The sequence below is a fragment of the Candidatus Paceibacterota bacterium genome, from assembly GCA_041661305.1.
Classification (GTDB): domain Bacteria; phylum Patescibacteriota; class Minisyncoccia; order Phycocordibacterales; family VMEP01; genus VMEP01.
This window is the reverse complement of record JBAZUR010000002.1, coordinates 1-110,258: the sequence shown is the minus strand read 5'-3', so window position 1 is coordinate 110,258 and position 110,258 is coordinate 1. Positions and strand designations below refer to the sequence as shown.

Below are 110,258 nucleotides of genomic sequence, written 5' to 3'. Positions count from 1 at the left end.
TACAATATATGGAGACGTGGCTGAGTGGTCGAAAGCACCTCACTGCTAACGAGGCGTCCCTTAATCGGGACCGTGGGTTCGAATCCCACCGTCTCCGTTTTGAAGCTCCGTGAAAAACGGAGACGAGCGAGCAAACTGCTTTGCTCGCGTGTGGGATTCGAAGGCCGGAGCGCGACGGCGCGAGGCGGGGTCGCGGAATTTTTCAGCAGAAAAATATCCGTGACCGAACCACCGTCTCCGCAGAAAGAAAGTGACTCTTTGTTTTTTGGCATGTTAAAATTACGGTACTAAACGAATGAAAACCCTATTTTTAAACTACCTTCTTGCTTGGAAATTTTCTGCTTACCTTGGCGCTTTTTTTCTAATTATGTTTGAGGGAGATATTGTAATCTTCGTCTCAAGCTTCTTAACACAGCAAAACTTTTTCTATCTTCCATACATCCTTCCACTTCTTATCGTCGGTGCGATTATTGGAGATTTTCTTTGGTATTCACTTGGAAAATTTATCGGCCGATATCCTACTAAACTGCCGGCAAAAATAATTGAAAGAATAACCAAGCGTTTCGACGACGGTATCGCAAATCGCCCAGAAAAACTTCTCCTAGTAACAAAATTTATCTACGGAACCAACCACATCACCCTTATTCGAACAGGGATGCTCAACCTACCAACTAAAAAATTCTTTAGTGCAGACATAAGAGCTATTCTTGTTTGGGTTTTCTTTGTTGGTGGAATCGCCTATTGTGCGAGCGCATGGATACCACATCTCAAAAACTATTTTCGTTACGCCGAAATTGGTCTTGCTCTAGGATTACTTCTTTTTCTCTTTATCGAACGTCTCGTTACCACAATTTTCGAAGATAATCTTCTCGGCAATAATCAAAAGAAAAACTAATTTCTAGTTTGCTATACTAAAAGCAAACACATGCAACCATCCTTTGAAGAAAAAACGCCAATTACCTCTTTGTTTAAACTAAAACAAGAGCAAAAAGAGGCCCTAACTAAACTAAATCTAACAACCGTCCGAGATCTTCTCTATCATTTACCTTCGCGATATATAGACTTTGGTTCCTCGCAAGCTATTCTCTCCTCGCGCTCTGGTGACCGTGTCATCTTTTTTGGCAAACTAACCAACCTCAAAACAAGTAAAGCTTTTCGAAAGAAAATCCCGATGGCTGAAGGGACCCTAACCGACCACACTGGGTCAATAAAAATAGTTTGGTTCAATCAGCCATATCTGGCAAAAATGATTCCAGCTGAATCTTCGGTGAGAGTTAGCGGGACTGTTACAGAAAGAAATGGCTCAAAATATCTCGCCAACCCAGACATTGAACGTGTTGCGGAACTCCCTCTTCAAAACGGACTTTTGGGAGAATCGGTAATGACAGAGAGCATGATTCCCGTATACGAGGAGAGTAAAGGAATCTCTTCTTTGTGGTTCCAGCACTCAATAAAAAAACTTTTGCAAGCAAGTTTTTTGGATACATTGGAAGACCCTATTCCAAATGAAATTTTGGCGCACTACAAACTTCCCCCACTCAAAGACGCTCTTATCTTTATCCACAATCCAAAAAACGAATCTCACGCTTCCGCCGCACGCAAACGTTTTGCTTTTGAAGAAGTATTTTTTATTCAACTCCAAAGACAACAAGCAAAATTTGAATTTGAAAAAAATAGTTCTTTCGTCATTGAACCTAGTGAAAAAGAAGTGCGTACTTTTATTGAGCGCTTCCCATTTGAAGCAACTCTCGCGCAAAATAACGCAGTTAAAGATATTTTAGAAGACTTCAAAAGCGGGAAACCAATGTCCCGACTACTTGAAGGTGACGTTGGCTCAGGCAAAACAGCTGTTGCCGCAACTGCTTCTTACGCCGTAATCTCCACAAGCCCAAAAGACAACCGCGCCGCGCGACTTCAAGTGGCCTACATGGCACCAACAGAAATATTGGCCTCTCAACATTTCGAATCATTCATTAAATATTTCACCCATATGAATATTGCTGTCGGATTAATCACCGGCTCTGGATGTAGAAAATTTCCATCAAAGGTCAACCCAAGCTCTTGGACTGATATTTCACGAACTCAATTTTTAAAATGGGTAGCCAATGGAGAAATTCCAATTGTGATTGGAACGCACGCCTTAATCCAAAAAAGTGTTTCTTTTAAAAGATTAGGTCTCGTTATTATTGATGAACAACATCGCTTCGGCACAAACCAAAGAATGAAGCTTGCTCGCAAAGATGACTTCGCACCACATCTTCTTTCTATGACAGCAACTCCAATCCCCCGCACACTTGCACTCACGGTCTATGGCGACCTCGACCTAACTCTTATCGACGAAATGCCGGCTGGACGAAAACAGGTCATAACCGAAATCGTCACCAAAGGAAAACGCGATAAAGTCTACGAAAAAATAAAAGAGGAAATCACAAGCGGAAGACAGGCCTATATTATTTGTCCTCGTATAGACGAACCGGATCCTGATAAGGCTATGGCACTAAACGCAAAATCAGTAATAGCCGAAGCGAAGCGCTTAAAGAAAAGTGTTTTCCCCGATTCGGTAATCGGTATCATTCACAGCAAAATGAAGCGTGAAGCTCGCGACAAGGTAATGGATGATTTCCTTGCTGGTAAAATACATATTCTTGTTGCTACTTCTGTTATTGAAGTTGGCGTCAATATTCCAAATGCCACTTCTATTATTATCGAGGGCGCAGAACGGTTCGGTCTTGCTCAACTCCATCAACTTCGCGGGCGTGTGCAAAGAAGCAATCATCAGTCGTACTGCTATCTCTTCCCAGAGTCAGATGGTGAAAAATCAAAAGCAAGACTAAAAGCAATTACAGAAGCAAAAAATGGATTTGAACTTGCTGAGCTTGATTTGAAACTGCGTGGCCCAGGGGAATTATCTGGCGGAAAACAGTGGGGTCTTTCTGATATAGGAATGGAAGCGCTGAAAAATCTGAAAATGGTGGAGGCTGCGCGAGAAGAAGCTAAAAAAATTATTCTTGAAAATAAAATCTCTAAGTATCCTGCACTAAAAGAAAAATTGGCAGAAAAAACAGCGACGATACACTTTGAGTAGGGTTGTTTTTTTCTGATTCGAACCAGGGACCGCAGAGGGATATGATTTATTTCATAGTCCGTCCTCCTGGATTCGAACCAGGGACCGCAGAGGTATAAGCTCTGTGCTCTAACCAACTGAGCTAAGGACGGACTATGAAATTTTCAATTCATATAAACGGTTCACTCGGCCTAAATGTAAGTAAACTTCCACTTATTCCTCGTTGCCATTTATAAGCTCTGTGCTCCCCGCCCGACTGAACGATTCCAGTCGTTCGGGCAGGTAACCAACTGAGCCCCGCCCGTACCGAGCGGGCTCGTTCCATTCGGGCGGGTAAGGACGGACGCATATTTTCAATCAGCCACGGATGAAGTCTACATTTTTAGAGCAAACAGTTCAAGTAAAGAGTCGAAATCAACATATTCACATATGCTATACTGGCGACTCAGAAAATACACAAAATGAAAAAACGACAAATCGAATCACTTCATAATCACACAAAAATCTCAGACGGAGCGTTAAGCCACAAAGAAGTTTTATCGCTCGCCGAAAAGCTTGGGTATAAAACGCTAGCGTTCACAGACCATGATGTCTTGCCGAGTGAAAAAACAATCTCCTTTCTAAATAAATACAAAGGAGATGTGCGAGCAATCTTGGGTATTGAAATTTCTGCCGAACACCCCAAAGACGCCACAAACGGCGATGGAACCCTCCACGTAATCGGGCTTTTTGTTGATCCAAAAAATAAAAAACTTCGTTCTTTTGTTGATAAACAAACAAAAATGAGAATTAGTCGAATGAAGAAAACCGTTCTTCGTCTTCAGAAATACAGTCTCTCTATTACCCCGGAAGAATGCCTCCGTAAAGCTGGAGAAGGAACCGTTGGCAAACCACATATTGTCTCTGTTCTTCTTTCAAAAAAGAAAAACTTAACCATATTCAAAAAATCTATTGAGGAAATGAAAGAGGCCTCAAAGACTAATGAGAAAATAAAAAAAGAATATGATTTGATGATGTCTATTGGGGAGTACCAATATCCATATAGTCTTTTTTTGGGACACCACGCTTTCAAACCATGTTCTGTTGAAATAGATGATAAGCCGGATTTAGACGAGGCAGTCACTCTAATTCGAAATGCTGGAGGTTTAGCTTTCATTGCTCACTATTTCACAACAAGAAGAGAAGTACCTCCAAAGCTTGTAGAAAAATTGCTCAAGCAAAAACGTATTGATGGGCTTGAAACAACTTATGGTTTGGGAATCAAAGGAAAGTATAAGAAGGAAGTAAAAGAAGAGCAGGAGATGCTCAAAAAGCTGATCAAAAAATATAAAGCACTAGAAAGTGGTGGTGGTGATTCTCACACCAAAAGGGATTATGAATTCTATGCTTCTAAAAAATCACACTATCAAAACGTCAGTGGAAAAATAGATTTGATTGAGGAGAGATTAAATAAAATATCAAAATAACATTTTGATATTAAAATTTAAATCATTTTACAAAAATAAACTGTTCGCCTTCTTCCCAAAAATTATCTTGATGTTTATGGTCGCCAACTAGCCACATAAAACCATCAACTCCATGCACAACTCTAAATTCACTCTTGTGTCCTTTTGAATCAACCTGTGATTGCATTCCTATCTGAAGAGACTCGAGTCTAGGCTGGTCTATATACTGTCGGCGCAATTGAGGGCCAACTTCCATTGGGCAGTACTTAAGACCAAGACTTAGTGCTCTATCTTGAATTTCTTTAAGGTAAGCACCGTTTTTAAAACCAAGTTCACCAACAGTGATGCAGATTAAATCTATCTTTATTTCTTTAGAAGCCAGATCGAAGGAGGGATCATTGAGTATGTCGTTAGCCCAGTCACCAATGCGAAATCCTAATTTCAAAATATCTTCCTTAAGTTCATCGGTATTTTTATAATTACCAATTGTAATAGTTTTCCAAGATGAGAATTTATTATTCATATCCACATTAAAAACATACCGACATAGATAAATCTAGCTGTTCTATGAAACTATATCTATCCCTTCCCCTTTCTTTGGCATTATGCCGTTAGCCACAAGAATCTTTTCAAACTCCTCACGTTCAATAGTTTCAACAGAGATAAGTTCTTTGGCGATGGCATCAAGTATTTTTCTATTTGCTTTTATTTCTGTCTGCGCCTTCTTCATCGAGTCGTTCATTATCTTTGAAACTTCCTCGTCAATTTTTGCAGAAACAACTTCTGAATATCCGTGGTCTGAAACACCTGTGCCAAAAAGCACACGTCCACCAGAACCCTCAAGAGCCACGGGTCCCATTTTGTCAGACATTCCATACTTCGTGACCATGTCGCGTGCAAGAGCGGTTGCAACCTGCAAGTCGTTTGATGGTCCTGTTGTGAGGTCACCAAAAACTGTTTCTTCTGCGACATATCCACCAAGTGAAACAATGATGTCATCCAAAAATTCTTTCTTTGACTGGAGCTTTCTTTCTTCAATCGGAAGTTTAAGAGTGTATCCCCCAGCACGCCCGCGGGCAACGATTGAAACTTTGTGCACAGGGTCAGCGTATGGCAAAACCGATGCAAGCAAAGCATGTCCAGCTTCGTGATAAGCGGTGATTTCTTTTTCTTTAACTGAAAGAAGATGACTCTTTCTTTCTGGCCCCATCATCACCTTTTCAATAGAACGAATGAGGTCATATTGCGAAACTTTTTTACGAACCTCGCGGGCAGCCAAAATTGCACCTTCGTTCATAAGTGAGAATAAGTCAGCACCAGAAAATCCAGGGGTACGCTCAGCGATAACACGGAGATTAACATCTTCGGTCAACGGCTTTTTCAAACTATGAATTCTCAAAATTTCTTCACGTTCATCGCGATCAGGCAAATCCAAAATCACACGTCGATCAAAACGACCTGGGCGAAGCAAAGCTGGGTCCAAAACATCTGGTCTGTTTGTCGCGGACATGACAATCACTTTTTCAGTCGGCTCAAAACCATCCATCTCAACCAAGATTTGATTTAATGTCTGTTCACGTTCGTCGTTGCCACCACCAACGCCTGTACCACGTACCCGTCCGACAGCGTCAATCTCATCGACGAAAATAATGGCTGGCGCGGCTTTTTTGGCCATTGCGAAAAGGTCACGCACGCGAGAAGCACCAACGCCGACAAACATTTCCACGAACTCTGAACCTGAAAGATAGAAGAATGGGACCGCTGCCTCCCCTGCAACCGCGCGAGCAAGCAAAGTCTTTCCTGTACCTGGCGCACCCATCAAAAGAACGCCTTTTGGAATACGCGCGCCAATATCCAAAAACTTTTTAGGATTTTTCAAAAAATCGACAATCTCTCGAAGTTCTTCTTTTGCTTCTTTCACTCCGGCAACATCTTTGAATGTCACTTTCTGGTTTAAGTCGAGAGGATCAATGACACGAGCTTTTGATTGCCCGAAAGTGAAGGCCTGCATACCTGCTCCTTTTACTTGTCGAGACAAAAACCAAAAGAAAAAGATTACAAAAATAATTGGAATGAGAAATGGCAAAATATTCAAAAGCCAAAATGATGCTCCACGGTCATTTGAAATAACAACCTCTATTTTTGAAAGTTTTTCAGAGGTGACCCCATAGCGAGAAAGAGTTTCTGACAGTGCTGACTCAGCTTCCTTCTTTGAAGCACGCAAGGTGTCGTCTGTAAGAGTGAGTGCCAACTTCTCTCCTTCAACAGAAATCTTTTTCACCTTCCCTTCTTGTACCAAGCTAGCCACTTCCGAAATAGGAATGTCTACTGCTTTTTTGGCGTTGTCAGATATATATGAATAAAGTGAAGTTATTAATAGAAAAATTAAAAGCGCGGTAGCAATATTACTCACCAAACCAAGTGTGGTCATCGGCTTTGGTTCTTTTTTATCACCCTTTCCGTCTTTTACTCCTTTCATTTTTGGCATTTTTATTTGCATAGTTTCGATATTATACACCAGTTTTAAATAGTGTTGAACTTAGCATTATTATCATAAATTCTTCTTTTTTGAGGTACACCCGAAAGACACGAATAATTTTTTGCTAAAAATTTTCTCTGCTCGCGCCGTCGCGCTGTGCAAGGTCTTTCGGGTGTACCTCCGGTATTTTAGACCCAAAAACTAATCTTTTTGATTTTTCTTAAAAATCTAGACTTTTCCTTTTTAAAAACATTACGGAGCGCGATGCTCAATTGCGACATGTGAAGCAATTGAGAGGCGGAGGCTGGCGAGCCGAGTCGGGGTCGCGCAAATTTTTAGCAAGAAATTATGCGTAATGCGAGTATATGATTTAGACGAAATCATGTCGCGCGACCGTCCATTGACGCGCGACTCTTATCAACAGAATTTTATCGTGTTTTTAAAGAGGAAAAGTAAAAAACCTATAACTCATGTTAAAATTACCCGGTGACTTCCTTTATCGAAAACAAAAAAGCACGCTTTAATTACGAAATCACAGAAACCTTTGAAGCCGGTATTGAGCTTCTCGGCCCTGAGGTTAAGTCTATTAAAGGTGGTCAGGGCTCGCTTGAGGGAGCTTATGCTGTCGTCCGCGGAGGAGAAGTTTTTTTGCTTGGTTCAAATATCCCTCCATATCAAGCTCAAAATATGCCTGGGGGCTACGACCCGCTTCGCACGAGAAAACTTCTTTTGACCAAAAAAGAAATATTGGAACTCTCTCATATGGAGAAGGAGAAGAAGTTGACAATGGTGCCACTTTCGATGTATAATAAAAAAGGTAAGATTAAAGTGTCGCTCGGAATCGCTCGCGGTAAAAAGAAATTTGATAAACGCGAGACTTTAAAAAAACGAGACGACATGCGTGAAATAAGTAGAACTTTGAAAAACAGTCTTTAGTCGGTGTAGGGGAATTTTTTTCTTACCTGTACCCCCTAGCGCCTAACAAGCTAATGACTAATCTAAATACGGGGATGATTTGCTTAGACAGCTGATCTATTCTCGTGTGTGCGAGCCAAGCTGTGATGACTTGTTAAACCGTCACAAAACATAAGTGCAAACAAAAATGCACAGGGCCTAACTGTTTCTCCTTATTTTAAGGCCAACAGTTTCGCCGTCGCTTTCGCTTAACTAAACTTAAGTAGAAGGTCGTTCGTCACTTTGCAGTCTGGTAGAGGTGAACGGGCGTTATATTTCCGGACTAAGCGTATTTCAATCTTCGGGAGTACTAACTGAAAAATAGAGGATATGTGTGAAAGGATTTTGTTTGCTTTAAACCTTTCATGTTGAAAACCAAAAAACAAACTAAGCTCGTAGACTCACACCTGAAAATCATCTGCACGGGGGTTCAATTCCCCCCATCTCCACCATTAAAAACATTAGCGTCCCAATTTGGGGCGCTTTTGTTTTATGGTGGAGATGAGCGAGCAAACTGCTTTGCTCGCGCGGGGGAATTGAAAAGCGCAGCCCTATTTTGTCAGCAGACAAAATGGCGAGCTGGGGTCGAGAGATTTTTTATACGACGGTATAAAAAATACTCGTGACCGACACCCCCATCAAACTACCAAATCCAAGGGCATCCCTTGGATTTTCGCTTATTAACGATTTTCAAAAAGTACGGAGATGATTTTGAAAAGAAGTTTTCCACCGCCCCACAACATAAACACGAAAAACGCAAAGAACATAAATGGGTAAATTTGTGGTTCATAGGAAAGACATGCCTGCGGAACACCTATTAGTCCTTCCCAAAACCAACACCAAAGCCCAGGAAGCAAGAGCAGGAAAATAACTATCGTAATCAACAAAGTAAGGCCACCAACGTAAAGAACTGCTATATATAAATATTTTAAAATACCAATTTTTTTATCTTTTCTAAAATCTTTTTCTAACATACAAAATCCCCAATCCAAGGACGTCTTATTATTTTATACCTAATAAAGAATTTAACCCTTCCTTGGTAAGCGGAGTGGATGCTTCACAATTACCAGTGATACGATTACACCTCTCTATTAACTGATTACTATCTGTAATTTGGATAGATAAAAATTCGTACCTAAAGAAAAGCCAGCTATAGACAAAAAGGATGAGTGTTATTATTAAAATATATTTAAAATTAAAAATTTTCTCCATACCTCTTTGTTATCTCCACCCCAACAATCTACTAAACTAATTATCTTTTTATTTTTCTTTTTTAAAATAAAAATGCAATCCTATTACCCACCCAGACCAAACAAGAAATAGAAGACGGTATATTTTATCAAACTTGGTAATATCTACTTCCAAGGTCCATTGCAGAAACATAGCCAGAAAAGCTAACGAAGCTATCCCGTACAAGAATCCCACACCTGCAAGAAATAAAAGATATTTTAATTTCTCCATCCCTAAACTCTACCCCTCTCCCCCAAAAACACAAGCACCCCCCAATTGTAAAACTCTTCATAAGGTGTTAGAAATAATCCAGATTCGCTCACAAAATAGAAAAGGAGAATGGAATGAAACGATACGACTTGTATCTTTATCTTGCTCGACTGAGCCTGCGTCGTTACATGGCCACGATATGTGGCCATCACACAAAGCGCACGGGCAAAGTATCGGCCTTCGGACACACCATCACAACCAAAATGCCGATAAATGAAGAGGGTTCAGTGGACTACTGTCTCGACTGCATCGCCAAGATGGCAATCCGCTGTGCATGGTGTGGCAATCCGATTTTCATCGGCAAGCCGATTACCCTCTACACACCGGTCAGTGCCGACTTCAAGATTCCCGAATATGCCGTTGTCTACGAGAGAGAACCGTCGTTGCAACTTGTCGGCTGTCTCCGCTGGGATTGCGCAGAAACTGGCGCAGACCGAGCTGGGTTCTGGGTGCCAGGTGAGGACGGCAAAGGACGCGTAGAGCGAGTGCCGACTGTCTACGAAATGATTTTTGCAATGAAGGGTTCGTCAATGTTACTCGTCAACGACACGGGCGACATCGCCGAAGCGAGGAACCCGAATATCATCCCGCTCGAAAAACCGCGAGGGCGGTAGCAAGCAAAGCAGAAGATGGCACCGCAAAGTGCCATCTTTTTTATTTTATATATTCCCCAAACAAAAAAACCTGGCCCGAGGGCCAGGTTTGAAATCCTGCAAAAATTACGCGTAGGCACGGATTAGATCCTTCACCTTTTCGGGATCGGGATCCATCAGCGTGAAGAACTTTTCAGCGGACAAAAGCCCTTCCATGCCGGCCGGCGGTTTCGCTGTGAGGCCGAGCGCCTTCTTTACTGCGTCATCAAACTTGCACGGTTGCGCTGTTTCCATCACAACCATCGGCACTCCCGGATGTTTCATGCCGATTGCAGCATACATCGCGACCGCAGTGTGCGGGTCGATGATAACCCCAGTGCTATTGAAGATACGCAAGATTGCTTCGTTCGCCTGCCTCTGACGCGTGGCAAAAGAAGTGATGCCGGACTTCGCCCGAATGGCCGATATCCTGTGCGACAAATCAAACTGCCCCGACTTGTCGAGCGCTTTCCACAACTTCGAAACCTTGTCCGCATCGCCACCAAAGACATCGTAGATGAATCGTTCGAAATTCGATGCCTTGGTGATGTCCATCGAAGGACTCGACGTCACGAGTGTCTTCTCTCGGGGCTTGTAAATGCCCGTCGTGAAAAACTCGTGAAGCACGTCATTTTCGTTGGTCGCGAGAATCAGCCGACGAATCGGCACCCCCATCATTTTCGCTACCCACGCCGCGTAAATATTGCCGTAGTTCCCTGTCGGGACAGCAACGTCGATTACTCCACCATCACCACCACGAACCCGGGAGTAAACCCAGAAGTAGTAAGGGACTTGAGCTGCAATACGCGCCCAGTTGATTGAGTTCACGGCACCGATGCTGTACATCTCTTTGAAACCGGCATCGGCATTGACCGCCTTGACCACATCTTGGCAATCGTCGAACGACCCGCGAATCGAAATGTTGTGAACTGCCGGATCGTTGACGCTCAAAATCTGAGCAGCCTGAAACTGGCTCATCTTGCCATGCGGAGAGAGCATAAAGACACGGATGCCTTTTCTCCCAAGCATTGCGTGAATAGCCGCCGAGCCGGTGTCCCCCGAGGTCGCGCCGAGAAGGTTGAGCTTCTTGTTGCGCCCGAGAACAACTTCGAAAAGATGCCCGAGCAACTGCAGAGGCAAATCCTTGAACGCCAAAGTCGGCCCATTGCTCAGCCTGGCAAGATACATCTCTCGCCCAAGGTCGCGCACCGGAACAATATCACTTGCCACTTCGAAACCTGGACCAGCGACGTTCTTGAAGACCTCCGGGGTATAAGCTTTCGCTATTGCCCCCCAAAGTTTGCTCCTATTGATGTCGGGAGCAAATTGCTCCATCACGAAACGAGCGACATCCTGATACGAACCGCTGGCGTGTAGCCGGAAATCTCCCTCATTGGCCCGGAAAAACTTCTCCGGAACATATAGCCCTCCGTCTGGCGCCAATCCTGCAAGCACTGTGTCTGCGAAATTGACTGCCGGTGCCTTACCGCGAGTTGAAAGGTACATTTTGTTTTCCTCTTTTTATCAAACCTGGTTGAAAAATTTGAAACAACTGCACATAGTACTACATCATAATTAAACAAAGGTCAAACTGAGAAATCCCCTCTATTTATACCCAACTAGTGCATTTCTCTCAAAATACGCTAGACTATATAACTATGGATGAAAAAATAATTGGGTATTGTGTGAAGTGTAAGGAAAAGCGTGAAATGAAGGATGTTCAAGAGGTTGAAATCAAACCTGGCCGTCCTGCCGCAAAAGGTACGTGTACAGTGTGTGGAACTGGAATGTACAAAATCCTTCCTTCAAAGAAATAGTCTTAAAAGTAACAAACAAAAACAACCTCTTCGAAAGTCGAGGTTGTTTTTGTTTGTATTGAGAGGTGTCGGTTTGATATAGTGTTCGAATATTTTTAGGGCTAAAACAATTTCGTTTGAATTTGTTCGCTCGAACAAATGTTTTAGGGCCATTAGCTCATTTGGTAGAGCGCGTCCATGGCATGGACGAGGCGACCGGTTCGAATCCGGTATGGTCCACCAAATCTTGTTTTAGGCATTTTATTATCCGCTTATACCCATAAAATATCTTGCACAGGCCGACGGGCCGAGCAGAGCAAAAATTCAGCAGAATTTTATGCGTGTATTTTATGAGTATAAGCTCAACGGTATATTGATTATTCCCCCCTTTCAAGCTACAATTCAGCAATCAAATTAAACACGTGTCCGTTAAACTCCGTATAAACAACCAAATAAGAGCCCAGGAGCTACGCGTTATTGATGCCGAGGACGGCAATCTAGGCGTTATGTCGTTCGTTGACGCCTTGGCACGAGCAAAGGAGAAGGGGTTGGATTTGATTGAAATATCGCCTGACATAGTCCCACCGGTTGCAAAAATAATGGATTATGGTAAATTTCAGTACGAGCAGAGCAAGAAAAACAAGAAGATTAAGGCCCACGCTCATGTGACCGAGACCAAGACCGTTCAGGTCAAAATCGGCACATCTGAGCACGATTTAGGCATTAAGGCTAAGAAAGTGTCTGAATGGCTTAAAGACGGGCACCGCGTCAGGGCGGACCTCTATCTCGCAGGAAGGGCAAAATACATGGATGAAAAGTTCCTAAAAAGCCGTCTTGAACGCATTCTTGTTCTAATTAGCGAAAACTATAAAGTTGCAGATCCTTTCAAAAAAGCGCAGAAGGGGTATAGCATTGTTCTAGAAAGAGAGGGTAAAAACGCAGGAGCAACAGAAAAACTAGAAAATGACAAAAACAAATAAATCAATAACAAAAAGACTTCGCGTAACGAAGAACGGTAAAATCATAGGGCGCAAGCCAGGGTTTAACCATTTTAATGCTAAGCAGAGCCGTTCAAAACAACTCGCTGGAAAACGCGGTGTGGAATTTTCTATGACCAATAAAGAAAAAAGTCGCTTCTTGCCTGGATTAAAACAAAAATAATTAAATAATATGACAAGAGTAAAAAGAGGAGTCACAGCCAATAAAACAAGACGTAATGTCCTTCAAAAGGTAAAGGGTTTTCGTTTCGGCCGTTCAACCAAAGAAGCAATGGCACACGAGGCTTTGGTTCACGCAGGAAAGTATTCTTTTGCTCATCGTAAGGATAAGAAAAATGACTATCGCCGTCTTTGGACAGTACGTATCAATGCTGCAATTCGTCCTTACGGTCTTTCTTACAGTAAATTCATTAATATACTTAAAACAAAGAATATTGAAATTGACCGAAAAGTTATGTCAGACATTGCTGACACAAAGCCAGAGAGTTTCAAGCGCCTCGTAGAATTCGCAACATCAAAGTAATTCCGTTTTAAAAAATAAAAAAATCCGCTTCACGCGGATTTTTTTATTTTTCTTTTAACCATTACTGCTTTAGTCTTTCTTGTTGTTGAGCTTTTAGTAACTCCTCGTCGCTTAATACTTCCGGTAGTCTAGTTGTCTCCCCTCGTGCTGACCTGTCTTTTTTAACTTGCTCTATAACTTTTTGAACAAGGATTTTTGGATCGGATTCAAAAATAATCTTATTATTTACACGATTACTTTTATCCATAATGTTTTTTATAACTTCATCCATATCCCAATCGCCTTGTAAGATGCCTATTGGCTTATCGTCTTCATAAGCAATAGTAAATTCATGGACAGTGCCAATACGCCCACAACCAATGATAATTGCTTCAGCTGAGCGGGTTAAAAGAAGATCGCGACCAGAATAGCCAAACCCTGTATAGACAATTATGTCATGGTAATCAACCGGCAATCTGTAGACTTCACGATGCTCTTTTTCGTTTGCTGCGGGAGAAAACCCAACAACGATACCACTTACTTCTTTGGAACCCATCGCTGCCCACAAAGGAAACCCTGTCGTTGCTCCGTTTTCTAAAATAGCTCCTTGTAGTGCAATTTCTTTACCAAGTGCTTTCGCTTTTTCCAATGCTCCAATACCACAGTGCGCTGTCTCGGCGGCCCCAGAAACACATAATCTTATTCTGTTGTGAAAATGCTTATCGTTTTCTTCCATATATTTTTATTTTTTTAATTATATCAGAAATCAAGTTCTACGGACTCACCCGCTTGTGGAGCATAAGCATTAAGACCCAAATAATCACGCAACCGCTGAACAAAAAACATAGTTGTCTTTGGTTCACCGTGAACCACAAAAATTGTTTTTAGAGTATCCGCAGTCGCTTTTACAAATTTGAATAAATGATCACCGTCTTTATGAGCAGAGTACCCAGAAATGTTCACGATGCGTGCTCGAACATCGATATCTTCACCATTTATCCTTATTTTTTTTGCTCCCTCTTGGAGCATTCTCCCTGGTGTACCAGCGGCTTGATAACCAATTAACAAAAGGGTGTTCTTTGGATCACCTAAGTAATGTTGTTCGTGGTGAACAATTCTACCTCCGTTTGACATACCGGAACCCGCAATAATTATCTTTGGGTTTGGGTAATCAATAATTCCTTTAGACTCTTCTGTGGTGGGTGTTAGTTTTAATCCTGGGAAATTAAAAATGTCATCACCCCCATGAATAATACCTAGTGCTTCTTTGTTGAAAAAATCCTGACTCTCTCGGTAAACTTTTGTCACCTTTATTGCAAGCGGTGAATCTAGAAAAATAGATATTGGCGGAATTCTTTTGTTCTCAACAAGATTATTTATTTCAAGCAAAAGATCTTGGGTTCTTTCTATTGAGAACGCTGGAATCATAAGCACCCCCCCAGAACTTATCGTTTCTTCGATAACCTGCTCTGTTCTCTTTTTTCTTTCATCTACGCTTTCGTGATTTCTATCGCCGTAAACGCTTTCAATGACCATGTAGTCTGCGTCTGTTACTGCTTCGGTATCACGAAGCAATGGTGCGGGAGAATTACCAAGATCTCCAGTAAAAAGAATTTTCTTACCATTGTATGTAATCTCTACCATTGCTGAGCCTAAAATATGTCCGGCATCTCGGAAAACAACAGAAAAATCACCAATTACTATTGGTTCATGGTATTTAACCGTCTTCCATTGCTTCATCGCACGGGTAACATCTTCCTCGTGGTAAATAACAGGGTGATTGTCGCGTTTCGCTTCTTTCCCCAAAACACCGAGACTATCTACTAAAGAAAGGTCACTAATTCCTTTTGTTGGCGCCGTTGAGTAAATATCACCACGAAAGCCGTCCTTAACGAGCTTTGGAATACGGCCAATGTGGTCAATATGAGCGTGGGTAACAAAAAGAGCGTCTACTTCAGCGGCATTATATAAAAGCGGGTTAAGATTTCTAGCGTCACCAATTTTACTTCCTTGATATAGACCGCAATCAACTAATATTTTTTTACCACCAGCCTCAACAAGAAAATTGGAACCAGTTACTTCACCAGTTCCACCATAGAATGAGAGTTTTAATTTTTTGGTCGTGGTCATTCGTACAAATACAGATATTCAAAATTCTTTCCGTCAGTCTATTCTATCATTCAAAGTAGAAAAGAAAAAATCCTGCCCTGCAGGAATCTTTCTTAGGGTTACTTAGTGAAGTTAGCCACTAGCGTAGTAATACGTGGGTGCCCGCTACACTGCACCAAGGTGTAATGTAAGCCAAAGCTCCCGGAACTAATGACTTGATCTAGATAACCTCCCAAATAACCCTGCTTAAAGCGTATCACCAGAAAATATGTTTGCAATATTGACCCCATTAAAAAATTATTTTCGAATATCGTCATTCGCAAAATAGATTGATTTTATGTGGCTAATTGGCTTTTTTATTTTTGTTTTAAAAAACAAAAACACTAGAAAGCTTCGTCTGCGTAGATAAAAGGGAAATTTGGACGTTCGTAATCAAACAATTCTCCTTCTTTGAAAAATCTTTTTAGCTCTGCTTCTGCTGATTCTTTAGAATCTGACGCATGAACAATATTAGACTGACCACTCATTGAAAAATCTCCACGAATAGTTCCAGCTGGAGCTTCGTGTCCTTTTGTCGGTCCGACAACAGTACGAATAGCTGTAATCGCGTTAATTCCTGTTATTGCCAAAACAACAACTGGAGTTGCCTTCATGTATTTTTTTATTCCACCAAAAAATGGTTTTTCTTTTATATGTGAGTAGTGCTCTTCAAGAATCGCATCTTCTAGTTGAATCATCTTAAGACCAACAATCTTCAACCCCTTTCTTTCAAAGCGGTGAATCATTTCACCAAGAAGTCCACGCTGAAGAGTGTCTGGTTTAAAAATAATAAGTGATGTTTCTTTTTTCTCGTGCGCCATAAATTGTGGGTTAAATTAAGCGTTTAATGGCTTATCCTAACAAAAAACAACCACATCCCGCAACTCCAGCTAGATTCCCGTTTGACGATACTTTTGAACAATATGATCCTCTACTTCTGCACGAGGAGCGCCAAATTTTTGATACGAGGCTTCTTTGATTCTCGCCGCAGCAAATGAGTCCCCCGCTCTTGGCGCAATTGTTTCAATATTAAAGGCTCTTGCCGGTTGCCCCTTCATCAACATCTTCATATATGCGTTGTAATTGTCTAGGTTCATTAGATCTCGCGCGGAAAAAATTGGTGAAAGTTGTTTCTCTAAAAATTCTGCATCTTCACTACCGACACGGAACAGTGCCATTGAACCAACGTTTCCAAAAACAGCGTTTTTTGTTTTTTCATCAAGCTGTCCAATGAACTGGTGGGCAAGATTAAGAGATAGTCTATATTTTCTCGCCTCAGAAAGAATTGTGGAAATAGAATCAGTAGTAATATTCTGGAACTCGTCCACATATAGATAAAAATCGGCTAATTTTTCTCCGAGAGCATCCACACGAGAAAGAGCTGCGATAAGGATTTTCCCGACTAAAATAAGGCCAATCAGGTGCGCATTCAAATCCCCTAGTCTTCCTTTTGACAGGTTAACTAAAAGGATTTTTCGCTCATCCATTATCTGTCTGAAATTAAAAGATGATTTTTCTTGAGCGATAACCGGACGCATAATATCGTTCGATAAAAATGGGTCAAACTTACTTGAAATATACGGAACAAAGTTTGCAAGCGATTGTTCCCCACTAGTCTTAATTGCATTGGCCCAAAACTGCGTGACTACTGGATTGTTACAGTACGACAATTTCATATCTCTAAAAGATTTATCAGCTAGAACACGCACGATATCAAGAAGTGTATTACCAGATTCTGGGTGCTCCATCACCAAAAGAGCTGAGTTTCTAAAATATTGTTCAAAGGCGGGTCCACCAGCCACCTTCATATCAAACAATTTGTTAAAAATAGAAATAAGCTCGTTAACTACAAAGGTCTTCTGTTCCGGTCTCTCAAGGTCATATTCAAGCATATTAAGCCCCATCACTCGCTCGGTGTGTGCTGGATCAAAATAAATAACGTCTTTTTCTCTCTCTCTAGGAATACTTCCTAAAATATCTTCGATATCTGTCCCGTGCGGATCAATCATACATACACCGTGTCCAGCCTTGATATCTTGAATAATCATATTCTTCAAGATTACTGTCTTACCCGTACCAGTTTGACCAATAACATAGAAGTGGCGCATCCTATCTTCACTAGTAACAAAAATTTTCCTCTCCTCTCCGCGGTGTTTGTTTATACCAAGAAGTGTTCCTTCGGTTGGAGCATCAAGCGGAGCTGGCGCTGTCGCCGAACGGGCTTGTTTCAACTGTGGAGCCGAAGAAACTTCCTCGGGGAAATGAAACATAGTCGTAAGCTCTTTTAAATTTAGTGGCAATGGATAGTCTTGGGAAAAAAGCCTATAAGAAAATTCTTGAAAAAGTTTTAATAAATCATGACGCTTTAATTGCTTAAACTCTATTCCGTTACCACGTGTATCTGTGAACTGATTGAAGGCGGACTGTAGACCACCCAAAATTTCTTCGGCTCGTGCGGTAGTTTCAGCTGAGGCAATTACTCTAATGTTTGTGTTAACAATCGTACTACTTATTTTTTCTGTAACATGTTTTATTGCTTCATCGTCAATAACGTCTTTACCGTCAATTTTTTTAGGAGACGGAACTCCCATAAAAAGCTCTTTTGCAAACTTGCCGACTTCTTGTCCGACCGTATACGGAACATCTGTCGCGTCTTTTGCCGACATTCCCCGCTTTAATTGATCAAGCACTCCGCCATATTTTTTTAGAAAGTAGTCGCCAACAGGGGAGATAGAAAACTGAATCGCTGCACCTTCCCCCTCCTTTTTAAGTTTTGAAAAAACATTAAGGATAACTGGTAGTGGGTCGTGATCAAATTCTGCATATGTTTTTATTGGGAAGACCTGACTTTTTGTAAATGCACCATACGCCCCAACAGAAGCGCCATTTTCATTAAAAATATTGTAATCGTCCTTTACCTCTCTAATACGAGCCTCTGGGTATAGTCCAAGTAACTGTTTTTCTAAAAGTTCGCTCTTGTCTTCTGAAACCGAAGCATAAAAAACTATCTCGCTACTCCAATTTGATAAAGCAATCTCAAGTGTAAAATAATTTCTACCAGGAAAATTGTCACGGCCGTCTGAAACAGAGAGCATTCCAGCGTAAAACTGTTCCATTGTCGTCACGAGCTCCTTAAATCCTCTTGTTTGGTTCTCGCCGGTTGCTTCTGGAAGGATAATTTCATAAAGACGCATATGAATAGCCTTCCAGACTTGTTTATCTTTTTCTAAATCTGAAATTTTTCCAGCACTTTTAACATACTGAACGAGTATTCTGTGAAAATCATCCGTGAGGTGAGGGTTGTCCATCTTCTCCACGACAGAAATAGCATTTCTGGCTCCTTTATCGATAAGGATACCGAGAAGCTCCTCCATTTGTTTATCGTGTTGTTCTGGCTTTAGCTCTAGAACAATGCGATCAACTTCTTGTTCTGGCATAACTTTCTCTGGATGCAGAACTTCGGCGACCGGTTTTTCGGAATATTCTTTAATTATTTCTTTTGGGATGTCTCTTGTTGGTGCCTCTTTCTCTCTTGATGCAGTTTGCTCTCGGTGTGCTAAACGCTCACGCAAAAAATCAATTTCCTCTTGAGGAGTCGTGAATTTTTCATGCCCTTCAGCTTTAAAGTTTAAAACCATTACGGTTTATGATACCGCGTATAAAGAAAAGTTGAAAGATATTAGAGTAAAAAATAATTTTTTACTCTAATCTTTTGTACAGTAATAGTTCCACCAACTGTGAGTTAAAGCAGATTGTCTCGTGTACCCAGGAGGACAACCGCTGACCGGGGAATAACCTTTACATGTTGAATTCGGATATCCATACGCAGCACTTGCATCGCTATACCAACCACATAAAGTTCCTGAATCTGGACCAGTATCGCTAACTATATTGCTCATCCACCTCCCACCAGCATATACATCGCTAGCATACACATAACCAGCCTGCACATAATTACTAGCAAACATACGGCCAGCATATACATCACTAGCCTGCACATATCCTGGTTGATAGGTGTTACCACCTTCGGTCGCATACCACCTCCAATTATTTTGAGAAGCATTATAGAATCCAGAATAACTAGAATGCATCATTAATGTGCCCAAATTATTATTCGACGAATCCCTAAAATTAGCTCCGCCCCAACCATTTTTTGTCCCCCTAATCGTAGCTGCTCCATAATCTCCAGTGGAACCACCTGAATCAATAATTCCTCCGGCTGGTAATGTGAGCCCTCCAACACTTAATACTCCAGATTTTGATTGGGCTGTGGAGCTAATATCGATGAGATTTGGTGCAGTGAAATTACCTGCTTTGTTTTGAGTTGTTGCGCTGGTGTTGATAGGCGGTGGTGTATTTCCGTTTGGTGGAGATTGCGTTGGCGCTGTCCACGCAGAGACGTAAGAAACTCCGAAAGATAGAGCAAGAGCTAAAAAAGAAAACATGAGGGCGTTTAGTAATTTTTTATACATGTTATTACACTTCTTGATTACTGAGTAATTGGTTTTACTTCGATTTGAATCTCGCTTGCCGTGAACTCCGCCAGTGTCTTAACGTTATTTGTCGCCGTAACATTAATAATGTCACCAATTTTTATTTCTTCTATACTTGCTTTACTACTTGCGTACGGCTGAGGAGGTGGCGAATTCTTCCCTTCTCGTACCGCTTTCATGAATTCATCCATCTCAGATTGCATGACCTTAGGGTCTTTTTGGGAAAGACTGTATATTCTAGTGTCGTTATCTATAAAAACAGTTCGTTTAGAAACAACATCAAAAGGGTTATTCGATTGAGTCTCAATTGTAATGCGATTCTCGCTAATTTCTAAAACTTTTCCCGAAATGGTCTTAATTTCGTCTGGAACAACAAAGGCCCCGCCAAACCTACTTTCAAGTACAACCTTTTTTGCTGCATCAAAACCCTCTTGATAAGACTTGTTGCCTGCTTGGTTGAAATAAGTAAACGAGAATCCTCCCCCAAGAAGAAAACCTAAAACCAATACTCCTAAATACTGTTCTGCGTGACGAAGATTTGTATTTTTTTGCTGATCCATATTTATGTTTTTTACTATTAAAATTAAAAATTACTTTTTTCTGTATTATATAACACTATTTAAAACTCAATAAACTTGACTCTGCAATCAGCACGACAAGTTGCTGGGCTTTCTCCTTTAGATGGCTGACATTTTCCATCACCACAAGAAGTTCCCGTTGAACCATTTACTGAACTACAGGAGGCGTTCGCACCGTTATATTCACCAGCACAAGTCCATGTCCATGAAGATGGTGTACCGCCTTCTGGCAAAATATTAATATTTGTTGGTAGCACTGTGGGTCCTGGCAACCCGACCGTATTACAAAGATTAGATGTTGGTTTTTTTTGGGTTGGCACTCCATTTGCCGAACCACAAACTCCGTTTATTGGTTCACGTACAGTAACGGTTATTATTCTTGAAGGACAATCAGTTGACCACGCCCCTTTATTATCTTGTGCCCTAAAATAAACAGTGTATACACCGTCATCAGCAAAAGCATAATCAAAATTAATAGCATTACCGATAACCGGGGCTCCAGTACTACAATTACCAATTCTCCATTCGTACGCCAAAATAGTATCCCCGTCATTAGGATCAGTGGCTGTGCCAATAAATTGCTGTGATTGATTTTCGGGTATTGTAATCGAAATCGCTGGACTTGTGATTGTCGTAGTTGGCGCTTCGTTTAATGGATCAACTAAACTAGTTACGCCGTAACCACTACCACTCCATGAAATCCAGCCAATAACATCAGACCCCCACGAATAACCAGACGCTGAGGTACCGGAAAAAGATACCCCATAAGGACTACCGTTTGTAGCTGTTCCAGATAATTTTATCCAGCCGTCCCAACCACCACTCGCCGAGAGAGCCTTCGCCCATCCTGAAACCAAACCAGTGGAAAGATTAATTACTGGGGAACATGGAGAGGAAGGACACCCTGAAACATCAGCACTATTAAAAGAAATCCAGCCGATGTTTTCGCTCCATGCGTACCCCGAAAAATTACCATCTAAAACATTAACTCCATAATTAGACGTTGCACACGTATTTTCGTTGGTACAATTAAAAGAAATCCAGCCGATGTTTTCGCTCCATGCGTACCCCGAAAGCGCGTCTCCAACACCTGCTCTCGCCACATTTGCGGTTTGTGCTGGAAACAAAAACTGCATAATAAAAAGAGTCCCTAAAAACAAGGCAACGCTTATTATTTTATTTTTATAAACAACAGTTTCCATAAACACAATAATCTAAAAAGTAATACTTCTTTTAGATTATTGTAGCTCTAAAAATAGGTTAATGCTAATCCACAAGAGTCACAATTTCTACGCCGTCTTTTGTTATAAGCAAAGTGTGTTCAAAATGTGCCGACCGCTTACCGTCTTCGGTATGAAAAGTGTATCCGTCTTTTTCGTCTAAAGTTACCTTTGGTGAGCCCTCATTTACAATCGGCTCAAGCGCAATAAGCATTCCCTCTTTAAGCAGTGGCCCAGTCCCACGTTTGCCATAGTTTGGAATGTAAGGTTCTTCATGTGGATGCACACCAAGCGCGTGTCCACCCAAAATTTTAACAATGGCGAAACCTTCAGTTTTTACGTATCTTTCGATAACTTCACCAATATCGCCAATTCTTGCTCCCGCCTTCACAACATTCATCCCTCGTACGAGGGCTTCTCTTGTCGTCTCAATAAGTCTTTTTGACACATCATCAATCTCCCCAACAGCGACAGTTACCGCACTATCGACATAAAGTCCTTTGTGAGAGAGACCTAAATCAAGCCCAACGATATCTCCATCTCTTAAAACACGGCTTCCAGGAATCCCGTGAACAACCTCACTATTAACCGAGATGCATAGTGTTGCGGGATATGGTCTATCAGAACCATCTGGTGTGTAGTTCAAAAAAGCTGGCTTATCCCCTTCTTTTGTAATTAGTTTGTAAGCAATTTGATCCAGTTCTTTTGTCGTAACTCCGGCTTTTGCAGAAGAAGCCAATACCTGAAGAATTAGCCCGAGGCGTTTCCCTCCTTCGCGAACAATGTCTTTCTCTTCTTCGGTTGTTATTATCGTTGCCATGAAAAGTAATTTACAGTTTTTAATTTCAAATTTTAAAATAATGTATCAATGAGTCAATTTTTAAATTAAAACATTAGGAAATTATTTAAAAATTAAAAATTAGACATTAAAAATTTTTGCAATAATCTCCTTGTAAACATCTTCCACTGACTGTTCAGCATCTATGTCAAAAAAATCATGATTTTTGCTCTGACTCAAATACATAACAGCAGGAACAACATCGCTATCAAACCAATTAAGTCTTTTCTCGATGTCACCAATTTTTTTATCATCATTTCTTCCTCGAAGAGCAAGTCTTTTTTCTGATTCCTCACGAGAAACATTAAGGTAGATTACCTTGGCCCTCCCACGATTGTAGAAATTTAACGCCGTCTCCAAGATATATGTCTCAGGTAACGTTCTTGGTGTGCCATCAATAAAAATATGTTCGCCTCCTTTTATATTCTCCAAAAAATTATTTGCCCACATCCAAACAGCCAAAAAAGATGGTTGTAATTCAGCTTTCTCGGCAATTTCCCTAGCCAAAACATTTGAGTATCCATCCTTGGAAAGAAAGTCTCTAAAGCGCGCGCCTGTTTCAAGATAATAACTCGGTCTCTTTTCAGAATCATGTTCCTCCACATATTTTTTCAACAACTCAACTTGGGTTCCTTTGCCACATCCAGAGCGGCCGATAAATATAAAAGTTTGTAAATCCATTTTAGTTAGCGTATTAGTTATTAGCTTTGTAAATCCTATCAAAATATTAAGTAGCAAGATAGCTGGATTAGATTAATCAGCAAATAGTCTTAATTTCTCTTATCTTCTTATCTAATGAAGCTAGTCGCCTAAAAGCTACTTGCTACCTTCTTAGTACTCTCTCATTGAAACCTGAGCGTCGATTTTTTTAACCAAATCAAGAACAACAGAAACAACAATAAGGAGTGCAGTACCACCGATTGCGAGTGTCGTGATACCAGTAAGACCTTGCATTATAAGTGGCAAAACAGCGATAGCGCCAAGGAAAAGTGCACCAAAAAGGGTGATTCGATTTAGAATCTTTGCAATATACTCAGACGTTGATTGACCAGGGCGAACACCAGGAATAAATGCTCCGTTCTTTTGCAAATTGGTTGCAATTGAATCTGGGTCGAAAGTAACCGCTGTATAAAAGTAAGTGAAAAGAAAAACAAAAACGAAGTAGAAGATTCCGTAAAGCCAGCTGTTCTGAGAAAACGAAAGTAAAATTGAAGAAATTTTCTGAACTATCCCGTTACTGAATGTTGCCAAAAACGCACCAATCATCTGAGGGAAAAGAAGAATTGATAGGGCGAAAATTATTGGAATAACACCAGCTTGGTTTATTCGCAAAGGCAAATATGTTGAAACTCCACCAAACATTTTTGCTCCACGAACACGCTTTGCGTACGTTACTGGAAGTGGGCGCTCTGCTTCTGTCACAAAGACAACACCAGCAACTATCAAAAGTCCTGCGAACAAAAAGGCTAGATATAGAGGAATCTGAGAAACATCAAAGGTGAATAATATTTGGCTAATACTTGAAGGTATACTAGAAACAATACCGGCAAAAATAATCAATGAAACTCCGTTACCAATACCGTACTGAGAAATAAGTTCACCGAGCCACATCAATAAGACTGTACCGGCGGTGATAACAATGAGATTAGTCATCTGACTAAAGATTGTAAGATGTTCAACTATTCCCTGTCTTTCAAGCAAAACGAGCAAGCTAAAACCTTGGATAAGTGCGAGAGGGAGAGTTATGAGTCGTGAGTATTGTGTAAACTTACGGCGCCCCAAATCACCTTCTTCGTGGTACATCTGCTTTAAACTTGGCACCATTATTGTCAAAAGCTGCATGATGATTGACGCTGTGATGTACGGTCCAACACCAAGCATAACAATCGATAAAGTAGCTAAACCACCTCCAGAAAAAATATTAAGCAATCCTAGAAACTGACTCTGATCAAAAAACTGAGCAAGACGAAGTGGGTCAACACCAGGAATTGGAATAGCTGCCAAGACACGGAAAACAAACAACATAAAAACAACAAAAAGGATGCGCTTTAAAAGAGCCCTGTCGCCGATTATGATTTTGAGCTTGTTTATGAATGCGTCCATGAAATTTTTATTAGGCTACTGTTCCCCCGACTGTTTCGATTATTTCTTTGGCTTTTGCTGAAACTAAACAACCCTTGAAAGAAAAATTCTTTGTGAGTGTTCCTCTAGCTAAAATCTTAACTGGAGGGAATTTTCCTGAAACTCGTCTGATAAGCTTATTTTCTACAAGAACTTCTGGAGTTATTACTGAACCAGCCTGGAATCTCTTTTCAAGAAGATCAATATTCACAACAGCTGCTGGAACAACCGAGGAGTTAACTGTGCGAGCACGGTTCATACCATATCCACGACGCTTTGGAATTTTCTTAATTGTATCTCTCATCTGTGGGCGTCTCTTGTTTCCTGCACGCGCCTTCTGACCCTTAGTACCACGACCAGAAGTCTTTCCACGCTTTCCACCACGCCCAACAGCTGGGTTCTTTCTATTCTTGGTATTTCTTTTTACGTTATGAGTTTGCATGATGTTTATTTATTCGTCTTATCCTCTAGAACAACTGCGTGTGTTCTTGTTGTTTTCAACATTTTCAACGCTTTAACTGTTGCCATGGCAATATTCAATGAGTTCTTACTTCCGGAAAAAACTTTTCCAGTAATATCCTTAACTCCTCCCAAATCGGCGACAATACGTACAGCCGAACCAGCAATAAGTCCACGAGATTTGTTTGGCATAAGCATAACCGTACCACTTGAATATTTTGCTTCAACATCATGAGGAATAGACATTTTCTTGTTTAAGGCAATCTTGAACATATTCTTCTTAGCGGAGCGCATTGCCTTTTCGATTGCGAGTGCTGTATCTCCGGCCTTACCCATACCAACACCAACTGTTCCCTTTCGATCTCCAGCAACAAGAACAACGCTAAAACTAAAGCGGCGACCTCCTGCCACAACACGAGCAACACGACGAATATTTATTATTTTGTGATCAAACTCTGGCTTAACTCTTTCAAAGCCTTTTCTAAATGGACGTGAGCCACCTTTCTTTTTTCCGGCATCTCGACGCCCAGAGAAATCGTTTCTTGTCTTAGGACGCTCCTCTGTCGTTGCTGTAACTGGTGCTACTGCATCAGGAATAACAGCCGCTACGTCAGCGTTTACAATTTCTTCTTTAGTTGTTTCTTCGTTCGTCATATATTTGAAAATTAAAATTGAAGACCACCTTCGCGAGCCGCTTCGGCAAGCATCTTAATACGTCCAGTGTAACTAAATCCGCCCCTATCGAAAACGACCTTGCTAACCTTTTTAGCGAGAGCATTTTTTGCTATTTCAACACCAACCTGCTTTGCTCTTTCGGTTTTTGTCTTTCCCTTCATTGTAATATCTGAGGCTTGGGCAATTGTCTTACCAGAAACATCGTCAATAACCTGAGCATAAAGATACTGGTTTGATTTATATACAGCGAGACGTGGGCGCTCGATTGTGCCAGAAACTTGAGAACGAATTTTTTTGTGTCGTCTCGCTCGAAGTTCAGTTTTTGAATTTCCTTTTTTCATATAATTATATTATGCCGATTTTTTGCCCTGCTTTCGGCGAATAACTTCACCCTCATAACGGAAACCTTTTCCTTTATAAGGTTCTGGCTTCTTCATTCCACGAATCTGTGAGGCAAATTGGCCAACCTTTTCTTTATCAATACCAGAAACCGTAATAACATTTTTCTCGGCTTTTACAGCAAGACCTTCTGGGATTGGCATTTTAACTCCATGAGAAAAACCGAGGGCAAGATTAAGAGATGTTCCTGCAACCTCTGACTTAAAACCAACTCCTTCAAGAATAAGTTTCTTTTCGTAAGGCTTGTTAACACCCTCGAGCATGTTTTTTATGTGTGAGGCATAGGTTCCCCAAAGAGCACGTGTGAAAACGTCATTTCTTTTTGGAACCAAGGTAACGGTATCGGCAATGTTTATTGTTATTTCACTATCACGAAAAACACGGGAGAGTTCTCCCAAAGGACCCTTAACCGTAACCTTATTACCATCCATTGTGATAGTGGTTTTCTCAGGGATTGCGATAATTTGTTTTCCTAATCTACTCATATAATTACCAGATTTTAAACATTACTTCTCCCCCAACGTGCTCCTTACGCGCTTCGTCTCCTGTCAAAAGGCCCTTGGGGGTTGAAAGAACCATAACACCGTGACCGTATTTAACTCTACGCACCTCACGCACTCCGATATATACACGCTTTGAAGATTTCGATACGCGCTCCACGTCTGTTACGCGAGGTGCACCATTTCCTTCGTACATCAAACCAACTTCTAATAAGCGAGATGTTTTACGTAAACGCTTTGTAACGGAAGAAAGGTAACCCTCGCGAAGAAGAATCTCTGCAATGGAGAATCGCAATTGTGAATAAGGAATAAGAACCGTTTCCTTTTTGGCTCGGCTACCATTCTTTATGCGAATTAACATGTCTGCAATAGGGTCAGTGGTCATAATATTTTTTACCAGGATGATTTCTTAATACCAGGCAATTTTCCATCGTTGGCTAATTCACGGAAACAAATACGGCAAAGACCAAAATCGCGCATAAAAGCACGCTTTCGACCACAACGAAAACAACGATTTACTTTTCGTGTGCTGAATTTTGGCGTCTTTAACGCCCTAACACGTGTTGATGTTTTTGCCATAGGTAAATGATTTAAATTCAGGGCCTCTCCCTTCGATATCTCACTTTTATTCTTTAAAGCTTACGCACTAAAGGAGAAAAGCGGATCAAAACGGAGTGTTTCCTAAAAAACAGGCTCAAATGAGCTCCCGCATATACTATCAGAACGTCCCTTAATGTCAAACGTCTGTAAATTAGTAATGAAAAACGCCCCCGAATACACAAAGTATAGAGGGGCGCAAAAGATTCTGCTTGGCGAAAGGACTAGTGAATGCTGTCCATTTCACTGGCGAGACGGTTCATTTCGATTTCCATCTCGACCTCCTTGCGTATGGCCTCGTCATAGCTGAGGCCAGCTTTCATTGCGGCCACAACAAAGGGGCTTGCTTCTGCCTCGCCGGAGGCAAGGTCCAACTGATCCTGAAGTTCGCCGAGATCCATCTCGAGAAGACAGCCCTCGAGCGAACCTGGGCACTCGCACTTCGGACACTGTCCGCACGGCGCCGGAGCAAGGTTCTGTTCAAGACGCCCAGCGAGAGCTTCGAACGAACCGGAGCCTTCCACGTCGTGAAGATGAAATCCGTCCGGATGGTCATCTTCAAGCGATTCCATGGAGACCGGCTTGGCACTCCAAGCAACCAGGCTCTTTACGCATTTCCTTCTTGCCGCGGCTTCAGATTTTGCTACCAGTACCGCTTCCGACATCTTCTTCGTCATGGCGAATCTCCTTTTTATATACAACGATTTTTAAAAAATTAAAAACGAGTGTATTACGCTTCCGTCTTAAAGGTTACTCCTTAAGTAACATATGTCAACAAAAAACCCTCTCTGCAAATAGAGAGGGTTTTTTGTTGAGTGTAAAATGTTCTATTTTCTCTTGAATGGGACGCCTAGAACTTCGTAAAAAGCCATTCCTTCTTTTTTGCTTTTTGCGGTACTAACCAAAGTAATAGCCATTCCAAAAACGTCTTTGAGTTCTTCGTCCGCTGTTTCTGGGAAAATTGTGTGCTCTTTTATGCCGATTGTAAGATTTCCCATTTCATCAACCGCAGTGCGATTAATACCACGGAAGTCCTTAGTGCGAGGAAGGGCAACGTTAAGAAGTTTCTCCAAGAAAGAAAACATTCTCTTTCCACGAAGAGTAACCATGTAGCCGATAATATCCCCTTGTCGAGATTTGAAGGTGGCAATAGCTTTCTTGGCCCCACGTGCAACAGACTTTTGACCTGTAATCTTTCCGAGTCTACCGTTTACGAAATCACCCTTGGTTCTATCTTTTTTCAAAAGATTACCTACACCAACAGAAATAACAACCTTCGTAAGTTTTGGCGAAGCCATTTTGTTTTTATAACCAAACTCTCCTTTTAGCTTGGTGTAAACTTCTCCTTCTTTTTCTTTGGTTGTTTGTGTTTTCATGATTTTATATTTCGCTTCCGCTTTTCTTGGTCACACGGACAAATCTTCCACCGGAAAGTTTCTTGCCAACGCGTGTTTGGGTGCCGTCTTTTGGATCAACAACCATAACATTTGATACGTTGATTGGCATAGCTACAGAAACTGTCTGCCCTTTTGTTCCGGCCTTGCGAGCTTTCTTGTGTCGTTTAACCATATTCAAACCCTCGACAACAACTTTGCTGTCCTTAGGCATAGATTTAACAACCTTTCCTTTTTTACCGCGGTCTTTGCCGGCAATGATTATTATATTGTCTCCTTTTTTGATTTTCATATTTTTCTATATAACCTCAGGCGCCAAAGAAACTATTTTCTGGTAACCACGTTCGCCAATCTCGCGTGGAATAGGTCCGAAAACACGTCCTGCCTTTGGTTCACCCTTATCGTCGACTAAAACCACAGCTGTATCGTCAAAAGAGATGTACGAACCGTCTTTACGCTTAAATGGCTTTCTCTGGCGAACAACAACACCCTTAACCACATCTTTCTTTTTTGTTGTCTTACGTGGTTCCGCGATTTTTATAGAAAGCACAACAAGGTCACCGATTTGTGCATATCGTCTTTTTGATCCACCCAAAACCTTAAACACCTTTCCGATTTTGGCGCCGGAGTTATCTGTCACTTTTACAACTGTTCCATCTTGTATCATAAAATTATTTTGTGGTGCGCACCTTAAAAGTCTTATCTTTTGATATTGGGCGGGTCTCCTCTATTTCAACCACATCTCCAACCTTAAAAGCATTCTCCTCATCGTGAGCTTTGTAGTGCTTGGTTATATTCATGAACTTACCATACTTAGCATGCTTCACGTATCGCTCAACAAGAACAACCACGGTTTTATCCATCTTGTCGGAAATAACCTTTCCTTTAAAAACCTTTGTCTTCTTTTGTTCAGTAGCTTTTTTCATATAAATATTTATTTGGCGATGGTCGAAATTCGGCGACTTGAAACTTCAGTCATAATGCGAGCAATGTCTTTCTTTATCTCGGCACCCTCTTTAACATTCTTAACCTTACCACCAGAAAGACCAAGACGAAAAGCGCGCAAAGCATCCTGCTTTTCAACAAGAAGTTTCTGTAAATCTTTTGCGTCTTTTGTTTTTATATCTTTCTTCATAAATTTAATTAAACCATCCCTGCGCGACTCATGAACTTGGTCTTAAGAGGAAGTTTTGTACCTCCTTTACGCAAAGCCTCTCGAGCGACTGACTCTACCACACCATCAACTTCAAACAAAATCCTTCCTGGTTTTACCTGGAAGCAGTATCCCTTTGGATCTCCTTTTCCTTTACCCATAGGAACTTCAGCTGCTTTCGCTGTTATTGGTCGGTCAGGGAAAATACGAATCCAAATACGACCAGTTTTACCAAGAGCACGTGACATTGCACGACGAGCAGCTTCAATCTGCTTGCTTTCAACACGAGCTTCAGTCTGAGCTTTCAAACCAAAGGCGCCATAAGAAAGAGAAAGACCACGTGTCTCCACTTTTAACTTAGCAGGATTCTTTCTTGTCGTCTGCCACTTACGGTATTTAACTTTTTTAGGGAATAACATGATTTTGTAAGATTATTTTTTCTCTTGGTCTTTTGCAAAAACCTCTCCCTTGTAAATCCAAACCTTGATACCAATATCGCCGTATGGGAGGTGTGCTTTTTCACGATAAAAATCAATATCAGCACGCATTGTCTGAAGAGGAATTCCTCCACGCTTTAAGTGTTCACGTCTTGCCATATCAGCACCACCCAAACGACCAGATAGAGCAACCTTAACACCTTTGACGTCTCGGTTGGCCATAACTTTTTCAACTGTCTGTTTTAGAACACGACGGAATGGCAAACGCTTCTCTAGGGCCTCAGCAACCATATATGAAACGATTGCGGCGCTTGATTCAGGAGATGAAACTTCTTCGATATCAATCTTCAACTCACCTGGTGTTTCAAGTTTGTTCTTTCTCATGAAAGCAACAATGTCGTTACGTAAACGAGTCGAACCTTCACCACTTCTACCAATGACCATACCCGGTCTTGAAGTCCTGATATTTAAACGTAAGGTTTTTGGACTTCTTTCAATATCGATAGAGTCAATATAAAAACCTCGAAGTTTCTTTTCTAGGTATTCACGGATTAAAACATCACCACGCAATAGTTTGCTGTATTTTCCACCAAGCGTTGCGAACCAGCGAGACTTCCAGTCTCTTAAAATTCCTATTCTATGTGCGTATGGATGGACTACGTGGGTCATGATAATGATAGCTCTTAGCTTTTAGCTTTTAGCTTTTTAGTAGTACTTTTTTCGGCCTTTGTTACTTTTTTGGTACCAGAAACAGCTTTCTTTTCCTCTGTCTTTAATGCTCCGGCACCACGCTCTTCAAGAACCAACAAAATATGGCTCTGACGCTTCTTGATTGGAAAAGCTGAACCACGAGCGCGAGGCATTGATCGTTTTAGTGTAACGCCACCATCAACACGGAATTCTTTTATGAAAAGTTCGCCCTCCATTTTGTGGTTTGCTTTTGCATTTGCAGCAGCAGAGCGAATAAGTTTTTGAATTGGGTCTCCCGCACGCTTGCCAGAAAAAGTAAGCAAGGCAATTGCTTGCTCAACACTTTTACCTTTGACCAAGTCAGTAACAAGTCTAACTTTTCTTGGTGATTGGCGATAATTTGTTAGTGCAGCTTTCATATTTTTTATTTCTTCTTGGTGTCAGCAGAGGCTTTAGCTGACTGAGCAGCAGAAATTTCTGCCTGTTTCTTCTTTTGTTCAAGCTCTTTCTGCATCTTACCTCCGTGTCTCAAGAATTTCTTTGTAGGAGAAAATTCACCCAAGCGATGACCTACCATATCTTCGGTAACTAAAACTTCAATATGAGCTCTTCCGTTGTGTACACCAAAAGTAAAACCAACCATCTCTGGGGAAATCTGACATGGTCGTGACCACGTCTTAATAACCCCCGCTTCAAGCGGCTTTTTACCTTCTATTTTTTTTAGAAGGCGAGGGTCAACGTATGGTCCTTTTTTTAGTGACCTGGTCATGTGTAATTAGTATAATTTTAGATAACAAACAAAAACAGCCCAAGTGAGCTTGTCGTGCATATTATCAGAAGAAAAACCGTTGTCAAACCAAACTAAATCCTATAATATCAAAAATGGATTTGGTGACTAATCTTGGGGTCGTCGGCCGTCCTGGCCACATATTCCCCTTGGTGTATGCCGCTCCCCAATCGGACTTGGGATATGAGTAAAGGAGGCAAGTCGTTGTAATCAATTCCCTCACCCTGGAACACTGCCCCCGGAGGCGGATGTCCGCTTTGTCGAACTGACACAAACGTACTCGATTTTTGAGGAGCGGAGTCGTTCGACTAGATACCAGGAGGTCTGCCCCTACCCAATCGGGGCCACCTATAAAACAAAGGCCTGCGCATGCGCAGGCCTTTTCTTCATTTCTTGGCCACCCCAGACTTTCACAAACAACAAAGTCCTTCTGGGGCTTTACCTTTAACGCTTTCTCCGTTGGGGCCACAAATCCACCAACATTCCTCTCTGGAATTTGTACCGTACCACCCTGGAGCATGTCCAGTAGTACAACACCCGCACGAATCCCACGACTCAAACCCGTCGGGGAAGAGGGTGATTTTAGTCCATCCCTCTCTCCATGCCTTTACCACCGGCTGTGGAGCAGTACGCAAAAAGCGAGAAATCTCATGAAACAATTTAAATTTGTCGTCCATCGGGGAACCTCCATCTGGTAGCGTTGAACTTCCTTTCTTACTGAATACTACGCAATCTTAAAAAATTGTAAACAACCACTAAATATCGCTACTGCCAAACAAAAATCCCGCCAACTGGCGGGATTTTTGTTTTAATTATCTTTTTATCGTTTCTTTCCAACTTTTCTTCGAGAAACAATGAAAACGTTTGAATATTTCTTAGGAGTTCGTGTCTTTTGACCCTTTCCTGTTGGTTTACCCCACTTACTCTTTGCGCGACGAAGACCGCGACCCTGGCGTCCTTCACCTCCACCGTGTGGGTGATCAACTGGGTTCATAGCTGTTCCACGAACTGTTGGGCGAATACCCATCCATCGTGAACGTCCAGCCTTACCAACATTACGTAGTCCGTGTTCTTCGTTTGAAACCTGACCGATACAAGCGTAACACTTATCAGAAACTTTTCTGACTTCGCTTGATGGCATCTTCAAGTGCGTGTAACCGTCGTTATTGGCGATAACCTCCACGTAAACACCGGCTCCTCGCGCAATTTTTGAGCCTCCCTTAGGTTTTAGTTCTACGTTGTACACAAACGTACCAACTGGAACTTGTTTTAATGGCATGCGGTTTCCTGGAGCAATAGGAGCAGTCTCGCTAACGATGAAAGATTTGCCAACTTCTACTGACTTAGGAAGAAGAACGTAACGCTTTTCCCCGTCAGCATAAACAGCAAGACCTATAAAACCAGTCCGGTTTGGGTCATATTCAACGCTCGCAATCTTTGCTGGAATGTCGAATTTATTATATTTAAAATCAATATCACGGAAGAGTCTTTTGTGTCCGCCTCCTTTGTGTCGAGTTGTTATACGTCCAGCAGAATTACGCCCACTATCTCGCTTACGACCTGTGGTAAGCGCTTTTAATGGCTCTGTGTGTGTAATAACTCCACGATAAGGCACAACTGTCATGTGTCTTCGTGATGGTGATGTTGGTTTATAGGTTTTCATAATAGTTTAATTATGCAAAATCAATTGAATCGCCTTTCTTTAAGAATACATAGGCTTTCTTTCCGCCACCCTTAACGCCCCACTTGCCACGATTGAAAATATTTTTCTTTCTAATAGTTGCGACGGTGATTTTGATTGCCTTCACTTTATAAAGCTTCTGTACAACTTTTGCAATTTCAATCTTGTTCATTTCACTAGGAACATTAAGTGTATAGACGTTTGAAGAAGCAAGGAGGGATGCTTTTTCTGTGATGCGTGGGCGAACAAGCGTATATGCGCCTGTGTTTTTCGCCTGTTTTGCCGAAGATTGAACCTTCGCCTTAACTGCGACTCCTTTAACTTCTTCTGTTTTTGCTGTTCGTGCCATATATTTTATTTAATTTTTGCTTCCAAAAAAGAAACGCTTTCTTTCGGCTCAGAAATCATGATGTAACGATGATTAAGCAACGAAAGTAGGTTCAAATCGCGGATATTGCCAGTCTCAAGGTTTGGAAGATTACGGAAACTCTTTTCTACCTCAACATCTTTTGCTCCGAGCGCGAGATAAGCAGTGTTACGCTTCTTCATTGTGGTCTTTGTAAGTTTTGCTCCAACAATGATTTTATCAAAAATAGCTTTTGCGTCTTTTGTTTTTGGTGCTCCAAGTTTTAGTGTGTCGATAAAAATAATCTCACCATCGGTAAACTTCTTAGACAAAACAGCGTAAAGAGCTTTTGCTTTCATCTTCTTGTTTATCTTACGATCGTAGTTTTTCTCGGCACGTGGACCAAAAGTCACACCTCCACCACGCCAAATAGGACTTCTTGAAGATCCGTGTCGTGCACGGCCAGTTCCTTTTTGAGCCCAAGGCTTTCTACCACCACCACGAACCTCTCCTCTACTCTTTGTGTGAGCGGTTCCGGCGCGAGCATTTGATTGCATTGAAAGCATTACCTGATGTACTAAGTCGTTGTTCCACTTAACAGCGAAGACACCCTTTGGAAGTTCAATTGTGCCTTTGTCTTTACCGTCCTGACCATAAACCTTTGCGTTCATATCAAGAGCAGGGCGTACCTTTTTTACGCTAGCGACTGCTTTATTCTTTTGTGTTTTAGCCTTTTCCATGATTTTTATGAAATTTTTCTAATCTCAAGAAGTGTTCCTGGTTTCCCTGGAAGAGCTCCTTTGATTAAAAGTGTGTTGTTCTCTTTATCGACAGCAGCAACTAAAAGATTCTTAACCGTAACACGATCAGAACCCATACGGCCAGCCATACGGATACCCTTTGCAACACGACCTCCAGCACGACCTCCAGAACCACCGATTGCCCCTGGTTCACGTTCACTGTGCTTTTGTCCATGGGAACGACGACCTCCGCCGAATCCATGACGCTTAACAACACCCTGAAAACCCTTTCCTTTTGAAACGCCTGAGATGGCAACCTTATCACCAACTTCAAACTGAGAAACATCTAGTACATCACCAGACTTATATTCACCAAGTTTTTCTTCTGGCATTCTGAATTCTTTCAATTTACGAAAATTAGCAAAACCCTTTCTCTGACCTAATTCGGCTTTTGAAAGAAGTTTCTCTCTTTTTTCTCCGTGACCAATCTGTACAGCAGAATATCCGTCAGATTTTGCTGTTTTGGTGCGTAGAACTGTAGATGGAGTAGCGGAAATTATTGTTACAGCAAAAGCTCTCCCGTCTTCGGAGAAAAACTGTTCCATATTCTTTTTTACACCCAATAAAAATTTCATTTTTTTGCGTTAAAAAACCGCAATGGACTCACCAAATGCGGGGTGATTGTCCATTGGTTCCCGGGAACGGCCAGTATCAACTGGCGGGAACTTAGATCTACTCAATGAAGAGTAAGGGGGATTATACAGAAGCCAATAAAAAATGCAACAAAATAGATTATTTTATTTTTTAAAGGCAAAAGCGCGGGATTATCAAAACAAAAAATCCCCCGAGGTGGGGGATTTTTTTGTTGGAAATTTCTTTCCAGTTTTTAGAGCATCTTCACATCGATATCAACGCCTGATGGGAGATTCATGTTTGTGAGCGCTTCGATAATCTTTGCCGAAGGGTTCAGAATATCAATTACTCGCTTATGAATTCGCATCTCAAATTGCTCTCGCGCATTTTTGTAGACGAATGATGAACGATTGACTGTGTACTTCTTTATTTCGGTAGGAAGTGGAATTGGTCCAACGAGCTTCGCATCATAACGGAGTGCTGTATCGATAATTTGTTTTACCGAAGCGTCGAGAATCTTGCTCTCATACGCTCGCACTCTTATGCGGAGTTTGGCGACAACATCTTCCTTAGCCGAAGCTTTAGAAGCACGAGGTGCTTTTGGAGCAGCCTTTGATGCAACCTTTTTTACTTTAATTTTTTCTTCTGTTTGAGCCATTGTTTTTAGCTTTTTAGTTTTCAGCTTGTTAGCTTCATTAGTAATTTAGAATTTTTCTTTTTTCCTAAAAGCTAGAAGCTAGAAGCTAATAGCTAGTTTATGCGGTAATCTTTGTTACGGCGCCTGCACCAACTGTCTTACCTCCTTCACGGATAGCAAAACGCTGTTTTTCTTCAAGGGCAACTGGAGCAACGAGCTTCACTTTGAACTTCATTGTGTCTCCAGGCATAACCATTTCAACACCTTCTGGAAGAGTCACGTCTCCAGTCACGTCCGTTGTACGGATGTAAAACTGAGGCTTGTAACCTGAGAAGAATGGTGTGTGACGACCTCCTTCTTCCTTCTTCAAAATGTAAACTTCTGCTTCAAAGTCAGTGTGTGGAGTAACAGAACCGGTCTTGGCCAAAACCTGACCACGAGTAATGTCTTCCTTCTTGATTCCACGAACAAGGATTCCAGCGTTGTCTCCAGCCATACCTTCATTCAATGTCTTGTTGAACATTTCAATTCCAGTAACTGTTGTCTTCACTGTATCTTTCAATCCAACAATTTCGATTTCCTCACCAACCTTAACAACACCTCTTTCGATACGGCCTGTAACAACAGTACCGCGTCCTTCGATTGAGAAAATGTCTTCAACTGGCATAAGGAAAGGTTTTGTAACATCACGCTCTGGAACTGGAACGTATTCATCAAGAGCTGTAATAAGCTCAAGAATCTTCTTTGCCCATTCATCATCAGCTGATGTAGCTTCAAGACCCTTAAGGCCTGAACCACGGATGATTGGAGCATTTTTGTCGTATCCGTTCTTCTCAAGTAATTCACGAAGTTCTTCTTCAACTAGGTCGATAAGGTCTTTGTCTTCAACCATATCGCACTTGTTAAGGAAAACAACCATCTTAGGAACACCAACCTGGTGAGCCAAGAGAACGTGTTCACGAGTTTGTGGCATTGCACCGTCTGTCGCTGCAACCACGAGGATTGCACCGTCCATCTGAGCAGCACCAGTAATCATGTTCTTGATGTAGTCAGCGTGTCCTGGAGCATCAATGTGAGCATAGTGACGTGTGTCAGACTCATACTCGTTGTGCGAAAGGGCAATAGTAATACCACGGGCCTTTTCTTCAGGCGCCGAGTCAATTTGGTCGACCGACTTCATTTTAACCTTTTTACCGGCAAGGTTGAGGACGTGTAGGATAGCCGCTGTAAGAGTTGTTTTGCCGTGATCAACGTGACCAATGGTACCAACATTTACGTGAGGCTTATCACGCTTAAATTCTTCTGCCATACGTTATTTATTATGTGAGAACAAAAATTCGACGCGCGAGAGCTTTGCCAAATACTTGTTCCCAGCAAATTATTTAATAATCTCCTTTTGGAAGCAAAGAAAAACAACGCACATTTGCGTATGGGGCAATAATAACAAATTAAGAAGGTGTGTCAAATTAAAACAAAACGAATGGGGCTTAATTTTAAACAAAAATATAGAAAAATTTGACAAGTAGCTACGAAATATGAATAATCCAGAGCAGAGTACCGTTAAACTAAGCTAAGGAGAGTTAAGCGATGATTGTAATCTTCAACGCAGACACAGGGGAGGTAATCCCCAGCTTCACTTGCCCAGCACCAGAGGCTGACCCCTCACTGGCATTTGCCGGAGAAATAAAGCTACGCTTCCCGAAAAACAAAGACACCTCTGAGGTGTCGCAGGAAGTATGGGGCCTAGTGAACAAACTTTGTGCAGACAAGCCCACAAGCATCTTCGAGAACGCGCTGATTGCTGATGGTTGTGACTACATTTTCATGGGAAAGGTCTACGGCCACGAAGTAGCAAAGGAAAGCTGATTGCATCAGCAAGCACATCTCTCTCCGAGAAACCAAAACAAAAAACGGACCCTTGTGGTCCGCTTTTTATATTTTTACCAAATTAAACCTTTTAATTACTTGGCTTCTGTAGAGCCGGTAGTTCTACTTTCGATAATAGTTTTTGCAATGTTTGCAGGAACAATGTCGTAATGATCGAATTCCATTGTAAACCCTGCACGTCCTTCGGTAAGAGAGCGAAGTGACGTCATGTAGCCGAACATTTCAGATAGTGGAACTTTTGCTGAAACAACCTTAAGCATTCCACGGTCTGACATACCTTCAATCTGTGCACGCTTTGAAGAAAGATTTCCAGTTATATCACCCATGAATTTTTCAGGAGTAACAACTTCAACCTTCATAATTGGCTCGAGAATAACTGCGCCTGCTCTACGTGCTGCTTCCTGTAAGGCCTGTGAGGCTGCAATCTTGAAAGCAATTTCAGACGAGTCCACTTCGTGGAACGAACCGTCATAAAGATCGACAGAAATATCCACTAATTTGAAACCTGCGAGTACTCCTCTATCCATACCTTCACGCAAACCTTTTTCAACGGCTGGAATATATTCAAGCGGAATAACACCTCCCTTGATATTGTTGATAAATTCAAATCCTTTTTCACGCTTTGTGTTTCTTGGTATGTTTTCAGGAATTTCTTTTGAAAGAGGTTTGATTTTAATTTTCACATGACCGTACTGTCCACGACCACCAGTCTGACGAATGTATTTATTATCAACTTCTGCTTCTTTGGTGATTGTTTCTTTGTAAGCAACTTGTGGTTTACCAACATTTGCCTCAACAGAAAACTCACGCTTCATACGATCAACAATAATTTCAAGGTGTAATTCACCCATACCAGAAATGATTGTCTCTCCTGTTTCTGTATCAGATGAAACTTTGAAGGTTGGGTCCTCATCAGCGAGTTTGCGCAAAGCCATACCCATTTTTTCTTGGTCTGCTTTTGTTTTTGGCTCGATGCGAAGAGAAATAACTGGTTCAGCAAAAACAATACGCTCCAAAAGAATAGGGTTCGCTTCATCACAAAGAGTGTCTGATGTTCTTGTTGTTTTCAGACCAACGGCTGCCGCAATTTCTCCAGCAAAAACTTTTTTCACTTCTTCGCGTTGATTGGCGTGCATTCTAAGAATTCGGCCGAGACGCTCTTTTTCGCCTGTCGTTGAGTTATACAAATATGAACCAGCCTCAACTGTTCCAGAGTAAACACGGAAGAAAGTAAGCTGACCAACGAATGGGTCAGTCTGAAGCTTGAAAGCAAGAGCTGAAAATGGCTCTTCGTCTGAAGCGGGGCGTGTAATCTCTGCTCCTGTTCTTGGGTCAGTACCTTTTGCTGGAAGAATATCTGTTGGAGCTGGTAAGTATTCAACAACACCGTCCAACACAAGCTGAACTCCTTTGTTTTTCAAAGCAGAACCACAATAAACAGGGAAAATCTTGTTTTCGATAACAGCCTTACGCATTATCTTTTTTAAATCCTCAATGGAGATTTCTTTTCCTTCGAGATATTCACTTAAGAATTTTTCATCATTCTCAACAATTTTTTCAACGAGTTCATTTCGGTATTTTGCAGCATCAGCCTTAAGGTTTTCTGGAATTTCACTCTCAATAACATCATCTCCCATATTCCCCTCAAAGTGATAAGCCTTCATCTTAAGCAAATCAACAACGCCTTCGTGTTTATCTTCTTCACCAATAGGAATCTGAACGCGAACTGCATTCTTGCTTAGTCTGTCCAAAATTGACTGGTACGATTTTTCAAAAGATGCACCGGTACGGTCTAGTTTGTTGATAAAACAAACACGTGGCACACGTCCTTCGTCGGCATAGCGCCAGTTTGTTTCTGATTGTGGCTCAACCCCAGCAACACCGTCAAAAACAACAACAGCACCGTCAAGAACACGCAAACTACGCTTCACCTCAACAGTGAAGTCGATGTGTCCTGGGGTATCAATAATATTAAAACGGAATCCTTTCGCTTTATCTCCACCTTCGTAGGTAGGAACCCAAAAACAAGTTGTGGCAGCAGAAGTGATTGTGATACCGCGCTCACGCTCCTGTTCCATCCAATCCATAACGGTATCCCCTTCGTGAACTTCACCAATCTTGTGTGATTTTCCAGTGTAGTAAAGCACGCGTTCAGTCGTGGTTGTTTTACCAGCATCAATGTGAGCAATAATTCCGAAGTTTCTTGTTTTTTCTAATGGGTAGTCGCGATTCATAAAAATTAATTAAATGATTAAATTAAGCACAAAAAATAAAAGGCCTTGACGGCATTAACCGCCATATTTACATATTTTGATTAAATTAACAACCCAAAAACAAAGCAAGCACGCCGAAGCGTGCTTGTAGTTTTTATTCATTTCTAGTCGCCAAGGCAGGCTAGAAATATTTAAGATCCATGAGGTTAATCCTGAACGTTGGCAAACCTCGCTTAATCAGTATTTCAGGCCTTTCTTGTTTAGCTAAAAAAATGGGCTTTTCCGAAAGGTCGACATAAAGAAAAAGATATTCAAAGCCCCTGTAGTCGTTTCGCAGAAGAACTCGAGCAATTACTTCCCCCGTAGAGACGAGGAAAAATTCTGCAACTTTTTTCTCGGGATTGAAACGTGTTTTCACAATGGCCCCTCGCTCAGACATACCCCTCGCGATGATGTCGAGGTACCACCGAAGATTGGCTTCGCGGTAACCACAACTTCCAGCCCAGGGGTCATTGGAAGTAAGCACGCGAAATGAGTTCCACAAAGGAATCAGGTGTCCAAACTTAAACGACCGCCACAAAGAACGCAAAAAATAAAACATGCTACCCCCTTTTCTGTTAATGAGTTAGCTAACAACTATCACTTAAACTTTCATAATTAGGATTTAATGTCAAACAAAACAACTCACCCCGCAATTTGCGGGGTGTTTAAGTGTGTGTCTTGGCACGTGAACTACAAGAACTGAATCGTGATTTCCGTGCCACACAACTCCACAGCGTCAATACCAACATGCTGACCGCTGAGGTTTTGAAATGAAAAATTACCTCCCATGCTTTCACCACTCACGACCACCTCAACCTCCGGACCGATGTTGTAACGCTTTTGAATTTCTTGAGGAATATTCCTCAGCAAAGCTCTGTTTCCCATGGTATGTCTCCAGTTTGTTTGGTTAGACTACAATAACTTTTTGCATAATACATTAATTAAGGAAATATGTCAAACAAAAGACTCGCTTTCGCGAGTCTTTTGTTTTCTTTTTCTACCAAGTGAAGTGAGCGCCACAGCCCCAATTTTGCAAAATGAATTGCTGGCGAGGCGCTTCGCCAAAAAAAGTAAGCGCTATTCGCGCGCACCTCGCAAAATGTCAGTTATGTTTTATTGTTTATTTAATATGTTACAAAAATATACTGGCAAAATTGGAGCTGGATGCTCCATTTTACAACTGTAATTTTAAAACCCACTTTCGTGGGCTTTAAAATTACCAGGTAAAATGGGCAAATGCCTTGTTTGCTTCCGCCATTTTGTGGGTATCGTCTCTTTTCTTAATAGCGACACCTTCATTTTTACTTGCTCCGATTAATTCGTCGGCTAGTTTTTCGTGCATTGGTCGTCCTTTTCCTGACTTCGCCGCATCAATCATCCATCGATATGCGAGCATCATGCGTCTTTCTGGTCTAACTTCGCGAGGAACCTGATAATTTGCCCCACCGATTCGGCGCGAACGAACTTCCATCACTGGGCTCGCGTTCTTGAGAGCTAGATCAAAAATCTCAAGCGGATTAGGGTTCTTTGTCTTTTCCTTAATAATATCAAAAGCTCCGTAAACAATCTTACGAGCAGTGTTTTTCTTTCCGCTTCCCATAACATAGTTTATAAACTTCTCTACTTTTGGAGAGTTGTATTGGAGGTCTGGTCCAGGGATATTTCGATTTTTAACTTTTTTTCTCATTTTTTATTTTTTTGCACCAGCCTTAGCTTTTTTAGCTCCATAAAGACTACGACTCTGCTTGCGGTTTTCAACACCTGTCGTATCGAGTACACCACGAACAATGTGGTATCGAACTCCAGTTAGGTCCTTAACACGACCACCACGAAGGACAACAACGGCGTGTTCCTGAAGATTGTGTTTGATTCCAGGAATATATGCAGTCACTTCCATTCCATTTGTAAGACGAACACGGGCGATTTTACGGAGAGCGGAGTTAGGTTTCTTTGGTGTCGTTGTTGTAACTTTTGTACAAACACCTCTCTTAAATGGAGAGTTGTAATAAATTGGACGATTCTGAATAGCATTAAAACCCTTGAGCAAAGCCACCGCTTTTGGTTTGCGGATGATTTTCTTTCGTCCTCGTTTTGCGAGCTGATTGATTGTTGGCATGAAAAAATTAAACTGCCTCAATGAGGCTTGTGGGGAAATACTACTATTCAACGGGTTTTAATGCAAGTCTTTTTATATTCCCCTTTGAAATGCGCGTATAATTTTCTGCTGAAAATTTACTATACTCGCGTCGCCACGCTCCGTAATGCATTTCAAAGGGGAATATTGGGGTTTATTTGAAAGAAAAACCAGTGTTTTTAAGGGTAAAATCGTTTATTTATACAAGAAAAAGCTAAAAACCCCACCGAACCTTGCGGCGGTGGGGTTTAAAAATCAAAGCCAAGCCTTATCAGCAAGTCTTTGTCGAAGCTATCCGGCTTATAGTGATGCTCAGAGATGATTACTGAGTGATCATTACCATATGCTCCTGTGAAGTAGTATCCGTACCCCGCGCGACAATAAAGTTCTCCCCAAATCAAACTATTGCGCTCGTTCGGGTCTCCACCATTCAAGACGAAGTGATATGAATACAGAGCTCCGGTTATTACTTCGTGGAAATCGCCGGCCTCAATTACAACCTGCAGTGGCTTGTCTACAATTGGTAAGCGAGAAACACTCTTTCTTCCCATAACCATCTCGCATAACTGCGAGTCTTTTTTGTAAATACACCTTGTTTTGTTATTGGGAAATGTCAGCGCCCTTTCTACCATTTGAAACGTAGGATTTGTCTTGTCGAGAGAGGCTAAAAATTCCTCAACCGACAAAACGGTTCTTGGTTGAGGAATCTCAACGGGGTTCATAAGCACCTCCTTTATTTATTTGAAGTTCAAAACTATATTCTTTATATAATAGTTATCAAACGAAAACAAACTTGTGTTAGTAAAAACTAACTAAAACGGGACTCCGACTATAAAACTGAACAAAAAACGAGCTACTGGGGCAATAAACTGCCAAAGGAAAAGAACAAAAACAACAAGAGCAATTGGCCAATAACGCTCTAGATTCTCTTGAATATATCCAAGTTTCACGGGCAAAATTGAGAAAAGAACCTTTGAACCATCAAGTGGTGGAATCGGAACCAGATTGAAAACTCCTAAAATTATATTAAGAAAGACAATCGAAGCAGAGAGGGAAAGAAAAGCGACACTATTTATCCCGAGCTCTGAAGAAAAGCGAATAATCAAACCGAAAACAATTGCGATTAAAAAGTTAGAAAGTGGACCAGCTCCCGCAACCATCAACTCACCCCATCTTTGATTTTTTAAATTATATGGATTATATGGCACTGGTTTTGCCCAACCAAAAAGAAAACCAGCCGAAAAATAAGAAAGGACTGGAATTAAAAAAGAGCCTATCGGGTCAAGGTGTTTTAAGGGGTTAAGAGTTAACCTGCCTGAAAAACGAGCGGTTCCATCACCTAAAATGTCTGCCACATACCCATGAGAAACTTCGTGAACAACGACCGACATAATTAAGGCCGCGATTGTGAAAATGAAGTCAATTTCTTGCATATATATGAAGCACATGATAGCATACGGCGACTAAATCTATGGCAAAAATTTGTCCAATTTGTGAGCGAGGAAGTTTGGTCGTAGGCGGATATTCAAACCGAATTCGCGCGACAAAATTCAACCCAACCGGGAAAGTACGAGCCCAGGTTAATTTGCAATGGGCAAAAATGACTGACGGGAAGCGCCAAAAAATATGTACCCGCTGTATGAAAGCAGGTAAACATCTCCTTCACCCATCTACTAAATAATCAAAATCCGCCGAAGTGGCGGATTTTTTCTTGCGAAACAAACTGGTTTGATGTAGTTTGAAAATAGACAACCTCAAAAGGAGTACTTCCAATGAAAATTGTTCTTCCTAAAGACCATGTTGGTCTTTCTGAATATGGAGATCTTCCCATATTCTTCCTTGCCGGACCCGTCTTAGGTGGTGGCGACTGGCAATACGCGATGTGTGGTGAAATCAGGAGTCAGATTGGCGATCGCGATTTCCTTGTCGCTATTCCTCAGCGCTACGGGCAAAATCATTTCCTGCGAAACTTCAGGGTATCCGGGAAAACTGGTGTTTACGAACGCCAACTCGACTGGGAGCGCCACTATCTTCACCTCGCGGGAACGCACGGGTGCATCATTTTTTGGCTACCCGAAGAAAGCGTGGAACATCCTCGCAACGACGGCCTGCCATATGCAATGGACACTCGTGGAGAGCTCGGAGAGTGGCGCGGGCAACTTATGTACAACCATTTCCTGCGAATCGTGATTGGCGGAGAAAAGAATTTTCCGGGGCTTGATGGAGTCGTGCGCAACTTCAAATCCGCAATACACCCCGACTTCCCAATCTACGGAAATATGCGGGAACTTGCCTCGGCGGCAATCACAAAAGCTTGTGTCAAATAGCTCTGTGCTCACAGCACAAAAAAACCCCAAGATAACATCAAAGGGTTTTTTAATTTAATTATGAGTAAGAGTTTCGCCGTTTGTTTTAAAGATTACTGTCCCTGAATCGTAAGTAGCAATCGTCGGAATATTATATTTTTTCAACAAATCAATTACTTCTTTATGTGGATGTCCGTATCTATTTTTCTTTGCAGTGGAGATAATCGCGTAATCTGGAGAAACATTCCCAATGAAAGATTCGCTGGAAGACGTTTTTGACCCATGGTGTCCGAGTTTTAAAACTGTCGCTTTTAAATTTTTACCATCCGTCGCGACAAGATACTTCTCTACTTTTTGTGGAGCATCGCCAGTCAACATAAACGATTCGTTACCATAATAAAGGATACCAACGACAGAAGTATCGTTGGTTTGGTCTTTTGCATGAATAGAAATTGGATAAAGAATACTGAAAAAAACTTCTGGTGAAAGTTCTATTGTTGTCCCTCTTCTTGCAACAACATTTTCCGCCCCGCTTTTTTCTTCATCCTTAATCGCTTTTTTAAATACCTCGTCCGTATCTGTTGTTGATGTTGCGCCGGTTGTCACAATATTTTTTACATCGTAGTTTCTTAAAACATCTATTAGACCACCGATATGATCTTTATCTGGATGAGTTGCTAGAACAACATCAATTGATCTTTCGTAAAACGGCATCAACTTTGAAAGCTCTCTAACAACGCTTCTGTCGGGCCCACCATCAACAAGCATTCTGTTCCCGTTTGGCGCTTCTATATAAATTGCATCTCCAACACCAACATCAAGAAAGGCAACGGTAAGAACTTTTGCGCGCCCTTCCTTTACAACAGCCGACCAAACAAAAACATTAATAACGAGAATTACTAAAATAAATAAAAATGCGTAATACTGCTTAAAATTATTTTTCATTTCCTCTTACCTTTCTGTGTATAAACAAAAAAACTATAACCATAATGACATAAAACAATAAGGTATAAATTCCAGAAATTATTCCAAGTGAAATCGTAGCAAACGATAGCCCTCCAAAAAAAGAAACTACGCTAATTAAATACGAAAGCAGGACGTGCGTAATAGCAAAAAGAGGAAGCGCAATTACCCCAACGACAAAACTAGCGAGAACTGAGATAAACCCAAAAATCATAATAAGTGGAATCACAGGAAGAACAAGAATATTTGCCGGCAGGGCCACGACCGAAAAAACGCCGACCAAATAAACCAAATAAGGTGTTACTGAAAGTTGGGCTGAAATAGTTGTTGCTAATAATTCGCGAAAATTGTAACGATTCGTTATAGACGAAAACAATAAAGAAAAAATTGGTGTTAGAAAAATTATTCCAAACGTCGCGAGGCACGAAAGTATAAACGAAGGATTTCCATAAATTTCTGGGTTCTGAAAAAGCATGAGCGCTATCGCTACAAAAAGTGCTCTTCCGGCATCATACGGTCTTCCTAAAATTAGTCCTGAAAGTGCGACGATAGCCATGATTGCAGAGCGAACGGCCGGTGGCTCTACTCCAACCATTGCGACAAATAAAACAATTCCAATAATTGAAAAAAGGATACTAATTAGTTTTGGTAAAAACGAAGTCATAAACAAGAGTGCAATGACAACAAGCGCGATATTATAACCAGACAACACAGCAATATGAATTGTTGATGTGTTTTTAAGATTTGTCGTTAACGGCTCTCCAAGTGAATCATTTGCTCCAAATAAAATTCCATTTAGAAGACTAGCTTCTGGCTCACCGAAAATTGCTTTTGTTTTTTCCTCAAAAGCTGTTTTTAAGGAAACAAGTTTACCGATAATCCCCGTGCTTTTATTTCCCCCTAACACACTTATCTTTGGATAAAGCATCACGTAATGCGCTCCGCGTGTGGCGAGATATGCACTGTAATCAAAAACATCCCCTCGTTCTGTAACAAAACTTTTTGGTTCAGTAATCGTTCCGGAAATTCTTATTTCATCGCCATAGAAAACTGTAGTCTCTCGAGAAGCTACCACAGAAATAATTCCTTCAATATTCTTACTCCCTTCATTACTTTTCACCCCGCTTAATGAAACAAAAAATTTTGTTGTTTGTTCTCCGTGTGAAACACCTCCAACAACCATGCCACTAAACTCGTGCGGGGTACCAACAAGTGTCGAGAGTTCATTTTTAATTGAATTATATTTGTACTCTGAGTAATCGGCGCGTATTGCGCCGAAGGAAACGCAAAGAAAAAATATTGCCAAAGAATGAAAAAGGAGTTTCCTTTCAAAAAAATATCTCGTTATTGAAAATGCGATTGATAAAATCAAGAACAAAAATATAAAAGAACCACCGAATCGTAAATATGATTCAGTAACAATACCGACAATTAAACCAAAAAATATCGCAAAAAATAGAATATTTCTCACCTTTTCATAATACAGTAGAGACATATACAAAAACAAAAGCTTGTGAAAGAATATCAACAGATAATTCTTTTGGAAGGAACTTTTGTGAAAATTGAAATTGGTGGAAAGGTCTTGGTCAATAGGACCAAATACGAGCATTACGCAAAATTTTTTCACCCAGCGATGTCTGAAAAAAACGACAATGAGAGTGCCGTACTAGAATTACAGTTAAGCGCTCGCGGGGTCTCTCGTGTACCGGGAACACGTTATTCTGTTTTTCCGGATTCTCCATACTTAGTCGACGTCGTCTTCGCAATCACAGAAGGCAATGTTTCGATTGAGCAGTTTGAGAAAGAGCTTCGCGGAAAAATTGAGGTGGATAAATTTGATTATCGATATGCGAATCTTTGCGAAATACTTGCATATTGCGACATCAAAACTTCCTGGCACAAAGACACCTTTTTAGTGCCTGGAACTTTCTACCAAGACGAGAATTTATATCGTCACGCAATCAGATGTTCAGTTCTGAAAATGCCGATGCTTGACCCAAAGATAGTAATTGAAATTAAATCTTGGTTCCCTCAAACAAAGATCGGTAACGGAAGAAGGATTCCTTTGATAAGGACGGGAAAAGAGAGGAGGAAATGAAAACGACTTGCGCTCATCGCAAGTCGTTTATTTTTTTACTTCACTCCCCACTCTTTCGCAATAGAGATTTCATCCTCTTTAGAAAATGCTTTTTTAAATTTTGTTTTTGGAACACCCTTCACCCTCTTCTCGCACTCTGCCCAAGTTGCGTGGCGCATGAGCTTGCCATTCACTAACGATAAATATGAGTATGCCTTTGCACTAGAACTTTTCTTTTTTGATTTTGTTTTTTCCCGTGACACAGACTTTGTCACACTAACTTTCGTATTCAAAATATCATATGGGTATTTTGAAATTGGACCTGTAAAAAATTTTTCTTTTTTCCAGCTTTGTTCTTTTGCGCACATCGTGGCCAAAAAATCAGCTCGCTCGTTACCAGCAATTCCAACATGGCCCTTCACGTGCTTCCACTCAATTTTTTTACCTTTGACTATTTTTGAAAGTTTCACCCACAAATCTTTGTTCAAAATTTCTTTTTTATTAGTACCTATCCAATTTTTCTTTTCCCAATTATGAATCCATTTAGTGATTCCATTTATTACATAACTTGAATCTGTATGGAGAATCAACTTCTGATCATCGTCCTTTATTGTGTTAGAAAAATTTAACGCTTCGATCGCACCGGTTAACTCCATTCTATTGTTGGTTGTATGTTTATCTCCACCACCGAGTTCAACTACTTTTGAACTATTTTCGTACACAACAACAGCACCCCAACCACCTGGGCCGGGATTTCCAAGAGAGCTTCCGTCAGCAAAGATAATAAGATTATTTTTCATACAGCTATTCTAACTTTTTGCCACAACATCAACAATCCGCAAACGTAATTTATCGACACCTCGATACATCGATTTTTCAAATGTTGCCACCATGTCAACCGGAGTCCCCGCCTCAACTAAAGTGCCAAAATCTTTTGCCGTTTTAAAAAAACCTATCGCTGAAACCAAATCTCCTTTTTCTGTTTTGAAAATAATTTCCAAGTGGTTACGTCCTTTTCCAAAAGCTTTCACTTCTTCTGGAACAACTCCACGAAAAATAAAGGTTGGTTTATGGTTGCCAACACCAAAAGGTGCCAACTTTTCAATATGTTTATAATTTTCGCGGGTAACTTGATTAAGTGTTAGCTCCGCGTCAACTTCTATCGCCCCCGTATCTTTTTCTTTTTTAGGTAAGTTAAGGTACGCCTTAACAAGTGCATCTTCTAAAAAATGAATCGCCTCGTGTGAAACCGAAAACCCACCCGAAAACTCGTGACCTCCAACGTCTAAAAATGTTCCATCTGGAACATTAACCATAAGTTCAACTAAATTAATCGTGCCGTCAGATCGACACGAACCCTTAAGGTGGGTGTTATTTTCATCAGACCCCCAAACAAAAACAGGTCTGTCGTATTCTTCAACCAATCGCGTTGCCACAAGACCCGCAACCCCAGGTTTCCAAGAAGGACTTCCGATTACAATAATTTCCCTCAGCTCTCTTTTCTCCATCGTTTGTTTAACCTCCTTCATAATCGAAAGAACCATCCCCTTTCTTCCTTCGTTTATGTTCTGCAAATGACTAGAGAGTTCATCAGCAGTTGTTTCATCATTTGTAGAAAGAAGACGAAATGCTTCAAACGGAACATCAAGCCGTGAAGCGGCGTTTATTCTCGGAGCAATCATAAAAGCAATGTCGTCTTCGGTAATGTGTCGTTGATCCATAAACATTTTTCGTAAAAGTTTTTGGAATCCTGGTCGACGTGATTTTCTCAAAACAGAAATTCCAAAATGAGCCAAAGCTCGATTTTCTTTTTGAAGTGGGACCATGTCGGCAATGGTTGAAAGACCCGCCATATCAAGCAACCATTTTTCCCATCCAGTTGGTACCCCCCATTTTTCGCGCCCTAAAGACAAAAGAGCTTGAACTAATTTGAATGCAACCCCCGCACCACAGAGCATGTTGTCGGGATAGGTATCACCTTCTTGTTTTGAATTAATAATTGCATAAGCATTTGGAAGTATCGCTTGTGGCAAATGATGGTCGGTAATAATTACATCAATACCAAGTTCATTCGCCAAAGCAACTTCTTGAACATCAGTTATTCCACAATCGACGGTAACAACGAGTGCTGTGCCATCTTTGGCAAATTGCTCTATCGCTCCACGATTTAATCCATAACCTTCAATATTTCGATGTGGGATATAATTTAAAAAATTTTTATAGCCAATCTTTTTAAAAAAATCATGAAGAATAACCGAGCCGGGAATTCCATCACAATCATAATCTCCATAAACAACTATTCTTTCCTCTTCTTCGATAGCTCTCATAATACGCTCCACTCCACGTTCCATGTTTAAAATTAGAAAAGGGTCATTGGTGTCGCGCTCGTAATCCGGATTTAAAAACCTCTCAGCTTCATCTGCTTCTTTTATTCCACGATGATATAAAAGTTTTGCCAAAAATTCTCCATATTGGGCAAGCTTTTCTCGAGCACCATCTGGTATTTCGCTTTTTATTTTATAGGTTTCTTTCATTAAGGTCCCTCATTTTACCACACACAATTTTAAGCCTCTACTTTGAAAATTAGCTTAAATTACATACAATCAATTCATGAACAACGAAACATCCATCGAAGAAAAAAATTGTCTTTTTTGTAAAATAATTGCTGGAGAAATTCCAGCCGAAAAAGTCTACGAGGATGAACACTCTTTGGCATTTTTAGATATTAATCCAATAAACATCGGGCACACACTTTTAATACCGAAAAAACATACTCAAAATATTTTTGATACACCAAGTGAAACTCTTCAAAATATAGTGTCGGCACTAAAAATAGTCTCTAGTGCTGTTAAAAATGGAGTTAACGCTGACGGCCTAAATATCATAAACAATAATGGCGGACCAGCAGGTCAACTTGTCTACCACCTACACCTTCATTTAGTTCCCCGATTTACTGGAGATGGTTTCACTCATTGGCATGGCAAAAATTATAACGAGGGAGAAATGTCTGCGACTGCAGAAAAAATCAAAAAGATTATTTTAGATAATTAGCGAGTTAGGGCTTTTATCCCAGGCAGAGTTTCGTTAATCAAAAAATCGAGCATCGCCCCGCCACCAGTCGAAACAAATGAGAATTTTTTCTCAAGTTTTAATTTAGAAACAAGAGCCGAAGTATCACCTCCGCCAATAATAGTTTCGCATTTTGCTTTTGCGAGAATTTTTAAAAGCTTTTCTGTCCCAGCACCAAATCCATCTTGATAAACACCAAGTGGTCCATTCACAATAACGGTTTTTGATTTATCAATCATGTTTTCAAGAATAAAAAGTGATTCTGGGCCATTATCAACGATGTATTCATTCTTTAAAACCTCATCCGCCCACTTAACTTCCCCACTTCTCACAACAACATCAACCGGTAAAAATACTTTTTTATTTTTTAAAAGTGGGCTTAGTGCTTTTGTGTTTTTATCGGCAAGAGATTTCCCTATTTCGTAACCTTCTTCCTTAAAAAAACTATTGGCTAGTGCGCCTCCAACAAAAATATTTGAAGCTTTCGGCAAATATTTTTTTATGAGTGGAAGTTTGGTTTCTGATTTGGCGCCACTAACAACCATAAGAAGTGGCTGTTTTGGTTTAATAGCACGAGAAAGATTAGAAACTTCTTCAGCAAAAAGAAAACCCGCAAAAGAAGGTAAGAGTTTTGGTACTGAAACAATTGACGCATGCTTTCTATGAGAGACTGAAAACGCTTCGTTTATATAAATATCTCCAAATCTCGCAAGCTTCTTTGCGAAAGATAGTTCGTTTTTTTCTTCCCCTTTCTCGCGTCTCAAGTTCTCTAAAACAAGAATACTCCCGTCTGCCATTCTTTTGATTGATTCCTCGGCAACGCTTCCACAAACATCAGGGACAAACCCCGCTTTAATAAATTTATTTAAATGCAAAACCGCAACTTTAATTGTATCTTCGGGTTTCTCTCGGTGGCTAAGTACAACAACTCGTGCTCCGTTTTTCACTAAAAATTGCAAAGTTGGAAGTGCTCTCCGTATTCGAAAATCATTAACCACCATCCCTTTTTCTATTGGCTCATTTAAATCAAGGCGTATTAAAACACGCTTTCCTTTTAACTTTAAATTTTTAGGTAGTGTTGATAAACGCATATTCTATTTCATTGAAGCTGCTTCTTCGGTAAGAGTGATTATATCCGCAAATTTTTTAATATCTAAACTATCTCTTCCTACAAGTAGACCACTCAAACCACCACCGTAAAAAAACTCTCCTGCATTTTCTTTGTTTACCGAACCCCCATATAAAATTCGTACAGACAAGGCCGCTGTTTGTCCAAACAAATCAGCAAGTGTTCTTTTTATATATATAACCATTTCGGAAAGATCTTCTGCGCTAATTGCCTTAAGGGCCTTGTTACCTACTGCCCAAACAGGCTCATAAGCAATGACAATATCTTTTAAATCTTTCCTTTTAATTCCAGCTAAAGAATGCTCGATTTCTTTTTTCATAAAAGCTAAGTAATACCCGTGAGCATCGCGTGTTTTTTCCCCAACGCAAACAATTGGAGTCACGTTATTTTTCAAACAAACTTTTATTTTTTTATTTACTAGTTCATCTGTCTCGCCAAGCTCCCGCCTTTCAGAATGACCAAGAATTACATACTTAACCCCAATCCTTTTCAACATATCCACGGAAATTGAACCTGTATAAGCCCCTTTTGGTTCATAAAAAGCATCTTGTGCCCCAATAGAAACCTTGGTTTTCTTTGAAGCCTCAGCTACAGCGGAAATAAAAAGTATTGGTGGACAAACAACAACTTCTGTTTTTTTAATATTTTTAGAAAACTTAACAATCCCACTAGCAATCCGCTTAGCTTCTTCTGCTGTTTCGGGATTCATCTTCCAATTACCAACAATTAGTTTTTTCATTCACCTAATTGTAGCACACGGTTGTTGTCCGCTAAAAATATTTTTATTGAGCTTCTTTCCAACCCTTAATTGTCCACGAACCAGATGGTCCGCTTGAAAAAAGAAGTGAAGCAAGTCCTGTTTCGTAAGTTACAGACGCTGTATTTTTTGCGTGAACCCTAAAGGCAGTAACCTCTTTCAAACTTGCACTGTTATTAAGTTGTATCTCTCCGTGCCCAGCATAAACTAAAAGTGCTCCGCCGGCGGTATTTTGTATATTAATTGCCACATTTTCCCCTTTTGGCGCACCCAACTCAGCTGCATTATTTTGAGATAGCAAAAGTACGTACGAGCCACTCTGCCCTGAACCCTGAAACGTATTTGAGTTGGCAATATCTATTTGACTAGAGGTTATTCTGTTGCTCGGATTATCTGCTATCACCACCACACTTTTAGCCCCAAGAGCTGAAGCCACCTTAATAATTGCACTATTAGTAAAAGATATATTCCCAGTAACCCAAACAGGTCCATTAAGCGTTATAACTGGACTACCAGAAATTTCTACATCACAAGTAATTTTTACGGGGCCTAGCGTTTTATTACTGGTGATTTTGTACGGACATGGAGAACTAATCATGCCACCTGCCACCGCTTCCTGCTCCCAAGACTCAACAACTGTATCAGGAATTGGCATAGGAACATCGGCTTGATCAGGACTTCCTGGGTATTTTGTTCCGGTAACTGTCGTGTTCGTAATATTTTGATAATAAGCGTTTTTTCCAACAAGAGAATCACTAATTGAGTGTGCGTAAACATTTCCTGTTGCGTTTACGCCAATAATACGGCCGGTTGCCCCAGAAGAAATAACATCCCCTTCAATTAAGTTACTGTTCTCCCCTTCAATTTTTCCACCAGAATAAACATTGCCAATTATTTTTGAACTATTTTCAAGTTCAAAGCCACCATTTCCAACCTGCAATCCGTAATTAAAAGAAATTCCATTTGAAACAATCAAACCAGCGCTTATGTTACGAATCCTTCTAAAACTATCTCCCGACGAAAAAAGAGATTTTTCACTACTACCAATTGGAGTAATTATCGTTGTAGCCGTAGAACTTGCAACAACCAAAGTTTCTGTCGCCCCAACTTGCATTCCTTTTTTCAAACGATAAATAACGTCCTCAATACCTGACTCAGACGTAGCATAACTTTGTCCTGACTGTATGAAATTTTCAGCAACAGCTGATTGTTTTAGTGTTGGAGAAACTACTCCGTAAATAATCGACATTCCAATGGAAAGGAGGAAAACCACTACAGTAAGTACCGCCTGCCCTCTTTGATCTTTAAAATTAATTCTTTTTTCCATTTTTATATTTTATTAGGACTTACTCAAATGGATGCAGTTCGAGGAGTTCAAGGAGAATGGATTGATGTGTATTAAGTATACACTGAACGACATTTTCCGCAGAATGACAAAGAAATGCGCCATTTGTGTATGTCCTATTTATATTAATAAGTTCTAACTGTCGCAGTTCCATAAAACCTTTCGATTATTTTGGTTTTTTCTGTGCTGTCACGGATTGTCATTTCAACAGATACGGCAGTACTCTTAGTTGTTGTTGCTACGTTAAAAACTAAATTGGAAATATCGGTACCTGTTGCGATTAAAACACCTTGGTCAATACCATTTTCAAATTTGTGAAGCGCGTTTGAATTCCCTAAAGAAAATTCAACAGTAGTTGTTGGCGACCCTTCTGGCATAATCAAAACTAATTTACCAGGACTTGTTTTTAAAACACTCAAAGGAGAAACACTTTCCGCACTTCTTATTTCTTTTGTTATCTGGTCAATGGAAACAACCGCGCTTGTTCCAATCGCTCGCGATGTTTTCATAGAAACAAAAGCTTTTGCCAACAACAAAAGAGAATTGATGACTAAAACAGAAATAATACTGAGAGCAAAAAGATACCCCAGCATTTCCGCCAAAGTATATCCTCCAGAATTATTTTTTTTCCCTATTTTCATATCAATCGCTAAAAATATCAGTTAAGTAAAATATGGTTTGTTTTGTTGTTGTACTAAAACGATCTTTGAACGAAACTGAAACTGTAATTTTTTTTGTACCACTATCATAGCTTCCATTTTCAGAAATTTTACCGTCGGGCCCACGGGAAACATCTTCAATCTTAAAAATTCTCAAAAAAGTTCCGTCAATCATTTGAGGAGATGTTGTTGCTATCCAACCGGTTGTCGTTGTTGCTAAGTAATAAACAGTTGAAGTGGAAAGTCCGCCAATATTATTCCACGCGTTATCTCGCATAAAGCGTAACACCTCACTCCCCTCGTCTAAAACAAACTTACTTTTAATATCTGCGATCGTTCGGCGATTTAAATCAAGAGCTCCTCTTGCCGCTGACATAATCGCAAATAGAGAAGTAGAAATTATTGCTATTCCAATAACAACCTCAATCAAACCAAAGCCATTCATTTTTTTAAAATTTCTTGTCATTTTTTATTTTCGATACGCAATCCCGATTGGTTCAACAATAATCACAAAGTTTTTATCTTCATTTGCCGACAAAGACACTGTTATCTGTCCTGAAGCGCTTCCTTTTCCTGTAATTTTTTCAAAAACAATTTCGGTTGATGATGAGGTTAGTCCACTTGAGGAGACGGAAATTGCGTTACTCAAAACAGTCGTTGTGTTGCTTGCGCTAGAAGCTGAGTACTGACTCCCCTCAAACATAACAATACTTTTTTCTTCAAAGTGCACTCCGTACTGTATTGCCTCCACAGAAGAAATAGCCCGTGAACGAGCCTCGCCTAATGTTGCAACAATTACGTCAGTAGTGCTTTGAAGAGCTTGAACATCTCTGTAGTTAGACAATCCTCCCCAAACAATACTCCCGATAAGTGCCATAACAGCGATTACGACAAGGAGTTCTGTTAAGGTAAATCCTTTTTTGTTCTTCTTTAATTGTTGTGTGAATATTTTCATTAACAAAATTTAAACTCGAAACCACGTCTTAATCTTCCCCTTAAATTCCTGACATAACGGAATACATCGGTGTAATCATAGAAACTGCAAAGAAACCAACAGCTGCTCCAATCACAATCATTAGAAGTGGCTCTATTATTGTAGACAAATCTTTTGTAGCAGCCTCAACCTCTTCTTCATAAAAAACAGCTACGTTCATAAGCATCTCCGCAAGCTTTCCTGTCTCCTCTCCAACCTCAATCATTTCTCCCACAATAACTGGATAAAGATTGGAGTGACTTTTAAAAACAGAGGATAGAGTTGCTCCTTTTTCTACTTTTTCCCCGGCTTCAACAAGCACCGCCTTAAAGTAAACATTTTGCATAACATCTGCAGCAATTGAAATTGCTTGTTGAACAGGGACCCCGGAAGAAAAGAGTGACGATAGTGTTCTCGCTGCTCTGGCCGAATTAAATTCTTGAACAATTGTTCCAATAACAGGAAATTTCATCGCGATAAAACTCACAACTATTCCTCCACGTCGTGATTTTATCGCAAAGTAAGCTGCCATAATGAAACCAGCTAACCCTAGAATAAACGTAGTAGTGTGATTAACCAGAAAAGAACTAATATTAATTATAAACTGAGTGCTTCCAGGAAGCTCGACATGTAAATCGGCAAATGTTTTCGTAATAGTAGGAACAACATAGATAAGCATCAAGATAGCAATTCCAAAAATCGCAATTAGGATTATCGCTGGATAAGTAAGAGCTCCTCTTACTTTTCTATTTATTGTATAAGTTCGATCCAACTGCTCACCAACAGAACGCAAAGCTTGTGGCAAACTACCAGACTCTTCTCCTGCTTTAACCATAGATACAAAAAGGTTAGAGAAAATTGCTGGGAACTTTTTCATTCCATCACTCAATCCCATTCCAGAATTAATATCCTCAAGTAAGCTATCTAAGGCAATCTTAAACTTATAATTTTTTGTTTGCTTCCCCAAAATACTCAGTGATCTTGCGAGTGGTAGCCCAGCCGAAAGCATCACGGAAAGATTTCTTGTAAAAATAATCTTGTCATGAAGCTTCACAAAAACAAACATGTTATTAAGGGTCGTAATATCAAAAAACGCCAACTTTTTTTCTTCCCTAACAAAAACCAAAGTTTGTTTCCGTTCGCGTAAAATACCCTCCAATGAAATCTGATCAGGAGCTTCTAAATAGCCGTTTTCAATTACGCCTTTCTCAGTTTTTGCTTTATAAAAAAATCTCATTATTTAAATTATTCCGAGACGACACGCAAAACCTCTTCAATCGTTGTAACACCCTGTGCCGCAAAAAATATTCCGTCCTCAAGCATTGTCATCATTCCCTCCTTTTTTGCCTGCGATTCAATTTCGTCCGAAGTCGCGCCTTTTAAGATAAGTTCTTTAATCGTCGGGGTCACCTTAAGCACTTCGTGTATTCCGATTCGCCCCTTGTACCCTTCTTCACATTCTGCCGACTTCATTGGTTTATAAAAAGATACCTTATCCCAACCATCTTTCGGTCCAATAATTTTTTCCTCACGTAAAAACTTAAGCATTCGCTCAAGGTCAACCAACTTCCCTAAATTACGTAACTCCAAATCAGAAAGATTGTATTTTTCTTTTTGGGAACAAAGTCTGCGGACCAATCGCTGAGCTAAAACAACATCGAGGGTCGATGTCAGAAGAAACGGCTCTACTCCCATCTCAAGTAAACGTGGCATGGCTCCAGCTGCGGAGTTGGTGTGGAGTGTCGAGAGGACAAGGTGTCCGGTTAAAGCTGCATTAATGGCGAGTGAGGCTGTTTCGTTGTCTCGAATTTCCCCCACCATAATGATGTCTGGGTCTTGTCGAACGAGGGAACGTAAACCATTTGCAAAAGTGAGACCAATTTCTGGCTTAACTTGCGTCTGATTAATACGCTTCATTTGATATTCAATTGGATCTTCGACTGTTGAGATATTTACATCTGGGGTATTAACAATATCCAAAATTGTATACAGAGTTGTTGTTTTTCCAGAACCAGTAGGTCCTGTCGCCAAAATCATTCCAACTGTTTGTCGTGTAGCAGAATGAATCTGCTCAAGTCCGTCGCCATGAAAACCAAGTCCTTCAAGTGTAAAACCGGAAACAGACTCTTTCAAAAGGCGCATGACTGTCTTTTCACCAAAATAAGTTGGCAGTGTTGAAACACGAAAAGAAACATTCTGGTCGCTTAAATTTATTTTAAATCGTCCGTCTTGGGGAAGACGTTTTTCGTCCAGCTTTAGATTTGAAAGAACTTTTATACGCGCAACAATTCCAGGTCCTGCTGTTTTTGGTAAAACCATTGCGTCGCGTAAAATTCCGTCCACACGATAACGCACCAAAAGCTGACCATCTTGAGGCTCGATATGGATATCGGAAGCATCTTGAATAATGGCGTGATTTAAAAGCGTGTCGACAATACGCACAACAGGCAAATCTTCAGCAAGCTTTTTTAATTCTTTTTCCGAAATATCTTCACCACCATCCTCTGCAATAAGCTTTAGAGTACTCGCCTCTTTTTGAATAATGTCATCAAACTCCGCCTTAAGACTTTTTTGATACTGAAGAAGTACTCCTTTAATAGACTCTGTATCTGTTAGGCGTGGCAAAATTTTTAATCCTGTTTTCTTTTTAATAAACTCTATTGCCTCAAGGTCATCAGCATCAAGCATAGCGACCTCGAGTTCTGTCGCAGTTTTTTTATAAGAAACAATATTATGATGCCTTGCTACTGGTTCAGGGATTAAAGAAAGAACTGAGAACTCTATTTTTTCTCCCTTCAAACTTATATATGGTATTCCGAGGATGTATGCTTCTGTTCTTTTTAAATCATTTTCTGATATTTTTCCCTCAGAAAGAAGTGCGTCACTAAGTGACTGTCCTTTTTTCTTAAATTTTTTCTCAATGGCCTCCATGTCCGCACGCGAAACAAGACCAGAATCAAGAATAAATTTTTTTAATTGTGCTTCGTCAAGGTTCATTGAAGAATGTTCTTTAAATTATAGCAAGATTTAACGAAAACGTGTGTGCATTTCCTCTTTGAAAAATTTATACAAAAAAAATACCCCTCAGTGTTGATTCAAAAAAGAACCACTAACTTCTGGGGTATTCTAACCACATCCTTCTTTATATAAATGAAGGAAGTATTCTGGGTCGATACTATTACCGCTTTTCCATTTTACGTAAGCTGGACTATCTGGACACCGCTTTATTAAATACTCCCTTCCAGAAAAATCCTGAACTCCTTCTATTGGATGTACGCAACGCATTGCTATTCTTCCCTCTTCAGTTTTCTTAATCACGCAACTCCAAGCGTCGAAAGAAATTAGCAACGTGTTTGACTTAACAGTAAAAGGAATTTTGCCAACAATTCCATCGGGACCCTCAACGCCGGTCCAAGGTGGTAATGCAAACGCAGAAACTCCGACCACCATCATAACGACAGAAACAAAGAACTTAATCATCAATATCACTCCTTTGTAGAGGGGCTTGAATCACCAGAGCATAAGATACACCAAATTTGCTTTTTTTGGAAAAACTGGTATCATTCAACAAGTAACAAGTCCGTCAAAAACGGGCATTTTTTTATCAAAAAATTTAAAGAATTATCTACTATATGATGGATTTAAAGGTTTTAAAATCAGCTCTCGAGCAACTTGAGGAAGAGCGTAAAATTCCAAGAGAGAAAATAATAGACGCTATTGAACAAGCCCTTGCTGCGGCTTATCGTCGTGATTACGGGAAAAAAGGCCAGATTGTTCGGGCTCATTTTGACTTGGACACTGGTTCAACAGATTTTCTCCAGGTAAAAATAATTGCCGACGAAACAACTGTTAAAGACCCTATTCCAGAAGATGCTTCAGAGGAAGAGAAAATAAAGGATTCTGAAGACATCCGCGAGCGCTATAATCCTGAGCACCATATTTTCCTTGAAGATGCTAAGAAAATAAAAAAGGATGCTGTTTTGGGCGAAGAGATAGTGTTTCCTCTTGAAACAAAAGATGATTACGGCCGAATCGCCGCACAAAGCGCCAAGCAAGTTATCATTCAGCGCATTAGAGAAGCTGAAAAATTCTCTGTTTTGGAGGAGTACTCAGACAAGCAAGGAACAATTATCTCTGGAATCGTTCAGAGAATAGAGCGCGGAAACGCTTTCTTAGACCTCGGAAGAACAACGGCTATTTTACCAATGGAAGAACAAATCCCTGGTGAATTTTATCGCCGTGGCGAACGTATTCGAGCTTACTTATATGCAGTTGAGGAAACACCTCGTGGAATTAACATAAAACTATCACGTACCCACCCTCGTTTTATTGAAGAACTCTTTAAATTAGAGTCTCCAGAAATTGCCAACGACGTTGTTTTGATCAAAGCTGTTGCTCGCGAAGCTGGCTCACGCTCAAAAATTGCAGTTTCTTCGACAGACCAGCACGTAGATCCTATTGGAGCCTGTGTTGGACAACGTGGAGTTCGTGTATCAACTGTTATTCAAGAACTTTCTGGAGAAAAAATAGACATTATTGAATGGTCAGAAGACCCAAAGCGCTTTGTTGCTGATGCTTTGTCCCCAGCACGAGTTACTAGTGTTCTAATCGACGAAACAGAGCGCCAAGCACGCGTTGAAGTTTCGGAGGATCAATTGTCGCTTGCTATCGGTAAGGGTGGTCAAAATGTCCGCCTCGCAAACAAACTAACCGGCTGGAGAATAGATATTGTTAGTACTAAGGGAGAAGAAATCTTAAAAACAGACGGTGATGTTATCGAAATGTCCGACGATGCAAAAGCTGAATTTGGCGCACCAGAAAACATTCCAGGAGAAGAAGAACCACTAAAAGAGGTGTTAGAATAAAGGATTCTCGCTCAACAAAATAAAACCTTAAAAATAACCTTTAAAAACATGAACATTTGGCATGACGTAAAACCTGGGACAAAAGAACATATGAACGTGGTTGTTGAAATCCCAAAACTTTCTCGCGTTAAATATGAGCTCGACAAAGAAACAGGACTGATTAAATTTGATCGCGTTCTGTATTCCCCAATGCACTATCCGGCAAATTATGGATTTGTTCCAAATACTCTTTGGGATGATGGAGACCCACTCGACGTTTTGGTTATCGCTCATGAAGCTTTTATTCCAGGGTGTCTTGTAAAGGCTCGCCCGTTAGGCGTTTTGCCTATGAACGACGGTGGTGATGATGACGCAAAAATACTCGCTGTTCCAGCAGATGACCCAAGATTTGCAAATACACTCAATATCGACAGCATCGAACCGCACCTACTCGAAGAAATAAAACACTTTTTTACTGTTTATAAAGAATTGCAGAATAAAAAAGTAACTGTTGGTGACTGGCAAGACAAAAACAAAGCAATGGAAGCTTTTGATCGTTCGGTTGAATTGTATCAAGAAAAATACGGCAAAATAGAGTAATTCTAGAGATTAATACTTTTCCACAAAAAAGAGCTATCACTAAGATAGCTCTTTTTTGCTATACTTAACGACAATCGATTTCATTGTTAATTATTAATAATATTTACATTTTATGAATAAAAAAATTATTTCCGTATTAGCGTTCAGTTTAGTTTTTGTTTCAGTAGCTTTTGCTGAGGAAACAACTGCTGTACCAGCAGTCACATCTGTTTCAGCTGTTTCAACGACACAACCATCTGAAACGCCAGACTCAATTAAAGCTAAGCAGGCCGCTTTTGAAGAATTAAAAAGAGCACAAGAAGCAAAACGTGAGGCATTAAAAAAACAGCAGGAAAATGCACGAGAAACATTTAAGGATGCGCAAGAAAATGCACGCGAACAGGCCAAAGATTCTCGTCAAAATATTCGCACAATTTTAGGAACCTCAAGTCCATCTCAAGCCACAAAAGAAGAGCTGGAGAGAATTAGAGAGGCAAGAAAAGATGCGTATGAAAATGCACGTGAAGCAAAAAAAGATGCGTATGAAAATGCAAAAGAAGCCTTTGAAAAAGCACGGGAACAAGCCAAAGGCGTCCATGATGGAATAAAAAACATTAGAGAGGGTCTTAAAAAAGCCACATCAACTGTTGCAAGAAAAGAAGCTAACAATAATTTGGCCGAGAAAAGAGTTGAGCTTAGTCGTGGTTATTTTGAAACAAGAATAAATAGCCTAAACGCTCGAATCGAAGCTATCACAAGAGCTGAGAGTACTCTCGAACGCGTCTTGGTTAATTTTGAAAAGAACGGAATAAACACAACAGACGCAAGAGCACTCTTCTCTGTCGCCCAAAGTAAAATCGATATTGCTACTCAAAAAGTAACATCAACAAAAACGTTGGCTTCTTCACTTTCTGGAACAGTGACAAAGGAAAGTATCAAGTCCGCTACAGAACAATTGAAGAAATCTGCTGATGAAGCAGGTAACGCAATTGAGGAGACCAGAAAAGACTTAAGTATCAACGTAATACCAGCAGTTAGAAAACTATCTCCTCAAAAACAGAGTGCGCCAGTCGCGACAACAACCTCTGCAACCGCAACAACAACCCAAACACAATAAAACTTAAGTAGCCTTTATTAATAAAAAAACAAAAACATGGACCCAGTAAATGAAATAAACCAGATTAGCCAAGAAATGAATCCAGCCCCAATCACTCCAGCTCCAGAAGAGAAGGCTGGAGTTGGCGGAATAATCGCAATTATCATTATCGTATTAGTTCTCGCCGTTGGAGGATATTATGTTTGGCAATCTAGTGGTATTACACCTACTCCTTCTATACCAACAGAAAATACTGCCACGCTTCCGACAGAAGATGTTACTCAAGCTGAAGCAGATTTGCAGTCTCTTGATTCTCTCGCTAGTACAAGCGCTGAGGTTAAAGGGATAGAAGCTGAGTTGCTACAATAATAATATTTTTACAAGTTGTTTTAAAAAATCCGACGATACTATCGTCGGATTTTTGTTTTGACTTTAGGTACCATTTTCGGGTAGGATGCTCGCTATGAAATCAACAATAAATAAACTAAAAAAATCAGAAATTGAAATCGAGGTCGAAATACCTTCCGATGTTTTCGAGTCTTTTAGAAAGAAGGCGGTTCAATCCTTAGCAGACCAAGTAGACATTCCAGGCTTTCGAAAAGGTAAAGCAGGAGAAACAAACATTATTCAAAAAATGGGCGAAATGAGTGTTCTTGAGGAAATGGCTGAATTTGCAATAAAAGATGCTTATCCAAAAATCATAACTGAACATAAAATTGATCCAATTGGCCGACCAGAGGTTTCCATTACCAAAATCGCCAAAGGTAATCCCCTTTCCTTTAAGTTAAAAACGGCCGTTTTCCCAGAAGTTAAGCTTCCTGACTATAAATCAATCGCCAAAAAAGAATTAGCTAAGGATGAACTTATTTCCGTAACCGAGGAAGAAGTTGAAAACACTATAAAAGAAATACAAAAATCGCGTACGCCAAAAATTGAGGTTAACGAAGGAGACGCCGAGGTAGAACCGGTACTTCCAGAAATAACAGATGATTTTGTAAAAACTTTAGGCAAATTTGAAAATGTTGCCGATTTTCGTGAAAAACTAAAAGAAAATATCAAACTAGAAAAGGAGCAGATGCAAAAGGAAAAGCTTCGTGTTGCAATGCTTGATTCTATTGCCGAAAAAACTGAAGTTGAAGTACCAGAAATACTTATCGAAGAGGAACAGAGAAAAATGTTTGCCCGTCTACAATACGATATTGAAAAATTTGGCTTAAAATTTGATGAGTATTTGAAAAACGTCAAAAAAACAGAAGATGAAATCAAGAAAGAGTGGGTAAAAGATGCGGAAAAAAGAGTAAGACTAGAACTTGTCCTCTCAGAAATTGCTAAGGCAGAAAAAATCGAAGTTCCAAAAGAAGAGTTATCAAAAGAATTAGAACACCTTCTTGAACACAACATTGGTGCCGACCGTGAACGCGCAGAAACATACCTTGAGGGTATTATGTCCAACCAAAAAGTAATTGAGTTTTTGGAAAAACAGAAGTAGAGAGGGTTAAAACATTACACAAGAAAGAGCGACAATGTTTGCTGTTTCTGCTCGAAGAATTTGCTCACCTAGTTTAATTATCGGTACTTCTTTTTCTGTAAAAAATTCAAGTTCTGCAGGAGTGAAACCGCCCTCTGGCCCAATAAGTAACCCAAGGTTGTAGCTTTTAGTTGTTAGCTTATAGTCAAAAGAACCCGTCGGATCAAATGCGAAAAAAGATAATTCTTTTTTATATCTATCTACCGCCTCTTCTGTTGTCATCGTTTCGCCAAGAACAGGTATGTTGGTTCTTCCAGACTGTTCACTTGCCTCAACAACAATCTTCAAGGCTCTTTCGTAATTAAGAGATTTCTTTTCGCTTCTGTCCGCAATAACGGGAACGATACGAGAAACACCAAGCTCGGTTGCTTTTTCGAGAACCAATTCAAAGTTTTCTCTTTTAATCAAAGAAATAAACAGTGTAATTTTTTTACTTGGAATAATTCCTTTTGTTTCTTCTAAAACATCTAAATTGGATATGTTTTTTGTAAGTGCACTAATTTCACACAAAAAGTCACTTCCCTTTCCGTCGAATAAAATAACTTTGTCTCCCACAGCAAAACGCAAAACGTTTCTCCACTGATGAAGAAGATGCTCGGTTTTAATTTCAAGTTCTTTTCTATTCCCTATTTCCTCCTCGATAAAAAATCTGTGTAATTTCACGATAATAGCTTTTAGTTGTTAGGTTTTAGCTTATAGGAAAAATTCGTAAATACAAAACGTGTAAAAAATACAACTTCCCCAAAAATATGCTTTTTGCTATACTCCATTTGTATTTTGTGTGTACTAAAAGCTAAGGCCTACAAATATGTTAATACCAACAGTCATAGAAAAATCACAGTTTGGAGAACGCGCATACGATATCTATTCGCGTCTTTTGCGTGACCGCATTATTTTCTTAGGTGGACCAATTGACGACCACACTGCAAATATCATAATCGCTCAACTAATTTTTCTTGAAAATGAAGACCCTAAAAAAGATATCTCATTATATATAAACTCGCCAGGTGGGCACGTTACTGCCGGTCTCGCTATTTTAGACACAATGAATTTTATCAAGCCAGACGTCTCTACAATTTGTGTCGGCATTTCAGCCTCAATGGGGGCAATATTACTCTCCGCTGGTGCTAAAGGAAAACGTTTTGCGCTTCCAAACGCTGAAGTGATGATTCACCAGCCAATGGGAGGAACGGAAGGACAAGCTTCTGATATTGCAATCTCAGCAAAGCATATTCTAAAAACAAAAGACTCTATAAATAAGATATTAGCTAAAAACACAGGGCAACCTCTTTCGCAAATCGAAAAAGACGTTGATCGCGACTACTACATGTCAGCTGAGGAAGCAAAAAAGTACGGACTCATTGATGACATTATAAAAACCAGAGTCAGTAACGGAAAGTAACCAAAATAAAAAACGGCCAAATGGCCGTTTTTTACTATATGCTTCGAGCCTTTACGTTGTTTTTACTTTTAATATTTACGGTGTAGAATGAAATTGTTCCCTTAATAAATAAATGAATCACTTGAAACAAACGTTCGTTTTTAGAATCAGAATGAATTACAATCCGGAAAACTTGATGGGTAATAGTCAAAAAACCTAATAATTGCAACGTTTTTGCGAGCGATTCCTGATCGCTTATGAGTCTTAAAATAGTTTTGGCGCTAATCGCCATAGCCGGTATTCTTGGTATCGCAATTGGCTATATTTTGCGCTGGCTCGTTCTTTTGGGGAAAAAAGGGTCAATGGAGCTTCAAATCAAGCACATGACTCTTCAAGCCAAAGAAGAGGCCAGCAAGATAGTCACTGAGGCAACAAAAAAGGCAGAGGCAAGGACAGAAGAGCTTCGCGAAGAAGAAAAAAAGCACGAGGCAGAGTTTAAAAAAACAGAAGAGCGTTTAATAAAAAAAGAAGGTCTTCTTGATCAGCGTCAAATTGATATCGACAAGGAGGTTGATAGTTTAAAAAACAAAGGAGAAGAGGTAAAAAAATTAAAGGAAGAAGCAGAAGCTACTCTCTTAAGACACCAGCGCGAACTTGAGCGCGTCACTAAATTAACAGAAGAAGAAGCGAAGGCAGAACTATTTAGTACCTTAGAAAAAAGGTACGAGGAGGACATGCTTGTTCGCATGCAAAAACTAGAAACAGCCAATGCTGAACGTCTTGACCGTAAAGCTAAAGACATTCTAGCAACCTCAATCCAGCGCCTCGCAGCTTCAACAGCCGCCGAAATAATGACAACAAACGTCACTATTCCTTCCGACGAGGTGAAGGGTAAAATTATTGGAAAAGAAGGTAGGAACATTCGCGCTTTTGAACGCGCCGCGGGAGTTGAACTTATTGTTGATGACACCCCTGGATACATAATCATTTCTTCTTTTGATCCTGTTCGTAGGCAGATTGCTCGCGTCGCACTTGAAAATTTAATTCTTGATGGGCGCATTCAGCCTGTAAAAATTGAAGAAATGGTTGAAAAAGCAAAAAATGAAATTCATAAAATAATCAAAGAAAAGGGAGAACAAGCTGTTTATGAATGTGGTCTCTTTAATGTTGATCCTCGTATAATTGCAATCTTGGGCCGACTATACTTCCGCACAAGCTATGGACAAAATGTTCTTCAGCATTCACTTGAAATGGCACACATTTCAGGAATGCTTGCCGAAGAACTTGGTGGTGATGTCACAATTGCAAAGGCAGGAGCCCTTCTCCACGATATTGGTAAGGCTGTTGACCATGAAGTTCAAGGAACTCACGTCGATATTGGCCGTCGTATCCTCCAAAAATATGGCGCTGATGTTCGAATCATTCAAGCAATGCAATCACACCACGATGAATACCCTTACGAAACAATTGAATCAATAATTGTTCAGACAGCCGACGCAATTTCTGGTGGTCGTCCTGGGGCTCGTCGCGACACTGCAGAAAATTACCTAAAAAGATTGGGTGATCTAGAAGCTATCGCTAATTCATTTACTGGTGTTGAAAAAACTTACGCCCTTCAAGCAGGAAGAGAAGTGCGAGTTTTTGTTTACCCAGAAAAAGTTAGCGACCTAGAAGCAAAAAAGATGGCACAAGAAATAGCGCTCCGTGTGGAGAAAGAGCTTAAGTATCCTGGAGAAATAAAGATAAACGTTATCCGTGAATCAAGGGTTATCGAGTACGCCAGATAATAAACCTAAAAAAGCCATATTTTTCAACAAAAAATCAAGGAAACCCCTTGATTTTTTGTTGTTTTGATTTTCTTTATACAAATAAATTTTATCTATAAATACAAACCTTTCTACCCGAATATTCACTGGTCTTATTTTCCCCTTATTGCCTAAAAAATGGCCTGATATATAATGTTTGCGTGGTCTTAAGGCGGTTCATACGCGTGTATGACCATAATAAAACTCGGTCGAGCATTATTAATCGTTTAAGTAGCTACTTAAAAAAATGAATAAAGCAGGAATTGTCGACTCAGTACATGCAGTGTTAGGCGGAACAAAAGTATCCGCAGAACAAGCAGTTGAAACAGTGTTCGACTCGATCGTAAAATCACTAAAGAAAGGTGATGAGGTCTCTGTTGCAGGTTTTGGAACATTCGTTGTAAAGAAACGCGCAGCAAGAACCGCCCGCAATCCTCGCACAGGCGAACCAGTTAACGTCCCAGCAATGAACGTTCCTAAGTTTCGCGCAGGCAAGGGTTTGAAAGACGCAGTGAAGTAATTCACTACTCTCTAAAAAATAAAAAGCCGCATAAATGCGGTTTTTTATTTTGTATATCTGGTGCGGGATGGGAATCGGTCACGGATATTTTCCTGCTGGAAAATTCCGCTACCCCGCCTCACGCCGTCGCGCTCCGGCTTTCGATTCTCCCATCCCGCAACAAAACTAGCCTTAGCTAGTTTTGTTAAAATTCAGTGCGGGATGGGAGAATCGAACTCCCGACACCAGTTTGGAAAACTGGAGTTATACCATTTAACTAATCCCGCAAATACTGTATTCGCCATATTATCAGATAAAGTACTGTGAAGTAAACTTTCCAGATATAATAGTCCTCATGTTTAAAATTTTTGGAATTTCTATAAAAAAGATTCTTTTGGGCGCAACTATTGCTCTTCTTTTTATACTCCCTGCTAAAACATCCACACCCACAGAAACAGAACCGATTAACGTTCTAAAAACTGAAAGCGTAATATCTTCAACAACCCCAGTAACCAAGACTGGAACTACCACCTCAGAACTATTATCTAAAAACTTAGTCACTCAAAAAACATCAACAACAACTAAACAAAAGCTCGTCCAAACAAATATCCCAGCCTCAACAACGCCAAAAACTATCACCATACAACTCCTCCCGCTTGAACAGCTTAACGAAAAAGCTCGCCCGGCGATTGTAAACATACTCTGTACCACTCAAAATGGCGGTGATTTCAAGCCTCTTTCTGGAAGTGGTGTCTTTATAAACAACAAGGGGGTTATCCTCACAAATGCTCATATTGGACAATATTTCCTCCTTCGAGACTATGGTGTAAAAAACTACATAACATGTGTTGCCAGACAAGGCTCCCCCGCTTCCCCTACTTTTTTAATTGAACCACTTTATATTTCAAAAAAATGGATAGAAGAAAATAAACAAACAATCAAACAAGAAGATCCAACAGGCACCGGTGAAAACGATTTTGCCTTACTACGAGCGGTTGGTAAACCAGACGGACAACCATTACCTCAATCGTTCCCTTATATTGAAGCTAATATTAATCCAGAACTGGTTCTTCGCTCTCTTCCAATGCTTATTATCGCCTATCCAGCTGGTTTCTTGGGTGGCGCCACAATACAAACAAGCCTTTCCTTAACCTCAAGCACAGGAGTTATTAAGGAGCTTTATAATTTCTATGATAAAGCCCTTCTAGATGTTATTTCCGTTGAAGGGAATATTCTTTCGCAGAGAGGATCTTCGGGTGGAGCTGTTATCAACCAATCAACCGGCAAGCTTGAGGGAATAATAACTACAAGCACAAATAACACCTCAACTGGAGAACGGGTTCTTTTCGCGATAACACCTGGACATATTGACCGAGAAATAAAAACTGAAACCGGACAAACATTAAATGAATTTATCTCTCAAGATTTAGATATCGCTCAAAAAAACTTCAAAGAAGTCCTATCTAAACCGCTTATAGATTTATTAACAAAAGAAATCGAGGGATAAAAACCCACTTAGCTACATTGTCGGGGTGCCGAGAATCGGTCACGAGTTACTAATTCGCTTCGCTCATAAGTACTCTCGACCCCGCCTCGCCGTCGCAGGGCGACATGCTCCGGCTTTCGATTCTCCACGCAAGCAAAGCAGTTTGCTTGCTCATCCCGCCCAGCTTTTCGCTTCGCTAAAATCTGTGCGGGATGGGAGAATCGAACTCGGGCTATCTAAATTTCTTATGGAAATTTCCACAGAAGTCTCCCAGACTTCTGGTTGTGAAGATTTTTCAACACAAACCGTTTAGTTACATCGTCGGGGTGCCGAGAATCGAACTCGGGCTATCTGCTCCCAAAGCAGACGTACTACCTCTATACTACACCCCGGCGATATAACCAAAAACCAAACGGAAAATCTTCACAACCCCAAAGCAGACGTACTACCTCTATACTACACCCCGAAACATTTTTTGACCCCACGCAGACGTATTCCCTTCCACCTGCCATTAAAACAAACGCTTATAAAACACGACAACCCACCAATCCTATCATAAAAATTAAAAAATTACGCAAAAATATTTTCTAAATACTTAATTTTTGCTTTTTTCTCCTTTGTAAACAAATTGACAATAACGGCGTCGCACTGCCAATTACAATCTACGTCTACCCTCTTCTCTTGAAGATATGAGTTAATGGCTCTACTAAGACGTTTTAATTTTTGAGGGTGGAGATTGTCCTCCGCGCGGTGCCCAATCCACACGTCTTCCAAGCCAAAGTTTTCACGGGAAACAGTCTTAACTTCAATAAAGTACAAAGTTTTGTCCTTTTTCGCAATTATATCTATTTCCCCAGTAAACTTTCGGTAATTTCTATCTACAATACTAAAACCTTTCTTTTCCAGAAATCTACAAGCCAAATCTTCACCGACCCTTCCAACCATCTGTTTCGCTTGATTTCTCTCAACACTTGAGCTCATAAAAAATAATTATACACCACAACTTTGGATATGTTTGTTTCACGTGAAACTTTTAGAAAGGAAAGTCCCAATAAAGACAAATTATCCTTATTTAAAGCCATTTTTAGACAAATAAAGGCCATTTTCTTGGACAGTTTTTATGTCTCTTATTAACATTGTCCACTGACTTATCCCCAGATTTGACCTATTTTAGCCTTATTTTTTAAAGTAGCACTGTTTACAAGTCTCTATCTTTCTTGCAAAAAACTGTCCGTAAGCCGTTAATACAGAAAAATTATTACAGTTATTGTATTGGTAAACAATAATACTCCGACCCACAAAGCGTTAAGAAAACATGCTATTCCTAGCATGTTTTCTTAACGCTTTGTGCGGGTAGGGGTAATCGAAACCCCGTCTCATCCTTGGCAAGGACGTGTTCTACCACTAAACCATACCCGCAATTTATCGGTGTATTTTAACAGAGTTTTAAATAAGTTCAAATAATATAGAGGTTACGTCAATAAAAGATTAGGTCACGGATATTTTTCTACTGGGATTCGGTCACAGGTTTCTAAGCACGTTCAAATGTGTACATTCTTCACGTACTAAGAACCTGCAACCCCGCCTCAATGTTTTTGATTACAAAAACATATTCCGGCTTTCGAATCCTGACGTGAGACGCGCAGGCGTCTCACTGCTTCAGGCACACTTCGTGTGCCCTCGCCAGGATTCGAACCTGGAATAACAGTTTCGAAGACTGTCGTGATATCCATTTCACTACGGGGGCTAAAACTGTGAGAACCCTTACATCATAAGGAAAATTAGGAAAATATCAAAACCTGGAGTAATATTTTTAGATAATGAAGCCTGAAAATATCCCCAAAAACATAAGCGCCATAAGCGAATCTCTAGAAAAAGCCGGTTTTGAAGCATATTTAGTTGGGGGGTGTGTTCGAGATGTTTTAGCGGGTAAAAAACCAAAAGATTGGGACTTCACGACAAATGCAAGACCGGAGGATATTATAAAAATTTTTCCAAAAACATTTTACGAAAATGAGTACGGAACAGTTGGTGTTGTAGATGAAAGTGAAACAGACGAGACGTTAAAAATTGTAGAAATAACTCCCTACAGAATAGAGGGGAAGTATAGTGATTACCGCAGACCAGACTCTGTTGTTTTTAGTAAAAATCTAGAAGACGACCTAAGGAGGCGTGACTTCACAATCAACGCGATTGCGTATGATATTACTAAAGGACAAATTGTTGATCCGTATAACGGACAAAAGGATATAAAGGACAAGATTATCCGAGCAGTTGGCAATCCAGAAGAAAGATTTGCCGAAGATGCACTTCGTGTAATGAGAGCAGTTCGTTTGGCCGCAGAATTAGGTTTCATGATTAACAGCGAGACAGAAAAAGCGTTGGAAAACAATGTGAATAACCTAAAAAACATAGCGCTGGAAAGGATTCGTGATGAATTTATAAAACTAGTAATGTCACCGAACCCAATGATAGGAATCGTCTTAGCAAATCGTCTTGGCGTGCTCAAATATGTTTCACCTGAAACAGAAGCTGGCATTAAGGTTAAACAGAATGGCGACCATATTTACGATGTTTGGGAGCACAACCTAAGAGCTTTACAGCACTCGGCAGATAGAGATTGGCCGTTACACGTGAGACTTGCAGCCTTATTTCATGATGTTTCTAAGCCCGAAACTAGGCGTTGGTCAGATGAAAAGAAAGATTATACATTCTATGGGCACGATGTTGTTGGTTCACGTGTAACAAAAAAAATACTGGAGAGGATGCGTTTTCCAAAAGATATAGTAGAGGTTGTTTCTAAACTAGTGAGATATCATTTATTTTTCTCAGATGTAGAAAAAATAACCCTTTCCGCTGTAAGAAGGATTGTAAAAAATGTTGGACCAGAAAATGTTTGGGATTTAATGAAAGTTAGAGCATGCGACCGTATCGGCATGGGCAGACCAAAAGAGACCCCGTATCGGCTTAGAAAATATGAGTCTATGATTGAAGAAGCGATGCGTGCACCGATATCGGTAGCGATGCTAAAGATTGACGGAAAACGTATTATGGAAGTTACACATGAAACTCCTGGACCAAAGATTGGCTATGTTTTACACGCACTTCTTGAGGAAGTACTTGATGAGCCAGACAGAAATACCACTGAGTATCTAGAAAAACGTTCACTTGTATTAATAAAACTATCTATCGACGAGCTAAAAAAACTTGGCGAGGAGGGGAAGGCTAAAAAAGAGGAGGAGGAATCAAAAGAAGTATCTGAGATAAGAAAAAAACACTGGGTAAAATAGTGAAATGTCCTTTAGGAGTTTCTAATCTTTTAATTCTAGTGCTATCGGACAATGGTCCGAGCCGAAAACGTTTGAGAGTATTTTAATTGCTGTTATTTTTTTTATCAAACCGCGTGATGCAAAAAAATAATCTATTCTCCATCCAACATTTCTATCTCGTGCGCGGGTTTTCATATCCCACCAAGTATAAGCATTTTGTTTCTCAGGATTGAAGTGTCGAAAAACATCTAGATAACCATGTGCGATATATTCATCAATCCAAGCTCGTTCTTCTGGTAAAAAACCAATTTGTCCCTCGTTTTCTTTAGGCCTAGCAATGTCTATTGGCTCATGAGCCACGTTAACATCTCCGCAAAAAATAATTTCTTTGTCTCCCTTTTTTAATTTTTCAATGTGTTTTAAAAATTCTTCGTAAAAATCTAACTTGTATTTAAGTCTCTCTGGGGCTCCACCTCCATTTGGAAAATAGACATTAAGAAGAATAAATTTTTTAAAATGTAAAACTAACAATCGCCCCTCGTCATCAAATTTTTTAATTCCCATTCCTTCTTCAATTTTTTCTGGCGCAATTTTTGTATAAATACCAACACCACTATATCCCTTACGTCCTTTTGAATGTGAGAAGTAACAAAAATATCCAGGAATATTTCTGATTTCTTCTGGTAACTGAACTTCTTCAGCTTTAGTTTCCTGTAAGCACAGGATATCCGGTTTCTCTTTTTTAATAAACGAAAGAAACAGCCCTTTTCTGTGTACCGCACGGAGCCCATTTACATTCCAGGAGATGATTTTCATTTTTATTATTTTAGCATATGATATGTATTAGAAATTACATAAAAAGGAGCAAGTTCTATGGCACCCAAAAATAGTGTTTGTAGTGTCAGATATTTGATTAGGCAAATGATGGAAAGTGGGGAGGTCTCCGATTATGGAAACTGGGGAATTTGTACAAACGGGGAAGGGCTTTATCTTGGAAGATCTTGCAAGAAGATATTTCTATGTGTCCCTCTTCTCGACATCGTCGACCATGCCGTAAAAAACTTTCCAGAATACGGAACGGAAGAAATGTTCGTAACCATCAGACTGAGAGATCCTGGTTTAGTCGAGTGGCACGTAAGCACTTCCACCTCCGCGAACTAAAAGACGTCCAAATTGTATGGCGTCTTTTTACTTTCCACCGCTGTGGAATTTTTTATGTATCTCCCTAAGAGCTTTATCTGTCACGTGGGTATAGATTTGAGTAGTGGAAATACTCGCATGGCCGAGCATCATTTGAACAGAGCGAATATCTGCCCCGTTACCCAGTAAATCTGTAGCGAATGAGTGGCGAATAACGTGAGGGGTTACTTTTTTTGAGATACCCGCCTTAATTGCATATTGCGCGACAATTCTTTCCACGGAACGAGTTGTGAGATGTGTTATTTCTCCTTTTTTCTTGCCAATACTTCCAGTGCCAACAAAAAGGACGTCTTCCATATCCGGACGCTTAGCTAAGTATTTTTTAATCGCCTCCTTTGCCGAATCCGAAAGAAAAACAACGCGGACTTTTTCACCTTTCCCCCTAACAGAAAATTCATCTTTACGTAAATCAATATCACGGGGAAGAGAGCAAAGCTCAGAAACACGAAGTCCTGTAGAAAAAAGTAGTTCTAAAATTGCTTTATCACGCAAACTTTTTAAATCATCGCCATTAGGGGCTTTAAGTAATCTCTCTAATTCATCAAGAGAAATAAGGTCAAGCGAGCGTTCTGATACCTTTGCCAATTCAATACGGTCTGGTGGCATCGCCTCGATTCCTCTTTTCATTAAATACTTAAGAAAAATTCGTAACGCAATCAAATAATAGTTCTGTGTCTTCTTTTTTAAAGTTCCAGCACTCATTCCGCGCTCGCGCCGACCTTCTTGTCTATTAAGCCATAGACGAAATTCACGAACAGAGTCGTCGGTTATATCTTTGGGGTGTTTTGCGTTTGTTTGAACAAGAAAACGCTCTAAATATGCATCGTAATTACGTACTGTTTTCAAGCTTCTCCCGCGTTCTATTTCTATATATTCGAGAAATTGTTGTTTTAAGCTCTTTAAATCTTGAGTCATAATGTCGTAAAATATTTTACCACGACAATAAGGTAAGCATGGTATCTATAAATTTGAAAAAATCTGATACCTTTATTTTTTTATGATATAGTTATATAAATTACATAAATATGAGACTAGAATCACTACCGACAGACGACAATGAGGCACATGGAGATGCTTCTCTTTTAGGCCGCGAAGATCTTTTTGAAAAAAAGGAGGAACAATACCCTGAAACACAGGAATTAACAGCCAAACAAGAGGCAGAACTCAGTGAGGCGCTAAAAAATCTGCGAAACGACCCGAAGTTCAACCAACTCCACTAAAAACCCTTGAAGAAGTAGGTTTTTACCGAGAGCCCTTGCAAAAATAAGGCTTTTTTGCTATAGTTTGGCCCATGATAACGAAGAAGAAAAAGGCTGAAATCATGTCAAAAACGCAGATTCACGACAAGGATACAGGCTCTGCCGAGGTCCAAATCGCCATTTTGACCAAGAGAATCACCGATTTAGCTACCCATTTAAAGAAAAACCAAAAGGACAACCATTCTCGTCGTGGGCTTATTCAAATTGTTGCTGACCGCAGAACACATTTGAAGTATTTGGAGAAGAAAAGCAAGAAACGATACGATTCTATCGTTAAGAAGCTAGCCTTGAAGTAAGAAATAGCCCGTCTTTACCGACAGGCCGTCTGCAAGCTTCTATCATTACCGATAGAAGAATTAAATTTTTAATAATATAGTTCGTTTAAGTAAATAATTTTTATATATGTCAGTTATTAAACACAAAGACCAAAGAGTTGGTGTTTTTATAGATACACAAAATCTTTATCACAGTGCCCGCAACCTTTATCACGCAAAAGTAAATTTTGGAGCCATAATGAAAGAAGCTGTTGGTGTACGCCAACTTGTTCGCGCTATTGCTTATGTCATCAAAACAGAAGGTGAGGATGAAAAAAGCTTTTTTGAAGCTTTGGGGAAGGTTGGAATAGAAACAAAAGTTAAGGATCTTCAGATTTTCTGGGGTGGAGCCAAAAAAGCAGATTGGGATGTTGGGCTTGCTGTCGATGCAATGCGCTTAGCACCAAAGCTTGATGCTGTTGTTATTGTTTCGGGAGATGGGGATTTTTGCCCACTAGTTGAATATTTAAAGCTAAACGTTGGGGTACAGGTTGAAGTTATCGCTTTTGGTAAATCAGCTTCAAGCAACCTCCGTGCTGTTGCTGACGACTTCATTGACCTTTCTGATGACCCTAAGAAATTTTTAATAATGCCAAGGCGAAGTAAAAAAGGGGAGGCTACAAATAATTAAATTTTCAAAAAAAAGAGACCAGAAATGGTCTCTTTTTTTGTTTATGTTGAAAAGCCATCCTTTCCGTGCGAAACTTAGTGGAACTTACCATTAATAAAAGCCAGGAGAATAATACAGGGTTTAAATATTAAAAAATTTTTACTCCTAAAATTCGGTGGGTTTAAAATAAGATGCAAAAGAAAAACTTCTCGTGTGAAATTGGTGGAAAAACTTTAACCGCAACTTTCTCTGATTTAACCGAGCAAGCAAATGGTTCAGTTATTGTGTCTTATGGAAAAACTATTGTTCTCGCAACGGCTGTTATTTCAAAAGAGAAACGAGACAATATAGATTTTTTTCCACTCACTGTTGATTACGAAGAAAGATTTTATGCTGCTGGGCAAATTCTAGGAAGTCGTTTTGTTAGACGAGAAGGAAAACCGTCAGACGAAGCAATTCTTTCTGGTCGTATCATTGATAGAACTATCCGCCCACTTTTTGATGATCATATAAGAAATGAAATACAAGTTATCATAACTGTTCTTGCTATCGACAAAGACGATCCAGATATTTTGGCAATCAACGCAGCGTCCCTTGCTCTCGCAACATCGGACATTCCATGGAACGGACCGGTCGCAGCAATTCGTTTAACAAAACACTCCAGAACTGATGCGCCGGAAATAAATCCGGATTATGATTTTCGACGCCACGATGACGCAGAGCTCGAGCTTGTTATTTGTGGTCGTGATGGAAAAATAAATATGATTGAAGCCTCTGGTAAAGAAATGCCGGAAGAAATTATCTCCAGTGCCTTAGAACAAGCACTTCCAGAACTAAAAAAACTGCAAGACTTCCAAGAAAGCATCGTACGCGAAATCGGCAAGAAAAAAATTACAATTCCACGAGAAGAAATATCGAGCGAAGCTAAAAGCTTTTTTACTGAAAAAGTTTCTCCTCGCTTTGAAGAAATATTAAGCGGTGGAGCAGGCGGAAAAATTATCGGGGAAATTCTTGACTACTGGATGGAAATTTTTACCGAGCAATTTAAAGAAGAAAAAACATCTTTAGCGCTTTCGTATTTTGAAAAATCAGTAGATGACTTTATTCACAACGAAGCGGTTAAAAACGATAGGCGTCCAGACGGAAGAGGTTTTAAAGAAGTCCGTAAAATATTTGCCCAAGCTGGTGGTATTTCTCCTGTTCTTCATGGTACTGGTATTTTTTATCGCGGAGGCACACACGTTCTTTCTGCTTTAACTCTCGCTGGTCCAGGAGAATCGCAAACAATTGATGGTATTGAGATAAAGACGGAGAAACGTTATATGCATCATTACAATTTTCCTCCATTCTCATCTGGGGAAATTAAAAAAGTTGGAAATATAAATCGCCGAGAAATCGGACACGGAGCTTTGGCAGAAAAAGCACTACTTGCGGTTCTTCCAAGCCAGGAAGAGTTTCCATATACTATTCGCATTGTTTCTGAATCAATGGCTTCGAACGGCTCAACTTCAATGGCTTCGGTTTGTGGTTCAACCCTCGCCTTGATGGATGGTGGTGTTCCAATAAAAAGACCAGTTGCTGGAATTGCTATGGGGGTAATGATGGAAGGTGAAGAAAATTATAAAATTTTGACCGACATTCAAGGGCCAGAGGATCACTACGGTGACATGGATTTTAAGGTTGCTGGAACAGAAGTTGGTATCACTGCCGTACAAATGGATATTAAAATTGGCGGCATTCCATTGTCTGTTTTAAAAGAAGCCCTTGTTGATGCACGAGATGCTCGGCTACAAATCATCACAAAAATAAAAGAGGCGATTCCAACACCAAGACCAATGCTCTCTGCTTCGGCGCCAAAAGTTTTGCGTCACAAAGTAAAGGAAGATCAAATTGGTTTAATCATCGGGCCTGGTGGAAAAATGATAAACGGAATTAAGTCTATAACTGGAGCAGAACAAATAGACATCGACGAAACTGGTGGTGTTTTAATTGTTGGTAAAAACGGGAGCGCGGAAGCCGCACTTCTAAAAATAAAAGAGCTCACCAAGGAATATAAGGTTGGTGAAAGATTTACGGGGACTGTTGCTCGTATCATGGACTTTGGGGCGTTTGTTGAAATCGGACCGCGCACTGATGGTTTGGTTCACGTTTCACAGATAGCGCCGTTCCATATCAACCGAATAACCGATGTCCTATCTATTGGGGAAAAAGTAGAAGTAATCATTAAAGAAATTGATGAAAAGCACCGTATCAATCTTTCTATTAAAGATGTTGACCCTGATTTCGCGACACGTAAGGGACTGAAACCAGATACTCCTCCTACTCCACAAGCGGGCGCCTAGTTAATTATTTTTAAAAGTTAATTAAATAAATTAGTTTACCTAAAAGGCTATAACGCGAAACGACTGTGCGTGTATAATAATACTCATGGACACGATTCCTGATCAAAATAACATTTCAGAACCAACCCTGAACAAAGAAGTAGGAGCTCCTGGATCTTTTCACTTAAATCAATCAGTCACACCAGAAACTGTGAAGGAACCTACTACTCCTAAAATTTCTCCAATTAGAACATATCAAAGCGATGCAGCCAGGTCTGTTAAGGAGAACCAAACTTCTCTTACAAGGATGGTCATTGCAGAGCAGGGGCGTAAAGACAAAATATCAGCAGAACTTTCTCCTCGTTCTTCAAAAAACATCGTCTTAATATCTTTAAGCGTTATTCTCCTAATCACTGGAGTTCTTTTGGTTACTTACTTTTTTGTAAAGACAATTACCCCCGGGGCCGGAACTGAAACTGGTCCAACACGTATCCCTGCCTTGTTTTTAACCGAACAAGATTTTGGAGTTGATATAACCGGAAACAACAGAGAGACAATTTGGAAAAAAGCGACTGCTTCTGTGAAAGAACTCACCCCACGACTAGACTCGCTCGTTAATATATATTTCACGGAAACGAAAGACTATATGTCACAACCTGCACTTATAAATACTGAAAAGTTTTTTTCAATGATCGAATCGCGAATACCACCGGCTCTTCTTCGCTCACTTGATAATAGTTTTTTGTTTGGAATACATTCGTTTAATGGCAATCAGCCATTTCTTGTGCTAAAAACAAACTTCTATGAAAACGCAGCCGCTGGAATGTATTCTTGGGAAAACGATATGGCTGGGGAGATTCTTCCTTTGTTCGGGATTGCCCCCCAAAATAGTTCTGATATTTACAGAAGGGCGTTTGTTGATTCTGTTATTAAAAACAAAGACGTCAGAGTATTACGAGATGATACCGGCCAACCTCTACTAATTTATTACTTTAAAGACAAGAAAACTATAATTATCACAACAAACGAAGCCACTTTAAGTGAGATAATCACGCGCCTTTCAACCGCCAAATCACCGGTTAGATAGTTCCGCACACTAAATTGAAAAAATAAAAATTGTGATAAAATAAAAACATGGAAAAAAATTACGAAAAGTACGAACAAAAATTATCCGAGGAAAAGAAGCTTCTAGAAGAAGAGATGCAAGTACTTGGAAGAAGAACTCCAGGTAATCCAAAAGATTGGGAACCAGTTCCTTCTGTTATGGACGCAAGTCTTTCCGACAAAAATGAAGTTGCTGATTTGATGGAAGATTTTGAAGAAGTCAGTTCCACTCAATTAGAGCTAGAAAAAAGACTAAACGAGGTTGATTCTGCCCTTCTCCGAATAAAAAATGGGGGATACGGAATCTGCTCTGTTTGTGAAAAAGAAATAGAAGAAAAAAGACTTGAGGCCAACCCAGCAGCAACGACCTGCATGGCACACTTGTAGAATTATTTTTATGAATTTCGCGCGTGTTCACGGAGCCCAAATACAATTCCTGAAAGCACACGTGGTGAATGTTGAGGCCGATATTTCTCGCGGCCTTTTTTCATTTTCAATCGTTGGTCTTCCTGATAAGGCTGTTGAGGAGTCGCGGGATAGAGTTAGTGCTGCTATTAAAAATTCTGGACTAAAACCACCAAAGAGTAAAAACGAAAAAGTTGTGATTTCTCTCGCTCCGGCTGATATGAAAAAAGAAGGTCCTGTTTTTGATGTTCCGATTGCTCTTGCTTACGCTATTGCTTCAGGAGATATTTCTTTTGACCCGGCAAAAAAATTATTTGTTGGAGAACTATCACTCGATGGAAAAGTTATGCCTGTTCGAGGAACTCTTCTTATTGCCGAAGAAGCAAAGAAAAGAGGGTTTGAAGAACTATACGTCCCAGAAGAAAACGCAATAGAGGCAGCTCTTATTCGTGGAATAAAAATTTTTCCAATTAAAACCTTACAACAATTACTAAACCATCTCTCAAAAAATAAAGAGAAAAGTGCCCAGGTAAAAAATGAAACGATAGACCACAGAGAGCCAACAGAAATTATTCCAACATTTTCAGAAATTGATTTGGATCTTTCAGAAATTCGCGGACAGGAAACAGGGAAGCGTGGTTTGGAAATTGCCGCGTCTGGCGGACACAATATCGCTCTTTATGGCCCACCAGGAACAGGAAAAACGATGCTTGCCAAAGGGTTTCGCGGATTACTTCCAAATCTAAACGAAGATGAGATGCTTGAGGTGACTGGTATTCATTCAGCAGCTGGAACACTAAGAGAGACAATCATCACAACTCCGCCGTTTCGTTCCCCTCACCACACTGCTTCTTATGTTTCGGTTATCGGCGGAGGCGCAATTCCCAAACCAGGAGAGGCCACTCTCGCTCATCGTGGGGTTTTGTTTTTAGACGAATTTCCAGAGTTTGAAACCAGAGTTCTAGAATCACTACGCCAACCGCTCGAGGACAGGGTGGTTAACATTTCTCGCTCCCGTGGATTCGCACTTTTTCCGGCATCATTTATTTTAGTCGCAGCACTAAACCCTTGCCCTTGTGGAAATAGAGGTAATAAAAAACAGCAGTGCACCTGCACTGCTTCTGCAATTGCTCGCTATGAAAGAAAATTGTCAGGTCCAATTATAGACCGAGTTGATATGTGGATTGAAGTTGGCACAATAGACTATCAAAAACTATCGGGTGAAAGCGACGGTGAAAAAAGCGAGACAATACGTAATCGAGTAATGAAAGCTCGTTCTCGCCAAAAAGAACGCTTTGCTTCTTTTAAAAAAAGTGGCCGCCTAAACAGCGAAATGAAAGCAAAAGATATTATTGAAATGTCGAGAATCACAGAAAACGCCGAAAAACTTTTGCGTCAAAGTGCAGAAAAATTTAACTTTTCTGCACGTGCCTATCATAAAGCAATTAAACTCGCTCGCACCATCGCCGATTTAGCAGAAAGTGATGAAATTCTAGACGAGCATATCCTAGAAGCTATCCGCTATCGACCAAGAGAATCTTTCTTGTCGCGCTCTTAAAACAAAAAACTCCCCATCTGGGGAGTTTTTTTGTTTTGGTCGATTATCTAGATCGCAAATGAAATTTTGGGCGTTCATCCTTACCCGTCGTTCTTTCTTTAAAATGGGTTCTTCGCACCACGAATCTCAAAATGAAGATGTGATCCTGTCGAGCGCCCGGTTGAACCAACTTGCCCAATAGTTTGACCCTTGCTTACATGCCATCCTTCCTCCACAGCAACTGAACTCATGTGGCCATAAAGAGTTTGTGTTCCGTTACCGTGTGCAATAACAACATACGATCCATAGCCACCATTCCACCCACCACTTCTTGCAACAATAACTTCACCTGCGGCTGCGGCGATTATTGGAGTTCCTTTTTTGGCTGCGATATCAACACCGTTGTATCCATGTAAGCCCTGGGACTTTCTACCAAGCTCTTCTAAGACTGGGCGTATGAAGTACCCAGTGTAATCAGGCCCACCAGTGCCGTGTGCTTTGTTAACAATTTTCTTGGATGGAACAATGGTTGTACTCTTTTGTTCTGTTTCGGCGAAAGGAATGATTATTGATTCCCCAATAGGAAGGACGTCACTCTCCGAAGAAAAACCATTGAACCCGATAATTTCACCAACATCTACTTTATATTTCTTTGAAATAGAAGAGATCGTATCTCCTTTACTAATCGTGTACTGAACACCCGATACAGGCAAAATTATAAGTTTCTGTCCGACAACTAAAGCATCACCTCTTTTTAAATCGTTTGCGCTTAAAACTGTCCCAACACTAACATCAAACATTTTAGCAATACTTGAGAGGGTATCTCCCGCGCGAACCGTATATGTACTGACCTGCCCAAAAGCAGGGGTTGGTTTTTCGTTTACCTCAACCTGTGTTCCGGAAGGACCAGCGTCTGGAAGAAGAGCCATCCCTCCAACAATAGTAATATCGCCACCACCACTTGGTAAACTTTGACCAACAGGACCGGTCACAGCCTCTAAGATATCCATGTTTTGAGAATTACTTATTTTGCTCTGCTCAGAATCATTTTTAGAAAAAAGGTCGTTTATTTTAGAAAAGACTCCCGCAGAAGCTGTGGAAGGAGAGGAGATAACCAATAAAACACCAATAAACAACAACAGAAGCCTCTTTGACAGAAGCCCTAAAAATAAGGGTTTTTTCGCTTGGTTAGCACAACCAAGGTCTTTTTCTAGATGTTTAATAAGCCTATTTTAAAAACTACTTGTTTCATGTATGACCCGTGTGGGCAAAAACCGTTGAAAAACAAGCAATTTTGCTATCTTAAAGCCCTAAAAGGGCTAAAAATGGCCTAGCAGAGCCATTTTTCTGTTTTAGACGAGGTATTCCCGTCCTCATCTAAAATGGTATCCCTATAGTGGATGGAAGTCAATCGACCTGGGGATAGCTCGGGGGTAATCAAAAAATGAATGACCTTGGTAATATTTTTTATTTAAAAACAAAAAGTTCTCTATTTTTCTGTAATAAGGATTGAAGTGTTATAGTTCCATCAATGTCTGACTTAAAAAACGAGCTAAACCAACAACAACAAGAGGCTGTTGTTCAAACGGAGGGCCCTCTTTTGATTATTGCCGGTGCCGGAGCAGGAAAAACAAAAACCATAACCCATAGAATACTTCACTTAGTAGAAAAAGGGGTTACTCCCAGCTCTATTTTAGCCATTACTTTTACAAATAAGGCCGCGGCGGAAATGGGGCACCGTGTTTCTGTGCTACTCCAAACACGCCGTTCGGTTGCCGATTTTGGATTAAAAGACGGCCCCCTTGTCTCAACCTTCCATTCTTTAGGGGTAAAAATTTTAAGAGAAAACGCTACACTCGTAGAAAGAACTGCCCGCTTTTCAATCTTGGACGAACAGGAAACCGTCTCGTTAGTTAAAAATGCAATTAAAAGTCTAGACTTAGATCCAAAGCAATTTGACCCTGCACGACTACGCTGGGCAATATCCCGCCACAAAGGAAATGTTATTTCTTCCGAAGAATATTCAGAAACAGCTGAGGGTTATTTTCCAAAAGTACTTTCTTCTGTTTGGAAAAAATACGAAACCTTATTGAAAGAAGAAAATGCTTTTGACTTTGACGATCTCGTTACTCGCACAGCTGTTCTTTTACGCGACAACGAAGAGGTTTTGAAAAAATATCATAATACTTGGAAATATATTCACATCGATGAGTATCAAGATACAAACACTGCGCAATACGAATTATCACGTCTTCTAGCCAAGAAAGAAAAAAATATTTGCGTTGTTGGTGACAGTGATCAAAATATTTATGGTTGGCGTGGAGCAAATCTACGAAATATTTTAAATTTTGAACAAGACTACCCAGGAGCAATGGTTGTTCTTCTTGAGGAGAACTATCGCTCAACTCAAAACATCCTCCAAGCAGCAAACGATATTATTAAAAAAAATAAAATTCGCAAAGAAAAAAATCTTTTTACAAAAAACGTTGAGGGTGAAAAAATTGCAGTTTTTGAAGCTTATGACGAGGCAGATGAAGCACGCTTCATCGCTCAAAAATCTTTAGAACTAATTGCGGAGGGGGTTCCTTCAAACGAAATTGCTGTTTTATATCGCGCAAACTATCAGTCGCGCGCACTTGAAGAAGGTTTTCTTTCTCTTAATGTTCCACACCGTGTGCTTGGAGTGAAGTTCTTTGAACGAAAAGAGGTTAAGGATGTCTTAGCCTATATTCGCGCAGCAAGAAACCCATCTGGACTCTCAGATATAAAAAGAGTTATTAACGTTCCACCAAGAGGAGTTGGGGACGCAACTATCGCTAAAATTTTTTCTGGTAAAGAAGGTTCTCTTCCTCCGAAAATGAAAGAACGAATTTCAATTTTTTGGGCTCTTCTTGAAAAAATAAAAAATTCATCGGAAACAATGAAGACTTCGGACCTTGTTCGTTTTGTAATAAAAGAAACGGGGTTGGAAAAATTTTTTAAAGAGGGTGGGGAAGATGATTTAGAGCGACTAGAGAACATGATGGAACTCGCATCACTCGCAACAAAATATGATATTTTCGAAGCGGACGAAGGAGTTGAAAAATTACTTTCTGACGCAGCGCTTGCAAGCGACCAAGATTCCATGGACCAAAAGAAGAATAAAGATGGAGTTCGTCTAATGACTGCCCATGCTTCAAAAGGACTTGAGTTTGATTATGTTTTTATTGTTGGGCTTGAACAAGATCTTTTTCCTCACGCAAGGGTTAATCTTCCAACAACCACAGAAGAAGACTCCGAGGAAGAACGTCGTTTGTTTTACGTTGCCCTTACTCGTGCTCGAAAAAAAGTATTCTTAACTTTTGCTACGGTGCGAACAATATTTGGCTCGCGCCAAGTTGAGACTCCTTCAGAATTTATTTACGACATTGACCCAATGCTTCTTGAGCAGACAGAGAGAAGTGAATCTTTGGGTAAGGTAATATATCTAGACTAAAATGAAACCAAAAAAATCACTAGGGCAAAATTTTCTAACCAACAAAAAGATTGCTGAGGATATTGCCTTAGCTGGAAATATTTCAAAAAAAGATATTGTGCTTGAGGTTGGTCCAGGAAAGGGGATATTAACAGAGTTTTTACTTAAATATTCAAAACAAGTAATCGCCGTGGAAAAAGACCGTGAACTATTTTCTTTTCTTACGGAAAAATTCGCGAAGGAAATTTCTAATAAGAAATTAATCTTAGTTCAAGGAGATATTCTTGATTTTGATTTTAATGATTACAAAATAAAAGAAGAGTCTTATAAATTGATAGCAAATATTCCTTACAACGTAACCGGTTTACTTTTTCGTCTTTTTCTAGAAACCGGCCCTCGTCCAAAAACAATGGTTTTTATGGTACAGAAAGAAGTTGCGGAAAGAGTGATTGCTCGCGACGAAAAAGAAAGTGTTTTGTCTATTTCGGTAAAAGTGTACGGTATTCCAAAAATAACGCGTCGTGTTTCTGCTGGAAGTTTTTTTCCAAAACCAAATGTTGATTCGGCTGTCCTTACTGTTGAAAATATAAAATCACCTTTTAAAAATAAAATTGACGAGAAAAGATTTTTTGAATTACTAAAAGCAGGATTTAGCAGTAAACGAAAAAAGCTTTCAAGCAACCTCTCTTTGGTTGCAAAAAAGGATGCTGTCTTAAAAACTTTCGCAGAGCTTGGCTTAAATGAAAACACGCGAGCAGAAGATGTTTCCGCAAAAAAATTCCTAGAAATCACAAAACATTTGTAATCCTTATGATTATGACGTTCCTATTTTGAGTATTGTTCCTTGTATTGGAGGGTATGGGGCGCAAGTTTTTCCAGCAATCTGCATACAAGTACCGCCAGAAGAATAATCTCCTAATGACCACACTCCGGGCATTATTCTTCCGTACCTAAATAAACGAGAAGCTCCCGGAATATAAAGAAGGATTGCTGGGCGTGGAGGACCGACTATTACTGCCATTCCAGGAGAGCAGGTGCAAGGAATCACACTCATTATTCTTCCACCAAAGACTGAGGCGGCGTTAACAGATAAAGGTGAGGCAATCAAAAACGACATTAGTCCTAGAAACAGAAAAAGAAACATTTTTCTCATACAACTATTATATAACAAAGTAAAACAAAATACTTTCGAAAAACATTGCGCAGGCTGACGAGCCGAGCATAGTAAATTTTTAGCAAAAAATTATACGTGTTTTTCAAAAGTATTTTAAAAAAGAATATCCACACAAACCAAAGAATCCACAGAAAAACAACGATTTCCTTGCTATACTTAAACAATCTATGAATTCTCAATCCGTGCGAAACTTTCTTAAGAACAAAAAATTAGTTGCCGCATCTATTTTAGGGTTAACAATTATAAGTTTATCTGTTTTTTCCAACAAAGGAGTTTCTAATCCACTAATTACAGAAACAAAACAAGAAGAACAAGGTGTTTTGGTTATTAATGGTGGGGTAAACGACTCCGTCGCAGATTTAATAAACAAAGACAGTGATAAGGATGGACTAAAAGACTGGGAGGAAGCACTTTATGGTACAGATCCGAACAATAAAGACTCAAATAACAACGGAATATTAGACGGAACTGAAGTTCATAAACAAAATGTGGCTAAAAATACCACGAGTGGAGAGATTACAACCTCTGCGACAGATCAGTTCGGTCAGCAGTTTTTTGTGGCAGCTTCAGCTCTTAAAAACGCTGGAAAATTTGACCCAGAAACAGTACGAGAAACCGCAAAAATTATATATTCCAACATAAAACAAGAGGAGATACGCCCCCTATACACAATAAACGACCTCACTGTTATAAAAAACGCCAGTGATGCAGAAATTTTAGCTTACAGCAAAAATCTTGGAACGGTAATCCAAAAATATTCGAAATATAACCTAGGACAAGAAATCACAGTAATCTCTACCTCTCTTGAAACTAGCGACCAAACATTGCAAACAAAACTAGTTCCTTACATAAACGCCTACACAAACATAGCCAAGGACACCGTGGAAATCGCGGTTCCAGAAAAAATAGCAGAGCTTCACCTTGATCTGATAAATAACTACCGAGGAACGGCTGATTCTCTGAAAATTGTCGGGCAAATTTTTTCCGACCCTCTTCTTTCGATGAACGGTCTTAATCAATATCTTTCCTATAGCAATAAATTGGTAGAAACCGCTAAAACACTAGAGATATATTTTAAAAGTGGTGTTATACTTAATAATACACAGCCGTAAAAACTATGGTTCTATTTTCTGCTAAAAGGAATATGGTTAAAAAAACAATTTCAATATTTCTTATTTATTTGTTTGTTGTTTCTTCTTTCTTTTCAACTACAAACATAACTAGAGCGCAAACAAACGAATATTATAATCCAGCAACAGGCGAAAATGTTCGAACTTCGGATTACACAGATTCATACTACAACCCTGCAACCGGAGCTTATGTCCCTTCAACAGAGGCCTCTTCGGCTCAATCGTGTCCATCTGGTATTTACGATGAATCAAACAGTTGCGTTACGCTATCCACGGGAATAAAAACGGCTTCCTTAAACACAGCAAATGAAGCTCTTGCCAAAAACCTTGCCGATTCAGGGTGTAGCGCTGTCGGAGGAGCTGTAAGTAGTACTCTTTCCTCTCTTGGACAGCAACTTTTAAGTAGTGCAGGGATAAACGGCCTTGGAGCAAAAGCTTCTGGGTCTGTTAATGAAGCTTTGGGCGGTGGTGTCATTGGAAACACGGCAGGAAAAATAGCTGGCCAAGTTGGTACCGCACTAGAAAATAAAGCAAACGGTGTTATTAACGAAGCACTGAATAATATAAACGGTCAAATTGGAGGTGTTAATAGTGGTATTAACGGAGCAATTCAAAATGTTGTCGGTGGTGCTGACAAAATAGTAACTAGTGTTTTATCTAGCGACCTACTATCTGGGGTAGTAAATAATACTGGAAGCATGCTTGTTAATCTTGGAGCAGAAATTGGCTCTGGCTCTCTTGTTAGCCTTGGAAATACTTTGGGTGGAATGTCTGCAGGATACACTGCGGGAGAGCTGGGGAGCGTGTTCGGTGGAGCTGGGTCTGCTCTTCCTGGAGTAGGGAGTGTTCTTTCTTTGCTCGGCGGGGGTGGAACAGTGCCAACAGACCCACAAACAATCGTTAAACAAATAAACACTTTGCAACAAGATACATCTACTCTTAAAACAAAACAGACTTGTTTAGACAGAATAGCTTACACAAGCTCACGTATTACGATCGCCAAAATGCAAGAAAATGAAATGAAGTGGTTAAACACTGGGAATAATGGCAACCCTTTGTATCTAACAAACTTTAATGACTACCTTGCAAAACAAGCACAAAACCAAACAAGGATTTTTGTCTCTGATTTATCTAAAACTAATTCTCCTTATAGAGAAGAAAACATAAAAGCAGTTATCGCTTCACAACAATCAGAAACAGCTGCAGGCAGAATAGCGAAATACGAAGATCCGCTGGCAAAAGCTATTGGCGCAACAAATGCCACAAGATACCGAAATGGTGACACCTCGGTTTGTTCTTCTATTAAATGTTTTGTTTTGGCTTCTCAAAATAACGTTGCAGCAAACTACCTACGAGTAAGCGAAGATTTGGGTTCTTCTCTCTCAGAAGCCGAGGAAGCCGCAAAGATAGAGGCAAAAGACGGAGTCCCCCCAATAAAGGAGTGTTTGGATACAGGTGCTGATGTCGTCCCTGGTGCTTGTCGTAAGACCAAAATAACAACACCAGCCTCAACAATAGAGGAGAGGCTTCGCGCCGCAGCAACCGCTCCATCGAGAAACGTTTCAAACATAGACGCAAACTCAAACGAAGATGTTTCTCCACAAGACCGCGCGTTAGCACAGTCTTTAGCCGAAAGTTCTTTCTTTTCCTACACTGACGATAATCTTGCCAATAACCAAGCGAGTCGAACCCAAGAAATTAATTCAATCAACGACATTGTCGCTAGTATAGATAACACAACTAATGCTTTTGCGGGATACCTTGGTATACGTAATGAAACACTAAATGTTGTGCATGAAGCTGCTTCAACTACTAGCGCCTTAATATCCTTTAGCCCAGCAACTTATTGCCCAAGCACTTTGGATAGTCAATTGAGTTCACCTTCACTTTTTGCTCAACAAACATACTACAATGATTTAATAAGCAAACTAGAAAGAGAGATTGGTGCCATCTCTTTAAAAATAATTCCTTTCGCAGCACTAAAGGAAGCTATCACTTCTGGAAGAACTGATTTCCAGACAGCTTCATATTCACTCGTGGCAATTTCCGGCTCAGATGGAGTTCCAACTCCTGATATGGCCGAAACCGCGGCATCGCAGTTTTCTGAAATAAGAGCAATTAGAGATACCGCCTCGAGTGCTTTTAGTAATTGTCAGACAGAGCACCAGGCAATTTTAGAAAAAGAAAGATTAGAGAGAGAAGGAAGAAACCAAAACACATACTATTAAAAAATGAAATCTTTTTTTTCAAAAAAAATATTCTACTCCTCAGCAATATTATTTTTTGCTTTTTTGTTTTTTGTTTTACCACCATTGCTTGGAAATAATGTTGCGGAAGCGCAAAGCTGTGAAGCTCCTTATGTAGAAGACCCAAATGGGGGACCTTGTATTCTCCAGGAAGATATTCAAAACAGAGATAATCAAACAGACGCACTAAGCTCTTCGGCAAACCCAGAACAAGCTTGTGCTTATCTTAAAGACGGGAATTCAGGTGCATACTTAAATTGTATTCAAGTAGAAACTTCAAAAGCTTTACCCGCCTCGGCTTTTGACGGAACTGCTAATGAAAACGTAAAACTTGATTGTGGTACTTGGAGCGCTTTAGCTACAGGGAACGCTATGAGATGTACAACTGTATGGTTTGGAAACAGCGCCCTATGGCTCAGTAGTTGGTTTCTTGACCTTGCCAGCGTATTACTTAATCAATCAATTAAATTCAACCTAAACATGGCTGAATTTATACAGAAAACTCCTGGGATTAATCTTGCTTGGGGAACTATTCGCGATATGTCGAATATTATTTTTATTTTTGCTCTCCTTTGGATTTCAATACAAAACATTCTTCAAATAGGTGATGGTAAAAAATTAATTCCAAGCATTATAATCGCCGCTCTTTTAATAAACTTCAGCCTCTTTTTTACTAAAGTCATTATTGATACCTCAAACATTGTAGCTTTTCAATTTTATTCAGGAATTATAGACCCCTCTCAAACTGGAAACTTTTCCGCTGGGGGAATATCTGATAAGTTTTTCCAACTAACAAAAATACAATCGGTTTTTGCCTCCAACTCTGTTGATTTTTTCCAAATATTAACTATCTCGTTAATGGGTGTGATTTTTATTCTTATTACTGCTTTTTCTTTTCTTTCAGTTGCGTTTATCTTTTTGTCGCGCGCAATAATCCTCATCCTTCTTCTTCCTCTTTCACCATTTGCCTACGTAGCTGGTCTTATCCCAAAAACAGCCAAGTACTCCAAGATGTGGTGGGATCAACTCTGGGAGCAAGTTCTTGTGGCTCCAGTTTTCCTTATGTTTATGTGGATGATTCTAATAATTCTTGGTGGTGGAAATAACGGATTAAATAGCGCTTCCTCTGTAGCTACCACGGGAAGCATGAAATCTACCGTTGCAACCTACACAGAAAATACAAATCTAGCCGCTGCGTTAACCGCAAGCGGAGGTGTAAGTTCTACTGTTACGACATATACAGAAAATGTATCTGGTTCAAACATGGCGAGTGCGCTTACTTCCCCAGACGTAAATACCGTTGGTGTAATCTTTAGTTTTTTGATTGCGATAGGACTTTTGCTCGCAGCAGTTAAAACCACACGAGAGCTAAGCGGATCAGCGGGATCAAAAATTTCTGGGATGCTGTCTGTCGGGGCAGGAGCACTTGCTGGCGGAGCTGGCGGTTTGATAGCTAGGCGAACAGTTGGAGCAGGGGCCTCTTGGGTCGCCAACCAAGAATGGGCTAAGTCTGCGGCTTCAAATAATAGATTTGCTCGCCTAGCTCTACAAAGTACCGTAGGAGTAGCTAAGTCTAGTTTTGATGTTCGCGCCGCCGGTGAAACACCACTTATTGGAGGATTGGGTTCTAAACTTGCTGGGGCAACTGGCGCCAAGGTTGACCTAGGACAAAAACCAAAAGATCTTACGGATGGTTTCCGCGGAGACCTTGACCGTGCCGAAAAAGAACGCGGTAAAGAACGTGCTGATATCGCAAAGCTACTAGAAGCCAAAACAGTTAAGTTAACTGAGGAAGAAAAGGCGGTGGCTAAAAAAGCTGCAGATAAAAAGATTCTCGATAATGTTAAATTAACTGACGCAGAAAAAGCCGGCAAAAACGATAAGGAGCAACTTGCTCTAAGGCTGGAGAAATTTAAGCAAACCGACAAGTCTTCAATTATTGAGGGTGAAATTAAATCGTCGGAAGAGGCAAAGAATAGGGTGGTAACACAAGAACGCCAAAAATCATATTTTGAACAACTAAAAAATAAAAACTATATTGAAGGTGGGGAGATTATTCCACAGGCAATAAAATTTGGTAATGCCGGGGCAACCAAAAAAGCAGAGAAAGAAATCGGCTCAAAATATAAATCTGACCAAGAAATATCTAAACTTGAAGGAACGATAAAAAGTTTGATGGGGAGCAACCAATCTGTGAAAGAAGCCATTGATTCATTTACAAAAGAGTCAATAAATATACAAATGAAACTCGACGAACTCGGCGACCGTGGAGATAAGAATGATCGCGCAAAACTACTATTTGAAAGAGAAACAGCAAAAAATAACGCAAGAAATCTCCAAAGATTTGTAGAAAGTCTTGAAAGGATGAAAGCAAGAGAAGATAATAAAAAAACAGAGGGTAAGTAAAAAATTACTTTTAAGATGAACTACACAAACCAACAACTTGAACAAATGCTCGAGCATCTCCCAGACGATGTGAAAGATGTTCTTTTTGGTTTTGATACTGGTAAAAAAATTAGAGAAATTGGATCAAAATACTCTCTCCATATTGATAAGTTAACAATCTTGGTTGATGAAACAAACTTGGTTATGTTTGGCATAACAAACCCAAAAGATTTTTTGGGGGTAGTGGAGTCAAAGCTTGGTGTGACTCACGATATCGCCGGCTTAATTGTCCACGATATAAATGAGCAAATTTTTGGTTCAATTCGTGAATCGTTAAAAAAGGTACATGGCGAAACCGAGCTAGTTGAAGTAAAACATGATGCATACAGAGAAGATGTTCCACAAAATAATGTACTTGAGCAAACCGCACTAAACCCTGTTGATAAAACCATATTTAAAGAAAGTGGTGTTGAAATTGTAAGTGAAGACAAGCACATGGAAACCGAAGAAAACGAAAGTCTTATAAGAGAAAATGTACTAAATGACGTTGAAAATCCATTAATCACACCGGAAAGAGAACTTTCTTCAGGTAAAACTATTCCCCAAATTTCTTCACAAAAAGTTCTACCTGTTCTCGAGGAAAAAAATTCTACTGCAAAGGAAAGTGCTTCTACGCCAATTGATATAGTTGAACAAAAACTAACAGACTCTTTCGCTCTTCCTAAAAAAGAGACAAAGTACCAACTGGATCCATATCGAGAACAAATCTAATTCCAGAAACAATGATTCTGATAATCGTTGTTATGAAGTTTGGCTTCGTATTGCTTTCTTTTTCTTCAGCTCTAGTTTTTCTCCTTAAAAACATTACGCAACGCGACGGCGTGAGTATAGTAAAAAATCAGCAGATTTTTATACGTGTTTTTAAAGAGAAAAATAAAAACCTAAACAACTTTAAAACATCTAATAGTACGCTATACTAATTAAATGCAGTTTCATGTTCCGCAATTTATTGAAGTAGAGGATAAGATTTTTGGTCCATTTACTTTTAAACAATTTATTTACCTAGCTGGTGGAGCGGGAATGGCTTTTGTTGTGTATAAAATACTAGACAGCTTTCTTCCTTTAGTAATTACTCTATTTTTTGTGATTCCTATAGTAGCCCTCGCAGTTGCTTTTGCATTTTATAAAATAAATGACAAACCGTTCATTTACAGCGTTGAGGCAGCTTTTCGCTACTACCTCGGAGAAAAACTATATATTTGGAAAAAAGAAAATCGGCCAATGGAGATAACAAAAAAAGCAAAGAAGGGTGACACTGACAATTCTTTGGTTCCGCGCCTCTCTGATAGTAAACTAAAAGATCTCTCTTGGGGTCTTGATGTTTTAACCACGAGCAAAGAAGAATGATTTCACAAAAAGGAGTTTTTTCTCGTGAAAAAAAGAAGTAAAGAGCCTTGTGAACATACATTTTAGTGTCTATTTGCTATACTAACCACAAATAACCAATGGCTATTCAATCTAAAGCAGCTCAAGATTTTGTTCCTATTAAAGAAGTACGCGATGGCGTTGTTGTTTTAAAAGACGGCTCTTTGAGGGCGCTAATCATGACTTCTTCTTTAAATCTCGCTTTAAAATCAGAAGACGAGCAGACTGCTACTATTTTACAATTCCAAGGTTTTTTAAACTCATTGGATTTCTCAATTCAAATATTCATTCAATCTCGCAAGCTAGACATAAAGCCATACATAACAATGCTTGAAGACAGAATGAAAGAACAATTAGAAGATCTTCTTAAAATACAGACTCGAGAATATATTGATTTTATAAAAAACCTTGCTGAAACAAGAAACATTATGACTAAAAACTTTTTTATAGTGGTTCCTTATAGCGCCCCATCTATTGGAGGGAAGGGTAGTAGTGGTTTTTCACTTCCTCCGATTCCAGGAATGACGGGAAATAAAGAACCAACCGCGGAGTCCCGTATCGCTGAAACAGAACTTTTTGAAGAAAGTCGTTCACAGCTTGACCAGCGTGTCTCAGTGGTTGCTCAGGGGCTATCTCGTTTTGGAGTTAGAGCTGTCCAGCTTGGAACCGAAGAGGTTATCGAGGTTTTTTATAAAATTTTTAATCCAGGAGAGACAGAAAAAGCTATCAAGCTCAATCAATAAATACCATGGGAATATTTGATTTCATAACAGGAAATGAAAAAAAAGAGGAGGAAATTACCCCGATTCTTCCACAAGAAATCTATCAAGCAGCAACACTTGAGCTTCGTGATATTATCGCCCCTTCGGCTTTAAAAATTGAGCCTAGGGCTCTAAACCTCGGCGACAAAATAGCGCGTACTTTTTTTGTTATTTCTTATCCGAGAGTTTTAGCTGACAACTGGTTTTCTCCAATCATAAACCTAGATAAGGTTTTTGATGTTTCAATTTTTATACACCCAATAGAAACAGCCAAGATTCTTCATACTTTCCAGAAAAAAGTTGCTGAGGTTCAAAGCCAAATACATATGCGCGAAGAGAAAGGTATGGTTCGCGACCCTATGCTTGATACTGCATACCAAGACCTAGAATCTCTTCGCGACTCTCTTCAGCAAGCCCAAGAAAAAATATTTGATGTCGGTCTATATCTAACGATATACGGAACAACCGAGGCAGAACTTGATAAAATAGAGTCCGAAATAAAATCAATCCTTGAATCTAAGATGGTTTATGTTAAACCAGCTCTTTTCCAACAAGAACAAGGATTTAAAAGTGTTATTCCAATAGCGTCAGATGAGCTAGGTGTCCATTCTAAATTAAACTCTTCTCCACTATCTTCTCTTTTCCCATTTGTTTCTTTTGACCTCACTTCTGATCGCGGAATTTTATATGGAATAAATAGACACAATTCAAGTCTTGTTCTTTTTGATCGTTATTCACTTGAAAACTACAACTCAATTATTTTTGCTAAGGCTGGTTCTGGAAAATCTTACACTACCAAGCTTGAAATAATCCGCACGCTTATGTTTGATACGGAGGTTATCGTTATCGACCCAGAGCGTGAATATGAATATTTGGCTGAAGCGACAGGTGGACGTTATTTTAATATTTCTCTTACTTCAGACCACCACATAAACCCGTTTGATCTTCCAGTTCCTCGCGAAGATGAGTCAGCTGCTGATGTTTTGCGTTCAAATATCGTAAATCTCGTCGGATTGTTTCGTATTATGCTCGGAGGTCTTTCTCCGGGAGAAGATTCCCTTATCGACCGCGCAATTACGGAAACTTATAACCTCAAAGACATTACCGCTGATTCAGACTTTTCTGCGATCGAACCACCACTACTTTCAGACTTCGAAATGGTCCTTTCTGGAATGGACGGTAGCGCAGATCTTCTTCAAAAGTTATCTAAATACACAAAAGGAACTTGGTCTGGTTTCATAAACAAACCAACCAATGTTGATATCAACAAAAAATTCGTTGTTTTTTCTGTGCGTGACATGGAGGATGAGTTGAAACCTGTTGCAATGTACATTGTTACTCACTATATCTGGAATGCTGTTCGTAAAAATCTTAAAAAACGCCTCCTTGTAGTTGACGAAGCTTGGTGGATGATGAAATCAGAAGATACAGCTTCTTTTCTTTTCAGTATCGCTAAGCGTGGCCGTAAATATTACTTGGGACTTGCAACAATTACTCAAGATGTCGGCGACTTTCTTAATTCTCCATATGGCCTTCCTATTATTACAAACTCGTCAATACAAATTCTTTTAAAACAGTCTCCTTCTTCTATTGATATGGTTCAAAAAACTTTCAACTTAACAGACGAGGAAAAATATCTTCTTCTTGAATCGGGAGTTGGAGAGGGAATCTTCTTTGCCGGCCTTAAGCACGTGGCTTTAAAAATTGTTGCTTCGTACACCGAAGACCAGATAATAACTTCGGACCCATCGCAAGTTCTAGCAATCAAAAAAGCCAAAAATGACTTAGCTACAGCCGAATCTGAGTAATAAGCCAATTTATACAAACAGGTGAATAAAGAAAAAAAACTAGAAAATAAACAAAACGTTGAGCTATTGAGAGAGGGGAGCTTAACAAAAAGTAGAAAGTTAACTGGCTTTGGTTTTATGCTTATGCTTGGTTTTGCTTTAATCAAAGATCTTTTAGATTTACTTAATCTCACCATGATTCTCTCGGCTATGTCTGTTTTCTTTACATTTTTTTTTAACATAACACTCTTTTTTTATTTATTTATGAACGGCATTAGTTTTACTGGTAGATATGCTGGAAGGAAGTTGGCTGTTCTCGCAGGACAGTTTATAATAGAGGTAATCCCTTTCGTTAATATTATTCCGGCAACAGCTTTAAGTCTTGTTGTTTTGCGCACCATAGAAAACCACATCTTTTTGAAAAAAATAGTTACGAAAGTAGAAGAATTAAATGTTATTTAACAAAAAAATTATTTTTAAGAATTTACTTTTGTTAAGTTTTTTAATATTTCCTTTAGTAACGTTTAGCCAGTCCTCCTCTCTTTTGATTCAAATCTCACCAGAGATCCCAGAGCCACAAGACGTGGTAACAGCCTCAGTTTCAAGCTCTTCCTTTAATCTAGACCTCGCAAACATAACCTGGTCTTTAGGCGGTAAAAAAATTTCTTCAAATGTTGGTCAAAAATCTGTTTCTTTTAAGGTCGGGGAAGTTGGTGAACCAATATCAATAAAAGCTAGTGCTACGTTAGGAAATACCTCCGCACAAGGAACTTTGGTAGTAAACCCATCAGAAATCAACCTACTTTGGCAGGCAACGGATGTTTACACTCCACCTTTTTACAAAGGGAAAGCTCTCCCAACATCGGAATCATCAATAAAAATAACAGCTATTCCTAATATTTGGAAAAGTAATGGTGGTACATATAAAACAAGTGAGCTTTCTTACAAATGGCGCCGTGATTCTGAAGTTTTAGGTTCACTTTCCGGCAGGGGTGTTTCCACGCTTTTTTTAAAAAATGATTACCTTAAAAAAAGCGAGCAAATAGGAGTCGAGGCAAGAAATACTTCCGATTTTAAAGTTGGGAGAGAAGAAGTTGTAATTCAAATAGTAGAGCCTAAAATTTTATTTTATGAAAAGAATCCTATTTTAGGTATTTTATATGGAAAAGCACTTTCAGGTTCACTTCCTCTCTCAAACGAAGAACTTTCCATAGCAGCTGAGCCATATTTTTTCTCTCCAAACAACAAAACAAGTAGTAAAATAAAATACAGCTGGTCACTTAACGGTAATCCAGTAAAAGCAGAGAACTTAAATCCCGGGGTTCTTATTGTAAGACAGCAATCTGGCACAAGTGGGTCTGCAGACATCTCTCTTCTAGTAACAAATCCTTCTAAAATAATGCTCTCGGCGGTCGGCAATATTATGTTAAACTTTAAAGGACGTTAGTATGAAAAAATTCTTTTTACTTCTCTCTATCCTTCCGTTTTTTATTTTTTGTGGGGTTGCTTCCGCGCAAGAATACACATTACTCGAACCGGGAGTTTATAATGACCAATTTGCTGTAATTAATAGCGAAACATCCTTTTCTGATTACCTTAATCTTATTTTTAAAATTGGCATTGGTATTGCAGCTGGCCTTGCTGTAATCCAAATAGTTATCGGAGGAATTCAATATATGGCAAGCGAATCTCCTTTTAAAATAGGGGACGCCAAATCTAAAATTGAGGGAGCAATCTTGGGGCTTATCCTTGCTCTCGGTATCTATATTTTCCTATATACAATAAATCCTGATTTAGTAAGCCTTAATCTAAATATCGCCAAAACAGCGCCGTCAATGACTGGCACTACTCCTAGCGTATCTTCTGGTGCTGGCACTCGTAGTACTACCGGTGTCATAGGAGGCGACCCAACAGTTACACAAGCAATCAAAGATAGAATCGCCGCAATCCTAAAAGACGAACAAAGAGTTAGAGATAGATTAAAAACTCTTAACGTTGGAATAAATGCGAGCCCTTGTACTGTTTATGGCCAAAAAAGCTGTACAAATGTCGGACTGCTCCCTGATTCCACAATTGCTTTTTTAGGAACACTTAAAAAAGCTTGTGGTTCTGATTGTGTTGTTGTTGTAAGTGGTGGAACAGAGTTTTGGAGACATGCAACACACGCGGAAAACCGCCCGATAGTCGATATTGGTAAAAATAGCTCTGGTCCGAAAATAACTGAGTATATAATTAAAACTGGCCTAGCGAGCGGAACAAGAACAAACCCAAATAATTGTTCGTCAATTGGTCAAACCTGTATTTTTGGTGGTGCTCGTTTTTACAACGAAAACTCTGAGCACTGGCACGTAACAACACCATAAATAAACACATGTCCACAAAAACCACACTAGCAATCATCCTTTCTCTTGTTTTAGTTGCCTTTGCTGGCACAGGTTGGTTCTTCTTGAATAGAAGTGGTTCAAACATTTTGGGTACAAGCGATAATGGTTCTAGTTTTTCTCCGTTTGGTATTTTTGATAATAGAGAAAAAGGTAGTGGTACAAATGATGGTGTATCAAACAATGGAGAGGGGACACAAACAGGAGAGGCAAATACTAATCAATTAAAAAAACAGAAACTTTTAAAATTATCGCCTCGTCCGACTGCTGGTTTTATTGTCTTTGAGAGAGCAAGTTCAACAATTGTCCGTTATGTAGAAAAAGAGAACGGTCACGTTCAAGAAATAAACACTTCCTCCCTCGAAAGTAAGCGTTTAACCAATACAACTATTCCAAAAATACACGAGGCTATTTTTTCCGACAAAGGAGAAAGTGTTTTACTCCGCTATCTAAAAGAAGAAGATAATATTATTCAAACATATTCAGCAAAAATACAAACAAGCGCAACAACTTCTGATGAGGGTATTCTTGTTGGCTCTTTTATCGATGAAAACATAAACCAAATAGCTGTTTCTCCAGATAAATTAAAAATATTTACATTAATCAATTATGGTAACTCTTCTGTTGGAAGCATCTCTTTCTTTGATGGGTCAAAAAAGTCACAAATCTTTCAGTCTACTTTCACAGAGTGGCTTCCTCAATGGGTAGAAGGTGATGTTATTTTCCTTAACACAAAACCTTCTTCTTCTGTCTTTGGTTTCAATTACTCTATTACAGTAAAAAACCCTGCTTTAATAAAAGTTATTGGTAAAAAATACGGGCTCACCACCTTACTTTCCCCGGATGGAAATCGTGCTGTTTTTTCAGAAAATAACGAAGGTGGGTTATCTTTATCTGTTTTTAACAAAAAAACAAAAACTACCTATTCTCTTGGCTTAGCAACCCTCTCTGAAAAATGTGTTTGGTCTTCAAATAACATAAGCACTTATTGTGCTGTTCCAGAAACTACACCAAGAGTACCTGGTGGCTACCCTGATTCGTGGTACCAAGGATTGATCAGTTTTTCTGATACCGTTTGGAAAATTGATACTGAGTCTGGTGCAACAGACCAACTAGCAAACCTGCGAGAAATTTCAAGAGAACAAATAGATGTTACCTCACCACAAATAAATCAAAATGGGGATAAATTTGTTTTTATAAACAAAACAGATAACTCTCTTTGGCTTTTGTCTCTCTAGTATTTATTAAAGAGAGGCGAGACTGGATGGTTCTGTGTATTTAACAACAACTCTTCGTTCACTACCAACACCAATAGATTCTGTTTTGATATCTGGTAACGTTTTTAGAAAGGTATGAACAACCATTCGTTCATAAGACGACATTGGCTCAAGCTCAACACTTGATTTAAAAAAGCGCGCTCTTTCCACCATCATTTTTGCTTTATTTTTTAAATCATCAATTTTTCTTTGTTGGTATCCGTTTACATCAACAATAAAAGAGAGTTGTTCGTCTGATTTTGTCTTACTTAAACTTTGGTCAACCATTCTTTTGATGAGGTGATTTAAAGAGAGGAGGGAAGTACCATCTTTACCAACAAGAAAATCAACATCATTTGTTTTAATTGAAAAAATATAAGAACCATCATCTTCCTTTTTTATTTCAACTTCCTCAAAAGTAGTCGTGAGTTTTTTAAGGGTTTCCTCTATTATTTTTTTTATTTCTTCTGTATTCATTTTATGCTGAAATTTGTGGATTTTTCACATCGTACTTTTCCATTCCTTTTCTTATAACAATTTCTTGTCCAATAGAAAAGAGGTTGCTTACAACCCAATAAAGAGCAACTGCTGCTGGAAATCTTGTTGCGATAACAAGAATAACAACTGGTAAAACGTATTTCATTTGCATATGCATATTTCTAGCCAAATCCTCCTGAAAAGTGGGGGCTTCTTTTCCTTCCTTTTTATGTGGGGCTGGTAAAAGTGCGGCTAGAAAATATTGTGAGACTGCTGCAAGAAAGGCTAAAAGGTAGCTTGGTGTATGTGTATCAATTATTCCCAAAAACAAAGAATTAACTATCTGAGGAAAAACAACGAATGAATAAAGGGAGTCTTCATCTAAGACTATTCCTGTCGCCAAAACATTATAAAGTCCGATTGCTATAAAAACCTGAATAATCGCAATCAAACAGCTGGAAAATGGATTAACATTGTGCTTTTTATAAAGCTCCATCGTTTGGCGCGCTTGTTCCTCTTTACTTTTCCCTTTTTCTTTTATTAAAGCGAGTTCTGGTTCTAATTTTCTCATTAAAACCTGTGTTCTGATAGATTTCTTTGTTAAAGGGAAGAGAACGAGCTTAACAAGCAACGTTAACAGGATGATTGCAACCGCAACATTTCCACCGGGAATACTGTTGATTAAAAAAACAAGGCCGTTATATAACGGTTGATGAATTAAAACTTCCCAAAGGTAAGCCATTTCTCTATTCTACGACCAATGGCTCCTTTTTAGCAACATCTACGGAACAAGATCTATTCTGGGTTCTGCTCCAGGATGACAACGTATTATTCTCTTTAAAAACAGCTTGGTTCCCAAAAATGAACCATGTTTTTCAATAGCCTGAACACAATACTCTGAACAAGTTGGGTAAAAACCACATGTTGGGGTTTTTATGAAATAAGAAGGAATTCCTTTGTCTGGAGATAAATATTTTTGATACTTTCTAATAATAAAAATTATTATTTTTTTCATAAAATACCTGCTTTTTTCATTAATTCATTTATATTTTTTTCTAATGTAGAAAAATCTGCATTTATTACCTCTTTTTTTACAAAAACCAAGCAAATATAGCCGTTTTTTATGTTTGGTAAGGATTTTTTAATCGCTTCATAGACACGACGGCGTGTTTTGTTTCTTAAAACTGCTGTTTTCGCTACTTTTTTTGAGACAACACAAGAGAATAGTGTTTTTTCTGCTGTTTTTGCCCCAGGAACAATTTTGATTGAAAAAAACGGAGATACGTAGCTTTTTGTGGAAATAGCTGAAAAGGCCGAGTTAAACTCTTTTGTTTTCACCCTCCTTTTTTTTGCGAGCATTTTTTTGTTCTTAAACCGAAAGCTTTTTTCTTCCTTTTGCTGCTCTTCGCTTAATTACCTTCTTTCCTCCTTTTGTTGCTTTCCTAACCAAAAAACCGTGAGCTTTGGCTCTTTTTTTCTTTTTTGGCTGATATGTTTGGGACATGAATTATTAGAGATTATTACTAAAGACAAAACAAATGTGTTCTAGTTTTAGAATCACCACCTTGTTAACACTTTATTAACATAAAAACGTTTTTTTGTCACGTTCCCTTTTTGGTTTTACCCATTATAATATCCGAACAAACAACTCTTTATGCTCGACTTAAAAAATCTTTGGACAAACACACTTCTTGAAGTAGAGCTTCATGTTTCAAAAGCAAATTTTAGTACATGGTTTAAAAACACCGACATTGTAAAAGAAGAGGGGGGTATTATCTTTGTTGGAGTTCCTAATGAATTTGTTAAAGATTGGATATTTAACAAATATCATAAATTTATTCTTCAAAAGATGCGCGACACATCAGAGTATGTTCGTGGTCTTGAATATGTTGTTGTTAAAAACCTAAATGAGAAACCAAAACAAGTAACCAGTGATTTTTCAAAATCTCCTTTATTACGTGAACTTCCCTTAGCAGATCTGTATATAAACAAAGACGATAATCTAAATCCTCGCTACACCTTTGATTCGTTTGTTATTGGTTCTTTTAATGAACTTGCATACAGTGCCGCTCAAGCGGTACTTGAAAAACCAGGAACAGCTTACAATCCTCTTTTTATTTACGGAAGAACAGGTCTTGGAAAAACCCACCTTATTCAAGCAGTAGGGAATACTTTAAAAACAAAACATAACGGGAGAAAAGTTTTTTACACCACATCAGAGAAGTTTTCTGTTGACTTTGTTACCTCGATGCAGGCAAACAAAGTACCAGCTTTTAAAGAGAAGTATCGAAAATACGATATGTTGATTGTTGATGATGTGCAATTTCTTTCAAACAAAGAAAAAACCCAAGAGGAGTTGTTTCACCTTTTTAATGCTTTTTACGATAACAACAAACAAATTATTTTTTCTTCAGACGTTCACCCTAATTTTATTCCAAACTTAGAAGAAAGATTAAAGTCTAGGTTTGGTGCTGGTATGACAGTTGATGTTAGTCAACCAGAGTACGAGTCTCGTCTCTCTATTTTATCCGCAAAAGCAAAAGAAAATAACTTCTTCCCTCCAGAAGAGGTGATGCAGTACGTTGCTTCGATAATCCAAGGAAACATTAGAGAATTGGAGGGAGCTTTAAATCTTGTTATTTGTCACACAAAGCTTAAAAACAAAGATCTTTCTTTGTTTGATATAAAAAACCTTTTAAAAAACAACATTAAACCAAAGAAAAATATGGCGGTAAAAGATGTTGTTAAAATAATCGCTGACTTTTACCATATTGACGAAAGTAGTGTGTATGAAAAAACAAGAAGGAAGGATGTTGTTAAACCAAGACAAGTAGCTATGTATATTTTAAGAGAGGAGTTTGATATTTCTTACCCTTCTATTGGACAAAAGATGGGTGGCCGTGACCATACAACAGTTATTCACTCTTGTGAAAAAATTAAAAAAGAAATTAAAACGGACAATTCTTTATTACAAGAATTAGAACAAATTAAGGCTTTGTTTTAATTTATATCTTGTGGATAAAGTGTTATTGAAATAAAAACATGAAGTTAATAAAAACTACTAAATATAGTGTTTTAATAAAAAATCAAATTTTTGTTTTTTATTATCAGTTGTTTATTAACACTTTAGTTGATAAAAAAAATATTATTAAAAGGTTAATAAATAATACTTTTTTACTTTTATCCACATATCAACAGTCTCATAATAATAATCATAACTCTTATATATAAATACTATGAAGATAGAATGCTTAGTAGAAAAAATTAAAGACAGTGTTTCTATAACTGAGAGAGCTACTGGTAAAAACTTAACATTAAATGTTTTAAGTTGTGTCCTTTTGATTGCTAGTGGAAAAACATTAAAAATAAGAGCAACAAATTTAGATCTTGGAGTAGAAATTGAAATTCCAGCAAAAATAGAAAAAGAAGGAATAGTGGCTATTAAAGGAAGTACTTTAAATAATTTTCTCTCTGGAATACAAAATGAAAAAAATGTTGTTTTAGAAGTAGTTAATGAGAATATTTTAGTTACAACAAAAAATAATAAAACAATTATAAAATGTTACCCATATAACGACTTTCCAACAATTCCAACTATCTCAACGAACACATCTTTTGAAATAGAAGCAAAAACTTTTAATAACGGAGTAAAATCAGTTTTTTATAGTGCTGCTGTAACAGAGATAAAACCAGAAATAGCTAGTGTTTATTTTTATCAAAACAATAACGAATTAGTTTTTGTCGCCACAGACTCTTTTCGTTTAGCAGAAAAAAGAATAAAAACAAAAACAATTAATGATTTTAATGGAATTATTATACCTTTTAAAAATATTACCGAGATTGTAAAAATTACAGAGAATATAGATGGTTTAATAACAATAAAAACAACTAAAAACCAATTATCAATATCTTTTAATGGAGTTTATATAACCTCAAGATTAATAGATGGTGTTTTTCCTGACTATCAACAAATAATACCAAAAGAGAAAAAAACAGAAGTTGTTGTTTTAAAACAAGATCTTATTAATGCTTTTAAATTAAGCAACACCTTTCTTGATAAATTTAATCAAGTTTCGTTTTTTGTATCACCAAAAACAAAACAAGTAAAAATAAAAACAAAAAATCAGGATGTTGGGGAAACAGATACAAATATTGAAGCGGCGATATCAGGAGAGGAGGTTGAGGTTAATTTTAACTACAGATATATTTTTGACTGTTTCCAATCAATCACACAAGATAGTCTAATTCTACAATTTAATGGTAATTCAAAACCATTAATCATAAAAAACGTTTCTGATAATTCGTTTCTTTATCTTGTAATGCCAATGAATAGATAAGTATGGATTTAAACAACATTGGGTCTCTTTTTGATAAAATTAAAAAAATAATTTTAGAAAAAGATGTTATTTTATCAATAATATCTGAGACAGTTAAAAAAGAGACTAATATTGAAATAGATAAAAAAAATATAAAAATAAACAAAAAAGTAGCATCACTACAGTGTTCACCAAAAGAAAAAAGCTATATTTATATTAAAAAATCAGAAATTATAAAAGCAATAAATAAAGAAGCCGGTAAAGAGTTAATTATAGATTTAAACTAAAAATCAAAAGAAATTGATTGAGATAAAGAAGTCTTGTTAAAAACAGAATCATACACAACAACCCTAAAAGTATTATAGTCAGAGTTTAAATCATCATTTTTTACAGTAAAGGAAAAACCAAAAACATCAGAAGAACTACCAAGAAAGGTGTTGTTCAAAAAATAATCAATCCTAGAGATATTGTAACGAGAAGAAATATTAAGTTCTGGTTTTATCTTTTCACCAATTTTATAAACTTTCGAAGTAGAAGGCTCTGTTATTCTAACAACCGGAATATTTTTTTGAGTATGAACATCATCATATTCTTTTGGTATAGAACTTTCTTCGTAACCAATAACTAAACTAGGGTTGTTTGCTCCCCATTGCAAAACTGCTGCTTCCCATAACCTAAATTGAGGATCGTTTGAAGGATTTTCTGGTTGGGGTCCAAATGGGTCGTTTTTTGAAACCCAGTAAAGAATACTGTGGAGATTTTTAATAACACGTTCCTCTTTTGTTTCATTTGGTGTGTATTCTGTTGCTAGTTTTCCTGAAATTTTATCAACTGTAAAAGTTTTTCCACCCTGCCACACTCCTCGGAGAATTGGTTTTAGTGATGGATCGATTGGTTTTGGTTTTTCAAATTGTTCTGGTGTTGAGGTTGATAGGGCATACATCATAAATTCGTGCCACATCGGCGCAACAATAAAACCAGCAATCTTTTTTTGCATAGGGCTATTGTCGTTGTTTCCAGCCCAAGCTCCAACTGAAATGGATGGAGTATACCCAAGTATCCAAGCATCACGATAATCGTTTGTAGTACCTGTTTTGGATGCTACATCGCCGTGACCTTCAACATACAAAGCAGAGTGTTCTCCAAACTCAGGAGCTCGAGCTTTGTTGTCAGAAAGTATATCTGATATTTGAAGAGCAATATCTTTTGGTATCACAACACTTCCGTTTTCCTTAAATTCTTCAAGAATTTTTCCATCACCATCTTCGACACGAAGAATACTTTGATAAGGGTTACGGACTCCTCCGTTTGCAAACACAGAGTAACCACTAGTCATATCAAGAAGGGAAACTTCACCACCTCCCAAAACAAGAGTAAGACCATACCGACTAGAGTCATTTACCAAACTTTTTATTCCCATTACTCTTGCTGTGTTAATAGAGTCTTGAATACCAGCAAGATAAAGAGCCTTAATGGCGGGTATGTTTCTTGATTGTGCGAGGGCGTTTCTAATAGACATTGGACCAAAGTATTTACCATCAAAATTTTCTGGCTGGTAACAATCCTCAGCTTTTGCTCCGGGAAGAGGTTTTCCATCTGCGGTACAAGTTGTTTGGAACTCAGTTTTAACGTCAAAAAGCACTGTATCAGGGGTGTACCCTTTCATAAATGTGGTTGCGTAAACGAATGGTTTAAAAGATGAACCAGGTTGTCTGTTTGCGAGGGCGACATTAAAGTTCCCATCAATTTTTTTATCAAAGTAATCACGAGAACCAACCATTACAAGAATCTGTCCTGTTTTAGGGTCAATAGCTACCAAACTAGCATTTGTTGCGTTAAACTTTACTTCATTTTCCAAAGCGGTTCGCTTAACAATTTCTTCAGCTTTAGTTTGTAGGTCGTAATCTAGTGTTGTTGTAATTTTTAAACCACCAGATTCTAATGCGTCGAGGCCATATTTTTGTTCTAGGTATTCTCTAACAAAGAAAACAAAGTGCATTGCTTTTGCATTATTGGTCGTGTTTGGAAGAAAAACAACCACCTCATTTTTTGCTGTTTCGTATTCATCTTGTTTAATGAACCCTAAATCAACCATTCTTTTCAAGACATAGTTTTTTCTAATCTCTAATTTCTCTTTGTTATTTCCGTAAGGAGAATAAAAGGTTGGTGCTTGTGGTAGGGCGGCGAGATAGGCAGATTGTCCCAAGGTTAAATCCTTTGCGCTTACACCAAAAAAAAGTTTACTTGCTTCTTCGATGCCGTAAATATTTCCTCCATAAGGAGCTTCGTTTAGATAAAGAGAAAGAATCTCTTCTTTGGTTGTGGTTTTTTCTAGTTTTAACGACAAGACCCACTCCTTTAGTTTACGAGAGATACTTTTGTCTTTGGTTAAAATAGCGTTTTTTACAACCTGTTGGGTTATGGTTGAACCGCCTTGAGAATAACCACCAGAAAAAATGTTTACTAAGACAGCGCGAAGAATAGCGGAAGGTTTAATTCCTTGATGTTGATAAAACTCAGAATCCTCAATCGCAACAGTCGCGTTTTTGGCATAAACACTAATATCGCTCCACGGAACAACCGTGCGACGGACCCCTTGATGAACATCGTAAAGTAGTATTTTACCGGTGCGGTCGTATATTTTTGTAGAACTCGAAACCTTCCTTTCGTCAAAAGAATTAAAGTCCGGAAGACGTAAATTCGAAAGCCACAAAAAAACAAAACCACCAGCAATAAAAGAAATGATAAAGAAGGTTCTTAAGGGGTGTTTACGCACTGTTTTGTGGGCAATATGGAGTCTTTTCATAAAATTAAGCATACCACGCGAAATCCTTTACCGTAAGACAAATAAAGGCTTTTGTGATAAAGTTTGAGACATGAAAGTTAGTACTGACGAGCAGAAAATTAAACATTTACTTACCCACTCAGTTGAAGAAGTTTTTGTTAGAGAATCGTTGGAAAAGAAGCTTCGCTCAGGGAAACAACTTCGTGTTAAATTAGGGTTTGATCCAACCTCGCCTTTTTTACATATTGGGAGAGCAATTGTTTTATGGAAGCTTCGTGAATTTCAAGAACTTGGACACAAGGTTGTTTTTATTGTTGGCGACACCACGGCTTTAATCGGCGACCCTTCGGATAAACTTGAAAAAAGGCCAATGCTCACAACTAAAAAAATAAAAGATAATTTAAAAAATTACAGAGCTCAAGTCGGAAAAATTTTAGACTTAAAAAAAGCGGAATTCCACTTTAATTCTAAGTGGTTAAAAAAGCTGAACTTCAATGAGATTATTGAACTAGCAGAGTGTTTTTCTTTGCAACAAATGTCGCATCGCAGAAATTTTGCAGATCGTATTGAAAAAGGGGAAGAGATTTCTTTGCGGGAATTACTCTACCCACTTATGCAGGGCTATGACTCCGTTGCCGTAAAAGCTGATGTAGAAATAGGTGGATTTGACCAACTATTTAATCTAAAAGCCGGAAGAATAATTCAAAAACATTATGGACAAACAGAACAAGACATAATTAACTGCCAAATGCTTGAGGGTACAGACGGAAGAAAAATGTCTTCTTCTTGGGGAAATGTGATTAATCTCTTGGATGAACCGACCGACATGTATGGCAAGGTTATGGCAGTAAGGGATGATTTGATTGTTAAATATTTTACTCTTTGCACTAGGCTTTCAGATGAAGAAATAAACAACATCAAAAAAACAGTAGAAGAAGGAGGAAACCCACGTGATGCCAAGATGCGTTTAGGTAAAGAAATAGTTTCTCTTTATCATGGTGAGAAAAAAGCAAAAGAAGCAGAAGAAAACTTCATTAAAACTTTTCAAAAAGGAGGCGTTTCTGAAGACGCGACCGTTGTTACTATAAAAAAAGAAGAATTATTGGTTGATGTATTGCTTAAAGAAAAAATAATTTCTTCAAAAAACGAATGGAGGAGACTTGTAGAAGAAAACGCAATATTTAACATGGATACGAATGAAAAAATAACAGACCAGTATTTTAAGGTTGTTAATCCTATAACGCTTCGAGTCGGTAAAAGAAGGTTTGTAAAAATAAATACTAAAAAGTAAAAAAGCGGGACACATTGTCCCGCTTTTTTACTTTTTACCAAACCCCCTCCTCTTCGTCGTCGGTTGCTGCGACACCAAGGTCATCAACATCTAAATCATCCGGAAGACCATCTTCGCTTAAAAGGTCATCTCCCAAAAGACCATCGACTGCTTCATCAGACAAAACGTCTGGTGTTTCTTTCATATCATCTTCCATAAAACAAAAATAAGATTTAATTTATAAAAAACACACGTTTTCAGAGATAATTTAGGTGTCACACAGACTCCATTTTCTTCTCTCTGGACTAACATATTTTCAATTTAAAACCCTAACTCCCACTGTTGTATCAAAAACAAAAAAAAGTGCAAACTTTTTAGTGGATAAGACTAGTTTCTAAGGTAAGCAAAGCAGGTTAATCCTATTGCTACAGCATCCATTTCGTCGTCAGATTTTATCTTTTTTTGTATTTTTATTAACTTCTGAACCATAGAGTCAACTTGAGATTTCGTCGCTTTTCCATAGCCGGTTACCGCTACTTTTATTTGAAGAGGGGTGTATTCGTGGACGGGAAGACCTCCACGTGTTCCTTCGTAGACAATAACGCCACGAGCCTGTGAAACTACCATCGCCGTTTTTTGGTTGGTTGCAAAAAATAATGACTCGATTGCAAGAGCGTTTGGTTCGTATTCCGTTACGATTTCGTTTATATGCGAACCAATTAAATTGAGACGTTCAGGAAGAGATAAGGAAGATTTTGTTTTAAAACATTCCGAGAAAATAAGTACTTCTTTCCCTCCACGCTCTTTTTCTAAAATAGCGATACCAACTCTTTCTAGTCCAGGATCAACAGCAAGTATGCGCATTTTAATTTTATTTTAGTTTCCGTTCGTGTAAACATCTTGAACATCTTCTCTTTCTTCTAGTTCTTCGATCAATAAAGAAAGTTTCCCGCCGTCTTCATCAGACAAAGGAACAGTTACTTGTGGAATCCACTCGCCATTTTCTTTGGCAAAAGCCCAGGCAGCAGCTCCTTGTGAAGCGAGGGCAGATCCATGCAAAGAAAGAAGGTGTTTAATTTCAGCAGCGCTTCTATTTTTACTGTCAGTTAGTCCTTCGATTAAAATTGCAGAACCACCAGGGCCATATGCTTCGTACATTACCTCAAATAATTCACCCATATCGGCGCTTGTTCCTTTTTTAACAGCGCGCTCAATAGTGTCTTTTGGCATGTTTTCTTTTTTTGCTTTTTCAATCATCACCCTAAGACCAGGAGAGCTTGCATCACCTTTAACACGTTTAGATTCTTGGGAAATAGCACGAGCAAGTTTTGCAAAAACCTTACTACGCTTAGCATCTTCGCTTCCTTTCTGTCTTTTTATTTGGGACCACTTTGAATGACCGGACATTTTAATTAAGGGTTAGTTTATATAGCTTTCAGCTTATAACAAGAAGAAGAAAGTACAAAATTAGTATTTTGTTAGATTAAATAAGTTTTTCTTGCCTATCAACCGGTAGCTCAAAATCTAAATGTAGATATGCGCTAGGAGTAGCGATGCGACCACGAGCAGTGCGTTCAAGTAATCCAAGCTGAATCAAATATGGCTCGATAACCTCTTCAATTGTTGCCTCCTCCTCTCCTGTTGCTGCGGCAATTGTACCGAGGCCAACTGGTCCACCGCGGAATTTATCAATAATCACAGAAAGGATTCTCCTGTCTGAAGGGGAAAGTCCAAGTTCATCAACTCCCAAAAGTTCTAATGCTCGTTCTACTATCTCTCCAGATAAAGATTCTTTGTGAACTTGAGCGAAATCTCGACACCTCTTTAAAAGATAATTAGCCATGCGTGGTGTGAATCTGCTTCTTTTAGCGATTGCTTGAGAAGCTTCCTGTACGAGATTAGTTCCCAAAATTTTTGCTGACCGGTCAATTATTTTTTTAATTTCGTCTTCGCTGTAAAACTCGAGACGGAATGTTCCACCAGAAAAACGAGAGCGTAGTGGTGCAGATAGAAGTGCGATACGAGTAGTTGCCGCAACTAAAGTGAAAGCTGGTAGTTCGAGTTGAATAGTTCTCGCAGATGGCCCTTTGCCAATAATGATATCAAGAGAACCGGATTCCATTGCAGGATAAAGAACTTCCTCAATGGTTTTGTTTAGTCGATGAACTTCATCAATAAAAAGAATATCGCCCGGAAGAAGGTTTGTAAGAATAGAAGCAAGGTCCCCAACTTTTTCAATTGCTGGACCAGAGGTAACTTTAATTTGAGCGCCAGTTTCTTTGGCTATCAAATAAGCTAAGGTTGTTTTTCCGAGGCCTGGAGGACCATAAAAAAGAAGGTGCTCTGGTGGATGATTTCGCTCTTTTGCAGCGGTAAGAAGTATTCGCAGATTCTCTTTTATGTTTTGTTGCCCAATATATTCATCCCAATGAGATGGTCTGAGGGTTTGATCAAGAAAAGAATCATCTTTTTTGTTTTCGTCAGTACTCCCTTTAAGTTCAGGGGAGGTTTCATTGTTGGGGTTTATTCCTCTTGACATATTTTAATAACTATGATAGGTTGATGGAACGTTAGCTAATTATAGCACTTTTCTAGACGAGGGCAGAAATCTCTAAGTAATGAGACCTAGTGTCTTGCCGGAGGGGTTTGGAGGACGTTTTTGGTTGCACGCTTGCGTGTTTGCTGAGACTATCCTTGCAGATACTCTCTCCCTTTCCACTCTTT

General features: G+C 39.3%; 121 protein-coding genes, 7 tRNA genes and 1 other RNA gene. 51 read left to right on the top strand and 78 right to left on the bottom strand.

Features of this window, described 5'->3' with window-relative positions; all coding sequences use genetic code 11:
• The first annotated feature begins 10 nt into the window (after positions 1–10).
• From WC724_03120 to recG, 3 genes are all read left to right on the top strand, one after another.
• A tRNA-Ser gene (locus tag WC724_03120) sits at positions 11–97 on the top strand.
• A gap of 198 nt (positions 98–295) precedes the next feature.
• The gene (locus tag WC724_03115) at positions 296–895 is read left to right on the top strand and encodes a VTT domain-containing protein (protein MFA6077984.1); all 600 of its coding nucleotides are present in this window, start codon (positions 296–298) and stop codon (positions 893–895) included.
• 30 nt (positions 896–925) lie between these two features.
• Positions 926–3,085 (top strand): ATP-dependent DNA helicase RecG, encoded by a 2,160-nt coding sequence (recG, locus tag WC724_03110; protein MFA6077983.1) that lies wholly within the window; start codon positions 926–928, stop codon positions 3,083–3,085.
• 57 nt (positions 3,086–3,142) lie between these two features.
• Here the strand turns inward: recG and WC724_03105 are convergent.
• Positions 3,143–3,216 (bottom strand) — tRNA-Ile (locus WC724_03105).
• Between the two features lie 309 nt (positions 3,217–3,525).
• Here WC724_03105 and WC724_03100 point away from each other — a divergent pair.
• Positions 3,526–4,530 (top strand): PHP domain-containing protein, encoded by a 1,005-nt coding sequence (locus tag WC724_03100; protein ID MFA6077982.1) that lies wholly within the window; start codon positions 3,526–3,528, stop codon positions 4,528–4,530.
• Between the two features lie 22 nt (positions 4,531–4,552).
• Here WC724_03100 and WC724_03095 read toward each other — a convergent pair whose 3' ends face one another.
• Entirely contained in the window at positions 4,553–5,032 is a 480-nt protein-coding gene (locus tag WC724_03095) for a hypothetical protein (protein MFA6077981.1), read from the bottom strand.
• Between the two features lie 42 nt (positions 5,033–5,074).
• Positions 5,075–7,009, bottom strand: a complete 1,935-nt coding sequence (gene ftsH, locus WC724_03090) for an ATP-dependent zinc metalloprotease FtsH (GenBank protein ID MFA6077980.1) — start codon at positions 7,007–7,009, stop codon at positions 5,075–5,077.
• A gap of 465 nt (positions 7,010–7,474) precedes the next feature.
• On the opposite strand from ftsH, the gene smpB reads away from it, so the two are divergent.
• A complete protein-coding gene (gene smpB, locus WC724_03085) occupies positions 7,475–7,924 on the top strand; it encodes an SsrA-binding protein SmpB (GenBank protein MFA6077979.1) in 450 nt (149 codons plus the stop codon).
• A gap of 70 nt (positions 7,925–7,994) precedes the next feature.
• Positions 7,995–8,394, top strand: a transfer-messenger RNA (tmRNA) gene (ssrA, locus tag WC724_03080).
• A 228-nt stretch (positions 8,395–8,622) separates the two neighbouring features.
• Here ssrA and WC724_03075 read toward each other — a convergent pair.
• Positions 8,623–8,916 (bottom strand): hypothetical protein, encoded by a 294-nt coding sequence (locus WC724_03075; GenBank protein MFA6077978.1) that lies wholly within the window; start codon positions 8,914–8,916, stop codon positions 8,623–8,625.
• A 286-nt stretch (positions 8,917–9,202) separates the two neighbouring features.
• Positions 9,203–9,403 (bottom strand): hypothetical protein, encoded by a 201-nt coding sequence (locus tag WC724_03070; GenBank protein MFA6077977.1) that lies wholly within the window; start codon positions 9,401–9,403, stop codon positions 9,203–9,205.
• A gap of 113 nt (positions 9,404–9,516) precedes the next feature.
• Here WC724_03070 and WC724_03065 point away from each other — a divergent pair, with 113 nt between their 5' ends.
• Complete coding sequence (locus WC724_03065; GenBank protein MFA6077976.1) at positions 9,517–10,056, top strand: hypothetical protein; 540 nt, start codon at positions 9,517–9,519, stop codon at positions 10,054–10,056.
• 105 nt (positions 10,057–10,161) lie between these two features.
• Here the strand turns inward: WC724_03065 and thrC are convergent, their stop codons facing one another.
• On the bottom strand, positions 10,162–11,580 hold the full coding sequence (gene thrC, locus WC724_03060; GenBank protein ID MFA6077975.1) for a threonine synthase: 1,419 nt from the start codon (positions 11,578–11,580) through the stop codon (positions 10,162–10,164).
• Between the two features lie 152 nt (positions 11,581–11,732).
• Between thrC and WC724_03055 the strand changes: the two genes are divergently transcribed.
• The 5 genes from WC724_03055 to rplT all read left to right on the top strand — a co-directional run bounded on the left by WC724_03055 (position 11,733) and on the right by rplT (position 13,391).
• Positions 11,733–11,891: a DUF5679 domain-containing protein gene (locus WC724_03055; GenBank protein MFA6077974.1), complete on the top strand. Its 159-nt coding sequence runs from the start codon at positions 11,733–11,735 to the stop codon at positions 11,889–11,891.
• A gap of 146 nt (positions 11,892–12,037) precedes the next feature.
• Positions 12,038–12,113, top strand: a tRNA-Ala gene (locus WC724_03050).
• A 179-nt stretch (positions 12,114–12,292) separates the two neighbouring features.
• Positions 12,293–12,850, top strand: a complete 558-nt coding sequence (gene infC, locus WC724_03045) for a translation initiation factor IF-3 (protein MFA6077973.1) — start codon at positions 12,293–12,295, stop codon at positions 12,848–12,850.
• Positions 12,834–13,031 carry a hypothetical protein gene (locus tag WC724_03040; protein ID MFA6077972.1) on the top strand — a complete coding sequence of 66 codons (198 nt, stop codon included), beginning with the start codon at positions 12,834–12,836 and terminating at the stop codon, positions 13,029–13,031. Before infC ends, WC724_03040 begins: the two co-directional genes overlap by 17 nt.
• 9 nt (positions 13,032–13,040) lie before the next feature.
• Positions 13,041–13,391 carry a 50S ribosomal protein L20 gene (gene rplT / locus WC724_03035; protein ID MFA6077971.1) on the top strand — a complete coding sequence of 117 codons (351 nt, stop codon included), beginning with the start codon at positions 13,041–13,043 and terminating at the stop codon, positions 13,389–13,391.
• A 61-nt stretch (positions 13,392–13,452) separates the two neighbouring features.
• Here rplT and WC724_03030 read toward each other — a convergent pair whose 3' ends face one another.
• The 32 genes from WC724_03030 to tuf form a co-directional block, all read right to left on the bottom strand.
• Positions 13,453–14,106 carry a hypothetical protein gene (locus WC724_03030; protein ID MFA6077970.1) on the bottom strand — a complete coding sequence of 218 codons (654 nt, stop codon included), beginning with the start codon at positions 14,104–14,106 and terminating at the stop codon, positions 13,453–13,455.
• 23 nt (positions 14,107–14,129) lie between these two features.
• Positions 14,130–15,500, bottom strand: coding sequence for an MBL fold metallo-hydrolase (locus tag WC724_03025; GenBank protein ID MFA6077969.1), 1,371 nt, complete (start codon positions 15,498–15,500; stop codon positions 14,130–14,132).
• 362 nt (positions 15,501–15,862) lie between these two features.
• The gene (ndk, locus tag WC724_03020) at positions 15,863–16,339 is read right to left on the bottom strand and encodes a nucleoside-diphosphate kinase (protein MFA6077968.1); all 477 of its coding nucleotides are present in this window, start codon (positions 16,337–16,339) and stop codon (positions 15,863–15,865) included.
• A gap of 69 nt (positions 16,340–16,408) precedes the next feature.
• Entirely contained in the window at positions 16,409–19,156 is a 2,748-nt protein-coding gene (locus WC724_03015; protein MFA6077967.1) for a type IV secretory system conjugative DNA transfer family protein, read from the bottom strand.
• 66 nt (positions 19,157–19,222) lie between these two features.
• Complete coding sequence (locus tag WC724_03010; protein MFA6077966.1) at positions 19,223–19,990, bottom strand: hypothetical protein; 768 nt, start codon at positions 19,988–19,990, stop codon at positions 19,223–19,225.
• Positions 19,991–20,007: 17 nt separating this feature from the next.
• Positions 20,008–20,571 (bottom strand): hypothetical protein, encoded by a 564-nt coding sequence (locus WC724_03005; GenBank protein ID MFA6077965.1) that lies wholly within the window; start codon positions 20,569–20,571, stop codon positions 20,008–20,010.
• Positions 20,572–20,630: 59 nt separating this feature from the next.
• Positions 20,631–21,791 (bottom strand): PKD domain-containing protein, encoded by a 1,161-nt coding sequence (locus WC724_03000; GenBank protein MFA6077964.1) that lies wholly within the window; start codon positions 21,789–21,791, stop codon positions 20,631–20,633.
• Positions 21,792–21,855: 64 nt separating this feature from the next.
• Positions 21,856–22,629, bottom strand: coding sequence for a type I methionyl aminopeptidase (map, locus tag WC724_02995; protein ID MFA6077963.1), 774 nt, complete (start codon positions 22,627–22,629; stop codon positions 21,856–21,858).
• Positions 22,630–22,728: 99 nt separating this feature from the next.
• A complete protein-coding gene (locus WC724_02990) occupies positions 22,729–23,328 on the bottom strand; it encodes a nucleoside monophosphate kinase (protein MFA6077962.1) in 600 nt (199 codons plus the stop codon).
• Between the two features lie 150 nt (positions 23,329–23,478).
• Positions 23,479–24,750 (bottom strand): preprotein translocase subunit SecY, encoded by a 1,272-nt coding sequence (secY, locus tag WC724_02985; GenBank protein MFA6077961.1) that lies wholly within the window; start codon positions 24,748–24,750, stop codon positions 23,479–23,481.
• A gap of 10 nt (positions 24,751–24,760) precedes the next feature.
• A complete protein-coding gene (locus tag WC724_02980; protein MFA6077960.1) occupies positions 24,761–25,210 on the bottom strand; it encodes an uL15 family ribosomal protein in 450 nt (149 codons plus the stop codon).
• A gap of 5 nt (positions 25,211–25,215) precedes the next feature.
• Positions 25,216–25,881, bottom strand: coding sequence for a 30S ribosomal protein S5 (locus WC724_02975; protein ID MFA6077959.1), 666 nt, complete (start codon positions 25,879–25,881; stop codon positions 25,216–25,218).
• An 11-nt stretch (positions 25,882–25,892) separates the two neighbouring features.
• Positions 25,893–26,243, bottom strand: a complete 351-nt coding sequence (gene rplR / locus WC724_02970; protein MFA6077958.1) for a 50S ribosomal protein L18 — start codon at positions 26,241–26,243, stop codon at positions 25,893–25,895.
• A gap of 9 nt (positions 26,244–26,252) precedes the next feature.
• Positions 26,253–26,786, bottom strand: coding sequence for a 50S ribosomal protein L6 (gene rplF, locus WC724_02965; protein MFA6077957.1), 534 nt, complete (start codon positions 26,784–26,786; stop codon positions 26,253–26,255).
• Positions 26,787–26,790: 4 nt separating this feature from the next.
• Positions 26,791–27,186, bottom strand: coding sequence for a 30S ribosomal protein S8 (gene rpsH, locus WC724_02960; GenBank protein ID MFA6077956.1), 396 nt, complete (start codon positions 27,184–27,186; stop codon positions 26,791–26,793).
• An 8-nt stretch (positions 27,187–27,194) separates the two neighbouring features.
• Positions 27,195–27,380 (bottom strand): type Z 30S ribosomal protein S14, encoded by a 186-nt coding sequence (locus WC724_02955; GenBank protein ID MFA6077955.1) that lies wholly within the window; start codon positions 27,378–27,380, stop codon positions 27,195–27,197.
• A gap of 242 nt (positions 27,381–27,622) precedes the next feature.
• Positions 27,623–28,075, bottom strand: a complete 453-nt coding sequence (locus WC724_02950; protein ID MFA6077954.1) for a hypothetical protein — start codon at positions 28,073–28,075, stop codon at positions 27,623–27,625.
• A gap of 150 nt (positions 28,076–28,225) precedes the next feature.
• A complete protein-coding gene (gene rplE / locus WC724_02945; GenBank protein ID MFA6077953.1) occupies positions 28,226–28,774 on the bottom strand; it encodes a 50S ribosomal protein L5 in 549 nt (182 codons plus the stop codon).
• Between the two features lie 4 nt (positions 28,775–28,778).
• Positions 28,779–29,084, bottom strand: a complete 306-nt coding sequence (gene rplX, locus WC724_02940; GenBank protein ID MFA6077952.1) for a 50S ribosomal protein L24 — start codon at positions 29,082–29,084, stop codon at positions 28,779–28,781.
• A gap of 6 nt (positions 29,085–29,090) precedes the next feature.
• Positions 29,091–29,459 (bottom strand): 50S ribosomal protein L14, encoded by a 369-nt coding sequence (gene rplN / locus WC724_02935; GenBank protein MFA6077951.1) that lies wholly within the window; start codon positions 29,457–29,459, stop codon positions 29,091–29,093.
• Positions 29,460–29,463: 4 nt separating this feature from the next.
• Entirely contained in the window at positions 29,464–29,718 is a 255-nt protein-coding gene (gene rpsQ / locus WC724_02930; GenBank protein ID MFA6077950.1) for a 30S ribosomal protein S17, read from the bottom strand.
• A gap of 8 nt (positions 29,719–29,726) precedes the next feature.
• Positions 29,727–29,927, bottom strand: coding sequence for a 50S ribosomal protein L29 (rpmC, locus tag WC724_02925; protein MFA6077949.1), 201 nt, complete (start codon positions 29,925–29,927; stop codon positions 29,727–29,729).
• Positions 29,928–29,935: 8 nt separating this feature from the next.
• Positions 29,936–30,364, bottom strand: coding sequence for a 50S ribosomal protein L16 (rplP, locus tag WC724_02920; GenBank protein MFA6077948.1), 429 nt, complete (start codon positions 30,362–30,364; stop codon positions 29,936–29,938).
• Between the two features lie 12 nt (positions 30,365–30,376).
• Positions 30,377–31,051 carry a 30S ribosomal protein S3 gene (rpsC, locus tag WC724_02915; protein MFA6077947.1) on the bottom strand — a complete coding sequence of 225 codons (675 nt, stop codon included), beginning with the start codon at positions 31,049–31,051 and terminating at the stop codon, positions 30,377–30,379.
• 14 nt (positions 31,052–31,065) lie between these two features.
• Complete coding sequence (gene rplV, locus WC724_02910; protein ID MFA6077946.1) at positions 31,066–31,491, bottom strand: 50S ribosomal protein L22; 426 nt, start codon at positions 31,489–31,491, stop codon at positions 31,066–31,068.
• Positions 31,492–31,496: 5 nt separating this feature from the next.
• Positions 31,497–31,841, bottom strand: coding sequence for a 30S ribosomal protein S19 (gene rpsS / locus WC724_02905; protein MFA6077945.1), 345 nt, complete (start codon positions 31,839–31,841; stop codon positions 31,497–31,499).
• A gap of 838 nt (positions 31,842–32,679) precedes the next feature.
• Positions 32,680–33,522: a 50S ribosomal protein L2 gene (gene rplB, locus WC724_02900; GenBank protein MFA6077944.1), complete on the bottom strand. Its 843-nt coding sequence runs from the start codon at positions 33,520–33,522 to the stop codon at positions 32,680–32,682.
• Between the two features lie 10 nt (positions 33,523–33,532).
• Positions 33,533–33,889, bottom strand: coding sequence for a 50S ribosomal protein L23 (rplW, locus tag WC724_02895; GenBank protein ID MFA6077943.1), 357 nt, complete (start codon positions 33,887–33,889; stop codon positions 33,533–33,535).
• Between the two features lie 5 nt (positions 33,890–33,894).
• A complete protein-coding gene (gene rplD, locus WC724_02890) occupies positions 33,895–34,626 on the bottom strand; it encodes a 50S ribosomal protein L4 (protein ID MFA6077942.1) in 732 nt (243 codons plus the stop codon).
• Between the two features lie 5 nt (positions 34,627–34,631).
• Complete coding sequence (gene rplC / locus WC724_02885) at positions 34,632–35,261, bottom strand: 50S ribosomal protein L3 (GenBank protein MFA6077941.1); 630 nt, start codon at positions 35,259–35,261, stop codon at positions 34,632–34,634.
• A 251-nt stretch (positions 35,262–35,512) separates the two neighbouring features.
• Positions 35,513–35,803: a 30S ribosomal protein S10 gene (gene rpsJ, locus WC724_02880; GenBank protein ID MFA6077940.1), complete on the bottom strand. Its 291-nt coding sequence runs from the start codon at positions 35,801–35,803 to the stop codon at positions 35,513–35,515.
• A gap of 211 nt (positions 35,804–36,014) precedes the next feature.
• Complete coding sequence (gene tuf, locus WC724_02875; protein MFA6077939.1) at positions 36,015–37,205, bottom strand: elongation factor Tu; 1,191 nt, start codon at positions 37,203–37,205, stop codon at positions 36,015–36,017.
• A 278-nt stretch (positions 37,206–37,483) separates the two neighbouring features.
• Between tuf and WC724_02870 the strand changes: the two genes are divergently transcribed.
• Positions 37,484–37,762, top strand: a complete 279-nt coding sequence (locus WC724_02870; GenBank protein ID MFA6077938.1) for a hypothetical protein — start codon at positions 37,484–37,486, stop codon at positions 37,760–37,762.
• 95 nt (positions 37,763–37,857) lie between these two features.
• Here WC724_02870 and fusA read toward each other — a convergent pair whose 3' ends face one another.
• The 7 genes from fusA to WC724_02835 all read right to left on the bottom strand — a co-directional run bounded on the left by fusA (position 37,858) and on the right by WC724_02835 (position 43,605).
• Entirely contained in the window at positions 37,858–40,017 is a 2,160-nt protein-coding gene (gene fusA, locus WC724_02865) for an elongation factor G (protein MFA6077937.1), read from the bottom strand.
• 160 nt (positions 40,018–40,177) lie between these two features.
• Complete coding sequence (locus tag WC724_02860; GenBank protein MFA6077936.1) at positions 40,178–40,597, bottom strand: hypothetical protein; 420 nt, start codon at positions 40,595–40,597, stop codon at positions 40,178–40,180.
• 131 nt (positions 40,598–40,728) lie between these two features.
• Positions 40,729–40,923 (bottom strand): hypothetical protein, encoded by a 195-nt coding sequence (locus tag WC724_02855; protein MFA6077935.1) that lies wholly within the window; start codon positions 40,921–40,923, stop codon positions 40,729–40,731.
• 331 nt (positions 40,924–41,254) lie between these two features.
• On the bottom strand, positions 41,255–41,725 hold the full coding sequence (rpsG, locus tag WC724_02850) for a 30S ribosomal protein S7 (GenBank protein MFA6077934.1): 471 nt from the start codon (positions 41,723–41,725) through the stop codon (positions 41,255–41,257).
• 3 nt (positions 41,726–41,728) lie between these two features.
• Complete coding sequence (gene rpsL, locus WC724_02845) at positions 41,729–42,154, bottom strand: 30S ribosomal protein S12 (protein MFA6077933.1); 426 nt, start codon at positions 42,152–42,154, stop codon at positions 41,729–41,731.
• Between the two features lie 266 nt (positions 42,155–42,420).
• The gene (locus tag WC724_02840; GenBank protein ID MFA6077932.1) at positions 42,421–42,894 is read right to left on the bottom strand and encodes a hypothetical protein; all 474 of its coding nucleotides are present in this window, start codon (positions 42,892–42,894) and stop codon (positions 42,421–42,423) included.
• Positions 42,895–42,984: 90 nt separating this feature from the next.
• Positions 42,985–43,605, bottom strand: a complete 621-nt coding sequence (locus WC724_02835; protein MFA6077931.1) for a site-2 protease family protein — start codon at positions 43,603–43,605, stop codon at positions 42,985–42,987.
• Positions 43,606–43,643: 38 nt separating this feature from the next.
• Between WC724_02835 and WC724_02830 the strand changes: the two genes are divergently transcribed.
• Both WC724_02830 and WC724_02825 read left to right on the top strand, forming a co-directional pair.
• Positions 43,644–43,853 carry a 50S ribosomal protein L28 gene (locus WC724_02830; protein ID MFA6077930.1) on the top strand — a complete coding sequence of 70 codons (210 nt, stop codon included), beginning with the start codon at positions 43,644–43,646 and terminating at the stop codon, positions 43,851–43,853.
• A gap of 91 nt (positions 43,854–43,944) precedes the next feature.
• Positions 43,945–44,499, top strand: coding sequence for a hypothetical protein (locus tag WC724_02825; GenBank protein ID MFA6077929.1), 555 nt, complete (start codon positions 43,945–43,947; stop codon positions 44,497–44,499).
• 54 nt (positions 44,500–44,553) lie between these two features.
• Here the strand turns inward: WC724_02825 and WC724_02820 are convergent, their stop codons facing one another.
• The gene (locus WC724_02820; protein MFA6077928.1) at positions 44,554–45,423 is read right to left on the bottom strand and encodes a ComEC/Rec2 family competence protein; all 870 of its coding nucleotides are present in this window, start codon (positions 45,421–45,423) and stop codon (positions 44,554–44,556) included.
• On the bottom strand, positions 45,413–46,936 hold the full coding sequence (locus tag WC724_02815; GenBank protein MFA6077927.1) for a ComEC/Rec2 family competence protein: 1,524 nt from the start codon (positions 46,934–46,936) through the stop codon (positions 45,413–45,415). Before WC724_02815 ends, WC724_02820 begins: the two co-directional genes overlap by 11 nt.
• 18 nt (positions 46,937–46,954) lie before the next feature.
• On the opposite strand from WC724_02815, the gene WC724_02810 reads away from it, so the two are divergent.
• Entirely contained in the window at positions 46,955–47,539 is a 585-nt protein-coding gene (locus WC724_02810; protein ID MFA6077926.1) for a hypothetical protein, read from the top strand.
• Positions 47,540–47,574: 35 nt separating this feature from the next.
• Here the strand turns inward: WC724_02810 and rnhA are convergent, their stop codons facing one another.
• Both rnhA and recJ read right to left on the bottom strand, forming a co-directional pair.
• Positions 47,575–48,318, bottom strand: a complete 744-nt coding sequence (gene rnhA, locus WC724_02805; GenBank protein ID MFA6077925.1) for a ribonuclease HI — start codon at positions 48,316–48,318, stop codon at positions 47,575–47,577.
• A gap of 9 nt (positions 48,319–48,327) precedes the next feature.
• The gene (gene recJ / locus WC724_02800; GenBank protein MFA6077924.1) at positions 48,328–50,052 is read right to left on the bottom strand and encodes a single-stranded-DNA-specific exonuclease RecJ; all 1,725 of its coding nucleotides are present in this window, start codon (positions 50,050–50,052) and stop codon (positions 48,328–48,330) included.
• Between the two features lie 76 nt (positions 50,053–50,128).
• Between recJ and WC724_02795 the strand changes: the two genes are divergently transcribed.
• Positions 50,129–50,569 carry an HIT family protein gene (locus WC724_02795; GenBank protein MFA6077923.1) on the top strand — a complete coding sequence of 147 codons (441 nt, stop codon included), beginning with the start codon at positions 50,129–50,131 and terminating at the stop codon, positions 50,567–50,569.
• On the opposite strand, the gene pgk is transcribed toward WC724_02795, so the two are convergent.
• The 9 genes from pgk to WC724_02750 all read right to left on the bottom strand — a co-directional run bounded on the left by pgk (position 50,566) and on the right by WC724_02750 (position 58,930).
• A complete protein-coding gene (pgk, locus tag WC724_02790) occupies positions 50,566–51,678 on the bottom strand; it encodes a phosphoglycerate kinase (GenBank protein MFA6077922.1) in 1,113 nt (370 codons plus the stop codon). The two genes, WC724_02795 and pgk, sit on opposite strands and share 4 nt — an antisense overlap.
• Before the next feature lie 3 nt (positions 51,679–51,681).
• Complete coding sequence (gene tpiA / locus WC724_02785) at positions 51,682–52,455, bottom strand: triose-phosphate isomerase (GenBank protein ID MFA6077921.1); 774 nt, start codon at positions 52,453–52,455, stop codon at positions 51,682–51,684.
• Between the two features lie 43 nt (positions 52,456–52,498).
• Complete coding sequence (locus WC724_02780; protein ID MFA6077920.1) at positions 52,499–53,800, bottom strand: hypothetical protein; 1,302 nt, start codon at positions 53,798–53,800, stop codon at positions 52,499–52,501.
• 143 nt (positions 53,801–53,943) lie between these two features.
• A complete protein-coding gene (locus tag WC724_02775) occupies positions 53,944–54,459 on the bottom strand; it encodes a hypothetical protein (GenBank protein MFA6077919.1) in 516 nt (171 codons plus the stop codon).
• 1 nt (position 54,460) lies between these two features.
• Positions 54,461–54,943: a hypothetical protein gene (locus WC724_02770; protein ID MFA6077918.1), complete on the bottom strand. Its 483-nt coding sequence runs from the start codon at positions 54,941–54,943 to the stop codon at positions 54,461–54,463.
• A gap of 3 nt (positions 54,944–54,946) precedes the next feature.
• Positions 54,947–55,432 carry a prepilin-type N-terminal cleavage/methylation domain-containing protein gene (locus WC724_02765; protein ID MFA6077917.1) on the bottom strand — a complete coding sequence of 162 codons (486 nt, stop codon included), beginning with the start codon at positions 55,430–55,432 and terminating at the stop codon, positions 54,947–54,949.
• Positions 55,433–55,472: 40 nt separating this feature from the next.
• Complete coding sequence (locus WC724_02760; protein ID MFA6077916.1) at positions 55,473–56,687, bottom strand: type II secretion system F family protein; 1,215 nt, start codon at positions 56,685–56,687, stop codon at positions 55,473–55,475.
• An 8-nt stretch (positions 56,688–56,695) separates the two neighbouring features.
• Positions 56,696–58,447, bottom strand: coding sequence for an ATPase, T2SS/T4P/T4SS family (locus WC724_02755; protein MFA6077915.1), 1,752 nt, complete (start codon positions 58,445–58,447; stop codon positions 56,696–56,698).
• 129 nt (positions 58,448–58,576) lie between these two features.
• Entirely contained in the window at positions 58,577–58,930 is a 354-nt protein-coding gene (locus WC724_02750) for a hypothetical protein (protein MFA6077914.1), read from the bottom strand.
• A gap of 152 nt (positions 58,931–59,082) precedes the next feature.
• Here WC724_02750 and nusA point away from each other — a divergent pair, with 152 nt between their 5' ends.
• From nusA to WC724_02725, 5 genes are all read left to right on the top strand, one after another.
• Complete coding sequence (gene nusA, locus WC724_02745; protein MFA6077913.1) at positions 59,083–60,315, top strand: transcription termination factor NusA; 1,233 nt, start codon at positions 59,083–59,085, stop codon at positions 60,313–60,315.
• A 48-nt stretch (positions 60,316–60,363) separates the two neighbouring features.
• Positions 60,364–60,894, top strand: a complete 531-nt coding sequence (locus tag WC724_02740; protein MFA6077912.1) for an inorganic diphosphatase — start codon at positions 60,364–60,366, stop codon at positions 60,892–60,894.
• Between the two features lie 112 nt (positions 60,895–61,006).
• On the top strand, positions 61,007–61,990 hold the full coding sequence (locus WC724_02735; protein MFA6077911.1) for a hypothetical protein: 984 nt from the start codon (positions 61,007–61,009) through the stop codon (positions 61,988–61,990).
• 36 nt (positions 61,991–62,026) lie between these two features.
• Positions 62,027–62,338 carry a hypothetical protein gene (locus WC724_02730; protein MFA6077910.1) on the top strand — a complete coding sequence of 104 codons (312 nt, stop codon included), beginning with the start codon at positions 62,027–62,029 and terminating at the stop codon, positions 62,336–62,338.
• Between the two features lie 94 nt (positions 62,339–62,432).
• On the top strand, positions 62,433–63,458 hold the full coding sequence (locus WC724_02725; protein ID MFA6077909.1) for a trigger factor: 1,026 nt from the start codon (positions 62,433–62,435) through the stop codon (positions 63,456–63,458).
• Positions 63,459–63,464: 6 nt separating this feature from the next.
• Here WC724_02725 and WC724_02720 read toward each other — a convergent pair whose 3' ends face one another.
• A complete protein-coding gene (locus WC724_02720) occupies positions 63,465–64,160 on the bottom strand; it encodes an RsmE family RNA methyltransferase (GenBank protein MFA6077908.1) in 696 nt (231 codons plus the stop codon).
• Positions 64,161–64,305: 145 nt separating this feature from the next.
• Here WC724_02720 and clpP point away from each other — a divergent pair, with 145 nt between their 5' ends.
• From clpP to WC724_02705, 3 genes are all read left to right on the top strand, one after another.
• Positions 64,306–64,899 (top strand): ATP-dependent Clp endopeptidase proteolytic subunit ClpP, encoded by a 594-nt coding sequence (gene clpP, locus WC724_02715; protein ID MFA6077907.1) that lies wholly within the window; start codon positions 64,306–64,308, stop codon positions 64,897–64,899.
• A gap of 236 nt (positions 64,900–65,135) precedes the next feature.
• Entirely contained in the window at positions 65,136–66,665 is a 1,530-nt protein-coding gene (rny, locus tag WC724_02710) for a ribonuclease Y (protein MFA6077906.1), read from the top strand.
• A gap of 265 nt (positions 66,666–66,930) precedes the next feature.
• On the top strand, positions 66,931–67,203 hold the full coding sequence (locus tag WC724_02705; GenBank protein MFA6077905.1) for an HU family DNA-binding protein: 273 nt from the start codon (positions 66,931–66,933) through the stop codon (positions 67,201–67,203).
• A gap of 195 nt (positions 67,204–67,398) precedes the next feature.
• On the opposite strand, the gene WC724_02700 is transcribed toward WC724_02705, so the two are convergent.
• A tRNA-Gly gene (locus WC724_02700) sits at positions 67,399–67,469 on the bottom strand.
• Between the two features lie 68 nt (positions 67,470–67,537).
• Here WC724_02700 and WC724_02695 point away from each other — a divergent pair.
• Entirely contained in the window at positions 67,538–68,689 is a 1,152-nt protein-coding gene (locus WC724_02695) for a trypsin-like peptidase domain-containing protein (protein ID MFA6077904.1), read from the top strand.
• A 300-nt stretch (positions 68,690–68,989) separates the two neighbouring features.
• Here the strand turns inward: WC724_02695 and WC724_02690 are convergent.
• The 4 genes from WC724_02690 to WC724_02675 form a co-directional block, all read right to left on the bottom strand.
• Positions 68,990–69,060: transfer RNA gene (locus WC724_02690), tRNA-Pro, on the bottom strand.
• 178 nt (positions 69,061–69,238) lie between these two features.
• Positions 69,239–69,649, bottom strand: coding sequence for a YraN family protein (locus tag WC724_02685; GenBank protein ID MFA6077903.1), 411 nt, complete (start codon positions 69,647–69,649; stop codon positions 69,239–69,241).
• 367 nt (positions 69,650–70,016) lie between these two features.
• Positions 70,017–70,087, bottom strand: a tRNA-Gly gene (locus WC724_02680).
• A 256-nt stretch (positions 70,088–70,343) separates the two neighbouring features.
• Positions 70,344–70,415: transfer RNA gene (locus WC724_02675), tRNA-Arg, on the bottom strand.
• Between the two features lie 73 nt (positions 70,416–70,488).
• Between WC724_02675 and WC724_02670 the strand changes: the two genes are divergently transcribed.
• Positions 70,489–71,958 (top strand): CCA tRNA nucleotidyltransferase, encoded by a 1,470-nt coding sequence (locus WC724_02670; protein MFA6077902.1) that lies wholly within the window; start codon positions 70,489–70,491, stop codon positions 71,956–71,958.
• Positions 71,959–71,979: 21 nt separating this feature from the next.
• Here WC724_02670 and WC724_02665 read toward each other — a convergent pair whose 3' ends face one another.
• Together WC724_02665 and xerA are read right to left on the bottom strand one after the other, a co-directional pair.
• A complete protein-coding gene (locus WC724_02665; GenBank protein MFA6077901.1) occupies positions 71,980–72,753 on the bottom strand; it encodes an exodeoxyribonuclease III in 774 nt (257 codons plus the stop codon).
• 372 nt (positions 72,754–73,125) lie between these two features.
• Complete coding sequence (gene xerA, locus WC724_02660) at positions 73,126–74,052, bottom strand: site-specific tyrosine recombinase/integron integrase (GenBank protein ID MFA6077900.1); 927 nt, start codon at positions 74,050–74,052, stop codon at positions 73,126–73,128.
• A gap of 110 nt (positions 74,053–74,162) precedes the next feature.
• On the opposite strand from xerA, the gene WC724_02655 reads away from it, so the two are divergent.
• The 7 genes from WC724_02655 to WC724_02625 all read left to right on the top strand — a co-directional run bounded on the left by WC724_02655 (position 74,163) and on the right by WC724_02625 (position 80,708).
• Entirely contained in the window at positions 74,163–74,357 is a 195-nt protein-coding gene (locus tag WC724_02655; protein MFA6077899.1) for a hypothetical protein, read from the top strand.
• Positions 74,358–74,428: 71 nt separating this feature from the next.
• Positions 74,429–74,692 carry a 30S ribosomal protein S15 gene (gene rpsO, locus WC724_02650; protein ID MFA6077898.1) on the top strand — a complete coding sequence of 88 codons (264 nt, stop codon included), beginning with the start codon at positions 74,429–74,431 and terminating at the stop codon, positions 74,690–74,692.
• A 106-nt stretch (positions 74,693–74,798) separates the two neighbouring features.
• Positions 74,799–75,341: an NYN domain-containing protein gene (locus WC724_02645; GenBank protein MFA6077897.1), complete on the top strand. Its 543-nt coding sequence runs from the start codon at positions 74,799–74,801 to the stop codon at positions 75,339–75,341.
• A gap of 170 nt (positions 75,342–75,511) precedes the next feature.
• Positions 75,512–77,662 carry a polyribonucleotide nucleotidyltransferase gene (locus WC724_02640; protein MFA6077896.1) on the top strand — a complete coding sequence of 717 codons (2,151 nt, stop codon included), beginning with the start codon at positions 75,512–75,514 and terminating at the stop codon, positions 77,660–77,662.
• Between the two features lie 85 nt (positions 77,663–77,747).
• A complete protein-coding gene (locus tag WC724_02635) occupies positions 77,748–78,728 on the top strand; it encodes a hypothetical protein (GenBank protein ID MFA6077895.1) in 981 nt (326 codons plus the stop codon).
• Between the two features lie 47 nt (positions 78,729–78,775).
• Positions 78,776–79,132 (top strand): TraR/DksA C4-type zinc finger protein, encoded by a 357-nt coding sequence (locus WC724_02630; GenBank protein MFA6077894.1) that lies wholly within the window; start codon positions 78,776–78,778, stop codon positions 79,130–79,132.
• Between the two features lie 10 nt (positions 79,133–79,142).
• Entirely contained in the window at positions 79,143–80,708 is a 1,566-nt protein-coding gene (locus WC724_02625; protein ID MFA6077893.1) for a YifB family Mg chelatase-like AAA ATPase, read from the top strand.
• 98 nt (positions 80,709–80,806) lie between these two features.
• Here the strand turns inward: WC724_02625 and WC724_02620 are convergent, their stop codons facing one another.
• Entirely contained in the window at positions 80,807–81,697 is an 891-nt protein-coding gene (locus WC724_02620) for a M23 family metallopeptidase (protein MFA6077892.1), read from the bottom strand.
• Positions 81,698–82,218: 521 nt separating this feature from the next.
• Here WC724_02620 and WC724_02615 point away from each other — a divergent pair.
• Positions 82,219–84,162 carry a UvrD-helicase domain-containing protein gene (locus WC724_02615; protein MFA6077891.1) on the top strand — a complete coding sequence of 648 codons (1,944 nt, stop codon included), beginning with the start codon at positions 82,219–82,221 and terminating at the stop codon, positions 84,160–84,162.
• 1 nt (position 84,163) lies between these two features.
• Positions 84,164–84,946, top strand: a complete 783-nt coding sequence (gene rsmA, locus WC724_02610) for a 16S rRNA (adenine(1518)-N(6)/adenine(1519)-N(6))-dimethyltransferase RsmA (GenBank protein MFA6077890.1) — start codon at positions 84,164–84,166, stop codon at positions 84,944–84,946.
• Between the two features lie 9 nt (positions 84,947–84,955).
• Here the strand turns inward: rsmA and WC724_02605 are convergent, their stop codons facing one another.
• On the bottom strand, positions 84,956–85,294 hold the full coding sequence (locus WC724_02605; GenBank protein ID MFA6077889.1) for a hypothetical protein: 339 nt from the start codon (positions 85,292–85,294) through the stop codon (positions 84,956–84,958).
• A gap of 188 nt (positions 85,295–85,482) precedes the next feature.
• Here WC724_02605 and WC724_02600 point away from each other — a divergent pair, with 188 nt between their 5' ends.
• The 11 genes from WC724_02600 to WC724_02550 all read left to right on the top strand — a co-directional run bounded on the left by WC724_02600 (position 85,483) and on the right by WC724_02550 (position 98,668).
• Positions 85,483–86,427 carry a thrombospondin type 3 repeat-containing protein gene (locus WC724_02600; protein ID MFA6077888.1) on the top strand — a complete coding sequence of 315 codons (945 nt, stop codon included), beginning with the start codon at positions 85,483–85,485 and terminating at the stop codon, positions 86,425–86,427.
• A 32-nt stretch (positions 86,428–86,459) separates the two neighbouring features.
• Positions 86,460–88,673 (top strand): hypothetical protein, encoded by a 2,214-nt coding sequence (locus WC724_02595; GenBank protein ID MFA6077887.1) that lies wholly within the window; start codon positions 86,460–86,462, stop codon positions 88,671–88,673.
• Between the two features lie 3 nt (positions 88,674–88,676).
• Complete coding sequence (locus WC724_02590) at positions 88,677–91,097, top strand: hypothetical protein (GenBank protein MFA6077886.1); 2,421 nt, start codon at positions 88,677–88,679, stop codon at positions 91,095–91,097.
• Positions 91,098–91,112: 15 nt separating this feature from the next.
• A complete protein-coding gene (locus WC724_02585) occupies positions 91,113–91,847 on the top strand; it encodes a hypothetical protein (protein ID MFA6077885.1) in 735 nt (244 codons plus the stop codon).
• 213 nt (positions 91,848–92,060) lie between these two features.
• Positions 92,061–92,483, top strand: a complete 423-nt coding sequence (locus WC724_02580; protein MFA6077884.1) for a PrgI family protein — start codon at positions 92,061–92,063, stop codon at positions 92,481–92,483.
• A gap of 98 nt (positions 92,484–92,581) precedes the next feature.
• Positions 92,582–93,244, top strand: coding sequence for a hypothetical protein (locus tag WC724_02575; GenBank protein ID MFA6077883.1), 663 nt, complete (start codon positions 92,582–92,584; stop codon positions 93,242–93,244).
• 5 nt (positions 93,245–93,249) lie between these two features.
• Entirely contained in the window at positions 93,250–95,070 is a 1,821-nt protein-coding gene (locus WC724_02570; GenBank protein ID MFA6077882.1) for a DUF87 domain-containing protein, read from the top strand.
• Between the two features lie 21 nt (positions 95,071–95,091).
• Entirely contained in the window at positions 95,092–95,511 is a 420-nt protein-coding gene (locus tag WC724_02565) for a hypothetical protein (GenBank protein ID MFA6077881.1), read from the top strand.
• Positions 95,501–96,496 (top strand): hypothetical protein, encoded by a 996-nt coding sequence (locus WC724_02560; protein MFA6077880.1) that lies wholly within the window; start codon positions 95,501–95,503, stop codon positions 96,494–96,496. Before WC724_02565 ends, WC724_02560 begins: the two co-directional genes overlap by 11 nt.
• A gap of 1 nt (position 96,497) precedes the next feature.
• The gene (locus WC724_02555) at positions 96,498–97,412 is read left to right on the top strand and encodes a pilin (protein ID MFA6077879.1); all 915 of its coding nucleotides are present in this window, start codon (positions 96,498–96,500) and stop codon (positions 97,410–97,412) included.
• An 8-nt stretch (positions 97,413–97,420) separates the two neighbouring features.
• Positions 97,421–98,668: a hypothetical protein gene (locus tag WC724_02550; protein MFA6077878.1), complete on the top strand. Its 1,248-nt coding sequence runs from the start codon at positions 97,421–97,423 to the stop codon at positions 98,666–98,668.
• 6 nt (positions 98,669–98,674) lie between these two features.
• On the opposite strand, the gene WC724_02545 is transcribed toward WC724_02550, so the two are convergent.
• The 5 genes from WC724_02545 to rpmH are packed head-to-tail and all read right to left on the bottom strand — an operon-like array spanning position 98,675 to position 100,667.
• Entirely contained in the window at positions 98,675–99,163 is a 489-nt protein-coding gene (locus tag WC724_02545; GenBank protein ID MFA6077877.1) for a R3H domain-containing nucleic acid-binding protein, read from the bottom strand.
• A 1-nt stretch (position 99,164) separates the two neighbouring features.
• Positions 99,165–99,905, bottom strand: a complete 741-nt coding sequence (locus tag WC724_02540) for a YidC/Oxa1 family membrane protein insertase (GenBank protein ID MFA6077876.1) — start codon at positions 99,903–99,905, stop codon at positions 99,165–99,167.
• 39 nt (positions 99,906–99,944) lie between these two features.
• On the bottom strand, positions 99,945–100,178 hold the full coding sequence (yidD, locus tag WC724_02535) for a membrane protein insertion efficiency factor YidD (GenBank protein ID MFA6077875.1): 234 nt from the start codon (positions 100,176–100,178) through the stop codon (positions 99,945–99,947).
• Entirely contained in the window at positions 100,175–100,522 is a 348-nt protein-coding gene (rnpA, locus tag WC724_02530) for a ribonuclease P protein component (GenBank protein ID MFA6077874.1), read from the bottom strand. The genes yidD and rnpA overlap by 4 nt, the downstream gene beginning before the upstream one ends.
• A gap of 10 nt (positions 100,523–100,532) precedes the next feature.
• Positions 100,533–100,667: a 50S ribosomal protein L34 gene (gene rpmH / locus WC724_02525; GenBank protein MFA6077873.1), complete on the bottom strand. Its 135-nt coding sequence runs from the start codon at positions 100,665–100,667 to the stop codon at positions 100,533–100,535.
• Positions 100,668–100,817: 150 nt separating this feature from the next.
• Here rpmH and dnaA point away from each other — a divergent pair, with 150 nt between their 5' ends.
• From dnaA to WC724_02510, 3 genes are all read left to right on the top strand, one after another.
• Positions 100,818–102,167, top strand: a complete 1,350-nt coding sequence (gene dnaA, locus WC724_02520; GenBank protein MFA6077872.1) for a chromosomal replication initiator protein DnaA — start codon at positions 100,818–100,820, stop codon at positions 102,165–102,167.
• Between the two features lie 232 nt (positions 102,168–102,399).
• Positions 102,400–103,500 (top strand): DNA polymerase III subunit beta, encoded by a 1,101-nt coding sequence (gene dnaN / locus WC724_02515; protein ID MFA6077871.1) that lies wholly within the window; start codon positions 102,400–102,402, stop codon positions 103,498–103,500.
• A 2-nt stretch (positions 103,501–103,502) separates the two neighbouring features.
• Complete coding sequence (locus WC724_02510) at positions 103,503–103,766, top strand: hypothetical protein (GenBank protein ID MFA6077870.1); 264 nt, start codon at positions 103,503–103,505, stop codon at positions 103,764–103,766.
• Here the strand turns inward: WC724_02510 and WC724_02505 are convergent.
• Positions 103,763–106,285, bottom strand: a complete 2,523-nt coding sequence (locus WC724_02505; GenBank protein ID MFA6077869.1) for a transglycosylase domain-containing protein — start codon at positions 106,283–106,285, stop codon at positions 103,763–103,765. The genes WC724_02510 and WC724_02505 overlap by 4 nt on opposite strands.
• A 70-nt stretch (positions 106,286–106,355) precedes the next feature.
• Between WC724_02505 and tyrS the strand changes: the two genes are divergently transcribed.
• Positions 106,356–107,555, top strand: coding sequence for a tyrosine--tRNA ligase (gene tyrS / locus WC724_02500; protein MFA6077868.1), 1,200 nt, complete (start codon positions 106,356–106,358; stop codon positions 107,553–107,555).
• 34 nt (positions 107,556–107,589) lie between these two features.
• Here the strand turns inward: tyrS and WC724_02495 are convergent, their stop codons facing one another.
• The 4 genes from WC724_02495 to ruvB form a co-directional block, all read right to left on the bottom strand.
• Positions 107,590–107,751: a hypothetical protein gene (locus WC724_02495; GenBank protein MFA6077867.1), complete on the bottom strand. Its 162-nt coding sequence runs from the start codon at positions 107,749–107,751 to the stop codon at positions 107,590–107,592.
• 170 nt (positions 107,752–107,921) lie between these two features.
• Complete coding sequence (ruvC, locus tag WC724_02490; GenBank protein MFA6077866.1) at positions 107,922–108,398, bottom strand: crossover junction endodeoxyribonuclease RuvC; 477 nt, start codon at positions 108,396–108,398, stop codon at positions 107,922–107,924.
• A 12-nt stretch (positions 108,399–108,410) separates the two neighbouring features.
• Positions 108,411–108,941 carry a YebC/PmpR family DNA-binding transcriptional regulator gene (locus tag WC724_02485; protein MFA6077865.1) on the bottom strand — a complete coding sequence of 177 codons (531 nt, stop codon included), beginning with the start codon at positions 108,939–108,941 and terminating at the stop codon, positions 108,411–108,413.
• 76 nt (positions 108,942–109,017) lie between these two features.
• On the bottom strand, positions 109,018–110,073 hold the full coding sequence (ruvB, locus tag WC724_02480) for a Holliday junction branch migration DNA helicase RuvB (protein ID MFA6077864.1): 1,056 nt from the start codon (positions 110,071–110,073) through the stop codon (positions 109,018–109,020).
• Positions 110,074–110,258 lie beyond the last annotated feature (185 nt).

Bases quoted from the DNA above. Each gene is read 5' to 3' on its own strand.
- WC724_02760 (MFA6077916.1), bottom strand. From the start codon at position 56,687: ATGAGATTTTTTTATAAAGCAAAAACTGAGAAAGGCGTAATTGAAAAC.
- WC724_02575 (MFA6077883.1), top strand. From the start codon at position 92,582: ATGGCTATTCAATCTAAAGCAGCTCAAGATTTTGTTCCTATTAAAGAA.
- thrC (MFA6077975.1), bottom strand. From the start codon at position 11,580: ATGTACCTTTCAACTCGCGGTAAGGCACCGGCAGTCAATTTCGCAGAC.
- WC724_02625 (MFA6077893.1), top strand. From the start codon at position 79,143: ATGAATTTCGCGCGTGTTCACGGAGCCCAAATACAATTCCTGAAAGCA.
- WC724_02825 (MFA6077929.1), top strand. From the start codon at position 43,945: ATGAAAATTGTTCTTCCTAAAGACCATGTTGGTCTTTCTGAATATGGA.
- rplR (MFA6077958.1), bottom strand. From the start codon at position 26,243: ATGAAAAAAGGAAATTCAAAAACTGAACTTCGAGCGAGACGACACAAA.
- ruvB (MFA6077864.1), bottom strand. From the start codon at position 110,073: ATGTCAAGAGGAATAAACCCCAACAATGAAACCTCCCCTGAACTTAAA.
- WC724_03025 (MFA6077969.1), bottom strand. From the start codon at position 15,500: ATGACCACGACCAAAAAATTAAAACTCTCATTCTATGGTGGAACTGGT.
- rpsC (MFA6077947.1), bottom strand. From the start codon at position 31,051: ATGACCCACGTAGTCCATCCATACGCACATAGAATAGGAATTTTAAGA.
- clpP (MFA6077907.1), top strand. From the start codon at position 64,306: ATGTTAATACCAACAGTCATAGAAAAATCACAGTTTGGAGAACGCGCA.
- WC724_02605 (MFA6077889.1), bottom strand. From the start codon at position 85,294: ATGAGAAAAATGTTTCTTTTTCTGTTTCTAGGACTAATGTCGTTTTTG.
- rplP (MFA6077948.1), bottom strand. From the start codon at position 30,364: ATGTTATTCCCTAAAAAAGTTAAATACCGTAAGTGGCAGACGACAAGA.
- WC724_02765 (MFA6077917.1), bottom strand. From the start codon at position 55,432: ATGAAAATATTCACACAACAATTAAAGAAGAACAAAAAAGGATTTACC.
- rsmA (MFA6077890.1), top strand. From the start codon at position 84,164: ATGAAACCAAAAAAATCACTAGGGCAAAATTTTCTAACCAACAAAAAG.
- WC724_03100 (MFA6077982.1), top strand. From the start codon at position 3,526: ATGAAAAAACGACAAATCGAATCACTTCATAATCACACAAAAATCTCA.
- rpmH (MFA6077873.1), bottom strand. From the start codon at position 100,667: ATGTCCCAAACATATCAGCCAAAAAAGAAAAAAAGAGCCAAAGCTCAC.
- rnpA (MFA6077874.1), bottom strand. From the start codon at position 100,522: ATGCTCGCAAAAAAAAGGAGGGTGAAAACAAAAGAGTTTAACTCGGCC.
- xerA (MFA6077900.1), bottom strand. From the start codon at position 74,052: ATGACTCAAGATTTAAAGAGCTTAAAACAACAATTTCTCGAATATATA.
- WC724_02645 (MFA6077897.1), top strand. From the start codon at position 74,799: ATGTCAGTTATTAAACACAAAGACCAAAGAGTTGGTGTTTTTATAGAT.
- WC724_02855 (MFA6077935.1), bottom strand. From the start codon at position 40,923: ATGGGAAACAGAGCTTTGCTGAGGAATATTCCTCAAGAAATTCAAAAG.
- WC724_02835 (MFA6077931.1), bottom strand. From the start codon at position 43,605: ATGCAAGAAATTGACTTCATTTTCACAATCGCGGCCTTAATTATGTCG.
- WC724_02725 (MFA6077909.1), top strand. From the start codon at position 62,433: ATGAAATCAACAATAAATAAACTAAAAAAATCAGAAATTGAAATCGAG.
- WC724_02770 (MFA6077918.1), bottom strand. From the start codon at position 54,943: ATGACAAGAAATTTTAAAAAAATGAATGGCTTTGGTTTGATTGAGGTT.
- WC724_02980 (MFA6077960.1), bottom strand. From the start codon at position 25,210: ATGCAAACTCATAACGTAAAAAGAAATACCAAGAATAGAAAGAACCCA.
- WC724_03030 (MFA6077970.1), bottom strand. From the start codon at position 14,106: ATGGAAGAAAACGATAAGCATTTTCACAACAGAATAAGATTATGTGTT.
- WC724_02580 (MFA6077884.1), top strand. From the start codon at position 92,061: ATGCAGTTTCATGTTCCGCAATTTATTGAAGTAGAGGATAAGATTTTT.
- rplB (MFA6077944.1), bottom strand. From the start codon at position 33,522: ATGAAAACCTATAAACCAACATCACCATCACGAAGACACATGACAGTT.
- WC724_02590 (MFA6077886.1), top strand. From the start codon at position 88,677: ATGAAATCTTTTTTTTCAAAAAAAATATTCTACTCCTCAGCAATATTA.
- WC724_02545 (MFA6077877.1), bottom strand. From the start codon at position 99,163: ATGAATACAGAAGAAATAAAAAAAATAATAGAGGAAACCCTTAAAAAA.
- WC724_02630 (MFA6077894.1), top strand. From the start codon at position 78,776: ATGGAAAAAAATTACGAAAAGTACGAACAAAAATTATCCGAGGAAAAG.
- WC724_02670 (MFA6077902.1), top strand. From the start codon at position 70,489: ATGAAGCCTGAAAATATCCCCAAAAACATAAGCGCCATAAGCGAATCT.
- recJ (MFA6077924.1), bottom strand. From the start codon at position 50,052: ATGAAAGAAACCTATAAAATAAAAAGCGAAATACCAGATGGTGCTCGA.
- WC724_02595 (MFA6077887.1), top strand. From the start codon at position 86,460: ATGGTTAAAAAAACAATTTCAATATTTCTTATTTATTTGTTTGTTGTT.
- WC724_02750 (MFA6077914.1), bottom strand. From the start codon at position 58,930: ATGATTAAGTTCTTTGTTTCTGTCGTTATGATGGTGGTCGGAGTTTCT.
- dnaN (MFA6077871.1), top strand. From the start codon at position 102,400: ATGAAGATAGAATGCTTAGTAGAAAAAATTAAAGACAGTGTTTCTATA.
- WC724_02485 (MFA6077865.1), bottom strand. From the start codon at position 108,941: ATGTCCGGTCATTCAAAGTGGTCCCAAATAAAAAGACAGAAAGGAAGC.
- WC724_02820 (MFA6077928.1), bottom strand. From the start codon at position 45,423: ATGAAAAATAATTTTAAGCAGTATTACGCATTTTTATTTATTTTAGTA.
- WC724_03015 (MFA6077967.1), bottom strand. From the start codon at position 19,156: ATGGTTTTAAACTTTAAAGCTGAAGGGCATGAAAAATTCACGACTCCT.
- WC724_02830 (MFA6077930.1), top strand. From the start codon at position 43,644: ATGGCAAAAATTTGTCCAATTTGTGAGCGAGGAAGTTTGGTCGTAGGC.
- WC724_02730 (MFA6077910.1), top strand. From the start codon at position 62,027: ATGGACCCAGTAAATGAAATAAACCAGATTAGCCAAGAAATGAATCCA.
- secY (MFA6077961.1), bottom strand. From the start codon at position 24,750: ATGGACGCATTCATAAACAAGCTCAAAATCATAATCGGCGACAGGGCT.
- rpsS (MFA6077945.1), bottom strand. From the start codon at position 31,841: ATGACCAGGTCACTAAAAAAAGGACCATACGTTGACCCTCGCCTTCTA.
- WC724_02840 (MFA6077932.1), bottom strand. From the start codon at position 42,894: ATGAACCCCGTTGAGATTCCTCAACCAAGAACCGTTTTGTCGGTTGAG.
- WC724_02780 (MFA6077920.1), bottom strand. From the start codon at position 53,800: ATGGAAAAAAGAATTAATTTTAAAGATCAAAGAGGGCAGGCGGTACTT.
- WC724_02495 (MFA6077867.1), bottom strand. From the start codon at position 107,751: ATGGAAGATGATATGAAAGAAACACCAGACGTTTTGTCTGATGAAGCA.
- rpsQ (MFA6077950.1), bottom strand. From the start codon at position 29,718: ATGAAAAAAGCTACTGAACAAAAGAAGACAAAGGTTTTTAAAGGAAAG.
- WC724_02860 (MFA6077936.1), bottom strand. From the start codon at position 40,597: ATGTTTTATTTTTTGCGTTCTTTGTGGCGGTCGTTTAAGTTTGGACAC.
- WC724_02505 (MFA6077869.1), bottom strand. From the start codon at position 106,285: ATGAAAAGACTCCATATTGCCCACAAAACAGTGCGTAAACACCCCTTA.
- WC724_03005 (MFA6077965.1), bottom strand. From the start codon at position 20,571: ATGGATCAGCAAAAAAATACAAATCTTCGTCACGCAGAACAGTATTTA.
- WC724_02685 (MFA6077903.1), bottom strand. From the start codon at position 69,649: ATGAGCTCAAGTGTTGAGAGAAATCAAGCGAAACAGATGGTTGGAAGG.
- ndk (MFA6077968.1), bottom strand. From the start codon at position 16,339: ATGGCGCACGAGAAAAAAGAAACATCACTTATTATTTTTAAACCAGAC.
- map (MFA6077963.1), bottom strand. From the start codon at position 22,629: ATGGCAACGATAATAACAACCGAAGAAGAGAAAGACATTGTTCGCGAA.
- WC724_02950 (MFA6077954.1), bottom strand. From the start codon at position 28,075: ATGACGAAGAAGATGTCGGAAGCGGTACTGGTAGCAAAATCTGAAGCC.
- WC724_03040 (MFA6077972.1), top strand. From the start codon at position 12,834: ATGACAAAAACAAATAAATCAATAACAAAAAGACTTCGCGTAACGAAG.
- rplE (MFA6077953.1), bottom strand. From the start codon at position 28,774: ATGAAAACACAAACAACCAAAGAAAAAGAAGGAGAAGTTTACACCAAG.
- WC724_02640 (MFA6077896.1), top strand. From the start codon at position 75,512: ATGCAAAAGAAAAACTTCTCGTGTGAAATTGGTGGAAAAACTTTAACC.
- WC724_02735 (MFA6077911.1), top strand. From the start codon at position 61,007: ATGAATAAAAAAATTATTTCCGTATTAGCGTTCAGTTTAGTTTTTGTT.
- WC724_02990 (MFA6077962.1), bottom strand. From the start codon at position 23,328: ATGGATTTACAAACTTTTATATTTATCGGCCGCTCTGGATGTGGCAAA.
- rplF (MFA6077957.1), bottom strand. From the start codon at position 26,786: ATGAGTAGATTAGGAAAACAAATTATCGCAATCCCTGAGAAAACCACT.
- WC724_02540 (MFA6077876.1), bottom strand. From the start codon at position 99,905: ATGGCTTACCTTTGGGAAGTTTTAATTCATCAACCGTTATATAACGGC.
- WC724_03010 (MFA6077966.1), bottom strand. From the start codon at position 19,990: ATGTATAAAAAATTACTAAACGCCCTCATGTTTTCTTTTTTAGCTCTT.
- rplW (MFA6077943.1), bottom strand. From the start codon at position 33,889: ATGGCACGAACAGCAAAAACAGAAGAAGTTAAAGGAGTCGCAGTTAAG.
- rnhA (MFA6077925.1), bottom strand. From the start codon at position 48,318: ATGAAAAATAATCTTATTATCTTTGCTGACGGAAGCTCTCTTGGAAAT.
- WC724_02600 (MFA6077888.1), top strand. From the start codon at position 85,483: ATGAATTCTCAATCCGTGCGAAACTTTCTTAAGAACAAAAAATTAGTT.
- WC724_02740 (MFA6077912.1), top strand. From the start codon at position 60,364: ATGAACATTTGGCATGACGTAAAACCTGGGACAAAAGAACATATGAAC.
- WC724_02755 (MFA6077915.1), bottom strand. From the start codon at position 58,447: ATGAACCTTGACGAAGCACAATTAAAAAAATTTATTCTTGATTCTGGT.
- fusA (MFA6077937.1), bottom strand. From the start codon at position 40,017: ATGAATCGCGACTACCCATTAGAAAAAACAAGAAACTTCGGAATTATT.
- rplX (MFA6077952.1), bottom strand. From the start codon at position 29,084: ATGAAAATCAAAAAAGGAGACAATATAATAATCATTGCCGGCAAAGAC.
- WC724_02955 (MFA6077955.1), bottom strand. From the start codon at position 27,380: ATGGCAAAAACATCAACACGTGTTAGGGCGTTAAAGACGCCAAAATTC.
- WC724_02695 (MFA6077904.1), top strand. From the start codon at position 67,538: ATGTTTAAAATTTTTGGAATTTCTATAAAAAAGATTCTTTTGGGCGCA.
- WC724_02620 (MFA6077892.1), bottom strand. From the start codon at position 81,697: ATGGATATCTTAGAGGCTGTGACCGGTCCTGTTGGTCAAAGTTTACCA.
- WC724_02555 (MFA6077879.1), top strand. From the start codon at position 96,498: ATGAAAAAATTCTTTTTACTTCTCTCTATCCTTCCGTTTTTTATTTTT.
- WC724_02775 (MFA6077919.1), bottom strand. From the start codon at position 54,459: ATGAAAATAGGGAAAAAAAATAATTCTGGAGGATATACTTTGGCGGAA.
- rplC (MFA6077941.1), bottom strand. From the start codon at position 35,261: ATGAAATTTTTATTGGGTGTAAAAAAGAATATGGAACAGTTTTTCTCC.
- rpsH (MFA6077956.1), bottom strand. From the start codon at position 27,186: ATGACCACTGACCCTATTGCAGACATGTTAATTCGCATAAAGAATGGT.
- WC724_03000 (MFA6077964.1), bottom strand. From the start codon at position 21,791: ATGGAAACTGTTGTTTATAAAAATAAAATAATAAGCGTTGCCTTGTTT.
- WC724_02510 (MFA6077870.1), top strand. From the start codon at position 103,503: ATGGATTTAAACAACATTGGGTCTCTTTTTGATAAAATTAAAAAAATA.
- WC724_02585 (MFA6077885.1), top strand. From the start codon at position 91,113: ATGAACTACACAAACCAACAACTTGAACAAATGCTCGAGCATCTCCCA.
- WC724_02550 (MFA6077878.1), top strand. From the start codon at position 97,421: ATGTCCACAAAAACCACACTAGCAATCATCCTTTCTCTTGTTTTAGTT.
- tuf (MFA6077939.1), bottom strand. From the start codon at position 37,205: ATGGCAGAAGAATTTAAGCGTGATAAGCCTCACGTAAATGTTGGTACC.
- rpsO (MFA6077898.1), top strand. From the start codon at position 74,429: ATGATAACGAAGAAGAAAAAGGCTGAAATCATGTCAAAAACGCAGATT.
- recG (MFA6077983.1), top strand. From the start codon at position 926: ATGCAACCATCCTTTGAAGAAAAAACGCCAATTACCTCTTTGTTTAAA.
- ftsH (MFA6077980.1), bottom strand. From the start codon at position 7,009: ATGCAAATAAAAATGCCAAAAATGAAAGGAGTAAAAGACGGAAAGGGT.
- WC724_02560 (MFA6077880.1), top strand. From the start codon at position 95,501: ATGTTATTTAACAAAAAAATTATTTTTAAGAATTTACTTTTGTTAAGT.
- WC724_02975 (MFA6077959.1), bottom strand. From the start codon at position 25,881: ATGACGAACGAAGAAACAACTAAAGAAGAAATTGTAAACGCTGACGTA.
- dnaA (MFA6077872.1), top strand. From the start codon at position 100,818: ATGCTCGACTTAAAAAATCTTTGGACAAACACACTTCTTGAAGTAGAG.
- WC724_02665 (MFA6077901.1), bottom strand. From the start codon at position 72,753: ATGAAAATCATCTCCTGGAATGTAAATGGGCTCCGTGCGGTACACAGA.
- WC724_02795 (MFA6077923.1), top strand. From the start codon at position 50,129: ATGAACAACGAAACATCCATCGAAGAAAAAAATTGTCTTTTTTGTAAA.
- nusA (MFA6077913.1), top strand. From the start codon at position 59,083: ATGATGGATTTAAAGGTTTTAAAATCAGCTCTCGAGCAACTTGAGGAA.
- rpsL (MFA6077933.1), bottom strand. From the start codon at position 42,154: ATGCCAACAATCAATCAGCTCGCAAAACGAGGACGAAAGAAAATCATC.
- rpsG (MFA6077934.1), bottom strand. From the start codon at position 41,725: ATGAGAAAAAAAGTTAAAAATCGAAATATCCCTGGACCAGACCTCCAA.
- WC724_02815 (MFA6077927.1), bottom strand. From the start codon at position 46,936: ATGTCTCTACTGTATTATGAAAAGGTGAGAAATATTCTATTTTTTGCG.
- yidD (MFA6077875.1), bottom strand. From the start codon at position 100,178: ATGAAAAAAATAATAATTTTTATTATTAGAAAGTATCAAAAATATTTA.
- WC724_03065 (MFA6077976.1), top strand. From the start codon at position 9,517: ATGAAACGATACGACTTGTATCTTTATCTTGCTCGACTGAGCCTGCGT.
- WC724_02655 (MFA6077899.1), top strand. From the start codon at position 74,163: ATGAGACTAGAATCACTACCGACAGACGACAATGAGGCACATGGAGAT.
- WC724_03115 (MFA6077984.1), top strand. From the start codon at position 296: ATGAAAACCCTATTTTTAAACTACCTTCTTGCTTGGAAATTTTCTGCT.
- ruvC (MFA6077866.1), bottom strand. From the start codon at position 108,398: ATGCGCATACTTGCTGTTGATCCTGGACTAGAAAGAGTTGGTATCGCT.
- WC724_03055 (MFA6077974.1), top strand. From the start codon at position 11,733: ATGGATGAAAAAATAATTGGGTATTGTGTGAAGTGTAAGGAAAAGCGT.
- WC724_03070 (MFA6077977.1), bottom strand. From the start codon at position 9,403: ATGGAGAAATTAAAATATCTTTTATTTCTTGCAGGTGTGGGATTCTTG.
- WC724_03095 (MFA6077981.1), bottom strand. From the start codon at position 5,032: ATGAATAATAAATTCTCATCTTGGAAAACTATTACAATTGGTAATTAT.
- WC724_03075 (MFA6077978.1), bottom strand. From the start codon at position 8,916: ATGTTAGAAAAAGATTTTAGAAAAGATAAAAAAATTGGTATTTTAAAA.
- rplD (MFA6077942.1), bottom strand. From the start codon at position 34,626: ATGGAAAAGGCTAAAACACAAAAGAATAAAGCAGTCGCTAGCGTAAAA.
- rpmC (MFA6077949.1), bottom strand. From the start codon at position 29,927: ATGAAGAAAGATATAAAAACAAAAGACGCAAAAGATTTACAGAAACTT.
- WC724_02570 (MFA6077882.1), top strand. From the start codon at position 93,250: ATGGGAATATTTGATTTCATAACAGGAAATGAAAAAAAAGAGGAGGAA.
- tpiA (MFA6077921.1), bottom strand. From the start codon at position 52,455: ATGAAAAAACTAATTGTTGGTAATTGGAAGATGAATCCCGAAACAGCA.
- WC724_02870 (MFA6077938.1), top strand. From the start codon at position 37,484: ATGATTGTAATCTTCAACGCAGACACAGGGGAGGTAATCCCCAGCTTC.
- rplN (MFA6077951.1), bottom strand. From the start codon at position 29,459: ATGATACAAGATGGAACAGTTGTAAAAGTGACAGATAACTCCGGCGCC.
- rny (MFA6077906.1), top strand. From the start codon at position 65,136: ATGAGTCTTAAAATAGTTTTGGCGCTAATCGCCATAGCCGGTATTCTT.
- WC724_02615 (MFA6077891.1), top strand. From the start codon at position 82,219: ATGTCTGACTTAAAAAACGAGCTAAACCAACAACAACAAGAGGCTGTT.
- rplT (MFA6077971.1), top strand. From the start codon at position 13,041: ATGACAAGAGTAAAAAGAGGAGTCACAGCCAATAAAACAAGACGTAAT.
- tyrS (MFA6077868.1), top strand. From the start codon at position 106,356: ATGAAAGTTAGTACTGACGAGCAGAAAATTAAACATTTACTTACCCAC.
- WC724_02635 (MFA6077895.1), top strand. From the start codon at position 77,748: ATGGACACGATTCCTGATCAAAATAACATTTCAGAACCAACCCTGAAC.
- pgk (MFA6077922.1), bottom strand. From the start codon at position 51,678: ATGCGTTTATCAACACTACCTAAAAATTTAAAGTTAAAAGGAAAGCGT.
- WC724_02705 (MFA6077905.1), top strand. From the start codon at position 66,931: ATGAATAAAGCAGGAATTGTCGACTCAGTACATGCAGTGTTAGGCGGA.
- rplV (MFA6077946.1), bottom strand. From the start codon at position 31,491: ATGAAAGCTGCACTAACAAATTATCGCCAATCACCAAGAAAAGTTAGA.